Source organism: Rhizobium sp. AN68 (assembly GCF_030758035.1).
Classification (GTDB): Bacteria; Pseudomonadota; Alphaproteobacteria; order Rhizobiales; family Rhizobiaceae; genus Agrobacterium; species Agrobacterium tumefaciens.
This window is the reverse complement of the sequence record NZ_JARWMI010000001.1, coordinates 173015-288357: the sequence shown is the minus strand read 5'-3', so window position 1 is coordinate 288357 and position 115343 is coordinate 173015. Positions and strand designations below refer to the sequence as shown.

At 58.3% G+C, this 115343-nt stretch carries 97 protein-coding genes, 7 pseudogenes and 1 riboswitch (2 of these 105 running past the window's edge); of the genes and pseudogenes, 43 read left to right on the top strand and 61 right to left on the bottom strand.

Annotated features, from left to right (window positions below):
• Positions 1-655: the 5' portion of an SDR family oxidoreductase gene (locus RBH71_RS01315; RefSeq protein ID WP_111803268.1), read on the bottom strand. 215 nt of this gene lie to the left of the window's left edge; the window shows 655 of its 870 coding nt (coding positions 1-655); the start codon lies at positions 653-655; the stop codon falls past the left edge of the window.
• 106 nt (positions 656-761) lie between these two features.
• Here RBH71_RS01315 and RBH71_RS01310 point away from each other — a divergent pair, with 106 nt between their 5' ends.
• Positions 762-1652, top strand: a complete 891-nt coding sequence (locus RBH71_RS01310) for a LysR family transcriptional regulator (RefSeq protein ID WP_111803269.1) — start codon at positions 762-764, stop codon at positions 1650-1652.
• A 36-nt stretch (positions 1653-1688) separates the two neighbouring features.
• Here the strand turns inward: RBH71_RS01310 and RBH71_RS01305 are convergent, their stop codons facing one another.
• Positions 1689-2588 (bottom strand): AraC family transcriptional regulator, encoded by a 900-nt coding sequence (locus RBH71_RS01305; RefSeq protein ID WP_111801388.1) that lies wholly within the window; start codon positions 2586-2588, stop codon positions 1689-1691.
• A gap of 98 nt (positions 2589-2686) precedes the next feature.
• On the opposite strand from RBH71_RS01305, the gene RBH71_RS01300 reads away from it, so the two are divergent.
• From RBH71_RS01300 to RBH71_RS01260, 9 genes are all read left to right on the top strand, one after another.
• The gene (locus tag RBH71_RS01300) at positions 2687-3445 is read left to right on the top strand and encodes an SDR family oxidoreductase (protein ID WP_111803270.1); all 759 of its coding nucleotides are present in this window, start codon (positions 2687-2689) and stop codon (positions 3443-3445) included.
• Between the two features lie 148 nt (positions 3446-3593).
• A complete protein-coding gene (locus tag RBH71_RS01295; RefSeq protein ID WP_111801386.1) occupies positions 3594-4103 on the top strand; it encodes an RNA polymerase sigma factor in 510 nt (169 codons plus the stop codon).
• Positions 4104-4189: 86 nt separating this feature from the next.
• Positions 4190-5125: a FecR family protein gene (locus RBH71_RS01290; RefSeq protein ID WP_038497313.1), complete on the top strand. Its 936-nt coding sequence runs from the start codon at positions 4190-4192 to the stop codon at positions 5123-5125.
• 119 nt (positions 5126-5244) lie between these two features.
• Entirely contained in the window at positions 5245-7704 is a 2460-nt protein-coding gene (locus RBH71_RS01285) for a TonB-dependent siderophore receptor (RefSeq protein ID WP_323686999.1), read from the top strand.
• Positions 7705-7860: 156 nt separating this feature from the next.
• A complete protein-coding gene (locus RBH71_RS01280; RefSeq protein ID WP_323686998.1) occupies positions 7861-8685 on the top strand; it encodes an iron-siderophore ABC transporter substrate-binding protein in 825 nt (274 codons plus the stop codon).
• 2 nt (positions 8686-8687) lie between these two features.
• Entirely contained in the window at positions 8688-9491 is an 804-nt protein-coding gene (locus RBH71_RS01275) for a siderophore-interacting protein (RefSeq protein WP_323686997.1), read from the top strand.
• The gene (locus tag RBH71_RS01270; protein ID WP_111803274.1) at positions 9488-10573 is read left to right on the top strand and encodes a FecCD family ABC transporter permease; all 1086 of its coding nucleotides are present in this window, start codon (positions 9488-9490) and stop codon (positions 10571-10573) included. The genes RBH71_RS01275 and RBH71_RS01270 overlap by 4 nt, the downstream gene beginning before the upstream one ends.
• Positions 10570-11676, top strand: coding sequence for a FecCD family ABC transporter permease (locus RBH71_RS01265; RefSeq protein WP_323686996.1), 1107 nt, complete (start codon positions 10570-10572; stop codon positions 11674-11676). The genes RBH71_RS01270 and RBH71_RS01265 overlap by 4 nt, the downstream gene beginning before the upstream one ends.
• On the top strand, positions 11673-12476 hold the full coding sequence (locus tag RBH71_RS01260; RefSeq protein ID WP_111803275.1) for an ABC transporter ATP-binding protein: 804 nt from the start codon (positions 11673-11675) through the stop codon (positions 12474-12476). The genes RBH71_RS01265 and RBH71_RS01260 overlap by 4 nt, the downstream gene beginning before the upstream one ends.
• Before the next feature lie 313 nt (positions 12477-12789).
• Here RBH71_RS01260 and RBH71_RS01255 read toward each other — a convergent pair whose 3' ends face one another.
• Both RBH71_RS01255 and RBH71_RS01250 read right to left on the bottom strand, forming a co-directional pair.
• Positions 12790-13413, bottom strand: a complete 624-nt coding sequence (locus tag RBH71_RS01255; protein WP_111801381.1) for a hypothetical protein — start codon at positions 13411-13413, stop codon at positions 12790-12792.
• 293 nt (positions 13414-13706) lie between these two features.
• The gene (locus tag RBH71_RS01250) at positions 13707-14435 is read right to left on the bottom strand and encodes a DeoR/GlpR family DNA-binding transcription regulator (protein ID WP_323687081.1); all 729 of its coding nucleotides are present in this window, start codon (positions 14433-14435) and stop codon (positions 13707-13709) included.
• A gap of 337 nt (positions 14436-14772) precedes the next feature.
• On the opposite strand from RBH71_RS01250, the gene RBH71_RS01245 reads away from it, so the two are divergent.
• From RBH71_RS01245 to RBH71_RS01210, 8 genes are all read left to right on the top strand, one after another.
• Entirely contained in the window at positions 14773-15819 is a 1047-nt protein-coding gene (locus tag RBH71_RS01245; RefSeq protein ID WP_003517012.1) for an autoinducer 2 ABC transporter substrate-binding protein, read from the top strand.
• A gap of 72 nt (positions 15820-15891) precedes the next feature.
• On the top strand, positions 15892-17391 hold the full coding sequence (locus RBH71_RS01240; RefSeq protein WP_111803276.1) for a sugar ABC transporter ATP-binding protein: 1500 nt from the start codon (positions 15892-15894) through the stop codon (positions 17389-17391).
• Positions 17392-17404: 13 nt separating this feature from the next.
• Positions 17405-18382 (top strand): ABC transporter permease, encoded by a 978-nt coding sequence (locus RBH71_RS01235; protein ID WP_003517007.1) that lies wholly within the window; start codon positions 17405-17407, stop codon positions 18380-18382.
• Positions 18383-18396: 14 nt separating this feature from the next.
• Entirely contained in the window at positions 18397-19395 is a 999-nt protein-coding gene (locus RBH71_RS01230) for an ABC transporter permease (RefSeq protein WP_003517006.1), read from the top strand.
• Between the two features lie 4 nt (positions 19396-19399).
• Positions 19400-20482, top strand: a complete 1083-nt coding sequence (locus RBH71_RS01225; RefSeq protein WP_038497577.1) for an aldose 1-epimerase family protein — start codon at positions 19400-19402, stop codon at positions 20480-20482.
• A gap of 25 nt (positions 20483-20507) precedes the next feature.
• Positions 20508-21446, top strand: coding sequence for a ribokinase (rbsK, locus tag RBH71_RS01220; RefSeq protein ID WP_003517003.1), 939 nt, complete (start codon positions 20508-20510; stop codon positions 21444-21446).
• 19 nt (positions 21447-21465) lie between these two features.
• A complete protein-coding gene (gene deoC, locus RBH71_RS01215) occupies positions 21466-22425 on the top strand; it encodes a deoxyribose-phosphate aldolase (protein WP_035252508.1) in 960 nt (319 codons plus the stop codon).
• A gap of 11 nt (positions 22426-22436) precedes the next feature.
• Entirely contained in the window at positions 22437-24833 is a 2397-nt protein-coding gene (locus RBH71_RS01210) for an aldehyde dehydrogenase family protein (protein WP_323686995.1), read from the top strand.
• Between the two features lie 361 nt (positions 24834-25194).
• Here RBH71_RS01210 and RBH71_RS01205 read toward each other — a convergent pair whose 3' ends face one another.
• The 25 genes and pseudogenes from RBH71_RS01205 to RBH71_RS01085 all read right to left on the bottom strand — a co-directional run bounded on the left by RBH71_RS01205 (position 25195) and on the right by RBH71_RS01085 (position 53508).
• The gene (locus RBH71_RS01205; RefSeq protein WP_111783818.1) at positions 25195-25845 is read right to left on the bottom strand and encodes a LysE family translocator; all 651 of its coding nucleotides are present in this window, start codon (positions 25843-25845) and stop codon (positions 25195-25197) included.
• A 169-nt stretch (positions 25846-26014) separates the two neighbouring features.
• Positions 26015-27766, bottom strand: a complete 1752-nt coding sequence (locus RBH71_RS01200) for a nitrilase-related carbon-nitrogen hydrolase (RefSeq protein WP_323686994.1) — start codon at positions 27764-27766, stop codon at positions 26015-26017.
• A gap of 24 nt (positions 27767-27790) precedes the next feature.
• The gene (urtE, locus tag RBH71_RS01195; RefSeq protein ID WP_111783819.1) at positions 27791-28486 is read right to left on the bottom strand and encodes an urea ABC transporter ATP-binding subunit UrtE; all 696 of its coding nucleotides are present in this window, start codon (positions 28484-28486) and stop codon (positions 27791-27793) included.
• On the bottom strand, positions 28486-29235 hold the full coding sequence (urtD, locus tag RBH71_RS01190; protein ID WP_013637550.1) for an urea ABC transporter ATP-binding protein UrtD: 750 nt from the start codon (positions 29233-29235) through the stop codon (positions 28486-28488). The genes urtE and urtD overlap by 1 nt, the downstream gene beginning before the upstream one ends.
• Before the next feature lies 1 nt (position 29236).
• Entirely contained in the window at positions 29237-30376 is a 1140-nt protein-coding gene (gene urtC / locus RBH71_RS01185; RefSeq protein ID WP_112175639.1) for an urea ABC transporter permease subunit UrtC, read from the bottom strand.
• Between the two features lies 1 nt (position 30377).
• On the bottom strand, positions 30378-31271 hold the full coding sequence (gene urtB / locus RBH71_RS01180) for an urea ABC transporter permease subunit UrtB (RefSeq protein ID WP_019565873.1): 894 nt from the start codon (positions 31269-31271) through the stop codon (positions 30378-30380).
• Positions 31272-31427: 156 nt separating this feature from the next.
• Positions 31428-32678, bottom strand: coding sequence for a transporter substrate-binding domain-containing protein (locus RBH71_RS01175; protein ID WP_112175637.1), 1251 nt, complete (start codon positions 32676-32678; stop codon positions 31428-31430).
• A gap of 249 nt (positions 32679-32927) precedes the next feature.
• On the bottom strand, positions 32928-33536 hold the full coding sequence (locus RBH71_RS01170; protein ID WP_003516987.1) for an ANTAR domain-containing response regulator: 609 nt from the start codon (positions 33534-33536) through the stop codon (positions 32928-32930).
• 12 nt (positions 33537-33548) lie between these two features.
• Entirely contained in the window at positions 33549-34700 is a 1152-nt protein-coding gene (locus RBH71_RS01165; protein WP_112361212.1) for a transporter substrate-binding domain-containing protein, read from the bottom strand.
• 361 nt (positions 34701-35061) lie between these two features.
• Positions 35062-35868, bottom strand: coding sequence for an ethanolamine ammonia-lyase subunit EutC (eutC, locus tag RBH71_RS01160; RefSeq protein WP_112361211.1), 807 nt, complete (start codon positions 35866-35868; stop codon positions 35062-35064).
• Position 35869: 1 nt separating this feature from the next.
• On the bottom strand, positions 35870-37261 hold the full coding sequence (locus RBH71_RS01155; protein WP_112361210.1) for an ethanolamine ammonia-lyase subunit EutB: 1392 nt from the start codon (positions 37259-37261) through the stop codon (positions 35870-35872).
• Between the two features lie 9 nt (positions 37262-37270).
• Positions 37271-38059, bottom strand: coding sequence for a histidinol-phosphatase (hisN, locus tag RBH71_RS01150; protein ID WP_112361209.1), 789 nt, complete (start codon positions 38057-38059; stop codon positions 37271-37273).
• Positions 38059-38994 (bottom strand): choline/ethanolamine kinase family protein, encoded by a 936-nt coding sequence (locus RBH71_RS01145; RefSeq protein ID WP_035200787.1) that lies wholly within the window; start codon positions 38992-38994, stop codon positions 38059-38061. The genes hisN and RBH71_RS01145 overlap by 1 nt, the downstream gene beginning before the upstream one ends.
• A gap of 47 nt (positions 38995-39041) precedes the next feature.
• Positions 39042-40007, bottom strand: coding sequence for a phosphotransferase (locus RBH71_RS01140; RefSeq protein ID WP_323686993.1), 966 nt, complete (start codon positions 40005-40007; stop codon positions 39042-39044).
• Positions 40004-41293: a Zn-dependent hydrolase gene (locus tag RBH71_RS01135; RefSeq protein ID WP_112361207.1), complete on the bottom strand. Its 1290-nt coding sequence runs from the start codon at positions 41291-41293 to the stop codon at positions 40004-40006. Before RBH71_RS01135 ends, RBH71_RS01140 begins: the two co-directional genes overlap by 4 nt.
• Positions 41286-42047 (bottom strand): DeoR/GlpR family DNA-binding transcription regulator, encoded by a 762-nt coding sequence (locus RBH71_RS01130; RefSeq protein WP_013637571.1) that lies wholly within the window; start codon positions 42045-42047, stop codon positions 41286-41288. The genes RBH71_RS01135 and RBH71_RS01130 overlap by 8 nt, the downstream gene beginning before the upstream one ends.
• A gap of 58 nt (positions 42048-42105) precedes the next feature.
• The gene (locus tag RBH71_RS01125; protein WP_111801706.1) at positions 42106-43941 is read right to left on the bottom strand and encodes a dipeptide ABC transporter ATP-binding protein; all 1836 of its coding nucleotides are present in this window, start codon (positions 43939-43941) and stop codon (positions 42106-42108) included.
• Positions 43941-44858 carry an ABC transporter permease gene (locus tag RBH71_RS01120; RefSeq protein ID WP_003516951.1) on the bottom strand — a complete coding sequence of 306 codons (918 nt, stop codon included), beginning with the start codon at positions 44856-44858 and terminating at the stop codon, positions 43941-43943. The genes RBH71_RS01125 and RBH71_RS01120 overlap by 1 nt, the downstream gene beginning before the upstream one ends.
• Positions 44858-45838, bottom strand: a complete 981-nt coding sequence (locus RBH71_RS01115) for an ABC transporter permease (RefSeq protein ID WP_013637573.1) — start codon at positions 45836-45838, stop codon at positions 44858-44860. The genes RBH71_RS01120 and RBH71_RS01115 overlap by 1 nt, the downstream gene beginning before the upstream one ends.
• Positions 45839-45909: 71 nt before the next feature.
• Positions 45910-47493: an ABC transporter substrate-binding protein gene (locus tag RBH71_RS01110; RefSeq protein ID WP_323686992.1), complete on the bottom strand. Its 1584-nt coding sequence runs from the start codon at positions 47491-47493 to the stop codon at positions 45910-45912.
• Positions 47494-48407: 914 nt separating this feature from the next.
• On the bottom strand, positions 48408-49457 hold the full coding sequence (locus RBH71_RS01105; protein ID WP_112361206.1) for an ABC transporter ATP-binding protein: 1050 nt from the start codon (positions 49455-49457) through the stop codon (positions 48408-48410).
• Positions 49457-50503 (bottom strand): NAD(P)-dependent alcohol dehydrogenase, encoded by a 1047-nt coding sequence (locus RBH71_RS01100; RefSeq protein ID WP_323686991.1) that lies wholly within the window; start codon positions 50501-50503, stop codon positions 49457-49459. Before RBH71_RS01100 ends, RBH71_RS01105 begins: the two co-directional genes overlap by 1 nt.
• Positions 50504-50510: 7 nt before the next feature.
• Positions 50511-51329, bottom strand: a complete 819-nt coding sequence (locus RBH71_RS01095; protein ID WP_065660531.1) for a carbohydrate ABC transporter permease — start codon at positions 51327-51329, stop codon at positions 50511-50513.
• Positions 51326-52189 carry a carbohydrate ABC transporter permease gene (locus tag RBH71_RS01090; protein WP_112361204.1) on the bottom strand — a complete coding sequence of 288 codons (864 nt, stop codon included), beginning with the start codon at positions 52187-52189 and terminating at the stop codon, positions 51326-51328. Before RBH71_RS01090 ends, RBH71_RS01095 begins: the two co-directional genes overlap by 4 nt.
• Before the next feature lie 67 nt (positions 52190-52256).
• Positions 52257-53508, bottom strand: a pseudogene (locus RBH71_RS01085) (ABC transporter substrate-binding protein).
• Between the two features lie 135 nt (positions 53509-53643).
• Here RBH71_RS01085 and RBH71_RS01080 point away from each other — a divergent pair.
• Positions 53644-54582: an AraC family transcriptional regulator gene (locus tag RBH71_RS01080; protein ID WP_323686990.1), complete on the top strand. Its 939-nt coding sequence runs from the start codon at positions 53644-53646 to the stop codon at positions 54580-54582.
• Positions 54583-54926: 344 nt separating this feature from the next.
• Complete coding sequence (locus RBH71_RS01075) at positions 54927-56210, top strand: RhtX/FptX family siderophore transporter (RefSeq protein WP_323686989.1); 1284 nt, start codon at positions 54927-54929, stop codon at positions 56208-56210.
• A 46-nt stretch (positions 56211-56256) separates the two neighbouring features.
• Here the strand turns inward: RBH71_RS01075 and RBH71_RS01070 are convergent, their stop codons facing one another.
• Complete coding sequence (locus RBH71_RS01070) at positions 56257-57225, bottom strand: helix-turn-helix transcriptional regulator (RefSeq protein ID WP_416349294.1); 969 nt, start codon at positions 57223-57225, stop codon at positions 56257-56259.
• Positions 57226-57385: 160 nt separating this feature from the next.
• On the opposite strand from RBH71_RS01070, the gene RBH71_RS01065 reads away from it, so the two are divergent.
• The 3 genes and pseudogenes from RBH71_RS01065 (at position 57386) to htpG (ending at position 62343) form a co-directional block, all read left to right on the top strand.
• Positions 57386-59638, top strand: a complete 2253-nt coding sequence (locus RBH71_RS01065; RefSeq protein WP_112361202.1) for a TonB-dependent receptor — start codon at positions 57386-57388, stop codon at positions 59636-59638.
• A gap of 418 nt (positions 59639-60056) precedes the next feature.
• A pseudogene (locus RBH71_RS01060) lies at positions 60057-60213 on the top strand (DUF4172 domain-containing protein); the annotation flags it as partial.
• 237 nt (positions 60214-60450) lie between these two features.
• Positions 60451-62343, top strand: coding sequence for a molecular chaperone HtpG (gene htpG / locus RBH71_RS01055; protein WP_323686988.1), 1893 nt, complete (start codon positions 60451-60453; stop codon positions 62341-62343).
• Positions 62344-62640: 297 nt separating this feature from the next.
• Here the strand turns inward: htpG and RBH71_RS01050 are convergent, their stop codons facing one another.
• The 13 genes and pseudogenes from RBH71_RS01050 to RBH71_RS00990 all read right to left on the bottom strand — a co-directional run bounded on the left by RBH71_RS01050 (position 62641) and on the right by RBH71_RS00990 (position 76115).
• A complete protein-coding gene (locus RBH71_RS01050) occupies positions 62641-63360 on the bottom strand; it encodes a class I SAM-dependent methyltransferase (protein WP_112361201.1) in 720 nt (239 codons plus the stop codon).
• A 29-nt stretch (positions 63361-63389) separates the two neighbouring features.
• Positions 63390-64034, bottom strand: a complete 645-nt coding sequence (locus RBH71_RS01045; RefSeq protein WP_413373704.1) for a YbhB/YbcL family Raf kinase inhibitor-like protein — start codon at positions 64032-64034, stop codon at positions 63390-63392.
• Between the two features lie 154 nt (positions 64035-64188).
• Positions 64189-65082 (bottom strand): AraC family transcriptional regulator, encoded by an 894-nt coding sequence (locus RBH71_RS01040; RefSeq protein ID WP_323686987.1) that lies wholly within the window; start codon positions 65080-65082, stop codon positions 64189-64191.
• A 438-nt stretch (positions 65083-65520) separates the two neighbouring features.
• A complete protein-coding gene (locus RBH71_RS01035; protein ID WP_075807477.1) occupies positions 65521-65808 on the bottom strand; it encodes a hypothetical protein in 288 nt (95 codons plus the stop codon).
• Between the two features lie 63 nt (positions 65809-65871).
• Positions 65872-67298, bottom strand: a pseudogene (locus RBH71_RS01030) (ISNCY family transposase).
• A 361-nt stretch (positions 67299-67659) separates the two neighbouring features.
• Positions 67660-68052, bottom strand: coding sequence for a hypothetical protein (locus RBH71_RS01025; RefSeq protein ID WP_323686986.1), 393 nt, complete (start codon positions 68050-68052; stop codon positions 67660-67662).
• A gap of 109 nt (positions 68053-68161) precedes the next feature.
• A complete protein-coding gene (locus RBH71_RS01020) occupies positions 68162-69535 on the bottom strand; it encodes an ISNCY family transposase (RefSeq protein WP_323686985.1) in 1374 nt (457 codons plus the stop codon).
• Between the two features lie 289 nt (positions 69536-69824).
• A complete protein-coding gene (locus RBH71_RS01015) occupies positions 69825-70124 on the bottom strand; it encodes a hypothetical protein (protein ID WP_097170211.1) in 300 nt (99 codons plus the stop codon).
• 225 nt (positions 70125-70349) lie between these two features.
• Positions 70350-71393, bottom strand: a complete 1044-nt coding sequence (locus RBH71_RS01010) for a sensor histidine kinase (protein WP_111801272.1) — start codon at positions 71391-71393, stop codon at positions 70350-70352.
• Positions 71390-72832 (bottom strand): ATPase domain-containing protein, encoded by a 1443-nt coding sequence (locus RBH71_RS01005; RefSeq protein WP_111801273.1) that lies wholly within the window; start codon positions 72830-72832, stop codon positions 71390-71392. The genes RBH71_RS01010 and RBH71_RS01005 overlap by 4 nt, the downstream gene beginning before the upstream one ends.
• A 240-nt stretch (positions 72833-73072) precedes the next feature.
• Positions 73073-73437 (bottom strand): annotated as a pseudogene (locus tag RBH71_RS01000) (VOC family protein).
• A 182-nt stretch (positions 73438-73619) separates the two neighbouring features.
• On the bottom strand, positions 73620-74999 hold the full coding sequence (locus RBH71_RS00995) for an enoyl ACP reductase FabMG family protein (RefSeq protein WP_111802801.1): 1380 nt from the start codon (positions 74997-74999) through the stop codon (positions 73620-73622).
• A gap of 216 nt (positions 75000-75215) precedes the next feature.
• Positions 75216-76115 (bottom strand): LysR family transcriptional regulator, encoded by a 900-nt coding sequence (locus RBH71_RS00990; protein WP_111802800.1) that lies wholly within the window; start codon positions 76113-76115, stop codon positions 75216-75218.
• A gap of 98 nt (positions 76116-76213) precedes the next feature.
• On the opposite strand from RBH71_RS00990, the gene RBH71_RS00985 reads away from it, so the two are divergent.
• From RBH71_RS00985 to RBH71_RS00955, 7 genes and pseudogenes are all read left to right on the top strand, one after another.
• A complete protein-coding gene (locus RBH71_RS00985; RefSeq protein WP_323686984.1) occupies positions 76214-77629 on the top strand; it encodes an aldehyde dehydrogenase family protein in 1416 nt (471 codons plus the stop codon).
• 196 nt (positions 77630-77825) lie between these two features.
• On the top strand, positions 77826-78437 hold the full coding sequence (locus RBH71_RS00980; RefSeq protein ID WP_080802999.1) for a glutathione S-transferase family protein: 612 nt from the start codon (positions 77826-77828) through the stop codon (positions 78435-78437).
• Between the two features lie 54 nt (positions 78438-78491).
• Positions 78492-80551: pseudogene (locus tag RBH71_RS00975) on the top strand (pyridoxamine 5'-phosphate oxidase family protein).
• 123 nt (positions 80552-80674) lie between these two features.
• Entirely contained in the window at positions 80675-81223 is a 549-nt protein-coding gene (locus tag RBH71_RS00970) for a carboxymuconolactone decarboxylase family protein (RefSeq protein WP_025591651.1), read from the top strand.
• 54 nt (positions 81224-81277) lie between these two features.
• Positions 81278-81757, top strand: a complete 480-nt coding sequence (locus RBH71_RS00965) for a nuclear transport factor 2 family protein (protein WP_323687080.1) — start codon at positions 81278-81280, stop codon at positions 81755-81757.
• A 61-nt stretch (positions 81758-81818) separates the two neighbouring features.
• Entirely contained in the window at positions 81819-82094 is a 276-nt protein-coding gene (locus RBH71_RS00960) for a hypothetical protein (protein ID WP_080803176.1), read from the top strand.
• Between the two features lie 77 nt (positions 82095-82171).
• Positions 82172-83062 (top strand): LysR family transcriptional regulator, encoded by an 891-nt coding sequence (locus tag RBH71_RS00955; RefSeq protein WP_112236458.1) that lies wholly within the window; start codon positions 82172-82174, stop codon positions 83060-83062.
• A gap of 19 nt (positions 83063-83081) precedes the next feature.
• On the opposite strand, the gene RBH71_RS00950 is transcribed toward RBH71_RS00955, so the two are convergent.
• Positions 83082-84068 carry an NADPH:quinone reductase gene (locus RBH71_RS00950; RefSeq protein WP_112236457.1) on the bottom strand — a complete coding sequence of 329 codons (987 nt, stop codon included), beginning with the start codon at positions 84066-84068 and terminating at the stop codon, positions 83082-83084.
• A gap of 108 nt (positions 84069-84176) precedes the next feature.
• Between RBH71_RS00950 and RBH71_RS00945 the strand changes: the two genes are divergently transcribed.
• Complete coding sequence (locus tag RBH71_RS00945; protein ID WP_003517048.1) at positions 84177-84506, top strand: winged helix-turn-helix transcriptional regulator; 330 nt, start codon at positions 84177-84179, stop codon at positions 84504-84506.
• A 13-nt stretch (positions 84507-84519) separates the two neighbouring features.
• Here the strand turns inward: RBH71_RS00945 and RBH71_RS00940 are convergent.
• Positions 84520-85400, bottom strand: a pseudogene (locus RBH71_RS00940) (LysR family transcriptional regulator).
• Between the two features lie 138 nt (positions 85401-85538).
• Between RBH71_RS00940 and RBH71_RS00935 the strand changes: the two are divergent.
• Both RBH71_RS00935 and RBH71_RS00930 read left to right on the top strand, forming a co-directional pair.
• Entirely contained in the window at positions 85539-86114 is a 576-nt protein-coding gene (locus tag RBH71_RS00935; protein ID WP_003526149.1) for an isochorismatase family protein, read from the top strand.
• A 67-nt stretch (positions 86115-86181) separates the two neighbouring features.
• Positions 86182-86931, top strand: coding sequence for a pirin family protein (locus tag RBH71_RS00930; protein ID WP_323686983.1), 750 nt, complete (start codon positions 86182-86184; stop codon positions 86929-86931).
• 317 nt (positions 86932-87248) lie between these two features.
• Here RBH71_RS00930 and RBH71_RS00925 read toward each other — a convergent pair whose 3' ends face one another.
• The 9 genes from RBH71_RS00925 to RBH71_RS00885 all read right to left on the bottom strand — a co-directional run bounded on the left by RBH71_RS00925 (position 87249) and on the right by RBH71_RS00885 (position 95283).
• Positions 87249-87917 carry an amino acid ABC transporter permease gene (locus RBH71_RS00925; protein WP_323686982.1) on the bottom strand — a complete coding sequence of 223 codons (669 nt, stop codon included), beginning with the start codon at positions 87915-87917 and terminating at the stop codon, positions 87249-87251.
• A complete protein-coding gene (locus tag RBH71_RS00920) occupies positions 87914-88597 on the bottom strand; it encodes an amino acid ABC transporter permease (RefSeq protein WP_111802793.1) in 684 nt (227 codons plus the stop codon). The genes RBH71_RS00925 and RBH71_RS00920 overlap by 4 nt, the downstream gene beginning before the upstream one ends.
• Before the next feature lie 3 nt (positions 88598-88600).
• Positions 88601-89323, bottom strand: coding sequence for an amino acid ABC transporter ATP-binding protein (locus tag RBH71_RS00915; protein WP_080815146.1), 723 nt, complete (start codon positions 89321-89323; stop codon positions 88601-88603).
• Positions 89324-89376: 53 nt separating this feature from the next.
• The gene (locus tag RBH71_RS00910) at positions 89377-90210 is read right to left on the bottom strand and encodes a transporter substrate-binding domain-containing protein (RefSeq protein ID WP_323686981.1); all 834 of its coding nucleotides are present in this window, start codon (positions 90208-90210) and stop codon (positions 89377-89379) included.
• A gap of 81 nt (positions 90211-90291) precedes the next feature.
• Positions 90292-90492 carry a hypothetical protein gene (locus RBH71_RS00905; RefSeq protein WP_111802792.1) on the bottom strand — a complete coding sequence of 67 codons (201 nt, stop codon included), beginning with the start codon at positions 90490-90492 and terminating at the stop codon, positions 90292-90294.
• A 5-nt stretch (positions 90493-90497) separates the two neighbouring features.
• Positions 90498-91973, bottom strand: coding sequence for an amidase (locus RBH71_RS00900; protein ID WP_111801286.1), 1476 nt, complete (start codon positions 91971-91973; stop codon positions 90498-90500).
• Between the two features lie 5 nt (positions 91974-91978).
• Positions 91979-93400 (bottom strand): MFS transporter, encoded by a 1422-nt coding sequence (locus tag RBH71_RS00895; protein ID WP_323686980.1) that lies wholly within the window; start codon positions 93398-93400, stop codon positions 91979-91981.
• 36 nt (positions 93401-93436) lie between these two features.
• Positions 93437-94366, bottom strand: coding sequence for a polysaccharide deacetylase (locus tag RBH71_RS00890; protein WP_111842519.1), 930 nt, complete (start codon positions 94364-94366; stop codon positions 93437-93439).
• On the bottom strand, positions 94366-95283 hold the full coding sequence (locus RBH71_RS00885) for a hypothetical protein (RefSeq protein ID WP_210247568.1): 918 nt from the start codon (positions 95281-95283) through the stop codon (positions 94366-94368). The genes RBH71_RS00890 and RBH71_RS00885 overlap by 1 nt, the downstream gene beginning before the upstream one ends.
• Before the next feature lie 167 nt (positions 95284-95450).
• Between RBH71_RS00885 and RBH71_RS00880 the strand changes: the two genes are divergently transcribed.
• The 4 genes from RBH71_RS00880 to ribB all read left to right on the top strand — a co-directional run bounded on the left by RBH71_RS00880 (position 95451) and on the right by ribB (position 101220).
• Complete coding sequence (locus RBH71_RS00880) at positions 95451-96128, top strand: TetR/AcrR family transcriptional regulator (protein WP_158008479.1); 678 nt, start codon at positions 95451-95453, stop codon at positions 96126-96128.
• A 477-nt stretch (positions 96129-96605) separates the two neighbouring features.
• Positions 96606-98114: an ATPase domain-containing protein gene (locus tag RBH71_RS00875; protein WP_323686979.1), complete on the top strand. Its 1509-nt coding sequence runs from the start codon at positions 96606-96608 to the stop codon at positions 98112-98114.
• The gene (locus RBH71_RS00870; RefSeq protein WP_323686978.1) at positions 98056-100161 is read left to right on the top strand and encodes an ATP-binding protein; all 2106 of its coding nucleotides are present in this window, start codon (positions 98056-98058) and stop codon (positions 100159-100161) included. The genes RBH71_RS00875 and RBH71_RS00870 overlap by 59 nt, the downstream gene beginning before the upstream one ends.
• Positions 100162-100309: 148 nt before the next feature.
• Positions 100310-100459: riboswitch (FMN riboswitch) on the top strand.
• 119 nt (positions 100460-100578) lie between these two features.
• Positions 100579-101220, top strand: coding sequence for a 3,4-dihydroxy-2-butanone-4-phosphate synthase (ribB, locus tag RBH71_RS00865; protein ID WP_035200834.1), 642 nt, complete (start codon positions 100579-100581; stop codon positions 101218-101220).
• 122 nt (positions 101221-101342) lie between these two features.
• Here ribB and RBH71_RS00860 read toward each other — a convergent pair whose 3' ends face one another.
• The 4 genes from RBH71_RS00860 to RBH71_RS00845 form a co-directional block, all read right to left on the bottom strand.
• Positions 101343-102131 carry an SDR family oxidoreductase gene (locus tag RBH71_RS00860; RefSeq protein WP_060725041.1) on the bottom strand — a complete coding sequence of 263 codons (789 nt, stop codon included), beginning with the start codon at positions 102129-102131 and terminating at the stop codon, positions 101343-101345.
• A gap of 14 nt (positions 102132-102145) precedes the next feature.
• Positions 102146-103624, bottom strand: a complete 1479-nt coding sequence (locus RBH71_RS00855; RefSeq protein ID WP_112162120.1) for a sugar ABC transporter ATP-binding protein — start codon at positions 103622-103624, stop codon at positions 102146-102148.
• 120 nt (positions 103625-103744) lie between these two features.
• The gene (locus RBH71_RS00850) at positions 103745-104674 is read right to left on the bottom strand and encodes a sugar ABC transporter substrate-binding protein (RefSeq protein WP_003517083.1); all 930 of its coding nucleotides are present in this window, start codon (positions 104672-104674) and stop codon (positions 103745-103747) included.
• 132 nt (positions 104675-104806) lie between these two features.
• On the bottom strand, positions 104807-105787 hold the full coding sequence (locus tag RBH71_RS00845) for an ABC transporter permease (protein WP_003517084.1): 981 nt from the start codon (positions 105785-105787) through the stop codon (positions 104807-104809).
• Positions 105788-106224: 437 nt separating this feature from the next.
• Between RBH71_RS00845 and RBH71_RS00840 the strand changes: the two genes are divergently transcribed.
• The 5 genes from RBH71_RS00840 (at position 106225) to RBH71_RS00820 (ending at position 111364) form a co-directional block, all read left to right on the top strand.
• On the top strand, positions 106225-107034 hold the full coding sequence (locus tag RBH71_RS00840) for a transketolase (RefSeq protein ID WP_076844245.1): 810 nt from the start codon (positions 106225-106227) through the stop codon (positions 107032-107034).
• Complete coding sequence (locus tag RBH71_RS00835) at positions 107034-107990, top strand: transketolase family protein (protein ID WP_323686977.1); 957 nt, start codon at positions 107034-107036, stop codon at positions 107988-107990. The genes RBH71_RS00840 and RBH71_RS00835 overlap by 1 nt, the downstream gene beginning before the upstream one ends.
• Before the next feature lie 115 nt (positions 107991-108105).
• Positions 108106-109575: an FGGY-family carbohydrate kinase gene (locus RBH71_RS00830; RefSeq protein ID WP_323686976.1), complete on the top strand. Its 1470-nt coding sequence runs from the start codon at positions 108106-108108 to the stop codon at positions 109573-109575.
• A gap of 20 nt (positions 109576-109595) precedes the next feature.
• On the top strand, positions 109596-110555 hold the full coding sequence (locus tag RBH71_RS00825; protein WP_013637520.1) for a sugar-binding transcriptional regulator: 960 nt from the start codon (positions 109596-109598) through the stop codon (positions 110553-110555).
• A gap of 23 nt (positions 110556-110578) precedes the next feature.
• Positions 110579-111364 (top strand): SDR family oxidoreductase, encoded by a 786-nt coding sequence (locus RBH71_RS00820; protein ID WP_003517095.1) that lies wholly within the window; start codon positions 110579-110581, stop codon positions 111362-111364.
• Here the strand turns inward: RBH71_RS00820 and RBH71_RS00815 are convergent.
• From RBH71_RS00815 to RBH71_RS00805, 3 genes and pseudogenes are all read right to left on the bottom strand, one after another.
• Positions 111354-111907: pseudogene (locus RBH71_RS00815) on the bottom strand (peroxiredoxin). The gene RBH71_RS00820 and the pseudogene RBH71_RS00815 sit on opposite strands and share 11 nt — an antisense overlap.
• 552 nt (positions 111908-112459) lie before the next feature.
• Positions 112460-112966, bottom strand: coding sequence for a flavin reductase family protein (locus RBH71_RS00810; RefSeq protein ID WP_323686975.1), 507 nt, complete (start codon positions 112964-112966; stop codon positions 112460-112462).
• Between the two features lie 59 nt (positions 112967-113025).
• Positions 113026-114411 carry an LLM class flavin-dependent oxidoreductase gene (locus RBH71_RS00805; RefSeq protein ID WP_111801297.1) on the bottom strand — a complete coding sequence of 462 codons (1386 nt, stop codon included), beginning with the start codon at positions 114409-114411 and terminating at the stop codon, positions 113026-113028.
• An 86-nt stretch (positions 114412-114497) separates the two neighbouring features.
• Between RBH71_RS00805 and RBH71_RS00800 the strand changes: the two genes are divergently transcribed.
• Positions 114498-115343 carry the 5' portion of a helix-turn-helix domain-containing protein gene (locus RBH71_RS00800; RefSeq protein WP_323686974.1) on the top strand. Its footprint extends 252 nt past the window's final position, so only the first 846 of its 1098 coding nucleotides appear in the window; its start codon is at positions 114498-114500; its stop codon lies beyond the right edge, outside the window.

Below are 115343 nucleotides of genomic sequence, written 5' to 3'. Positions count from 1 at the left end.
TCTGGCGAGCGAGCACGGCCGACCAGATGGCGGCGATATCCGTTCCTGTCAGTGTGTCGGGGCCAACCAGGTTGATGCGGGTGAGCGGCAAAGGCTGCGCGGCCTGTTCACGACGCAGCAGTTCAAGGGCTGCGATTTCGGCGATATCACGCACGTCGATCATGGCAAGGCCCTTCGTCCCGACGGGCATCGGGTAGATACCGTACCCGGTGATGACCTCCTTGATCGTCAAGTCATTCTGGATGAAATAGGCCGGACGCAGGATAGTGGCGTGAAAGCCCATCTGATTGATCATTCGCTCGACGCCGAATTTACCGGCAAAGTGCGGCACGTTCACATAGACATCAGGGTGAATGACCGACAGGTAGACGATCCGCTCAACGCCAGCGGAGCGGGCGACGTTGAGGGCGATCAAGGCTTGGGTGAACTCGTCTGGTGCGACAGCGTTTAACAGGAACAGCGTCGACACTCCTTCGAACGCGGTACGCAGGGAGTCGACGTCGAGGAAGTCACCTTTCATGACGGCAACGCCTGCCGGGAAATTGGCCTTGGAAGGGTCGCGAACGAGAGCGCGGACATCGGCACCGCGGTCGACGAGATGCTGGATGACTTGGCCGCCGATATTGCCGGTGGCGCCGGTAACGAGAATGGTCATGGGATTTTCTCCGGGTTGGTATTGCTTGACATCCGGAATATGGCTGGCTCACTATTAAACCAATAGACCGTTAAATTAGACAGCTCGTCTCGTAATTGGAACGATTATGGATCTCCTTGCCCTTGCCGATTTCAACCTGGTCGCGCGTCACGGTGGCGTCGGCAAAGCGGCGCGGGCGTCCGGCCGTCCCAAAGCGACATTGTCGCGACGGGTTGCAGAACTTGAGGCTGCCCTCCAGCTTCGGCTGTTTGAACGCGGCGCGCGCAACCTGAAACTTACTGAGGAAGGACGCGCCCTTCATGAACGGACAGCCGCCCTGCTGACCGAGCTCGACGAAACGGCAGCCACTATCGCGGCGGGCGGGGACAAGCCTCGCGGCAGGTTGCGGATCAGCGCGCCGCTGCTGTTTTCGCAGACAGCCATGGGTCGGATCGCGGCGGGCTTTTCACTGAAATATCCAGACGTGCGGTTGGAAGTCACAACAGAGGACCGAGCCGTGGATATGATCGAGGAAGGCTATGATCTGGTCATCCGGGTCAATCCGGACCCAGATGAAAGTCTCGTTGGTCGAGTCTTTCTGCATGATCGTCTGGTCGTCGTGGCAAACCCCAACCTTCCCCGGCCGGTGGCAGACATGACATCGCCGGGCGTCGTGCGCGGGCCCGGCGATCTCCAGACCTGGAGCGTCATGACCGCGAAAGGCTCTTCGAAGATCAAGGTAGAGCCCGTCCTCGCCTTGTCGTCACTCATTATGGTTCGCGACGCGGTGCGAACTGGCGTAGGTGCTGCTTGTATGCCGATTTCGCTGGTGAGTAACGATCTAGCCGATGGCACTTTGCTGAACTGGGGCGATATTGAGGGCTCCGAGATCGCGCTGTGGGCGCTTTACCCGTCCCGGCGTCTGTTGAGTGCGCGCGTATCTGCCTTCCTGGATTTTTTAAGGCAGGCTTTCCCGAACGGAACGCCGGATGAACTGGCGGCCTACATCGGCAGGTGAGGGCACGCCTGTCCCATATGTCCAAACGCATTAGCGTTACCCAGCAGTGTTTTCCCGGGAATAGGCCCCAGGTGGCATTCCCACATGCCGACTGAACGCGACGCTGAAGGCGCTTGCTGAACCATAGCCGACGCGTTGCGCAATTTCGGCCGTGGCAACATCCTGGCGAAGGAATTCCTTCGCCAGCGCCATACGCCAGCAGGTCGCGTACTCCATCGGGGCTACGCCAACTTCTTTTCGGAAACGATCAAAGAATGCAGAACGGGACATGGCAGCATCCCGCGCGAGTGTTTCTACGGTCATGCTCCGACCCGGATCCGCGTGAATCCGGCGCAAGGACGGTGCCAGTAGCGGATCGGCCATGCCGCGCAGGAGACCGGGCGGGGCCGCCGCATTTGCCGTTGATCGCAAAGCTTCGATTAACAACACCTCCAACAACCTTTGAAGCACCATCTCACGCGCGGCACGGTCGGCTCTGGTTTCGTCGTTGATCATCGCGACCAGCATCATCAGCCGTTCTTCGCCCTGCACATGGATGACCTCCGGTAGTAGCGAGACGAGAAGAGCCTTGTCATCAGAACCAAAGGCACAATGGCCAACCATCGCCTTGATTTCGGCGGACGCTTCTGGGTCTCCGAGGCGGAAGACACCCGGGCCGGTCTCCAGACGCCGGGCAAGCGCTCCACGGGGCGGCGGCTCCAGGCTGCTCATCGTGAACGAGAAGATATCCGGAACCAGAACGAAGTCACCGGCCGACAGCAACATCGGCTCACGACCTTTGATAGTCATCCGGCAACGGCCTTCGACCACGGCGCAATAAAAGGGGCTTCCAAGTTCCGTGCGCTCGACGATCCACTGTCCACCGCCGGTTACCAGCTTTGAGATCGATGGGCTTGGCTTGAGCAGGGAAACGACTTCGGCAACAGGATCGGTCATGGTTTCGGACTAATGCTAAAAAATATTGGACGATCAAATATAGCAAGTCCGAGGCGACGGGTCCATCTTCCGGAAAGTTAATCATGAGGAGACAGACCATGCCAAAGATACTCATCACCGGGTGCTCATCCGGTTTCGGTCTCGCTATCGCACAAAAATTTGTAACAGCAGGATGGGAGGTGGTCGCGACCATGCGCACGCCGGGGACCGACCTGCTACCTCATAACGAAAGGCTCAAAATCATGGCGCTGGATGTCACCAGTGCTGGGAGCATCACGAAGGCGGTCGAAGCTGCGGGACCGATTGATGCGCTGGTCAACAATGCCGGCGTCGGCATGCTGAATGTGCTTGAAGGCGTGGAAATGTCGAAGGTCCGTGAATTGTTCGAGACGAACGTGTTCGGCGCGATGGCAATGACAAAAGCCGTTCTTCCACACATGCGTAGCCGCCGGTCAGGAGTCATCGTCAACGTCAGCTCCAGCGTAACCGTCAAGCCGCTGCCAGCACTCTCCGTCTACAGTGCCAGCAAGGCAGCGCTGAACGCTTTCACCGAAAGTCTCGCTCTTGAAGCCGCCCTCTTTGGTGTCCGAGCCAAACTTGTTCTGCCAGGTTCGGCGCCGACGACCGGGTTCGGCAAAAATGCAGTCGCCCGAATGGGAATGGATATCCCCGAACCGTACAGCGCATTCATACACGACTACCTCACAACGCTTCGCTCCGGCACAGAGTTCACGACGGCGGATGACGTTGCAGAGGCCGTCTGGCGCGTGGTGACGGAGCTTGAATCGCCGATGAAAACACCCGCTGGCGCGGATGCGAAAATCTGGTTCCGCGAGGCGGGCCGGACGCTGGCCTGAAGACTCCCGTCCGGAATCAGCGGTTAGAATCCCGACAAGGTGGAGACTGCGTCGGGATTAACATGAGTTTTCTTCTCTACTATTGCCAGCAGTCCGGCGAACCGGTATTGCGTCGAAAACAGATTTTGGGCGGGCAAGGAGCGAAGGGATGGCAAGTTACGACGACGAGCTTATGGCCGCATTTTCGCGCAATGAACGCCGGATCAAACGTTACCTCATCAGCAGAACCCTTTCGCAAGCAGACAGCGACGATCTCGCTCAGGAAGCTTGGATCAAGCTTGCCCGTAATGGCGCGGCTGCGTTAGCCGCGCCCGTTCCCTATCTGATGCGGATCGCACGTACCCTTGCGGTCGATCACGACCGCGGGCAAAAACGCAAACTCACCTCCAACGATATTGACGTTCTCATGTCTGTCGCCGACGAACAGCCGGGACCGGAGAAACAGTTCGAAGACCGGGATCAGGTGCGCTGCCTGATGCAGATCATCGGTGAACTCCCAGAGCGCCAGCGCAAAATGCTGGTTGCTTGCCGCCTCGAGCAGCACCGTCATGCCGATATTGCTGCGGAATTTGGGGTGTCGATCCGCACGGTCGAGCTGGAAGTCCGCAAGGCAGTCGACTATTGCAGGGAGCGGCTCGAGACAATAAATCGGGCCTGAGGCTTCGGCTTTTCATTTTTCAATCGTTGATAGTTTTAGAAACAGGTATACGCAACATCCTGTCACGAACGCGTAGAAGGGAGCGGATGTTGGACGAGAATTTCGAAGCTCTCAGGCGCGAAGCGACAGCCTGGATCGTCCGCATCACATCCGGTACGGCAACCACCGAAGATGCCGAAGCGCTGCTACGCTGGCGCTCGCGCAGCGCCGCTCACGAGCAAGCCTTCCAGCAGTCGGCACGGCTGTGGAAAAATCTCGGATCAGCGCTTGGTGAGACCAAGAATACATCTGCCCCGGCTGTCACGCGGCGATCCTTCCTCGCGGCTGGAAGTCTTGCAGCCGGTGCGGCGGGCGTGGGGATCGTCTTGTCAGAGCTCGGATTTCTGCCGTCCGTTGATGCCGTACTTGCTGATTACGCCACCGGGGTCGGCGAACAGCGAACGGTTGAACTCCTCGATGGATCGACGGCCACGCTCGATGGTGGCACGACCCTTTCCCTCGACTACACCCCATCAACCCGGCACCTGGTGCTAACATCAGGAGCGGCGGTCTTCGATGTGGTCCACGACGCCACGCGGCCCTTTGTGGTGACCGCCGCCAACGGTGACACAACGGCAATTGGGACGTCGTTTTCGGTCAAGCATGGCGAGGAGGATGTCTCTGTGGAGTGTCTTCAGGGACATATCACCGTACAATGTCTGGTCGATAGTCAGCTCACCGGCGGCGAAGGCATCAGCTATTCTCGGGTTGGGCTCGGTGAGAGAGTGGCAACCGATCTTGAGACGGCCGCGGCGTGGCGGCGGGGCCTGCTGATTTTCAAGGACCGGCCGCTCGCAGACGTTGTGTCGGACCTCAATCGCCATCGTCGCGGAAAGGTGCTGATTGCAAGCAGCAATCTCCGCTCACGCCGGATGTCCGGGGTGTTTCATCTCAATCGTCCGGACGAAATCCTCGCGCATCTGGAAGAGACGTTGCGGGTTCGCCCCGTCAGTCTTGTCGGTGGAATTGTGCTGCTGCGGTAGCCGGAAATTTTCTTTAAAAAATCGACGGAAAAATTTCGTGTTTTCAAATTCGGATCGTTCTTCCTGCTAGAGGCCGCGCCAATGGATGGCACGGCGACGACTTGCATGGGGACATCGGGATGGGGCAGTTCAACGTCGGCAAGCACGGCCGTGAGGGCATGGCAATATACAAATGGCGGATTTCCCACATGTCTGCGTCCATTGCATTTGCGGCGCTCGCCATGACCTCGTCCGCGGTCTTCGCACAGCAAAGTGTGACCTATTCTATTCCTGCCGGCTCTCTTGAGCGCGGCCTGACACGGTTCGGTGCCGCGAGCGGCATCCAGATTCTCTACAACACTGCTGTCGCCAACGGACTGAACACCGCGGGCATTAGCGGTCCGCTTTCCCCAGAGGCAGCATTGCAGGGGCTTCTCGCCAATACGGGTCTGACATACCATTTTACCGGTCCAAAGAGTGTAACCGTCGCCAACGCGGCACAGGTTCCGGACGCGGTCACGGATGGAAGCGCGACAATACTACAGACGATTACGGTACAGGGCGCAGAGAGCGCCTACGGGCAGGTCGATGGGATTGTTGCCAGTCGGTCGGCAACAGGTACCAAAACCGACACGCCGTTGATTGAAGTTCCGCAATCGATTTCTGTCATCACCGCCGATGAAGTAAAGGCCCGGGGTGCTGAAACGATCAAGGAAGCGGTGAATTACACTGCAGGCGTCCATGTCGGCGGCAGCAGTGCCTCGACCCGTGCGTTTGACAACATCGAAATACGCGGCTTCGCGCCAACGCCTCTCTATCTCGACGGCACTTATCTGCCCTATATCGGCGATCTCGGCGGCTCACCACAGATTGACCCGTATCTTCTCGAGCGGATTGAAGTCCTGAAGGGACCATCCTCCGTCCTCTACGGTCAGAACTACCCCGGTGGCATGATTAACATGGTCAGCAAACGGCCGACGGACAAGCCATTCAATGAGGTTGTTGCCGGAACCGGTACGGACGGTCGGGCCTATGGTGCATTCGATTTTTCCGGCCCCGTACCTGATAACGATGCGTTCCTCTACCGGCTGACAGGCGTTGCGACCCGCACCGGGACGAACATAGACTACACCGAGGACGAGCGGTTCATGGTCGCGCCCTCATTCACGCTGAAACCGGACGAGGACACGACATTCACGTTCTTGTCGCACTATCAAAAGGACAACGGTGTCCCGGACTACCAGCCCTTGCCTTACATCGGAACGGTGAAGGCCGGGCCTTATGGAAGAATCGACCGTGATCTCTTCACCGGCGAGCCGGCCTACAACGGGTATGACAGGGAGCAGGCCGTACTTGGCTACGAATTCAAGCATCAGTTCAACGATGTATGGTCGATCCGCCACAACGCGAAATATATTTCGGTCGATGATTCCTACCGTACATTCTTCAGTGGTGGCTATGTAGAGACGGGCGGCGTGACGGACTATACGAAGATGAGACGCAACGCGATCGACTATTCTTCGAACAACCAGGTTTTCGCCACCGATACCAATCTCCAGGCCGAGCTCTCGACCGGCGAGGTTGAGCACACAGTCATCGTCGGCACCGACTACAAATGGTTCCGCAATGACTATACCGGCCGTTATGGCTTTGGCAACACGCCGCTGGATGTGTTCAATCCTGACTACGGATCTTACAAGGAGCCAACGGTCGGCGCCCGTTGGGACAACAAGATCAGCCAGCTGGGTCTTTATGCCCAGGATCAGATCAAATGGGACAATTGGATTTTAACGCTTGGCGGACGTTATGATTGGGCCTGGCAGACCGACAACGACATCCTCTCATCGACGGTAGGGAAAAAGACGGACACCGCCTTTACTGGCCGTGCGGGGCTCGTTTACCTCTTCGACAATGGCCTTGCGCCTTATGTCAGCTATGCCACTTCCTTCATGCCCTATTCTGGGTTCGACGGGCAGAACAACCCGTTCAAGCCCACGACCGGCGAACAGTGGGAAGTCGGAATGAAGTATGAGCCGGTCGGTTACGATGCTCTCATTACGCTCTCCGCGTTCGATTTGAAGCAACAGAATGTGCCTACCTATGATGAATTTACCTATCTTCCGGCGCAGACGGGCGAAATTCACGTCCAGGGTATCGAGATCGAAGGCAAGGCAACGGTGTTTGATAGCCTTGATCTGATTGCAGCCGCCTCCTACACGGATTCGGTCTATTCCAAGGCGGATGACGGAACACAGGGGAACAAGGTTCGTTTCATGCCTCCGGTCAACGTATCCCTTTGGGCCAAATACCGGATCGAAGATGGTCCGCTCGAAGGGCTCGGGTTTGGCGCCGGGGTGCGTCACTCAAGCAGCGGATATGGCGATGCAGCCAACAGCTTCAAGTATCCCGCCTACACGGTCGTGGATGCAGCATTGTCCTATGACTTTGGCAAACGGAATCCCAAGCTGGAAGGCCTGGAACTGAACGTAACCGCCCAAAACCTCTTCGACAAAACCTACGTGAGCGGGTGCAGCAATATCAACTCCTGTTTCTATGGAAAATCGCGGGCGGTCTATGCCAACCTGAGCTTCAAATGGTAAGTGAGAACGCTATTGTCCTCACCTCGTAAAATGGCAATCTTGCTGTTGTCAGTGCTGTTGTTCGTCGTCGGGCCTGTCCGGTCCGAGGACGGGTTTCCGCGAACAGTTCAGCATGCCCTTGGGACAACGGCGATACCGAGCGATCCGGAGCGGATCGTGACGTTGGGCTGGAGCGGCGAAGATGCGGTTCTTGCGCTTGGCAAGACGCCGGTGGGCATGCCGCGTTATCGCTTTTTCGAGAGCGGCATCTTTCCCTGGAACGAACAACGGCTGGACGGTATCCGGCCATATCTCTTCGAAGGCGACATCGATTATGAGGCGATCGCAGCGCTACGGCCGGACCTCATCCTCGGCATCTATTCGGGCGTGGATGATCTCGCCTACAAGCGGCTTTCCTCCATCGCGCCGACTGTTGTCTATCGCTCTGCGCCGTGGTCGGCCGACTGGAAGGAACAGACTGAAATGGTCGGGCAGGCACTCGGCAGAAGCGATCAGGCCAAAGCACTCATCGAAAAGACAGCATCCTCTCTCAACGCGATGGGCGACAGCTGGCCTGTCCTGCGTGGCAAGACATTTACCTTCGGGACCTATTTTCCCGGCGGGTCCGGCGTCGTCGTCTATCTGCCGGAGGATCCACGCGTTGCCGCCCTACTGGAACTGGGGCTTAAACCATCTGCGGGTATACTGGCGCTCTCCGCTGCCAATCCCGGCCAGGGCTCTGTCACTGTTGGCATGGAACAGGTCGATAGCCTGGACGCCGACATCCTGATCATGTGGTACGGCGAAGGTGCACGCATTGCGGCCGAGGCGCAGCCGCTGTTTATGCGGCTTCCGGCGGTCATGAGCAGTCGTTATGTGGCCTTGGAAGATCCTGTTTCCGTCTGGTCGACATCAGCCTTGAGCGTGTTGTCAATTCCCTATGGTTTTCCGAGGTTTTTGCCCCGTCTTGCCGAAGCGGCAGAGCGGGCGGGCAAGGAGTAATGATGTCCCACGATAATGATCACGAACCCTACGTGGAAGATTATTTCTTCTGCGAGGTGACTGCTGTTACACAACTGACGCCATCGATGATCCGGGTCGCCCTGCAGGTCGAGGGCGGTGAGCGGTTGATATCGACCGGTCACCCCGACGAATGGGTGCGGCTTGCTTTGCGGCCTGATCCCCACACACCGGTGACGCTGCCGGTCTTGATGAGCAATGGGGAATGGGGCCGGCCGGATGGTTCGCAGCATTGCCCGAACCGACCCTATACAGTCCGCCGCTGGGATGCGGAGCGCAGGGAGATGCTGATCGATCTTGTCGCCCACGCAGGTGGCGTTGCCGCCAGCTGGGCGATGGGCGCCAAGGTGGGCGACGTCGTCGGCATCTGCAATCCGGAAGGCCGTTTCGAGCCGCCGGAAGATACGGACTGGATGCTGCTTGTCACCGACATCACGGGGCTTCCGGCAGTCGGTCGGATTTTGGAGGAACTGGACACGGATGAGCGCGCCATCGTGCATGTCGAGATTCCATCGGCTGCCGACCGCCAGGTGATCAAAAGTGACGGCGACGTTTCGATCAACTGGTACGAGACCCATGGTCCGAGAGCCGACCGTGGCGGCTATACGCAGCTGCCGCAGATCGCCTCGGCGATCGACACCTTGCCGGAGGGACCGGGCTATATCTACATCGCCGGCGAAGCACGGGCAGCCTCCGAATGCCGCAAACATTTTCGCGACCGGCTCGGCTTCGACAAGACGCGGATCGACGCGATCGGCTACTGGATTGAGGGGCAGGCGCGCGTATGACCACGCAAGCTGTGGATCAGACAGGTACCGGTCCAATCGGCAGACCGCCTGCAGTAAACCCGTCAGGCGGGCATGCCTGGCGATTACGGTCGCGGCTGCCCTTACTGTTTGCTCTGTCCACAACCATCCTGATCCTGCTGTGTATCGCGAGCCTCCTGACGGGTCCACGCGCCGTTGCGCCCTCGACCGGCTTCGATGCGCTGTTCGCCTATGACCCGGCATCTGCGGAACACATCATTATCCGCGATTACCGTCTGCCGCGAACGTTGCTTGGCCTCTTGTGTGGTGCGGCGTTCGGCGTCTCCGGGGCGTTGATCCAAGCTGTTACTCGCAATCCGCTCGCCGATCCCGGTATCCTCGGTGTAAATGCGGGCGCTGCCTTCTTCGTGACACTGGCAGTTGGCCTGTTAGGCTTCCACGCGATCTCCAGCTATCTCTGGTTTGCGTTTCTCGGCGCAATTGCCGTGGCGCTAGTGGTCTACGCGGTCGGATCGTGCGGGCGCGATGGGGCGAGCCCGGCGCGGCTCGTTCTGTCCGGTGTTGCGCTCTCCGCCGTGCTCGGTGGCATCGGTTCTGCGATCACGCTGCTTGATCCTCGCGCCTTCGACGGTCTGCGGGTCTGGTCAATCGGCTCGCTTTCCGGACGCAATATGGACGTCGTGCTGACGGTGGCGCCGTTCATCATCTGCGGGCTCGTCCTCTCGCTCTGCGTGGCACCATCCCTCAATGCCGTCGCCTTGGGTGATGATCCCTCCCGCGCTCTTGGGGTCAATCTGGTGCGCACCCGCATCCTCGTGGTAATCGCCGTGACTCTTCTGGCGGGCGCTGCGACGGCAGCCGCAGGGCCGATCGGATTTGTCGGGCTGATGGTTCCGCATGTGGTACGATGGCTCAGCGGACCCGATCAGCGATGGATCATCGCCTTCACCGTCCTTTGTTCGCCTATTCTTCTTTTGACCGCCGATATTGCCGGGCGGCTGGTGCTGTTTCCCGGCGAACTGGAAGCCGGGATCGTCACAGCTTTCGTCGGGGCGCCGGTGCTGATCGCTTTGGCCCGGCGCCAGCGGGCGAGTGGCCTATGAGCGGACATCGCCATAATCCTTCCAAGACCGGTGCTCATCGCATTCCTGTCTCAAGCTCCAGCCAAATCGACTTCGGCCATAGGATCGCCGTGCTCCGGCTGTTTGGGGGGCGGCTTTCGATGCGGCTCGATCCACGCAGCCTTGTTGCTGGTGTGATCCTTCTGTCGATAACAGTGATGATCGGGGCCGCATCGCTAGCAAGCGGAAAATTTCCGGTCCCGCTTGCCGATGTTTTCAGGGCGCTCCTCGGTACCGCTGACGATACGATGAAGATGATCGTGATGGAATGGCGACTACCGCGCCTGCTCCTTGCCTTTCTACTTGGCGCCGCTCTTGGTTTAAGCGGGGCGATCTTCCAGTCGCTGACGCGCAACCCGCTGGGATCGCCGGATATTATCGGGTTCTCCGCCGGCTCCTATACCGGCGCGCTGATTGTCATTTTCGTTGGTTCCGGCGGTTATTACGAGACTGCGGCGGGTGCCCTTGCCGGAGGCATCTTCACGGCAGCCGCTATCTATCTCCTGGCCTATCGGGGCGGTGCCCAGAGTTTCCGGCTGATCGTCATCGGCATCGGGATATCGGCTATGCTCAGTGCGCTGAATGCATGGATGATCCGCCAGGCCGATCTTAAGGTCGCCATGTCGGCGGCGATCTGGGCAGCGGGTTCGCTGAATGGTCTCGGTTTCGAACAGGTCCGGCCGGTCTTGCTGATGCTGGCGGCGATCATACCGCTTGTTCTGGTGATCACGCGGCCGATGCTGCAGCTGGAACTGGGCGACGAGACGGCAACGGCGTCCGGCATTCATGTAAACCGTCTCCGCCTGTTTCTGATAATCTGCGGTGTTGCGCTGACGGCAATCGTCACGGCAGCGGCTGGGCCGATCGCCTTCGTTTCTCTGGCCGCACCCCAGATTGCCCGGCGCCTATCCCGCTCGGCTGGCACCACGCTGATCCCGTCGGCGCTCACAGGTGGATTGCTGCTCATCGCCGCTGACTGGGTTGCCCAACATGCATTCGGTGTGCAGTTGCCGGTCGGCGTCATAACCGTCAGCCTCGGCGGGCTCTATTTTCTCTGGCTGCTGATCCGTGAGGCAAGACAATGACAGATCAGCTGGATACTCGAAGTGGAAGGCTTGAGGTTCACAATGCCACGCTGCGTTATAACCAACGGATCATCGCTGAGGATTTGTCTGTCGTGATTCCGGACGGTTCCTTCACCGTTATCGTTGGACCCAATGGCTGCGGCAAGTCCACGTTACTGCGTGCCCTGTCGCGGCTGCTAACACCTTCAGCTGGCGAGGTTATTCTCGACGGAAAGGCGCTCGCCAGCTACCCCGCCAAACAGCTTGCCCGCGCAGTTGGCCTCCTGCCACAGACCTCGATCGCCCCCGACGGCATCACCGTCGCTGAGCTTGTCGCTCGCGGTCGCTATCCGCATCAATCCCTCTTCCGGCAATGGTCGAGCGAGGATGAAGCGGCGGTCGCGTCGGCAATGGCCGCGACGCAGACGACGCAGCTTTCCAGCCGTCTTGTCGAGGAGCTTTCCGGCGGCCAGCGCCAGAGAGTGTGGATCGCCATGGTGCTGGCACAGGAAACACCGATCTTGCTCCTCGACGAGCCAACCACTTTCTTGGATATCGCCCATCAGGTTGACCTGCTTGATCTTTGTCAGGAGCTTAACGCGGCCGGTCGCACGATCATCGCCGTGCTGCACGATCTCAACCCTGCTTGCCGCTATGCCACCAATATCATCGCCATGAGGGATGGCGCCATCATCGCACATGGCCCTCCGCCCGCCATCATCACCGAACGGTTGGTTGAGGACGTCTTCGGCCTGCCCTGCATGATCATTCCCGATCCGGTTTCAGGCACACCGTTGATCGTCCCGAAAGCCAGGCGGTGACGGTTCGATTCTCTCCAGGCGAAGAAGCTACACCAGCTTCGGGTGTTCAATCGCTTGATAGCCGCCGGAACAAGCAGACGGCCTTGAAGTCGATGCGAAAGCTCCTGAAGGAGCAAATGCGTCACACCGCGTGTCATGATCACCGATAAGCTTAGATCCTACGACGCAGCACTGCTGATCATCGCAAACTGCCAAACCTCGCGATGAACACATGGCGCGAAATCGCCCTGTCAACCGCGGTATAAACCAGCCCCCACCGTGACCATCCCGTGCCCGAACTAAGTTAAGGCGATGCTATCCTGGCATGAAGCGCTCAACGAAGCAGTCCGTCCACGTCGAACTCCTCCCAGCCGCCGAGCTTCGAGGCCGGATCATCGGAAGACGTCGTTGGTCGCTTCGCAACCTTCTTCTTGAGCGACCGCGTCAGCTTCGCCTGATATGCCGCGCGCCGCCTCTTTTCGGCTTTCGCCTCTGCATCCTCCACCCGCCATTCGTCGACAACGCCACGGTCGAGAAGGTCTTCGACCACCTTGGGGTCAAAGACATGGAACGTGATCTGACGGGCGCGGCCATTCAGTCTAACGGTTCGCGTCCCCCCGCTCGGCAAGCGACCGTCGGCAAGCCAACGATGCCGCTCGCTCGTCTTGATAGTCAGGATGTCCTCGATTTCGCGCGGGATTACCGGCAGTGTATCGGCCTCCGTCACCACTTTTGTGACGATGGTCGCCGCTGCATTGAAGGCGGACTTTTCACTGGCCGCCATCGACAGTGTGAGATCTACTCCTTCGAGTGAGATCAACTTCTTTACACTAGCGGGCAGCCTTGCCTGTATTTCTTGAAGCACGCCTTTGGCGCGAACGGCCGACCCCATTGTCACGGTAGCCGGCAGAGTCCATGTCCTGATTAGTTCGATGTGATGTTTTTCATGCTTCGGCATTTGGCACAGATGGTATTTCAACGCGTTCAAGTCAAACAGCTAATTGATAGCACTCGTTCACTCGGCCAACTTGCTACGAGGCATGAAGGATAAGTCTGATGAACATCAGCCGATCTTTCCTCTCCCTTCGTATTGCTGAAATCTTTCATCAAGCTGCGCAGGAATGGTGTAGCAGCAGGGGCGTTCTGCCGGCTTTCTGGCCAGACTGCAGTGAAGTTCGCCCTCTTGGGGCGAAAGATATCGCTGAGCTCTCTCTCCCGTGGCTTATTGGGAGCCCTCGTTGTCGGTTTGTCTCAAGCCCAGGGTGAAGGCTGATCTGCAATAACTGAGTTGAAGTCGCCTATGGCAGCGTAACGCGCGGCTCGCACCTTTCTGAATTTGCTGCTGTCCACCACCAGATGCTTTTGAACCGAGCGTTGCATAACCATCTGCTTGATCGGCACTTCATGAAAATGGGAGCAGGTGACGCCATGCTGTTCGTCCACGCCACCGGCAGACAAAAATGCCTTGTTGATATTGATGCGCTTCAGCACCTCGATACCCTCATCACCCGAAAACGAAGCCGCTTCCGGATGATAGACCCCCCCGAGCATGATCAGGCGGACATCGGTTCTGCTCGCCAGCTCCTCTGCAACATTGAGGGAATAGCAGATGACCGTGACATGGGCGTTTGCCGGAATTTGCCGCGCCAGGTGCGGCATCGTCGTTCCGCAATCGATGAATACAGTGTCATATGGTTCGATTAGAGCTGCCGCCTGCGTGCAGGCGCGCGCCTTGGCAGTTGCATGGCTGTCCTTCTCCTGCTCGAGCACATAGTCGCTGCTGATGGCGCCATCCTGAACCGGAATAATGTAGCCGCCAAGACAGCTAAGCCGCTGACCGTCGGCGGCAATGTCGCGGCGAATGGTAATTTCGGATACGCCAAGCCGGGACGCTGCGTCCCGCAGCCTCAGGACACCCGTTTCCTGAACCAGTCCGGCCAGTGCGTCCAACCTGGCATTGTGTGCACTTATTCTGGTCACCTTATCTCCGCTTTCGGTTTGTCCCAGCGCTTCATATTTCGGTGTTAGTTTCCTTGCAATCGCCCTCTCTACGCTTGACAGAAGAACAACAAACATGAAACGATCGAAACATAATGATCGGATTGTATCATAATAGTTCGCATTATCGGGAGAGGAAGACAACAGGTTTCTGGATCACATCGTGGTCCATCTACCGGGGCGTGGGAAGCCTTTTCCGGGAGATTGAGGAGGCGTCGGACGCGTGAGGAGCGGATACCGGCGTTAGGGATCTACCATTGTCGGGTGCTGCGACTGGAATAGGTCCGGCACAGTGCAGTTTCAAAGGGAGGAGTTATCCGTGAACAAGATTTTCGCAACCATCGCGCTTGCTGCCACGCTTTCGGCGTCGGCTGTCTTTGCGCAGAGCGCCGTCGATACATCGAAGGTCAACAAGGAATTGATCACCGCGGCGAGTGGCAAGAAATACACCATTGCGACCGTCGTGAAGGTGGATGGCATCGCGTGGTTTGACCGCATGCGCGATGGCGTCGAGCAGTTCAAGGGCGATACCGGAAACGATGTCTGGATGGTTGGCCCAAGTCAGGCCGATGCCGCCGCGCAGGTACAGATTGTTGAAAATCTCATCGCGCAGGGCGTTGACGCCATCGCCATCGTGCCGTTCTCGGTGGAAGCGGTGGAACCGGTGCTCAAGAAAGCCCGCGATCGCGGCATTGTCGTCATCAGCCATGAGGCTTCCAATATCCAGAACGTCGATTTCGACATCGAAGCCTTCGACAACAAGGCCTATGGCGCGAACCTGATGAAGGAGCTCGGCAAATCCATGGGCGGCAAGGGCAAATATGTCGCCACCGTTGGCAGTCTGACGTCCAAGTCGCAGATGGAATGGATCGATGGCGCCGTCGAGTACCAGAAGGCCAACTTCCCGGAAATGTCGCAGGCGACCGAGCGGCTGGAAACCTATGACGACGCCAATACCGACTATACCAAACTCAAGGAAGCGATGACCGCCTATCCTGATATCACCGGGATTCTCGGCGCGCCGATGCCGACATCGGCAGGCGCGGGTCGCCTGATCGCCGAAGGCGGTCTGTCGGGCAAGGTCTTCTTCTCGGGCACGGGCCTGGTTTCCGTTGCCGGCGAATACATCAAGAACGATAACATCCAGTACATTCAGTTCTGGGATCCGGCCGTTGCCGGTTATGCCATGAACATGTTGGCTGTCGCGGTTCTCGAGAAGAAGAACGAGCAGATCAAGGCCGGCCTGAATATGGGCCTGCCCGGTTACGAAAGCCTGCTGGTTCCTGACGCCTCCAAGCCACATCTGCTCTATGGCGCAGGTTGGGTCGGCGTGACCAAAGAAAACATGGACAAGTACGACTTCTGATCCGCACCACGGGGGGAGGGGGCAACCCTCTCTCCTTACACCCCGTGTTTTCCAGCCTTGCACGAGGCCATTATGACTGAAAATCTGATCGAGCTGCGCCATATCGGCAAGCGGTTTGGCGGCGTGAAGGCGCTCGACGACGTGTCGCTGAGCATTCGCCCGGGAGAAATCCATTGCCTTGCCGGTGAAAACGGTTCCGGTAAATCCACCGTCATCAAAATCATGTCTGGGGTCTACACGCCCGAGGACGGCGAGATTCTGATCGACGGGAACCCTGTTGGCAAACTCGATCCGGTAAAATCCGTTCACCACGGTATTCAGGTGATCTATCAGGATTTTTCGCTGTTCGGTAACCTGACGGTCGCCGAAAACCTGGCGATCAATACCTTCCTGATGGAAGGCCGCAAAACGGTCGACTGGCGACAGGTTCGTCAGCTGGCTCGAAAGGCGTTGGACCGCCTCGGCGTGAGCATCGATCTTGATGCGGATGTCGAAAGCCTGCCCACGTCGGGCAAGCAGATCGTGGCGATCGCCCGCGCTCTCATGGCCGATGCGCGCCTGATCATCATGGATGAGCCGACGACCGCGCTAACGCGCCACGAGGTCGATGCCCTGTTCAAGATCGTGCGCGATATTCAGGCGCAGGGCATTGCCGTTCTCTTTGTCAGCCACAAGATGCGCGAGATGCTCGAAATCAGCGAGCGCCTGACCGTTTTCCGCAACGGCAAGAAGGTTGCCGAAGGACCGATTGCCGAATTCGACGAGCCGGCAATCACACGCGCGATGACGGGGCAGGAACTGACCGCCCACAGCTACCAGTGGGCTCCTCGGGAGGGCGCCGACATGCCGGTGCTGGAAGTGCGCAATCTCTCGGTTCCGGGTTCGGTGGAAAATGCCGACCTGACGCTTAGGCCTGGCGAAATCGTCGGTATTTCGGGCTTGATCGGTTCGGGTCGTACCGAACTTGCACTGGCGCTGTTTGGCATGCGCCCTGACTTTACAGGTTCAGTGCGCCTTGCAGGCCGCGAGGTTCACCCGAGGACCGTTCAGGAAGGTATTGCCTGCGGTGTCGCCTATGTGCCGGAGGACCGCCTGACCGAGGGCCTGTTCCTGACACAATCGATCGAGCGCAATATCATTGTCACGTCGATTGAGAAATTTGTCCGTGGTCTCTTCATCAATCGTAAAAAGGCCGACGAAACGACCCGCGATATGTTCTCGGCCATGCAGATCGTGGCGCCGGGACCGCACACGCCGGTCAACCATCTGTCCGGCGGCAACGCACAGCGCGTGGTTCTGGCCCGCTGGCTGCTGACGGGCGCCAAAGTGCTGATCCTGAACGGCCCGACCGTCGGTGTCGATGTTGGTTCCAAAGCACAGATTCATAACATCATCCGCAAACTGGCCGAAAAGGAAGGCCTGTCCGTGCTGATGATTTCCGACGATGTCCCGGAACTGGTGCAGAACTGCAATCGCGTGGTGGTTATGCACCGCGGCCGTTTCGTTGACGAATTGTCCGGAGAAGGCATGACCGAAGACGCCGTTAATGACCGGCTCAAGACGCTGAATTGAGGGGCCGCAAAACATGAAATTCTTCAGAAGCACAGAGTTTATTATAGCCGGCGTCTTGCTGGCGGCCATGGTCATTATTGGTACTATCAACCCGGCATTCTGGTCGCTGGACAACATTTTCGGGCTGCTGCGTTCCAATGTCGTGATCGGCATTATGGCGCTCGGCGTCCTGCTGGTAATGATTTCCGGCGGTATCGATGTTTCGTTCACGGCCTTTGCCATTGCAGCGATGTATCTGACTGTGCGCGCCATGGTCTATCTCGGTTATGACGGCGTGCTCGTTCCCTTCGTTGCGGCAACGCTGATTGGCCTGGCTCTTGGTGCGTTCAACGGTTTCATTATCCACCGTTTTAGGATGATCCCGCTGATCGTGACGCTTGGAACCGGATCGATCGTGCGCGGTCTGGTTCTCGGCCTCGTCGGCACCAGCATCGTCAACATCAACAAGATGCCAAAGGAACTGATCGGGTTCGGCAAAACCGACGTCATCTCGCTGACGTCGGCAACGGGATCGACTTTCGGCCTGACCGCGATGTTTGTGGTCTATATGGGTCTGGCATTGGTTATCCATCTCGTCCTCACCTACACCATGATCGGGCGCAGTGTTTATGCCTATGGCGGCTCGCCCGAAGCGGCCAAGCGCGTTGGCTTCAATACGGGCGCGACGATCTTCTTTGTCTATTGCGTTGCCGGTGCGCTGGCAGGTTTCTCAGGGCTGCTGCACTCATCGATGATCTGGCTTGCCAACCCGCGTGACTTTGTCGGTCTCGAACTCGACGTGATAGCGGCCGTGGTTCTGGGCGGGGCATCGATCTTTGGAGGACGCGGCACGGTTCTCGGCACCTTGATGGGCGTGTTCATGCTGGTGATGGTCAAAAACTCACTGATCATCATGAAGGTGGACACCACTTGGCAGCGCGTCGTTGTCGGCCTGATCATCATCGTCGCCACCGCCATCACCGCATGGCGCGATCGCAAAAGCATAGCGTAACGGGAGAGCGCATCATGAAAAATTCGTTCGATATGCGCCGGCTTCTCGGCAACGACAACAACATCCTTCAGCTCCTTGTGATCACCGTCATCGTCTTCGCGCTGATGACCTGGATGAACCCCGGCAAGTTCCTGAATTATTACAACTTCGAGTCCATCAGCTATATCATGCCCGAACTGGGGATCCTCTCCATCGCCATGATGATCGCCATGCTGACCGGCGGCATCGATCTTTCCGTGGTGGGGATTGCCAATCTGGCGGGTATCATCGCCGGCGTCTATTTCCATTCCACCATGGTTCAGGCAGGGCAATCCTCTACGTCGGGCATGGTGTTCTACACCGGTCTTGGCATCCTGCTCGCCATGGCAGTCGGCTTGCTGGCCGGTTTGGTCAACGGCCTGCTGGTCGCTAAACTGCGCATTACGCCAATCCTTGCGACGCTTGGCACAGGCCAGGTCTTGATGGGACTGGCACTGGTGATGACCGGCGGGCCGGCAATCGTCGGTTTTCCCGATGCATGGAACTGGATCGGTAACGGTAAAATCTTCGGCATCGCGACTCCGTTCCTGCTGTTCGTCGCCGTGTGCATAATCGTGGCTATCCTGCTGACGCGCTCGACGCTTGGCATCAACCTGATGCTGATCGGGACCAATCCGCGGGCAGCGGTGTTTGCCGGTATCCGCAAAGATCGCATGATGCTGTATTCCTACATGCTGACCGGCGTTCTGGCGTCACTGGCGGGGATCATTCTGTCCGGCCGAACCAACGCAGCGAAATCCGACTACGGTGCGTCCTATCTGTTGCAGGCGGTGCTGATCGCGGTACTTGGCGGCACCAATCCCGCAGGCGGAAAGGGGCGGGTTCTTGGCATCGCCATCGCGCTGATCGCCCTCATGCTGCTTTCCTCCGGCTTCCAGATGATGCGGTTCTCCAACCACCTTATCGACTTCATCTGGGGGGCATTCCTCATTCTCGTCATCGCCATCAATGCGTGGCGCAACCCCGGCAGGTGATCTCATGCAGGCGACGGAATTTCATCTCCGCAGGCAGGACTTTACAGACGTCCCGCATCTTCTGGCGGCAACGGGCGGGTTGCAGATTACAGCCTTCCGGTATCCTACCGGCATCGAGGCGCTGCAGTTAGACAATCGCCACGGCCGGATCGTTATCTTGCCCTTCATGGGTCAGATGATCTGGAGCGTGGCGTTCAACGGCGTCGACCTGACCATGGGAAGCCGCTTTGCCATGCCACGACCGGCAGGTTCAATCGTCGAGACCTATGGGTGTTTTGCATTCCACAGTGGCATGCTGCGCAATGGTTGCCCGTCGCCGCAGGACAATCACCCCCTGCATGGTGAAATGCCCTGTGCCGCCATGGACAAGGCCGGTTTTGTCGTCGGCCACGACGCGCGCGGCGCCTATGTTCGGGTAACAGGCGAAGTTGAATATGTCATGGGCTTCGGCGCCAATTATCTCGCCCGCCCCAGCGTGACTTTGCACGCTGAAGACACGCTTTTTGACATGGTCATGGATATCCAGAACCTGTCATCAGCGCCCATGGACCTCATGTATATGTGCCATGTGAACTTTGCTTATGCCGAGGGTGCACGCATCGTTCAGCCCGTGCCGTATACGCCGGAGCAGGTGAAGGTGCGCACGGCCGTGCCCGGCCATGTGACGCCAAACCCCGATTATCTTTCCCTGCTGGAGACGCTGGCAAAGCAGCCTTCAGCCATGGAAGTGCTTAACGAGCCGCAACGTTACGACCCCGAACAGGTGTTTTACATTAACGGCCTGCCGACGGACGGCGAGGGGCTTACGCATCTGATGATGCAGCGGCGTGAGGGCGATGGCTTCGCCATCTCCTATCCGCTTGCCGCCTTCCCGAAGACGGTGCGCTGGATCCTGGTCAATGGGGATTCGCAAGTTGCCGCATTTGCCCTGCCGTCGACCTGCGAGCCGGAGGGCTATCTGGCGGAGAAGGCCAAGAACAACGTGCAGAGCCTGGCACCGGGCGAACGCAGGGCGTTTCCGGTACGGCTCGGCTATCTCGATTGCGCTGCCGCCGATCAGTTCGGCGCCAGGATCAGCGCCCTTTGAAACAGGATATCCAGGGAATTTCGGCATGAGCAAGAAAATCGGGGTCGTAGGCTCCAACATGGTCGACCTTATCACCTATGTGAACCGTATGCCCGGACCGGGCGAGACGCTCGAAGCTCCCGCCTTCGAAATGGGTTGCGGCGGCAAGGGCGCCAATCAGGCGGTGGCTGCGGCGCGTCTTGGCGCTGATGTCATGATGGTCACCCGGGTCGGTGACGATGTCTTCGGCGACAATACCATTCGCAATCTCGAGAGCTTCGGCGTGGATACGCGTCACGTGGTGAAGGTTGCCGGCAAGTCCAGTGGCGTCGCGCCGATTTTCGTCGAGCAGTCGGGCGAGAATTCGATCCTCATCGTCAAGGGCGCCAATGCCGATCTTCTGCCGGCAGAGGTCGACAAGGCGGCCGCCGATCTGAAACAGTGCGGTCTGATCCTCATGCAGATGGAAGTGCCGGTTGAGACAGTCTATCACACCATCGAACTTGCGGCCCAAAACGGTATCGAGACGATCCTCAATCCTGCGCCCGCCGCTGCCAATCTCGATCCGGAGCGTATTCGCCAGGTAACGTTCCTCGTTCCGAACGAGAGCGAGCTGGCATTACTGTCCGGCTTGCCGACCGAGACCGACGAAGCAATCATCACTGCCGCCCGTTCCCTGATCGCACGCGGTATCCGTACCGTCATCGTGACGCTGGGCGGACGTGGCGCGCGCGTAATTACGTCAGATGAGATCGTCAATATCGAGCCCGTCAAGGTAACGCCGAAAGACACCACCGGCGCTGGCGACGCCTTTATTGGCTCCTTTGCTCGCTTTTATGCCGAAACGGGAGAGGTCGTGTCCTCACTGAAGAAGGCATCTCTCTATGCGGCGCATTCCATCACCCGTCCCGGAACACAGAAGGCCTACGCCAGCATCGAAGAGTTCGAGGCATTCTGCCGCGAACATGACCATGCCGCAGCCTGACCAGAAGAATGGACAGAAAATGAGCGAAGCATTCCCCAGAAACAACGGCACGGCTCTCAAACCGGAATGGTTTGAAGATGTATCGGTCAATCGCAGTGCCTCTGAACGGCGGGCAGCAACAATCACCACCCGGCGCTCGGTCAAGAAGGAATATCAGGTTGCCTGGCAGATCAAGGCGATTACCTGCATCGATCTGACAACGCTGTCCGGCGACGACACGCCCGGTCGTGTGCGCCGCCTGTGTGCGAAAGCGCGACGCCCGGTTCGGGACGACATTCTCGAGGCACTCGGTCTTGCGGACGCCGGTATCACAACCGGTGCCGTCTGCGTCTATCCGACCATGGTGCCCCATGCCGTCAAGGCACTGGAAGGCACGACTATTCCGGTCGCATCGGTGGCGACGGGCTTTCCCTCCGGCCTAACTCCGCTACCGCAGCGGCTGGCAGAAATCCGCTATGCCGTCGAGCAGGGCGCTAAGGAGATCGATATCGTTATTACTCGCGAGTTCGTTCTGACGCAGAACTGGCCAGCACTTTATGATGAGATCGCCGCGATGCGTGAAGCCTGTGGCGACGCCCATATGAAGGCTATCCTGGCGACGGGTGATCTCAATACGCTGACCAATGTCTATCGCGCCTCGATGGTGGCGATGCAGGCGGGGTCGGACTTCATCAAGACCTCGACCGGCAAAGAGGAGGTCAACGCCACTCTGCCGGTCAGTCTCACCATGGTGCGCGCGCTGCGCGACTACGGCGAACTGACTGGCCAGATGGTCGGCTTCAAGCCTGCAGGCGGGTTGAAGACAGCGAAGGACGCGTTGTCATGGCTGACGCTGATGAAGGAGGAGCTGGGCAATCGCTGGTTGGAACCGGACCTGTTCCGCATCGGCGCCAGCTCGATGCTTGGCGATATCGAGCGCCAGCTCGAACATTTCGTAACCGGTCGCTATTCCAGCGCTCACCATCACGCTGCCGCATAAGGACTGAAAAAATGCGACCCATCAAGGACATTTTGGAAACCATGGAATATGGACCTTCTCCCGAGGCCAATGGTGATGTGAAACAGTGGCTCGACGCGCATGGACGCTCGTTTGGACATTATATCAACGGCCGGTTCGTTTCTCCGGAGGGCCGCGAGACCATTTCCGTGTCAAACCCCGCAAACGGGGATAAGCTGGCGGAAATCATTCGCGGCAATGAGGAAGACGTCGATCAGGCGGTCAAGGCCGCCCGCACGGCCTTCGCAAAATGGTCGAAGCTGTCGGGTCACGAGCGCGCTCGTTACCTCTATGCCATTGCCCGACATGTACAGAAGCGCGAGCGCTTCCTGTCCGTTCTGGAAACGATGGATAACGGCAAGCCGGTTCGCGAAACACGCGATATCGACATCCCACTCGTCGCCCGCCATTTTTACCATCACGCCGGATGGGCCGAAATGGTGGAAGACGAGTTCCGTGGTTTCTCGCCGGTCGGTGTTTGCGGTCAGGTGATCCCGTGGAATTTCCCTCTGCTGATGTTGGCCTGGAAGATTGCGCCGGCGCTTGCTGCCGGCAATACCGTGGTACTTAAGCCTGCAGACCTGACACCGCTGACCGCTGTCGCCTTTGCGGAAATCTGCCACGAGGTCGGCCTTCCCGCCGGTGTCGTCAACATCGTGCAGGGCGATGGCTCGACAGGCGCTGCAATCTGCGGCCATGACGGCGTCGACAAGGTTGCCTTCACCGGCTCCACCAAGGTCGGTCGCGTTATTCGCGAGCAGATTGCCGGTTCGGGCAAAAAGCTGTCGCTGGAACTGGGCGGCAAGTCACCATTCATCGTTTTCGAGGATGCAGATCTCGATGCGGCGGTTGAAGGTGTTGTTGACGCGATCTGGTTCAATCAGGGCGAAGTCTGCTGCGCCGGTTCCCGCCTGCTGGTGCAGGAAGGTATTGCCGATAAATTTTATGCACGGCTGAAAAAGCGGTTGGAAACCCTGCGGGTCGGCGATCCGCTCGACAAGTCGACCGATGTCGGCGCGATTGTTTCGGCCACGCAGGTGAAACGCATTACGGATCTGGTACGCAAGGGCGTGGAAGAGGGCGGTGAACTCTGGCAGAGTTCCAACCCGTTGCCGGCCATCGGCAATTTCGTCGCTCCCGGCTTCTTCACCGAAGTCGATCAGGCATCGACGGTTTGCCAGGTGGAAATCTTTGGCCCGATCGCTGCGGCGACCACTTTCCGCACGCCGGATGAAGCCGTTTCGCTGGCCAACAATACCCGTTACGGCCTCGCCGCCTCCATCTGGTCGGAAAACATCAATGTCGCGCTTGATCTGGCCGCCCGCGTCAAGGCAGGCGTGGTCTGGATCAACTGCACCAACATGCTCGATGCCGGCGCAGGTTTTGGCGGCTACCGCGAAAGTGGCTTCGGTCGCGAAGGTGCGCGCGAGGGGCTTTACGAATATCTGGCGGCAGACTGGGAAAAGAGCCTGCCGGTCACAAAGCCCGCTGAAGCCTTCACGCCATCTGCATTGCCGAACGCTGACAGCAAGATGGCGATCGATGGCCTTGATCGAACCATGAAGAACTATATCGGCGGCAAGCAAGCCCGCCCCGACGGTGGCTACAGTTATTCGGTGACCGGCAAGGGCAACACCGTGATTGGCATGGCCGGAATAGGCAGCCGCAAGGACATCCGCAATGCTGTGGAAGCAGCGTCCAAGGCAGGCAGCTGGAGTTCCGCAACCGCCCATAACCGTGCTCAAGTGCTCTATTATCTTGCAGAGAACCTCGATGCACGGCGTGACGAATTTGTCGCCCGCATCATCGATAGCACCGGTGTCAGCGAAAAGAAGGCGAAGGACGAAGTCGACGCATCTCTGCGCCGCATTTCCTATTATGCCGCCCAGGCAGACAAGTTCGATGGCGCCGTGCACTCCACCAAGTCACGTCACGTCACGCTTGCCATGAACGAGCCCTGGGGCATCGTCGGGATCGTTTGCCCCGATGAGGCACCCCTCCTGTCGTTGGTGTCGCTGGTGCTGCCTGCAATCGCCATGGGCAATCGCGTTGTGGTGGTCCCGTCGTCTCGCCATCCATTGATTGCCGGTGATTTCTACCAGGTGCTGGACACGTCGGATATGCCCGACGGGGTCATCAACATTGTGACCGGCGAAAGCGATCTGCTTGCAAAGACACTGGCCGAGCATGATGACGTTGCGGCTGTCTGGTATTTCGGCTCGACCGAGGGAAGCGCGATGGTCGAGCGGGCTTCTGCGGGCAACCTGAAGGCCACCTGGGTCAATAATGGCCGTCAGCCCGATTGGCTAAATCGCACCGAAGCGCAGGGTCGTGATTATCTGCGCAGAGCGATCCAGGTGAAGAACATTTGGGTGCCATACGGAGCCTGACCGGCATCGTGCACGGGCGACAACTGACAAGATGGCTTACGGAGGCCAACGGTCTCCGTAGGTTTTTTTGAATTATATTAATTGCTGCAACCGCATCTTTGCCCTGTTGGTCAACCTGGAAACGTCATTGACGCAACTTCTTGGTTTCGAGCGAAACGAGCAAGCTAATGACCGGTTGAAAACCGCCGATTAAGTAAGGATAGCTCAGGGCCTTGGCGCCGCTCTGGCGCCACAGCCAATCGCGGCTTGCTACGAAATCTCATTTGAAAGCGTCGCCGACAAAAAATCGAACACAAGGGACGCCTCGTTGTCTCCAATAGGTTAGCCGTTCAGGGCGACTCCCAAGGTGCAACAGGATGGTCTATTTCTTTTGATTGCCAGCGAATGCGGCCGTCAAGCCAAGGCCGATATAGACGAAACCACTCACCCAGCGTTCAGCCTTCAGGTACGCGGGACTGCGCTTCAGCCACTTGCCGGCCGTGCCGGCGGCAAGTGCGTAAGAGCTGTCCGTGAGAACGCCAATCGCTGTGTAAACAAGCCCGAGAAAAGCGATCTGCATAGCCACATGGCCACGGTTGACCTCTACGAACTGCGGCAAGAAAGCCAGAAAGAATAGTGCGGTCTTCGGATTGAGGAGATTAACGATAAAGCCCTCACGAAAGAGGCGCATGCGGCTCCGTGCGGGTAAATCGCCCTCGACGCCGGGAATATCCGAGGGGCCAAAAAGTTTTTTGAGGCCAAGCCAGATCAGATAGGCCGCGCCGGCATACTTTACGACGCTGAAGGCGAGCGCGGATGATGCCAGGAGCGCCGACAACCCTACAGCCGCGGCGGCGACATGCACAAGCGTGGCCGTATGGATGCCAAGGATTGAAACGAGCCCCGCAGAGCGACCCTGCTCGACCGAGCGCGCGAAGATGTAGAGAACTGCCGGTCCCGGCACGAGAAGCAGCACCAGTGTGGCGCTGACGAACAGGCTGAGATTTGTTGCGCTGGGAATTACCAAATCCATGATTGTCTTGCCCCGTTTTATATTGCACGAACGATAGCATTGGGCTTGCTCCAATGCCATATCGTCGTCTGCGGCTTGACACTTTTATAGTTTCACATCGCGCCGGTTCCTGGTTCGGGGCTCACATGAGCCGATATGACCTGAAACACGTCGACGTTGTGCCGCCTTTTTACTGATGCCATTTGACGAGAGGCTGATAGTGATGCGGCTGACGCATGACGACAAGGTCTTTTCGCCGGACGATGTTCGTCGGATATGGCGTGTCGAGATTGGTGGTATCGACAGCCGCAGCGGCAATCCCCTCCTCATCCAGGATCGCCGATTCCTGACGTGGAAAAGCAAAGGAATCCGGCCCGAATACCGCACTCTTGCCCAGATAACCCTTTTCCTGGTCCAGCACATTGGCGAAGGCGAAATAGACGTTGTTTTCGCCGCCGCGAACGCGAAGCGCATGCCAGTGGTAGGGATCGGCGCCCTTTGGGATCGGATAGTTGTGCGGGATTTTCGTACCGCCATGGCTGCCGGTGAAGGTGCCGGCGATCGCCGAAGGGCAGGCAACAAGATCGCATCCCATGAGTGAAAGCGAACGGATGGCTTCCGGATAAAGCGCGTCGTGGCCAATCGCCAGGCCCACCCGGCCAATGGCAAGGTCGTAGATTTTCCATTCGTCGCCGGCCGTTGCCCAACTGTCGGCGACGCCTAGATGCGTCTTGCGATAGCTGCCCACCAGCCCCTCCGGCCCTGCAAGGACCACGCTGTTATAGATCCTGTCTTCGTCCGCTTCGGCAAATCCGGCGACGATATAAAAGCCGAGCTTCATGGCCAGACGAACGAAGGCGGATACGGTTGGACCAGACAGCGGCTCCGCCCGCGTTTGCGGGGCCTCAAGTCCGGTCAGCGACAGTTCCGGGAACACCAGAATGTCCGGCGCCGTTGTTGCCTTAGCCTCGTTTGCGAGCCTTGTTATGTGGGCAATATTGTCTGCAATGACCGGGGTTGGCGCGAACTGGGCAACGGCTGCACGCGATCTGCGTCCGCGCGGGATTGGCTGATAGCCATAGAGGCGGAAATAATCGCCAGGGTTCCAGGTGAAACTGTTGGTCATCATGTTCATGTAGAGCTCGGGGCGGCGCGTCTTGAAGACCGGTTCGCTTAAGACCTCGCGGCGACGGGCACGGGCAAGATCGACCTTGCCATAGGCAATTCCGTCGCCTGTGTCGATGGATGCGGCAACTGTTCCGTCGGGCTCGATCAGGCAACTTCCCCCGGAAAACTGCACGGTTCTTTCCAGACCCCAACGATTACTTTCGATGACATAGCATGCATTTTCGAAGGCGCGGTTGATCCAGTAGGGAGCGGGCGCGCGCTCCTGCAGCCAGTTGGAGATGTGGCATATGATGTCGGCACCGGCCAGAGCCTCCAGCCGCGCCGTCTCGAAGAAGTGCAGATCCATGCACACCAGCATTGAAATACGTCCGATCTCCGTTTCGAAGACCTCGTGCACGATGTCGCCATTTGCGGCCCATTTTGGCTCGGCGATATAGGGATGCGACTTGCGGTGCCGACCAACGATGCCATCCGGACCGATCAGAACTGCCGTATTGTAATAGAGATCGCTCGCCGGATCGACTTCCGGCATGCCCACGACGATATAGCAGCGGTGTTTGCGGGCAATCGCCTGGAAAACATCGGTGGTCGGTCCGGGGATCGCCTCGACGAAGGGCTTCACCTCGGCCCTGTCGAACCAGCAATAGCCTGTCGTCCCCATTTCGGGGGTGACGATCAGGCGGGCGCCGGCCTGCGCCGCTTCCTCGCAAAGGGCGCTCAGCCGGCTGATATTGCGCGCCTTTTCGAACATGGTCGGTTCGAACTGGATAGCGGCGGCGGTGTAGCTTTGTGTCGGTGTCATGATTGTTCCCATTGTCTTATGAAAGGATGCGTTTTTTCAAACAGCCATATGCCTATGAACCAGCGCGTCGGAGAGCGCGTCGATGGCGCCGGCCGCGACCACACCTCCCTTCTCCAGCATGGCGAAGTGGTGAGAGGCATGCCGCGCAAATGCGACGTTCTGCTCGACGAGGATGATCGTCATGCCGATCTCGCGATTGAGCCGGATGATGATCTTTTCAATCTCCTCGACGATCGAGGGCTGGATACCTTCATTGGGTTCATCGAGAAGCAGTACCTTCGGATCCGCGGCCAGTGCGCGGGCGATGGCGAGCTGCTGTTGCTGGCCGCCCGAAAGCACACCGCCGGGCCGATCGAGGTTGGCCATCAGGTATGGAAAAAGCTCCGGCACCAGTGCCGGAATTTCGCGTTTGCGATCGGTGCGCGCAAAGGCGCCCATCAGGATGTTCTCGCGGATGGTGAAATCGGGAATGATCTCCCGGCCCTGGGGGACATAGGCGATCCCGGCCCGTGCCCTCATATGCGTCGAAGATGAGCCTATGTCTTTCCCCTGCAGATGCATCTCGCCCGTCATACGGTCGGTCAGCGCCATCAGGGTTTTCAACAGGGTCGTCTTGCCGGTACCGTTGCGGCCAAGAATGCTGGTTACCTTTCCCGCCGGGATATCAAGCGTGACGCCGTGCAGGATATGGCTGCGGCCGTAGTAGCTGTGTACGTTTTTCAATGCCAGCATCAGGATATTCCTTTCGAACCGAGATAGGCCTCGCGGACCTTCGGATTGCTCTCGATATCCCCGACGCTTCCTTCGGCGAGAACTTCTCCCAGATGCAGAACAGTGATGCGTTCGGCGATTTCACGGACGAACCCCATGTCGTGCTCGACGACGAGGATGGTGTGGCGGCCTTTGAGATTTTTGATGATCTGGGCCGTCTTGCGCGTTTCGGCCTGGGTCATGCCCGCCGTCGGCTCATCCAGCAGAACAACCTTGGGATCCTGGACGATGAGCATGCCCAGTTCCAGCCATTGCGTCTGGCCATGACTGAGATAAGCCGCAGTCACATTCTCCTCCGCTTCGAGGCCGGTGAGGGCGAGTACCTCATCGACGCGTTTGGCTTCGGCGCGCGAAAATCCAAACCGGAGATTGGCAAACACCGATGGATTGCGGCAATTGGCGACCTCCAGATTCTGCCGCACGGTGAGATCGCGAAAAATGCTGGGGATCTGGAATTTTCGACCGATCCCGGCGCGGGCGATCTTGTGTTCCGGCCAGTTGGTGATGTCTGTGTCGTAGACGAAGACCCTGCCTTTTGTGCTGCGGGTCTTGCCGCTGACCAGGTCCATCAAAGTTGTCTTTCCGGCGCCATTTGCGCCGAGCAAAACACGCAACTCGCCATCGCGAACGGTAATGCTGACATTGTTGACGGCTCTGAATCCGCCAAAATCGACGCTGAGACCGTCGATGGTCAATGCGATTGCACTCATATTACAATGCCTCGCTTTGTTGCTGTAACGATGAGGATGCCGGGCCTGGTTTGACACGGCGGATAAACTGCCGCAGCACATCGTGCGCGACGCCGCCAAGGCCCCGCGGCATGAACAGGACGACAAGGACGAAGATGAGGCCGATGATCGCTTTCCAGGCCTCGACCAGCGCTTCGGTCTCGCTGACCTCGGCCTCGATCATGTTGATCAGGATCGCGCCGATGCAGGCGCCGAGCAGGGAGGAACGGCCGCCGACGGCAGCCCAGACGACCATCGTCACCGAGAAAGACAGGTCCATGAAGGTCGGCGAGGCGAACTCCGCGACGACCACATAGAGCATGCCGGCAACGCCGGCGATGCCGGCAGAAATGACAAAGAAGAATACTTGGTAAAGCGAGACGTCGAAGCCAAGATAGCGGGCGCGAAGCTGATCGTCGCGGATCGCCTGTAGGATCATACCCGCACGGGTCTCCACGATGAGACGCGCGCCGATGAGCGTCAGGGACAGGCATGCGGCGCACAGATAATAGGTCGCCCGGCTGTAGGGGTCGAATTCGATGCCGCCGATCGTCAGCCAGCCAAGATCGGTCAGGCCGTTGAAGCCGTTCGTCACCGGTTGCGCATCGACCATGACGAGACGCACAAGCAGAACAAGCGCCAGGGTGATGATCGAGACAAAGACACCGGAAACACGCTTGCGGAAAACCAGCATGCCGAGTGCCCCGGCAATCACGACGGGAAGCACGATGCCAAGCACGAGACCTACGGACTGGCTCTGAAACGGAAGCCAGAGGAAGGAGCCCTTGTTGATACAGCAAAGTTCCGTCGGCGCGCCGGGCTCGGCATTCCACAGCATGAAATCCGGAACCGGCCTGTCGGAGCCCTGTTGCAGACTGGTCAGGCTCGACAGTTTCAGCGACATGGCGAGCATGTAGGCGCCCAGGCCAAAAAACAGCCCCTGGCCGAGATTGAGAATGCCGGCATATCCCCATGTGAGCGCAATGGCGACGCCGAGCATGCCATAGACCAGATATTTCGAAATGCGGTTCAGCCAGAATTCGTCACCGAAAACCGGCGCTGCAAAAATCACCGCGATGAAAAGCACATAGGCGGCGATCTGGAATTTTCGTTCGATGCTCATGTTAGCGCCCCTTGAACGAGAATAGCCCGCTGGGCTTGACGAGAATGACGAGGATGACGACCCCGAAGACGACGGCGCGCGCCAGAATGTCGTTCGTTCCAATCGCCACCAACGCATTGATTTCGCCCAGAAGCCCTGACGACAGGGCCGTACCGAAAAGGCTGCCGACCCCGCCGGTCACCACGACCATGAAACCATCAACGACCATCGTCGTGCCCATGTCGGGGAAAACGGTCTTGAAGCCGGACATCATTACGCCGGCGACGCCCGCAAGGCCGGAACCGAAGGCAAAAGTCAGGGCATTGATGCGTTTCACATCGATGCCGCAAGCGGCAGCCATTTTTGGATTACGGATGATGGCGCGCACCTGCATGCCCGCTGTTGTCCGGTAGAGAATGAACCATGTCGCCAGCGTCAACGCGGCCGTCACGGCGATGATGAAGGTGCGATACGCGTTGATGTCGGCGCCGGCGAACCTGAAGGTGCCCTGGAGATACGAAGGCACGGCGACGTTTTGCAGTCCGGCTCCCAGGCCCTCGATATGAATGCCGAAAAAGCTGAGGCCGAATTCGAGCCTTACGGCCTGCTGCAAAAGGATGGCAATGCCCCAGGTGGCAAGAAGCGTGTCGAGCAGGCGGCCGTAGAGCCTGCGCACCACCACCCGCTCGATCACCAGGCCGAGCAGGGCGGTCACGACAAAAGCCAAGGGAATTGCGAACAGAAGGCCTGTTTTCAGCCAGATGCCCGAGAGGACGGCGACGTAGGCACCGATCATGACCATTTCGCCATGGGCCATGTTGATGACGCCCATGGCGCCGTAGGTGATGGCAAGACCGAGTGCCACCAGAAGAAGGATTGAGCCGAGACTGAGGCCGATAAAGAGAATGTCGAGCATAACGCCACCGTTCGTGAGAAGGGCGGACCAGACTTTGTCCTGCTCCTTGCCTGCCCCAAAATCGGGTTAGCACCGAGCAGAGGAAAAAACGCAGATCCGCCTTGCCGAGACATGGTCCCGCCAGGCATGGCTGGCGGGAGGACGCGGAAAGAGGGGTCAGCCCTTGAGCTTTGCTGCGTCGAGACCGTTGCTGGTGCAGAAAAGATTGCTTTCCGTCTCGCCATAGGCCGAATAGGGCAGCGGCTTGATCGGTGCCGGGTAGGCGTTGACGACCTTGCTTTGTCCATCCGGCTGCCATTGGCCGATACGCGGCGTCAGCCAGCAATGCAGGTTGTCGGGGTCGGTGGTCACCTTGCCGCCGGGCGCGTCATAGGTCTGGCCACGAATGCCGGCCCGGATCGCATCGGCGGACAGATCGCCGGATTTCTCCACTGCCTGCTTCCACAGGAATACCTGGAAATAGGCGGCCTCAAGCGAATGGTATGTCACTGCCTTCGGATCGTTGACGAAGGTCCTGAAGCGTTCGATGAAGCTCTTGTTTTCAGGCGTTTCGATCGACATAAAATATGGAAATGATGTGTAGCTGCCCGCCGCATATTCGGCGCCCATGGCGGCGATCTCGATTTCGGAGGTCACCGTCGCGCAGATCGGGATAACCTCCTGCGAGAGGCCCTGGTTCTTGAACTCGCGGTAGAAGGCGATGATCGAGTCGCCAACCACGTTGGAAAGAACCACGTCGGCGCCCGATTCCTTGATCTTGCTGACCATGACAGCCCATTCGGAGTGTCCAAGTTCCAGATATTCGTCCGCCACCCATTCTGCGCCCGCCGCCTCGATCAGTTTCTTGGAAACCTTGGCCATCTCGCGCGGATAGACATAGTTGGAGCCAACGATGAAGAACTTCTTCTTGCCCAGTTTCTCGACAATCCAGGGAATGTAGTTGGAGAGCTGCTGGTTTGGAACGGCGCCGGAATAGACGACGTTGCGCGAGCACTCAAAGCCCTCATAGTGCGTCTGGTAGAACAGCATCGCGCCGCGCCGTTCGAAGATCGGCAGCACGGCCTTGCGGCTGGCAGAGGTGTGGCAGCCGAAGATGGTGGAAATCTTGTCCTTGAGGATCAGTTTCGATGCTTTTTCGCTGAAGGTCTTCGGATCGGAAGCGCCGTCTTCGACGACGACTTCCACCTGGCGGCCAAGAACGCCGCCGGCTGCGTTGATTTCGGCCACGGCCATCATGACACCGTTGGCGAGAAGCTTCTCGGCAACAGAAAGCCCGCCCGTCTGCGAGTAGAGTGCACCGACCTTGATAGCATCGGCTGCAAAGGCCCGGCCACCCAGCGCCGGCAAGGCGAGTGCGGCTGAAGCGGTGGCTGCGGTTTTCAGAAAGTCACGTCTGTTGAACACCATCTTGGTTCCCCTTTTTTTGATTGGCGCACGCGACGGCACTGCCCGGCTCTACGGCGAGGCTTTCATGCCGAAAAAATACTGGAAGGCCGACGTCACTGTCAGCAGATAACAAAAAACCCGCGAGGCTTTTCACAGCCTGCGGGCACCCTTGCCATCATCGCATCACGGCTGCGCCGCGTGCAACAGCGGCACATGGCTTCGCGAAACGAAGGGATGTGCCGGAGGTGTTCATCTGGAACACATCAAAAACTAATCATGTTTTTGGGAAGGGCGCAAGAGCTGTTCGGCGTTGATAATCGAATTGGCGATTTCATCGATTGGGACGCGCCTGGCCATCGCCTGCTCGCGCATTTCACGATACGCCTCATTCTCGCTCGTGCCGCGATTGGCCATGAGAATGGCCTTAGCCCGGGCGAGCTTCTGGTCTCCCAAGACCTTGCGCTTATATTTACGGGCTTCCTTGACGAGCCTTTGGCGCTCAAGCCACAGACTGCGCGCTATGGCGAGATTTGTCAGCAGGCCGAACGGTTTGATCGGTCTCTCGACAATGGCAAGCGCGCCGCTTTCCAGAACGATCTGCAATGTGGAGGGATTTTCGTAACCGACGATGGCAAGCATGGTCGGAGCGGGATTGGGGAGGCACTTCAGCAGGCGTTCGATTTCCGGTCGCGCCTCGTCTTCCATGGCAAGAAAGACGACATCCGTACCGTGTGGCAACTCGGCAGGGACCGGCCAGAGGCAACTGACCGTACAACCGATACGGCGCAGGTGATCGACGAGAAACTCTCCTTCGGATGTCCGGGGATGAATCACCAGAACCTTGAGATCCCGCAAATCTCTGAGAAGGGCGAAAGACATCGTCGCTCCTTCTCAGACCTGAACACGATGTGGGAACGGCTGCGTCAGGTCCGGGCGATATTCTCGCATGAACGGATCTGGCGCCACGCGCAGTGACGGGTCATGGACGATGTCGTAGCTGCCTTGCGCATTTACTTTTGCAACCCTTGGCCACAGATGGGTGTGGTTCGTCAGCCGGTCTATCTTCACAGCGCCCTGCGGAGCGTCGTACTCGACCTCGTAAAGGGCTGGAAGAAGCTGCTCCAGCCCGTCGCCACCGGCCCGCTGCAAAGCTCCCGCATAGAGATAGACTTGGAAATAGGCCGCTTCGGCCGGCGCGGTCGGCAGCATCTGCTGGCCGTATCGCTGTTGGTAAGCCAAGACGAAGGCACGCGCGCGAGGCGTATCCAGGGAGGCGAAAAACGGGGCCGCGGTGATATGCCCCTCAGCCACTTCCGGTCGCATCCGGATCACGTCGGCCTCGCTTGTCGATTGACTGGCGATTGGCATCGTCGCTGCATCAAAACCCGCCTCCTTGAACGCCGTGTAGAAGGGAATGATACCGTCGCCGACGATTGTCGAATAGATGACATCCGGCCGTGCCGCGCGAATATGCCGGATGATTTTGGCGACATCTTCAGGCTTTAGGTTGAGAGGAACATATATTTCGTCCAGCACTTGACCGCCCAGCTGAAGAAAGAGATCGCTGATCGTCCGGTTGGATTCGTAAGGGTAGACGTAGTTCGAACCCACAAGGAAAACCCGCTTTCCATAATGCTTGGTGAGGAAGTCGACCAGCTGCACGGAGTTTTGGTTGGGTGCGGCCCCGGTGTAGATACAGTGCCGAGAGTATTCAAACCCCTCATACAGTGTCGGATAGAATAGCAGGGCCTCTCGAGCTTCGATGACGGGCAGCACGGCTTTGCGGGTGCTAGACATATGGCAACCGAAAACGACCCGGACCCGATCCTCGTCGCAAAGCTTGACCGCAAGTTCCTTATAGAGATTGGGTGTCGATTTAGGGTCATAGGCGACAGGCTCGATCATCCGGCCGAGGACGCCGCCAGCCGCATTGATTTCGTCAATCGCCAGCAAGGTCGCGAACCTCTGGGTTTTTTCGACGGCTCCGGTCACACCCGTCTCGGAGAACAACACACCGACCCGCCAGCTTTCTGAATGCATCATCGCCCACCAAAAAATAAAAAAAAGCTCCCGCCCGTTTCCGGTCGAGAGCTACCCTGCTCATGGAATATCAGCGGCCCGTTGTAGCCTGCAAAATGATGATGTCAGTTTCCTTGTCCGGTGGCAACATGGAGGAGAGCCGAAAACACTCGCAAATGTAAAATCATGGGATCAAAATTCCTCCACGTTTTCGCCTGAGCATCGAGAATACGCACACACCTTTTTGCTCCAGCGAGCGATGTCTACTTCCCTTCATCCGCCTCTCCGCACCCAACACGAGGCAGTCGACTGGACTTTCGACGACAGGCCGCAATCCTTCCAAAGCAGATGGGCCGCGTTCCGAGGGTTTCGCACCGCAAAGACTTCAAATTGTCAGTAGGTCTTTAGCTTGAAGCGAATTGTCATGTCTTTCGAGAAACTCCACCATGGCAGCCTTGAGCGCCACGCCACTGACGCGGGTCCTCATCATATCCCTGGTCAGCGTCGCAATGATCTCGGCAGCTTCGCAGACCGGCAGACCACCATCCCTGATATTGGAGACACAATTTCGGCTGGAATCCAGGTTTCCCGACTTGGGACCGTAAGTGATATAAGCACCGAGGCTGTCGGCAGCTGAGAGTCCCGGACGTTCGCCGACAAGCACGATCGTCAGTTTTGCACCTAATGCCTCACCGGCAGGATCGCCGAGCGCGACGCGCGCCTGGCTCGCCAGCACAATTGGTGCAGCCGTCAGGTTCAGGATAGCGAGCTTCGGAACAAGCGCCTCGATCAACGGCACGGCATTGAGATCGATTGCGTGGGACGACAGGCCGTCCGCGACGATAATTGCGACATCATAGCCATTGATCGTTCTCTCATGTTTCAGCCGTTTTTCAGATTCCGCCGCAAGCCGCCGGCCAAGATCCGGCCGCCGCACATAGGTGCTGCGGTCACTTGCCAGGCTATCGACATTGACAGCCGGAAGGCCGAGACGATCGAGCCTGTCTGCCAGCGAGGGCCGGTCGACGCTCGTCCAGACCGCTTCGCGTGCCCGCGCGTGGTCGAGAAGGAAGGCAAGTTGAGCGCGTGTCGGAAGACCCGCGCCATGACGGCCGAGCGAAACACGCGCATCGGTCATATCCTTGATAGTGAGGTTTTTTCCGGCAGCAGTGGGTTCTCTCACCTCGTCCATGTCAGGCTCCGATCAATGCGCTGTTGCGGACATAATTGGAAAGCGCGACAGGCTCGCCGACCAGCGCGCCATCTGGATCGGTCAGGCCGATTTCGAAAAGCCATTTCTCGAACTCTGGTGCGGGTGGCCGTTTCAGCGTCTCGCGGCAATAGACGGCATCGTGATGCGATAGCGACTGGTAGTTCAGCATGATATCGTCGGCGCCGGGAACGGTGATGACGAAATTGACATTGGCTGCGCAGAGGAGCGTCAACAGCGTATCCATATCTTCCTGATCAGCATCGGCATGGTTGGTGTAGCAGACGTCGACGCCCATCGGCAGGCCAAGGAGCTTGCCGCAGAAATGATCCTCGATGCCGGCACGGATGATCTGCTTGCCGTTGAACAAGTATTCGGGCCCGATGAAACCGACGACCGTATTGACGAGCAGTGGATCGAACTCGCGCGCCACGGCATAGGCACGTGCCTCCATCGTCTGCTGGTCGACGCCGAAATGCGCATCGGCCGAAAGCGCCGCGCCCTGCCCAGTCTCGAAATACATGACGTTTGCGCCCGGCCCGCCACGACCCAGCGACCGCCCCGCCTCGTGCGCCTCCTTCAGAAGCGCCAGATCGACGCCGAAGCCGCGATTGGCTTTTTCCGATCCCGCCACCGACTGGAAGACGAGATCGACCGGCGCACCCCGTTCGATTGCCTGGATCGCCGTCGTTACATGGCCAAGGCAACATGTCTGCGTCGGGATCGCAAGCTTTTCCCGCAATTCGTCGAGCAAGGAAACAATGCGGATATAGTCATCCGTCGCATCGGTCGCGGGATTGACGCCAATCACGGCATCTCCCGACCCCATCAGCAGCCCGTCGATGGCAGACGCTATGATGCCGCGGCTGTCATCCGTCGGGTGGTTGGGCTGGTTGCGGGTGGAAAGCCGCCCGGCGAGTCCGATCGTGTTGCGGAATCGCGTCACGACACGTCGCTTGGCAGAAACAGCTATCATGTCCTGCAGGCGCATGATCTTCGACACGGCCGCGACCATTTCCGGTGTCAGTCCGAAGGTCACCGCCTCCAGCCGCTCGTGCGTCGTCTCGGGCCTGAGCAGCCATTCGCGCAATTCACCGACAGTAAGCGAGGAAACTGCGGAAAAGGCTGCCGGATCGTGCCGTTGCGCGATCAGTCGGGAAACCTCGTCATCCTCCGACGAAATGAGCTCCTCGCCGAGAAATGCTTTCAAGGGGAGATCGGCCAGCGCCATCTGGGCTGCCAAGCGCTCGACCGGGCCTTGCGCCGCAATACCGGCCAGCTGGTCGCCGGAGCGCTCCGGGGTTGCTTTCGCCAGCAGCATTTTCAGGTCATCAAAGCGGAAGACAGTCTGCTCGATTGTCGTCGTATAGGGCATTTGTTCACGTCACCGGTTGAGGAGGGCCAGGGCTTGGTCATGAAGTCTCGGGGTGGCCGACGCCAGAACCCGTCCGTCGGAATGGATCGAAAGCGCATTTCCCCGCCAGTCCGTAATGCATCCGCCGGCACCCGTCACAACGGGCACGAGAGCCATGTAGTCGTAAGGTTGAAGTCCCGTCTCGAGAGCGATGTCGCAATGGCCGGAAGCGATCAGACCATAGATGTAGCAGTCTCCACCGAAACGCCGCAGCCTGGCTTTGCGGGAGAGACGCTCGAAGCTCTCGGCTTCGCTGTCCACGAACATATCCGGCGAAGTCGTATAAAAACGGGCGCTGGAGAGGTTTTCGCAGCCGCTGGCGTGGGCCGGCTTGCCAGCAAAGAGTGTCTCTCCCGGCCGGCCCTGCCAGCGTTCGCCCGTGGCCGGAATATCGATCAGACCACAGAATGGCTTTTCCTGAAATGTCAGTGAGACAAGCGTACCAAACAGCGGGAAACCGGTGATGAAGCTCTTGGTGCCGTCGATCGGGTCCAGCACCCATGTAAAGGCGTTACCTTCCTTTACGCCGAACTCCTCACCATGGATGCCATGATCGGGAAAACGCGCCGCGATCATCTCGCGGAGATGTTTTTCGATCGCCCGGTCGGCGATTGTCACCGGGCTATCGTCGAGTTTTGAGATCACGTCGAGCGGGGTCCGGAAATAGGAGAGCGCCAGCGGACGCGCGGCGTCGGCAAGTTGCGCGGCGAAGGTGATATAGGTCGCAGCTTCTTGCGGGCTGATATCGGTAGCGGACATCAAAGGGCTTTCAGGAACAGGGGCCAACGGGGATCGTGGATGATCGAGCGGGCGCGCATATGCTTCCAGATTCCGTACTTGTAAAAGTCGAAATCGAGGGTCGATATCCGGTTTTGTACCATCGCCCAGGTGCTCCACTTGATGTCGGCGAGTGCCTTGTGGACAATGAAGCGAGCGTGATGCGCCTTGTCGTAACGACCGAAATACTCCTCGATTATCTCGCAGTCGGTCGCCTCGGAATAAAACATCTCGCCACTCCAGATCGCGAGATCGTAGAGCCTCTCATTGTTCGACGCATATTCGAAATCGATCAGCTTGATCGACTTGTCGTCACCGATCAGGAAATTGCCCGGCATCGGGTCGTTGAAACAGGGCACCAAATCGAGCCCCGATGCCTCAAGCGCGGCGCGCGCCTGTCTGTAGTTGCGCAAGAGCCAGTCGTGGTCGAGCGGCCAGTGGCCGTCAAGCTGGCGCACTTGGTCGAAATGTTCCTCGATCATGTCGAAGACGGTTTTTGTCAGCGGCAGGGCAGGGGCGTCGTGAAACTGCCGGTAGACGCGCACCGCTTCGTTGCGGATCGCCGGGTCTGCAAAATCCCTATGTGTCGAGGCGCGGCGACCATCGATGAACTCGGCGATTTCGATGTCGAGGTGATCGAGATAGTCGAATGTCTTCGGGCCGATTCCGATCACTTCTGCCTGCTTGCTGGCAGCAGCGGCGGCCTTGCGATCGATGAACATCTCGGTGCCGCGGCCGGGAATCTTTAGAAAATACCCACGCTCTTCGCCTTCGACCTCGATGCGGAAATTTGTGTTGCTGATTCCGCCGGAAACCGGACTGTAGCGCAGCCGCCGTCCTTCCCAAGGTGGCACCTGGATGATTGCAGCCTCAACTGCCCGTTCGGCATCGGATCGTGCCATTCCCAGTTCATTCATAGGCTTGTTCCCGTTATTGTTTCTAGCCCGTTGTCGTTATCGTGTGCCTAGAGCGCTCTCAGCCTTGCCTCGAAATCCGGCTGGCCGAGCAGCATTCGGCAACGCAGGAACCGCCAGCCGGCATATTTCAGGAATTCGACACCCCGCGGCGGCGCACGAAGCTCCAGTACGAGGCTGCGCAACGCCCAGTAGAGGTCGTCTGCCGCCGCATAGACACGGCAGCGGTTGAAGGTTCTTTCGCTGAAACCTCCATCGTGCATTTCCAGCAAGGGCCTCATCTGGCTTTCGAACTGGTAGAGTTCGTTCATCTGGACGCCGAGCTGATAGTAGGGGTCGATGTCGGCAGCCATGTCGAAGTCCACGAGCTGCATTTTCCCGTCTGGGCCTAGCATGACATTAGAAGCCTGCGGATCACCATGGGCCGGCTTCAGGTCCACGCCGGCCGCTGAAACTGCCTCGCGGATCGGCGTCATCCAGGAGAGCATCCATTCGACATCGCCGGGCAGGCTGGTGTCACCGGCACTCACGATCGCCCAGAGCTGATTGATGCCGTCGAAGACTGACCATGTTCGGCCGGTGGAAACACCCCCTGCGATCGTCGTCTGCATCTCGATCAGGCGGGCAACAGTTTTCGGCTGCATGAGATCGTCGATCCTTGCTGCTCGCCAGCCGTCGCCAAGTCGGGCAAACAGCATGCTGGCCGTTCCGGCATCGTAACCAATCGGCTCTGGCGAAAGACCAAGGCTGTGAAAACGGTGTGCCGCAGCATTTGCGGTCTCGGCATCCACGAGATCGGTTACCTCATCGGCACCGAGACGCAGGAAATAACGTGCCTCCCCATCTGTCGACGCGACCACGAAACCGCGGGATTCGACGGCATGATAGGATGGCGATGCGACAGCTGCCGTCCCCGGCGCATAGGAAGGAGTGTCGCCAATCACTGCGGAAAAGAATGAAAGCGCCTTCTCCGCGCGCGCTTCCATCGGTGATTGAGGAGAGCCCGATCTCTTCATTCGGCAGCCTCGCTGAGTTCGACAACTTTCAAACCTTCGCAGGCGATCTTGTAAAGCATGTCCGCCACTATCTGCGTGCCAAGGGCCTGGTCTTCAGGCGAGGTATACTCGGTGGGGTGGTGGATAACGCCGTCACGGCTCTGAACCGCCAGTACCACCGCCGGGCAGACATCGGAGACGGCAACGGCATCATGGCCGCCGATCGTATCGAGGTGACGGGCGCTCTGGCCGAGATGCGCCGCCGCACTTTGCGCAAGCGTCACCAGGCCCGGCGCAAACCTTCCCGCCTTGCGGCGGTCGATGGAGCGGACTTCCGAGGTGACGCCGGCTCTCATCGCCGCTTCCTCGATCCTGATCTTCATCTTGCGTTCCGCCTCCGTCAGGACGTCTGGCGATCCCGAGCGCAGCTCGATGAACAGCACGGCTTCGGCCGGCACGACATTGGGTGAATTGGGGAAGACTTCCAGGCGGCCAACCGACGTATGCAGGTCCAGCCCGTGTTCGGTCGATATCTGCTTGAGATCGGCGATCAGATAGGCAGCAGCAAGCAGCGCATCCTTGCGATCTGCCATCGGGGTTGCGCCGGTATGTGCCTGGCGTCCATGGAAGGCGAGGCGATATTTTGTCGCGCCCCAGAACCGCGTGAAGATACCGAACCGCTCCCCGGCGCGGCTGAGCGTCGTGTCACCTTCTATATGCAGCTCGATCAATGCGTCGGGAATTTCCACCTTTTCCTTGCCAGCATAACCGATCTCGTCCAGCGACTGGCGCACCGTAATGCCATCGCCGTCGGCCCGTTCCAGCGCCCATTCCAGGTCAATGGCGCCTGTAAACACGCTGCTGCCGAGCAGGCTCGGCTGGAAACGGGCGCCTTCCTCATTGGTCCAGTTGACGATCTGGAAGTTGCAGGCGGACAACCTGCCTTCCGCCTTGAGACGTTCGCTGACGGACAAAACCGCCTCGCAGGCGGCGATGACGCCAAGCGCTCCGTCGAACCGGCCGCCGTTCGGCTGGCTGTCGATATGGGAACCGACCATGATGACGGGCGCATTTGCGCCCGCCAAGGTCATCTTGCCGAACTGGTTGCCGATCGAGTCCACGGCCTGCTCGAAGCCGTTTTCGGCAAACCAGTGCCCCAGCCAGTCGCGCGCCATTCCGTCTTCCCTGGAAAGCGTCAGGCGGGTCATCGAGCCATCGGGGCCGCCGCCAAAAGTGGAGAGGGTCTCCATCAGCATCTGGAGCCGCTCGGCATTGATCGGGACAGGGGAGGAGGAGACGTCAGGCATGTATGATTTCCACTTTGGATTGATTGAATTGATCTGAAAATTCCCGCGCGATGACGCCGCTGGTCACCACCGCGTCGATTTCGCTGAGGCCGAATGTGTGGATGGAGCCGAGGCGACCAAACTTGGAACTGTCGGCAACAATGATCGAACGTTTTGCCTGGGCCTTGGCGACGCGGCGCAGGATCGCCTCGTCCTCGCCGAAATCCATGAACCCGCGTTCGGCGTGAATGGCGCTGATGGCGATGATGGCGAGATCGAAGAAATGCTCCTTCAGCGCGGCCACGGTCTCATGGCCGTATGTCGCCTGATAATCTGGGCGCATGCGACCGCCAAGAACGCGCACACTTGCCTGCGGCAGATTGAAGAAGTGGGCTGCGACCGCCAGCGAATTGCTGACAACGGTCAAGTCCTTGCGCGTCTCGATATGTTTCAGGCAGGCAATCGTTGTGGTGCCGGTATCGATGAACACCTTCATGCCGTCCTCGACCAGCGACGCTGCGGCCTCGCCGATCTTGGCTTTCTCGCGTGAGCTGACACGCAGTCGGTCGGTAAACGGCTGATCGCTTTCCTGCTGGTCAAGGACCGCGCCGCCATAGACGCGGCGGGCATAACCGCGCATCTCAAGTTCCTTGAGGTCGCGCCGGATCGACTCCTGGCTGACCTGCAGATAATCGGCAAGCTCCCTCACATTGACGCGCTGGGTTTGCTTCAGCATGTCGAGGATAAGCTTGAGGCGATGTTCGGTGAAACTCATGAATGCACCCTGGATTCTAGTGATCGTTGCGGCCCCGTCTGTGGCGCCGCAACCATGGTCAGGCTAAAGCCATTTGACGGGTTGCGTCATCGAGAGCCAATGGCTGGATGAGATGACAGGCGGCGAAATCCTGGCTGCCACGCGCGGTAAGCGCGGGCTGCAGGCTGCCGCATCTCTCCATCGCACGCGGACAGCGCGACTTGAAGCTGCAACCTGGAGGAATATCGATCGGGCTTGGTGGTTCACCTTCCAGAAGGCAGTCTTCCGCTTTGTAGCGGCGTTCTTCAAGTGTCGGCATCGCGCTGAGCAACGCCATTGTGTACGGATGTCCAGGATCGAAGAACAACCGCTCGTTATCAGCCAGTTCGAAGACCTCGCCGAGATACATTACCGCCACCCGGTTGCAGACCTTGCGGACCATCGCAAGGTCGTGCGAGATGAAGATGTAAGTGAGGTCGTATTCCTTCTGCAGCTTCTGGAAAAGATCGAGAAGCTTGAACTGTTCTGTCTGGTCCAGGGCAGAAAGCGTTTCGTCCATGATCAGTATTTCAGGCTCCAGAACCAGCGCACGGGCAACATTGATGCGCTGGCGCTGGCCGGCACTCAGGCCGATCGGCAATTCCTCGTAGAGATCGGCGGAGAGGCCGACTTCGCCCATGACCTTGAGCACCCGCTCACGAATTTGGGCACTGTCCTTCCATCCGTGCGTGCGAAGCGGGCCCTCCAGCATCTTCCCGACCGATGTGCGTGGCGGCAGGGAACCGAACGGATCCTGCAGTACCATTTGCAGCTTCTTGCGGAAGGTCAGAAGGTCTTTGCCACCGAGCATGGCGATATCGTCGGCACCGCACAGAACCTGGCCGGAGCTCGGCAGTTCCAGCCTGCTCAGAAGCCGCATCAGCGTCGACTTGCCACAACCGGATTCACCGACGATCGCGAAACTGTCGCCGCGCCGGACATCGAAGGTGACGTTGCGAACCGCACGCACATGGTTGAAGCCACCGAAGCCGGTCTTCTTCTTTACCCTGTAGACCTGTGAGGCATCGCGCAGGCTCAAGACAACGTCGCGTTTGTCGTTGAGACGCGGCATCTCGGTCTTTTCGATCCAGATCTTCGGCGTCTGTTCTACAAGCTCTTTCGTATAGGCATATGCAGGGGCGGCGATCAGCCTTTCGGTTTCCTGTTCCTCGACGATGCGACCTTTCTCCATCACCAAAATCCGGTTGCAGGCTTCGCGGGCAACGGGAAGCGAGGAGGAGACGAACAGCACAGCGGTATTGAAACCGTCGGTCAGTTCCTTCATCAGACGGATGACCTGGGCTGCGACGGTAACGTCGAGCGGCTGGGTGACATTATCTGCAATCAGCAGCGCCGGGTTCGTCACCAACGCATCAACGATCAGTGCGCGCTGCATCATGCCGCCGGAAAACTGCGAAGGGTAGTCGCTGAAACGGCTGCGGGCCGAGGGAATGCGGACGGCCTCCAGAAGCTCGATCGTGCGCTTTTCCGCCTCTTTCCGCGAGGTTCCTGGAACGACCGCACGCAGCTTCTCGACGATCTGGACGCCGACCGGCAGCGTCGGATCGAGTGCGCCCATCGGGTTGGCGCCGACATAGGCGACCCGGCGGCGCAGGGTACGCATCTCGTTCTCGGAGATGCCGTAAATATCCTTGCCTTCGAAGAGGACGCTGCCGGAACGCACGGAAAGCGGCGGTTCCAGCCAGTTGACGACTGCCTTGGACAGCACTGTCTTGCCGGCTCCGCTGGCCCCGACCACACCGACGATCTCTCGCGGCGCGAGGCTGAAGGAGATATTGTCCAGAATAATCTTCGCCTTGTCCGAGCGACCGGCATTAACGGTGAGGTTTTGCAGCTCAAGAAGCGGCTTGATCATCACTCGGACCCTCCGTGAATGGTGTTGCGGGCCCGTTCCAGCGAAGCGCCTATGAGATTGATGCTGGTTAAAGTGAGGCCTAGGAAAATGCCGGGCATGGTTGCGATCCACCAGGCGTTCAGAAGATACTTTCGGCCATCGGCAATGATATTGCCGAAGGTCGGGGTCGGCGGCTGGACACCCAGGCCGAGGAAGCCGAGTGTCGATTCAAAGATCATCATGCGCGCCACATCAAGCACGGAGGTGAAGATCACCGGCGGCAGGAGCAGCGGTAGAAGCAGGCTGACGATAATGCGGAAATCGGTCGAGCCCCCAAGTTTGGCAGCGCGCACATATTCCCGTTGCCTTTCCGTCATCACAATGCTGCGCATGATGCGCGCATAGACCGGCCAGCTTGAGAGACCAAGCACCAGGACGATGGCCGGAATTGTCGGGCGCGACACCCCAAGAACGGCGATCGCCAGAATGATCATCGGGATAGACAGCTGCGCATCGGTCAGACGCATGATCAGCATGTCGATACGACCGCCGAAGTAACCGGCGATCGTGCCGAGGGCACAGCCGATGATGAGTGTCACTGCAACCGATGCAATCCCGATCAGGAAAGAATAACGCAGGCCGACAAGCGACCTCACCAGCATGTCGCGGCCAATCTGATCGGTGCCAAGCGGGTGGCCCCAGCTCCAGTTGTCGCCGAAGAAAAGTGGCGGCAGAAGGCGGGCCTTCACATCCATCTTGGTCGGGTCGACGCCACTGATTTCCGGATAAAGTGCGGCGGCAATCGCAAGCAGCAGGAAGATCGCAAGGCCAATACGAAAACCTGGCGTCGATGCGGCGCGATCGAATATGCGGCGCGCAATCGAGCGGCTTGCCATTTTAGAAATGATCGGGGTGTCGAGTGCGGATGTGATGGACATCAGTATTCAAGCCTCGGATCGATGGTTGTTGCGACGAGATCGACGACAATGTTGATCAGTACAAAGATGGCGCTCGTGACGATCGCGATACCCTGGATCAACGGAAAGTCGCGCTGCAGCACGGCATTGATGGTCAGAAGGCCGAGCCCGGGATAATCGAAGATATATTCGACGATGATGACCCCGCCGAGTAGGCTGGAGAATTGCACACCGAGCAGGTTGAGAAGCGGCACCGAGGCGTTGCGCAGGGCATGGTTGGAGATGATCCGCGAACGGCTCAGGCCACGTACGCGTCCGACTGCCACATAGGGCTCCATCATCTGGCTGGATACGGAACTGACCAGCGTGCGGATCAGCACCGGAGACAATTCGACCGCCAGCACGATTGCCGGCAGGATTGTGTAGGCAAAACCCTGATAGCCAATGGCAGGAAGCCATCCGAGCTTCACCGAGAAAAGCAATGCCAGAACGATGCCAAGCCAGAAATTTGGCAGCGAGATGAATATCGATGAGATGTAGAAGGCAAGCTTGTCTGGCCATCTGCCGATCGCAAGCCCGCCGGCAATGCCGATGATTGCCGAGAAGATCAGTGCAATCACCAGCGTCACGGCCGCCAGTTGAAGCGTCATTGGAAGTGCATCGAAAATCAGGTCGAAGACCTTTGCTCGTTCGCCTCGAGTTGAGTCGTTGAATGTCGCGCCACCGGTCGAGGCGCCGTTTGCCGGGCGCACGAAGGACTGGCCAAGATCGCCACGAACCACACCGCCCATGTAGCGACCGAATTGCACCAGTATGGGATCGCGAAGGCCCATGTCGGTTGCGATCTTTTCGATCAGTGCTTCGGGCGCCATGCCGCCCGCCATAAGGCGTACCGGGTCACCCGGCACCACCCGCAAGAGGGTAAAGATCAGCAAGGACACAAGGAATATGATGATGGCGCCCTGCATGAGGCGTCGCATCAGGAAGTTCACGGCAAACATTCAGTCACTCCGCTCGAGAAGTCACGGGCAAGTCCACACGCCGCCTGATCGCGGCGTGTGGCTGATCACGGTCAGGCAGCAGGTTTGGCGGCATCGATCGACCCGTCGGGATAGATGTACATGCCCTCAAAGTCCTTCTGCATTGCGTGGATCATCACGGATGTGAACAGCGAGAGTGCCGGCATCTTGGCGGTGATGAGAGGCATGGTCTCTTCCTGAAGGATCTTCTTGCGCTCTTCCAGCGTTGGTGCCCAACGTTCCTTGTCGAGGCTGGCATCGATCTCCTTGTCCTCGATGCCGCAGATGCGGTGCGAAGTGGAATGGAAATGGGTGCGCAGGACCAGATCCGGTTCCGGAGACGCTGTCGACCAGCCGCAATCGACCATATGGCCCGGGCCGCCACCGGGGCGATGATACAGTTGCTCGTTCCAGGCCGCAGGTTCAAGCACGGTCAGGCTGACGTTAAATCCCTGCTCCTGCAGCATGGCGGTCAGCATCTCGCCATATTCCTTGGTCTTCGGATAGAAGCCGACGGACGTGATGTATTCAAGTGGCGGCAGGCCCTTGCCGTTTGGGAAACCGGCTTCGGCGAGCAGAGCCTGGGCCTTCTCGGGGTCGAATTTCGGGTAGTTCGCCAGATCGACATAGCCGAATTTGACCGGCGAGACGAAGTTCGACGAGGCATGGCCGGCCGAGCCCATCAGTTCCATGATCATGTCGCGATCGATCGAATGGCAGGCGGCAAGACGGATACGCGGATCGTCGAAAGGCGGTTTCGAGCAGCGGAACCAAAGATACTTGTTCTCGACGGAAACGACCTTGTTGATGAAAATCGCCGGATTGTCCTTGATCGTGTCAACCTGTTCAGGCTCCAGACGTTCAACGATCGAAGCCTGGCCGTTCATCAGCGACAACATACGGGTGGTGGAATCGCCGGTGAAGGTGAAGTTGATGCCAGGGATGGCCGGCTTGCCCTTGAAGTAGCCGTCATAGGCCTGCATCACGGTGTCGTTGCCGCGCTGTTCGACGAATTTAAAAGGACCGGTGCCGTTGAGCCGCTGGGAGAGCGGGCCGCCGGGGCCGCCGGCGACATCCTTGGCCGACATGATCGGCAGGAACGACGCAAGAAAGATGAAGAGATGGGCCGGATAGCCGCCCTTGGATGTGTCGACGATGACGGTGTAATCGTCCGGTGTTTCGATCGTCAGTGTCTCGGTCGGGCCGGGATACCACTGGGCCGGACGATCTGCCCTGGAGCCGTATTCGAAGGTTGCTTTGACGTCTTCTGCCTTGAACGGCTTGCCGTCATGGAAGACGATACCTTCGCGCAGCTTGATCTGTAGCCGGTGCGGGTCAAGCAGCTTGATGTCGGTGGCCAGTTCGTAGACGACCGCGCCGGGATCATCGAGTTTCATCGGCGTGCGGGTAAGAAAGCCCATGACGAAACCTTCGATATTCTTCTGAGAAAGTGTCGTATGAGCGGTCGGGTCCCAGTTGCCGGTGATGTTTTCGGCCGACAGGAACGTCATGGTCTTGCCGGCCTGTGCGAAGGCCGGCGAGATGAAGAAGTCAGGATTGATCTGCATGTAGCCAGCGACGGCGGCTGCGCCCGCGGATCCTTGCAGGAAGCGACGACGACTGAATTCTGAACCCATCGAGTTCCCCTTTTCTATTTTGAATAAACCGTCAAATCAGTCAAAACGGTCAAATCAGTCACAAGCAAACAGCGTGCCAATCTCGATTTCCTGCAAGAATCGCGCTTTTTGTCCGATGCAATTTGTGGGATTTGACCATTTATTGGTCGAATGAGAAAGATTTAAGCGACCAGCCGGATCGCTAAAATTACGGGGTCATTTCTGCCGTTGAATCGTGGGATGCTGATCCGTTGTCAGGATGTGTCCGAAACGGACAGCGACGATGATTGCAAGCGCCGCCGGATTGAAACTCTCACGAGAGTTCAAATGAATATTTCGTTTGCTCTTTTGATGGCGTGAATCAACAGCGGGCAGTACATCCGCCGATCCATTTCGTGCATGCCCCCCGCATTATCGCTGCGGTCTCATCTCTCTGCCGCCTCAGTTGATCACTTGATCCTTCATAGTGATTAATGCTGTACGATGGGTGATCGCGGTTATAGTGACGTCGCCGGCACGGGCTGTCGGTTCCGTCGTTTCACGCTGGGGCTGGCCTCAGTAAGGAAAATAAGAGCAGGACCAGAAGAAGGTTCTTGCCATGGCAATTTGCCGTCTTTCACCGCCCGAGAGTTTTAGGCCACGCTTGCCGACTTCACTCGTAAGGCCGCTCGGTATGGCAACCGTTCGGTCATAAATCGCAGCCTGCATATTGCGTGTTTACGGCTGATATCAGCCGCTATCCTGCTCTTTCAATATCCCAATGAACTGCTCGTCCTTGAATGCCTGGCGCTTCCCGTCTCTTCAGGGTAACCGACCCTACCAGGATTCAAAGGACGTTTTGCGGCTCCGGTCACAGGCCATCTGCCAAAGGCCAGGCGGATTGCAGCCGTCCAGTTGCCCTGCGCGACGTGATTGAAGGTCCCACCTGAGTGGGTCTAAATCAACCTCAGTCCGGTGCCGGGATCAAACACGTGTAGGTCGGACGATGCCACTTCAACACCAAGCACCTCGCCGATGGCGGGTCTTATGTCTGCAGGAACAGAAATATTGATCTCGTGGCGGTCGTTTTTCAGGCAGATCAGACGTGTCTCACCGTGGAACTCGTTCCGCTCGACGGTGCCGCGAAAGGCTTGAGCATCCTGGTTTATACGAAATGATCCCGGCCGAATTCCAACGGTGACCTCACCCGAGCGTAGGCCTGCCGGAGCTGCAAACCTGACAAGATTGTCGCCGACCCACTCCTGTGTCATCTGCAACTGAAGGAAGTTCATGTTCGGTGTGCCGATGAAGCCGGCAGCAAACACTGTCCGAGGTGCCTGATAAATTTCTTCGGGCGTGCCCATCTGCTCAATACGGCCGTCCTTCATTAGGACAATACGGTCGGCGAGGGTCATGGCTTCGAGTTGGTCGTGAGTGACATATATGCTTGTCGTTTTCAGGTCGCGGTGGAGGCGCGCGATCTCGACCCGTAGGCTGCCGCGCAACTTGGCATCAAGGTTGGAAAGCGGTTCGTCAAACAGGAAGACCTCCGGGGTCTTGATCATGGCTCGGGCGATGGCCACACGCTGCTGCTGTCCGCCCGACAGTTCCGTCGGCTTGCGCGCAAGATAGACGCCAAGACCGAGCGCGTCGACCACAGGCGCCAGGCGCTGATCGATCGCGGCTTTGCCTATTCCCGCCCTCTCGAGACCGAAAGTGATATTGTCCCGCACACTCATATGGGGATAAAGCGCGTAGTTCTGGAACACCATGGCGATGCCCCGGTCACCCGGATCGCGATCGTTCATCCGCTCGCCACCGATGAGCAGATCCCCGCCTGAAATCTCTTCAAGCCCGGCAATCATCCGCAGCATAGTGGATTTTCCGCAGCCTGACGGGCCAAGAAAGACGACGAATTCGTGGTTGTCGATCTTCAGGTCAAAATCCCGCATGACCTCAAGCGAACCATAGACTTTCCTGATCCCCCGGCACTCAACAGTGGCCATCACTTCGTCTCCCCGTCCACGACGATCTGCAGCTTTACGTCCTCTGGCCGGCCTTCGGCCGCCCTTTCGAAGGCCTTGATCGATTGATCAAAGGCATAGGTGCCGGAAACCAATGGCTTCAGATCGACCTTGCCTGCGGCGATCAGCGCCAAGGCACGGTCAAACACATTGGCGTAGCGGAAAACCGTTTCAATACGGCATTCGCGGAAGCAGGCCGCCGCAAGGTCTACCGCGACGGGTTCCGGCGGCAGACCGACGATAACGACTGTCCCGCCCGGGCGCACGACCTTGAAGAGATCACGGACCGCGGCCGGTGCGCCGGAGCATTCAAAGACGATATCGGCTCCCCAGCCTTCTGTCGCCTCGTTGACGGTCTCAATGAGATCGACCTCCTTGAGGTTGATACCAGTGATGCCGCCATAACCTTCGGCCAGTTTAAGTTTTGTTGCGGAAATGTCCGAGATCAGCACTCGCGAGCAGCCGCCGGCAAGGGCAGCCAGTGCCACCATGATGCCGATGGTTCCGCAGCCTGTAACAACCGCCGTATCGCCGGGCGTGATCTTCGCCCGGGCGGCCGCCTGCATGCCCACGGCAAATGGTTCAACCATCGCGCCTTCCGCGAAGGAGACATTGTCAGGCAGCTTGTAGGTGAAACTTGCCGGATGGACTGTCTCCGGGCACAAGACGCCGTGCACCGGCGGCGTTGCCCAGAATGTCACGGCAGGATCAACATTGTAGAGGCCTAGCCGCGACGCACGCGATTTCGGATCGGGGATGCCCGGTTCCATGCAGACGCGGTCACCGGGCTTCAGATGGGTGACGTTAGCGCCGGTCTCGGTGATGGTTCCTGCTGCCTCGTGGCCTAGAACCATGGGCGCGTTAACGACGAAGTCACCGATGCGACCATGGATGTAATAGTGCACGTCGCTGCCGCAGACGCCAACAGTGTGGATACGAATGCGAACGTCATCCGGCCCCAACTCTTGGGGAATTTCGATATCGCGCAGGGAAAGTTCGCCGACATGTTCGAGGACAAGTGCTTTCATGGGTCAGTCAACCTTGGTCAGTTTTCTTGGAAAATGCGGCGTTGAGGCCACCGGCAAGCACTCCGAGCAGGATCAGCGGTGGCAGCGACAACAGGACGACGGCGGCGTTCAGAATTCCCCAGGGCACATTCATGCCGAGCTGTGACATCTCGGACGCGATGATCGGCAGGGTCTTTGCCTTCGAGGTCGTGAGCATCATGGCAAGCAGGAACTCGTTCCAGACAAGGACGAAGGAGAAGGCGATGGCGCCGAAGACCTGGAAACGGGCAATCGGCAGGGCGATGCGGAAGAAGGTCGCATATGGGCCAAGCCCATCCACCCGGGCAGCTTCTTCAACGTGAAGGCTGACACGCTCGAAAGCCGGCACGGAAAGCCAGATGGTGATCGAGGCTGTCACAATGAGATAGGTCACGATCAGCGACAGCCGGGTGTCATAGAGATCAAGACCGAGCCAGATGACCAGCATGGGAATAGCGATCGCGACGGGCGGCAGAAAGCGCAGCGACAGAACGAAGAACTGCGCCTCCGCCGTGATCCTGTTCTTGAACCGGGCAATCACATAGGCCGCCGGTACACCGAGCGCGGCGCCAAGCACGACCGCACTCGAGCAGATGATCAACGAATTGGTAAGTGCGCGCGCCACCGAGCGGCGATTGAGCACATAACTCATATTGTCGAAGACAGGCTGGAAGATAAGCTTTGGCGTTGACACCAGCAGATCGGCATTGGTCTTGAAGGCGTTTAGCAGGGTCCATAGGAGGGGCAGCACGACAAGTGCAGCGGCAAGAACCAACAAAAGCCTGAGCAGAAAGGTGGATATCTTCATCGGTTCAGCCTCTTCCAGGTAAAGGTAAAGGTGACGATGGTCAGGACCATCATGATGACGGCCATGGAGGACGCATAGGAGATTTTGCCGGCTTCTATGAAGCCTTGGGAATAGGCATACATGTCAAGCGTCTCGGTTGAGATGCCGGGACCGCCGCGCGTCATGACGTAAACGAGGTCGAAGGAGCGAAGACTCTCGATCGCCTTGACCAGCAGCAGACTGATCAAGGGTGCTTTCAGCATCGGTAGGGTCACGAAACGATGGATTTCGAAGCGGGTTGCCCGATCTATGCGTGCGGCTTCCAGCGGCTGAGGCGGCAAGGATTCAAGAAGCTTCAAGATGATCACTGAAAAGAACAAGCCCCATTGCCAGACATCGACGAAGGCAACAGCAAGGAGGGCGCCGATCGGCGTCGACAGAATGTCGGGCGTGATGCCGGTGAGCTCCCTGACCGGCCAGGTCAGCGCGCCGTAGAGCGGATGAAAGGCGAACTTCCACACAAAAGCGGCGCACACGCGTGGCAGGAGAACGGGAATGATGAAGAGCACGCAAAGGACGTTGCGCATACGGGGGCTCGCTGCCTCGAACATGGCAATCCCGAGCGCAACCCCCGTCACCATGGTCAACGAGACGCTGATAACCTCCCACTTGAAAGATACCCAGAGCGCGTTCAGGAAACGGGCATCCGAAAACAGCGCCAGATAATTGGCTAACCAGACATAGTCTGCATCGGGTGCCGAAAGGGTCCGGTTCTGCAGGGATATATTGATAGCGTAGATCGTCGGCACGAGCGCCAGAATGATCAGGATACCCAAACTGGGCCCAAGAAAGACGTAAGGCAGCGAGCGGCCTCGGCGCATGGCAGATCCTCGGATTGGGAAAAGGGGGCGCGTCATCAGACGCGCCCGTCAGACGGCTTGGGAGGCGTCAGAGTTTGGCTGCGAAGGCTTCTAGGTCGTTCAGCGTCGCCTTGATGTCAGTGCGGCTACCGGTGATCAGCTCTTCCAGCATGATGCCCCACTGGTTGCCCAATTCCTGCCAGCGCGGATCCTGCCAGAAGGTGACTGTGGTCTTTTGACCGGTCGCCGCCATGGCGTCGGCAAGGTTCTGGCCAAAGGTCTTGGCGTATTCCGGGCTCTGATAGGTGCTTGTGCGCGTCAACTCGCCCGGCTGGCCGGCGGCGAGGCGGCGGGCTTCCTGTTCCTTGGATGTTGCCCAGGCAACAAAGAGACCAGCGCAGGCCTTTTCCTCATCTGTCTTGTTGGCCTTGGACGCGATTGCAAAACCATGGGCGTAACCGGCCCCCGGCAGCGGCGACGGCGGAACGGAGAACGCAACCTTGTCTGCAACCTGGCTCTGTGCCTTGTCGACGGACATGCCGCCAAGGGGTGCGGATTCGATGATGATCGCCACCTTGCCGGAGCGGAAGGCGCCGGTGGATCTCGTCCCAAGAGCCGGTCTGCGTGCCCGGCGCCGAATATTTGAAGAGTTCGAGATAGGTTTCGGTCGCCTTTACCGCGGCATCCGAATTGAAGGCCGGCTTGCCGTCCTTGAACCACTCGCCGCCGTTTGCTTTGAAGAACGGCATCCAGCGCCAGACGTTGGCGCCTGAACCGCGCTGTCCGCGAAGCGCAGTGCCGTAGACGCCGTTGGCCGGATCATGCAGCTTCTGCACGGCTGCGAAATATTCGTCCCAGTTCTTCGGCGGCGCGATGCCTGCCTTTTCCAGGAGGTCGGTACGGTAGACCATCAGGTCGCCGCCACCCTGCACCGGTGCAAACCACTCTTTGCCGTCATAGGTCGCAGCTGCGCGCATACCGGCGTCAAAGTCTTTGTAGTCGTATTCGGATGGATAAAAGCCATCAAGCGGGACGATCCAGCCAGAGGAGGCAAAAAGCGCCAGATTGGCTTCATCAACATAATACACGTTGAAGCTTCCGACCGTCGAGGCGTCGGCCTGCGACTTCGCGCGGCGATCGTTCTCGTTGAGATAACTGATCTCGAAGCCTGCGCCGGAGAGCTCTTCGAACTCATCGACATATTTTTCGAGAAGGGTCAGTCCGTCGCGCGGCTGCGCCAGGACACGCACGTCGCTGGTGCATTGTGCGGCGGCAAAAGCGCTGGATGCGGCAAATATGGCGATAACCGCGCAACCGGCGCGGAGAGCGTTGAGTGTCATGATGTCCTCCCTGAATGGCAACTCCCTTGCCATCGACCAGCCCACATTTACGCAAGCAACGGACGCGTACTAGTTTGCCTCCGTCACAGAACTGGTATTATATTGACATTTGTGCGCTGTAACATGAGCAATTGAATGCCTATTGCATCAGACTTTCCTCAAACAGTCTCTGAGACTTTCACCGCCACGCGCGAGCAGATCGTCTTACCCGGAGGCGCTTCCTATCTGATCCGGAGGGACGACTATCCCAATCCGATCTGCATCTGGAACTATCATCCCGAATGGGAGATTCACTTCATTCCTGACGCTTCAGGATTTGCTTATGTGGGAGACTATATCGGCCCGTTTCGGCCTGGGCATCTGGTGCTCACCGGGACAAATCTGCCGCACAACTGGATCACACCCGGTGCACCGGCTTTGCCAGGCCGAGACATGGTCCTGCAATTCGACGCGGATGCCCTGATCGGTATTCGCGCAGTATGCCCTGAGTTTGAAGTGCTCCACCGGCTGAAGCCTCTGGCCCAACGGGGGATCGAGGTTCTGGGCGCCGACGCGCTCTTGATTGGAGCGAAGATTCTCGAGCTTCACGCGGTGGGACACCGTGGTGGGCGCGGGCTGTTTTTAGAGATACTGGAGGCAATCGAAGCGGCCACCGAAAAGAGGTTGCTCGCCAGCGAACACTTCATAGCGGTCTATAACCAGGTGTCGGACCGCAGGCACCGCCGGATCGACCAGGCAATCCAGATCCTGCAATCGGATCCTGGTGCGCAGATGCATGAAGTGGCTGCGATGGTTGGTTTCGAGCCGTCCGCCTTCTCGCGTGCCTTTCGGCGTCTAACCGGCATGAACTTTTCTGACTACAGCCGATCCGTCCGCGTCTGGCGAGCAAGAACCCTTCTCGCGGAGACCGAAATATCGATCACCGATATCTGTTTCGAGGCGGGCTTCAACAACCTGTCGAACTTCAATCGTTATTTCCGGATGGAGATGGGACTCACGCCCCGGGCCTACCGAAAGGCCGCGCGCATAAGAGCCAAGTCCGTCATTGGAGGAGTGCCGGTTAAGTCCATTTAATGGGTGGTCGCGCCGAGATATTATCGATCCCTGGGGCTGCAATCCGGTTTTTATCGTATCACCGCCGCTTCGATATGTCGGCCTCTTCGCTCACAACAAGACTGGCATCTCCATTTCCCTGAACCAGTCTTGCGAGGGGGGTGGCAGCCGGCCGCTGCATTTGTTGCTTCAGCTCTGTCGCATCGAGCGGCTGTTCGCAATTGTCCTATTCGGGTTCGCCCATATCCAAGCATTTGCTTGCCGGTGAGATAAAGACGATTAAAAAATACTCCTGTTTACGCTCCGGGACAGACCGGCGTTTGAAGCGCTGAAAACCTTACCTGGGTCTGTGGTGTTCCGCGCTCATGAATTCGGTTCTTGCAATGGCCCAAATCGACGACGCGATTCCTGGCGACACCGTTTCGACTTCGACTTCGACGTTCGAGCGGCGGTTGATGTATGTGCTGGGCGGTCTTTACCTCGCTCAGGGGATACCGACGTATCTGCTTTTGGTGGCCCTGCCGCCGATCATGCGCGAGAGTGGGGCATCGCGCACGTCTATCGGGCTGTTTTCGTTGCTGATGCTGCCGCTCATCCTGAAATTTGCGGTCGCACCGTTGGTGGATCGATGGTCTCCGTTACCCAAGCTTGGCCATCGCCGCGGCTGGGTTGTGCCGACCCAGCTTCTCGTCAGCGCCGGTATCGCTTCCATGACGCTGGTGGATCCGAGCGATGCCACGGTCCTTTTTGCAATCTGCATATCGATCACGCTTGCCTCCTCAATCCAGGATATTGCAACCGACGGCTACGCCGTAAGATGCCTGACCGACAAGACGCGCTCGCTGGGGAATGCCGTGCAGGCGGGTGCCGTAGCGCTGGGCGTAATCGTTGGCGGGACGGCGGCACTGGTGGTGTTTCATGTCGCTGGATGGCGCACGATGATACTGCTGGTAGCCGCGCTGTCGTTGCTGCCCCTTCTTGCAGCCCTGGCGATGCAGCCGGAAACGCCCACGGTTGGCAAAGAAAAAAAGCGCGCAAGCCTTGCTGGTTTCTTCCGCCGTCCGAGTGCCTGGCTGATCCTCGGATTTGCGCTGACATACCGGGCGAGCGAAGGTCTCGTGCGCGGGATGGAAGGCACCTATCTGGTTGACAGCAAGGTCCCGGCTGACTGGATCGGTTACCTCTCTGGCGGAGCGGCGGCAACTGCGGGCCTGATCGGCGTGGGTATCGCTGCCTCCATTATCCGCAAGGTTGGCCTGACGACAACGCTCATCCTGCTGGGTGGCCTCAGAAGCTTGTGCTTCCTCGCCTTCACGCTGAATGCGTCCGGCGTCTGGCCCGGCATGTGGGTGGCGATGTCGGCCTCGGCATTCCAGACGCTGATCCGCTACATGGAGCTGGTAGCCATCTATTCATTCTTCATGAAGAACTCTTCGGACGATCAGCCAGGAACGGATTTTACCATTCTCACCTGTGCCGAACTGGTCGTCTACATGGTTGGTGCATCCGCAGCCGGCCTGGTTGCCGACCGGATGGGTTATTCCGCGCTGTTTTCGACGGCAACAGTTCTTTCGCTTGTCGGAATGGGACTTTCCGTCTGGTTCCTTGGAAGGATCGGACGCGGTTCAGGCGTGTCGCTACGGCGATGATGACAAGCGGCCGGAGTGACGCTTTCCGGCGGTGTCACGAGACGGCTTAATTCCTCGCAGGTTTTTTTGCCTCGTCAGGCGCCGTCATGCGGCGAAGGTCTGTAGGGCGTATTCCGTAGCGACTGCGGAAAGTGCGATTGAAATATGACAGGTCGTTGAAACCGACGCTGTAGACGATCTGGCTGATCGGAGTTGCGGTGTTCTCGGCAAGAATCAGGCTCTTGGCGCGCACCAGCCGCCGCTCCAGCACGTAGCGCGAAAAGGTCGTGCCTGTCCGACTGAAAAGTTTCTGGATCGCGCGCGGTGTGATGCCTTCGGTGCGTGCCACATCAGCTATCGAAAACGCACCGTCGGCAAGATTTTCCTCAACCATCGCCTTGATCGCTTCAATGCGGTTTTGCGGAACTGCCGAAGGCGCAACCTCATTCCCATATCGGGCGAGAACGGGAAGCAGGGAGTAGAAGTGCGCAACCATCATGGTGGCATGCTCTTTGTCCTGATGGTCCTGTTGAAGAAGATATCCTGCATAGTGGGTCAACAACTGCAATGGCAGGCATTCTGCTGAAAAGGGCCGCAACAAGATCCGGTCGATCGACTTTCGTGCAAGGGTGAGGGCGGCATGGGGAAGATGGGCGCAGTCGAGGCGCCCGCCTTGCGGCAAAATAATTTCCGATGCCATATCCGTGGGAAGGATGATGACATCACGGGGTTCCAGTTCGAAAGTGTGCTTGCGATGATGGACAATTAAGGTTCCGTCAGTTGCACGCAACATCGCGATATCAGGCCTGCCGATCCCATGAGCTGTCAGCCGCAAGGGTGTTTTGGGCAGGTAAACGGTTGCGAGAGAAAGGTTTTCGTGTTTCCAGACAAGGCCGGTGACACCCGCCAGATCACCGTCTTCAACGGTGATTGTTGCTTCTCCCAACATGTCCAGAAGGATTGTGCGGCAGACCAGTCTGCTTTCTGGATCAGGTAGCGAGAGGGTTCCAAGTTTCAGGGGGCGGACAACTTCCATGAAAAATCAAACCTGTCTTTGCTGTTGATGTTCGCATCTATCCAAATCGGGTTCGTTCCCATCCAAGCCCGGCGGTTTCATAGCGCATAAAACATGATCAAAACAGTCTTGTATTTTCCGGGGACGACTTGGAAGATATTTTTTGCGCATTGGGGGCGACATGATCGGAAAGTGGAATGTCGGCGTTAGTCTTGTGGCTATCGTCGTCGCAATCGGGGGCGGCAACGACGCCGTTCAGGCGCAGGATACGTCTCAGAACGCGCAATCAGACAATGGTTCTATGGTGCTGGAGCCGATCGTTGTAAGTGGCAACCGTATACCCCAGCAAATCTCGCGGACGGCGCGAACGATTTATGTCGTTGATGCACAGGCCATCGAGGCCGAAGCCCGTTCAGGCAAGTCGCTTCAGCAGATTCTTGCTGAGAGAGTTCCAAGTTTCGACCCCGCCAGCGAAGGTGCGCGCACAGCCTATGGCCAGAACCTGCGGGGACGCACGGCCCTCATTCTCATCGATGGTGTTTCGATGAACTCGGCGCGCTCCCTGAGCCGCCAATTCGATTCAATCGATCCTTTCAATGTCGAGCGTGTCGAGGTTCTGTCTGGCGCGACGGCAATCTACGGCGGCAATGCCACAGGTGGTGTCATCAACATCATCACGAAGAAGGGGAAAGATGCGCCGGACGGTTTGCGCGGTGAAGCGACGGCGGGCCTTGGCAGTGGCTTTGGCCGTACCCGTGACCTTGACCGCAACGGTGCAGGTGCCGTGAGCTATAACAGCGAAAACTGGGATGCGCGTTTCTCCATCGCCGGCAACCAGACGGGAGCCTTTTACGATGGCTCCGGCACGATGCTCACCCCCGATATTACCCAGACTTCCACAGCATTCAACAAGCGCATCGATTTCATGGGTACTGTCGGTTTGCAGATCGATGACGACAGGCGCCTTGAGGTGTCCGGCCAGTTTTATGACAGCGCCCAGGATTCGCCGTTCGGGCTTTATCTTGGAGCAGGCCTTGCCGGGATCCGCAATTCCAACCTGGTTGAAACGCGGGACGGATACCGATCGGATTTCGACCCCCGCACGCGCCGTACCATGGTAAACGCGACTTACACAGACAATGATTTCCTGGGGCAGGAACTGCTTCTGCAGGGCAGTTTCCGGCGGGAAGAAATCCGGTTCCACCCGTTTCCCGGTAGTGCGATTTTCTCGCCCTTCGTCTATTTCGGCGGCAGCTCGCAGGATACCGATTACTATAGCCTGAAGGCAGCGATGATCTCGGAGCCGCTGGACGGGCTTAAGGTGACATATGGCATCGACGCCGACCGGGATTCGCTGAGTTCCAAACAGAACGTCTTCGATTTCCTGACAGTCGCGACGACCGGTGCGATGGACTTCAGGACACGCGGCATTACCGGGCTTTATCCCGACATCGATGTCTCGACCCTGGCCGGTTTCATCCAGGGATCTTATGAGGCGACGGACCGGCTGACGGTCAATGGTGGTGTGCGTTATCAATATGTCACCACCGACGTATCGAGCTTCGCCGGCGCGGCACAGCAGGTCGCCGTTCTCAACCGGGCCGGCTCCTCTGTGGATCCCATTCCCGGCGGGGAAGTCAGCTACGATGCGGCTCTGTTTAACGCCGGCGCGACCTATGAGCTGACCGATACGCAGCAAATCTATGCCAATTTCGGCCAGGGTTTCGAGCTTCCTGACCCGGCAAAATATTACGGGATCGGGAGCTATAGGCTTGTCGGAGGCCGTTACGTCCTCCTGGACAGCGTCAATGTTGCCGACTCCGCACTCCAGGCGATCAAGACCAACTCTTTTGAAGTCGGTTATCGTTTCAATGACGATAGCTTCAGCTTCCAGACCGCGGCATATTACTCGCTCTCCAACCGATCCATCGAGTTGAACCGCACGACCCTGGCTGTTGATGTCGTTGATCGTGAGCGACGTGTCTATGGTCTGGAGGCCAGCGCCAGCACGACACTGGATTACGGGTTTGATGTTGGCGCATCCGGTCACTGGGTGAAGTCGGAAATCAAGTCTGACGGTAACTGGGAGAAGGAAAGCATCGGTACCGCCAGTGTTTCCAAGCTCGGCAGTTATGTTGGCTGGACGAAAGATAACTTCAACATCAAGCTGGCCGGTCAGCATGCCTTCAATCTCAGCGACGACGACAGCCGGAAGATTGATGGTTACACCCTGTTCGATCTAACCGGTGCCTATCGCTTCGAAGCGCAGGACACAACGCTTCGCTTCGGTGTGATGAACCTGTTCGACAAGGATTACACAACCATATGGGGCGCGCGCGCCAACGCGCTTTATGGGGCTTTGGCCAATGAAGCCGTGTTCGACTACAAGGGACGCGGACGCACATTCGCCGTTTCATTGACGAAAGTTTTCTGATGGATCATCAGGGCAGCATGTGGCGGGGATATTTACTCCCGCCACGTGCCGCCAGGTCAGCGCAATGACCGATCCGACCGGCTATGGTGCCTTCAATCTCCATGGCTGCGAAACAGTCGGGCTTATTGGGAGGGCGCGCGGATTCTGGGCGCGGGCGCTGAAGGATAAGCGGCAGTTTCGATATTTCTAAGGCTCACAGTGGTTGAAAGATCGAGGTTGGTGACATGTCGGCAATGCGTCAGGCATCGAGTGTCTGGAAGCCGCCTCCCGCGCTTCGATTTCTGAGGCTGTCAGACAATGGCCGGGCAGGGCTTAAAGACGAATTTGCGGCCCAACGGCTCTGCGCGCAGCGATATCTAGCTTTACCGCATCTGCAATGTGGACCGATAGGATGGGGCAGACACCCGTTCTCCGGGACGGCGAGGTTATTGGTGCTGTTCGCCATTTCAACGAGGACAACAGCAAACAACTTTGTATCGAGTTGCTGGGCGATGAAGCGGTCAAGACTTCAGAAGTTGAGGGGGGAATTTATGGACCGCGTGAGTGTCCAGTCATCATTGCGCCGGAGTTTCGGTAGGTAACGGTTATATCTCTGCTGACTTGCCGGTAAAAAGCTACCGAATGTCATCTTTTTCGCAGCACTATTTGCGCGGAGGTTGTTGGCGCAATCTCAAAGGCTCACGGAAACTGAAAATCGGAAACAATCTAGTCGAAAGACGATCCAGGAACGCTGGCGCAAGCGGTAGATAGCGCTTGAAATATGACTCTGGAAAAACCATTTGACCGGCGATTTATGTGCAATGGAGGTATCAATGACGACCGTACAAGAGCGCCAGCCCGAGCAACACGTATTCGAAGCCGATGTCAGCCGACTTCTGCACATGATGGTGCATTCGGTCTACTCGGACAAAGATGTATTCCTGCGCGAATTGATCTCGAACGCGGCGGATGCCTGCGAAAAGCTGCGGTATGAGTCGATTTCCAAGCCGCAACTCTCGGCCGATGGGATCCAGCCAGGAATTCTCGTGACGCTCAATGAAGAGGCGCAGACACTCGTTGTCGAAGACAGCGGCATTGGCATGGACCGCGACGAGATGATCGACGCGCTCGGTACGATCGCGCGCTCGGGGACAAAAGCATTCATGGATCGGCTTGAGGCGGCCAAAGCTGGAGAGAAAGCGCAACTGATCGGCCAGTTCGGCGTCGGCTTCTATTCATCGTTCATGGTCGCTCACCGGGTCGAAGTAATCTCGCGCCGCGCCGGCAAGGACGAGGCCTGGAAATGGTCATCCGACGGCAAAGGAAGCTATGACATTGTTGCGGTCGACCCGGGACAAGCACCGACACGCGGTACTCGCGTCGTGTTACATCTTTTGGAAGATGCAAAGAAATATACGAGCAAATGGACGGTGGAGGAGATCATTCGAAACCAGTCCGGCCACGTCCCCGTACCTATCCGTCTGGTCGAGAAGGAGGGTGCCGAGCCCTCACAGGTATCCGATGGTGCAGCGCTCTGGATCAAGCAGAAGAACGAAATATCCAAGCAGGATTATGTCGATTTCTATCGGAGCGTTTCAGGCCAGTACGACGAGCCGCTGAGTAACGTCCATTTCCGCGCTGAGGGCCGACACGAATATACGACTCTTGCCTTTATACCCGGTTCTGAGCCATTCGATGTGTTTGATCCGGACCGACATGGTCGGATGAAGCTCTATGTAAAGCGCGTCTTCATAACCGATGATGCAGAACTGCTACCGCGCTATCTGCGCTTCGTCCGTGGCATCGTTGATACTTCGGATCTGCCGCTCAACATCTCCCGCGAGATGATCCAGGAAAGTCCGGTCCTCGCGGCCATCAAAAAGGGCGTGACGAGCCGGATCCTATCCGCGCTGGAGAAGATGGCCGAGCACGACGGCGAGACCTTTGCCAAGTTCTGGGATATGTTCGGGGCTATTCTCAAGGAAGGCATCTACGAGGACTTCGAACGGCGCACACAGTTGCTGAAGCTGGCACGCTTCCGCAGCACCGCATCGGGCGAGGCGACACGCAGCCTGGCTGACTACCTGGCCACGATGAGGGAAGGACAATCGGCGATCTATTATATTAGCGGCTCCACTTTGGATCAGCTGAAATCGTCGCCGCACCTTGAGGGTTTCCGGGCCAAAGGGATCGAAGTCCTCCTGCTTACAGATGGTGTCGATAACTTTTGGCCGACCAATGTGCCTGATTTTGAAGGCAAGCCATTTAAATCTGTCACCCAAGGTCTTGCCGATCTGAACACTGTTGCCGCGGAGGGGGGCGCTGATGAGGCTGGTCGGCAAGCTTCTCCCGAGGTTGGAGCCTTCATCGATTTCGCGCGAAGCGCCCTTGGTGAAGAGGTCGCTGACGTGCGTATTTCTGATCGGTTGACCGAAAGTGCGGTCTGCCTTGTGGCGTCGGATTATGGCCCCGACCGCCAACTCGAAAAACTCCTGAAAGGCGCCGGGCGGTTGCAAACAACGTCGAAGCCGATCCTGGAGATCAATGGGCAGAGCGAACTTGTGAAAAACATTGCTTCAATGGACGATCAGGCGTTTCGCGAGGATGCTGCGTGGCTTTTGCTTGACGAAGCCCGCATCCTTGACGGGGACAAACCAGCCAACCCGCGCGCGTTCGCCGATCGGCAGGCTAGGTTATTTGCCCTTGCGATGAGATCCGGTAAGTGACAAGCCTTGGCAAGGCGGCCTTTGGCTGCCTTGCCAACACTCGGCCGAAGAGGACGATCGGTGGTTGCCGATGGTGCGCAGGTTATCAATGAGTGTGGCTGCGTTTTCTCAGATGATGCATCATGACAGCGCCAATTGCGCCCGGCACAGCCCCTTCAGTGCCGCTTTACCCTCTGGAAGATGCAACTGCACTGCAGAGCCCACCATAAGTCATCATTGGAACTGTAAACTGCCAGGGGCCCGTTATAGAACCCCTGCAGATTTCATAAACCGCTGATGCCAGGTCTTGCTGCTATCTCAAAGGTTCGTAGTGGCTGGCGGCTCGCCCTGACGTCGGCCACTGAGCACCGCGAAACGCCATGCTTTGAAGCTGCAGTCCACCTCGGAAAATCCCGTATCGTGCATCCATTGCAAATGGTTCTCGATAGGGGAGCAACGATCGTGGGACATCCGCTCGAGCGCTTTGGTGATTTCCTCTTCGGGTACGCCCAGCCTCCTGACCTGTTGCAGCCAGATACGGGCGTAACGGGCCTCTACCTCGCAATCATGGCCGAGGACCTGCTCGGCGTTGACGAACAGGCCACCCTCCGACAAGGCGCTCCGAATTTCACCGAAGAGATGCTTTTTCGCGGCGTCTTCCAGATGATGGATCGCCAGCGCTGAGATGATGAGATCCCACGGACCGCCGAGTTCGGTATCTGACATGTCGGCCACGGCATAGGTAATGGCCGGATTGCCATCGAAACGTTGCCGGGCCTGCTCGAGCATCTTTTCGGAGGCATCGACGAGGTGGATCTGGGCATCGGGGTGGCGGGCCAGCAGCATTGCCGTGAAAAGGCCAGTGCCAGCGCCAAGATCGAGTACACGCAGTTTCTCGGCGTCCCGCCAGTCGTCGATCAAGTCGAGCGCTGTCCCGTAAAACGTATCGAAACAGGGAATAAGGCCGCGCCGAAGGGCGTCGTAGCCGGATGCATCCCGATTGAAGACGGGTAAGGACGAAACATTCATCGGTGCCATGGTGTGTCTGAACCTTTCGGGATTGTAATCTACTTCGCCGTGGCGGCGGGGATCAGGCTCGGGTTCAATGAATATGTCGCTGTCGCCTTGCCGCTTGCAAGGATGTGGCCAGCCATGGCTTTTTCCACGTCTTCGCCAGTGAACGGCCCGGCAAGGCCCAGTGTCGCAACGTCGAGCGCGACCACTTCAAGGATGTAGTGATGAACGCGCTGATCGTTTATGGGCGGGCAGGGGCCGTCGTAACCACCATAGGTGCCTGCCATGCCATCAGTTTTGGCCAGAAAACTCGTATAGACATTGGCGCCGCGCAGTCCGTGTGGTGTCAATCCGACCGGCTTGCCGCCCAGCACGAGACCATCGCTTTCCGTACCTTCGCCGATGGATATGATGCCGGCGGGAATATCGGCCAAAACCCAGTGGAAAACGTTGATCCGCGGCGCGTCGTCTGGAATCGTGGTGCCAGGTTTATTGATGAGGCTAAAATCGAGTGGTACGTCCGGATCGGTCATCAGTAACACATAAGATCTGGTGCCCTCTGGGCCTGCCGACCATGAGACCCCCGGGCTCACGTCCTTCGCCCCTTTTCCGGGCGGGCAGAAGGCGGTGGAATCTGAAAACCGGCCAGAACCGTCAAGCCCTTCGATCTTCACGGACAGCGTGGATTCCGCGGCCATGGGCGCTGTCGCCGAAAATGCGGCGGCCACAATGGCGGCGCATATGCTTCTTTTATTCCTGTTCATCTCGTCTCGCCTGTTTGATTTCAGTCGAGCATAGGGAACGATGCCAGTGCGGGTGGGCCCGATCTGATCAGCAATGAGCCTGAAGCGGTCAGGCTAATGGTTTTTTACGTGCCTTGCGAACGGTCGAAGGAGCCTGTCCGAAGGCATCCTGGAAGTGCCGCGAGAAGTGTGAACGCGATGCGTAGCCGGTAGCGGCTATTGCGTCGGCGACATCGGCATCCCGATCCGAGAGTATGAGGTAAGCGGCATGCATTCTTTCGGTGAGCAGCAGCGCGCGTAGTGAGTGGTTTTCGTCCCGTAGTCGCCGCCGCAGGGTGACCTCTGACATCGACAGGGACGCGGCGACCGCGGCGGTTGACCACGCGTGATCGAGCCGGTGGCGGATCAGGAGGCGCACTGCTTCTGTGACTGAGCGGTCGACATATTTGGGCATCAATGGCAGCGCACCCTGTTCGGCCAGGATAAGCAGAACCTCGAGAACACGGTGATCTACGACGCGCCGGGAAAGGTCGAGCGTACCCGCCAGCGCCTCGCCACTATGGATGATTGCCGAGCAGAGCGTCGGACTGATCGTGATGGGCGAGCCGAGGGGTATGTCGCGCTTGGTGAGTTGCGGCCAAAGGCGTGCCGCCTCAATGACCAGGGTGCGAGAGAAGCGGACGAAGAGGGCGCGATAGACGCCAGTGTCGGCATCTGGTTCATTCACAACATCAACCTCCGCACCGGCCGGCAGCACGAAGGCGTCGCCGGCGTGGTAGATATTGCGTTCCGCGCCCCACAGCACTTCTTTGCGGCCTTCGATGACAATGACGAGGCCGGCGGCGGGCATGCTGAGCTCGGAAATGGTTTCCCGGTGACGGGCGACGAAGGCCGAGATGAACGGTGGATCTTCGTTTTCGAGCATCAAGCGCGTGTCGCGCTCGGCCAGCGGGCGAAGGGCATCAACGAGACGCCGCCGTAGTGTTTTGTCGCTGTCACGCATTGAACAAGCTATCTCGAAATTGGATCAGGCGTCATTGCTATGTTGAAATCAAGTCGCTGTCGATACGCCGCCGAAGGGCGCTGAAAACGGAAAGGTACTGTCTGCCATTGGCGATCTTTTGGAGGGCTACAACGTCTGAGATGGTCGGATATTGCAAGCCGGCAAAGCGCCGTTATCTTGGTCTTAGAGGTTCTCATCACGCGCCTGAACGGTTGGAATGCACCCGGCTACACACAGTGTCAAAGCTGGTTAGAGGCGCGACTTCGCCAGCTGTTTAGAAACGCGACACAGGCACCGACGGTCAGCCCCCGATCCGACCGGCTGGGCCGGGTTGCAAGGGAGGAGCGGGGGCGGGTGAGGGAATGCCTATTCGGCTTTAGCTTCCTCAGCAGGGTGCATAATCTGCCTTGGCAATCAACAGGCATTCCGGGTATGAGATCAAACCCTAAGTGCAGGATAATCCCACGATGACTGCAAACGGCGACGGGCCTCTTTTACAAGGTCAAGGTAGTCTGCCCTGAAGGGTGCAACCAGCTGCTTTTCGAGACCGGCAAGCAGTCCGTGCAGCACAGCGCATTCGGCAGGGCTCTCGAAACAGGACGCGCTTGGCGTGGGAGCGCTGCTCTCTTTGCACCAACGAGAAAGAAGCTCAAAAAGAACCAGAGCTTCGTCTGGAGCAAGGTGGATTTGTGTATGATCGGAAGAAGTTTGTTGTTCGTCTTTCATAACGCGAAACTCGCATGCGCCGCTGACGTCTGCAATAGACCGCTGGCATTCAACGTCGCCAGTTCATTCCGCCGCTTCCATCCGCGCCAGCGCCTTCTGCCTTTTGGCAATCACCTCCTGGTCGTTCATGAAGTCCGTCCGCCGGCCGGGCTTGCGGCCGCGCTTCTTATAACCGTTGCTCTGGCTGCCATCGCGAATGCCGAACATATGATCCGTCTGGCCGGTGCGGCGAGGGCCGCTCTTGCTGCGCTGCTGTTCCCGCCCGGCCTGCATCTCGGCCACGATCAACAGCATGTCGTCCAGCCGCTTGTTCTCGACCACTGCGGATCGGTGCACTGATCGCAACTTATCAAAGGTTCTGTAGGGTAGGGTGAAGCTCTCGTGCATGATCTCGAGGCGACCGTCCGGATAGTCGCAGACGACGACCTTCATTCCCGCCAGCGCATTGGCCTGTCCTGTTGAATCGAGGATAAATAACACCTTGTCGTAGCGCAACGTCAGTGCCTGCGACAGCGTGCGCACTTCCTTGCGGCACATGGCGCCGTCAAGGTTCTCATGGGCGGCGAGGGGACGATGCATGTCTTTCTGATTTCGTGGTGGCTTGCCGAAACGAGTGTCGAAATCAGCAATGAATTCCGGAACGTAGTGGTTAGCAGCTTCTATCGTGTCGATACCGCGAAGCCTCAATTCTTTGACCAATCGATCCTGCAGGGTCTGGTTCGCACGTTCAACTCGACCCTTGGCCTGCGGGGTATCGGCGCAGATGATATCGATGTTCAGCTCATAAAGCGCGCGTCCGAACTGTGTCAGGCCACCGGTTCGATCTTTCTGCGAGGCGTGCGTAGAGCGAAACACGCCATGCTTGTCGCTGTAAAATGCCAGCGGCTTACCCCATTGCTGCAAATAGGCTTTTGTCGCATGCAGATAATCGAATGTGTTCTCAGATCCGGCAAAACGCAGATGCAGCAGCTTGCCGGTGGCGTCATCGATGTAGACGAGCAGGGCGCATTTGGGCCGCGGTTCTCGAACCACCAGTGATGCGAGCCATCGATCTGCACCAGTTCGCCAAAGCAATCGCGCCGGCCGCGTGGTTGGAAAACCCGCTTCTTGCGTTCGCGACGCGAGACCCAGATGCCAGCCTCGGTCATACATTGCCGCAGCGTCTCCTTGGCGACAGAGATCCGGTGCAACTCGATCAGCTTCTCCCGCGCCAGCGTCGGGCCGAAATCCAGATAGCGTTCGCGGATCAGATCCAGCGCCGCATTGCGAAACTCCTCGCTGTGGCGCCGATTGCTTGGCCGCGCTCGCTTCTTCGAAACCAGACCGGCCGCACCAGAGTGGTCATAGGCCTGCAGCAGCCTGTACACCTGACTTCGGCTGAGGCCAAGCAGTTCAACGGCCTGGACGACGCACAGGCGCTGATCACGGATCTTCTGAATAACTTCGAGGCGATGCAATTCTTTCTGCGACATGGTGATCAAACGGGACATGACGACTCCGACCGCACATAGTCTCGACCAGGTTGAAGGTCGTCATCCTTGCTCCCAACGTTGGCATTGACCAGAACATCGAGAGGCGAGATTGTCGCATCTCTAACTGGCCCAACTGTCGTATTACTAAATAGCCGCTACATACGATGTGGCAGCAAGGTTGGAATGTCGCGGATCGTGCAAAGTTAAAATGTCATCTGTCGCTCTGCCAGCCAGTTAGAAATGCGACACTGGCGCCGACGGCCAGCCGCCGACCGGACCGGCTGGGCCGGGTTGCAAGGGCAGGGAGGGGCGGGTGATGGAACCCCCCTCTTCGGCTTTAGCTTCCTCAGTTGTGGCGACTGCTTTGCGCCAATAGGGGTCATTTTGTAGGGGGTAGTTCAAGGCCCTTCGGCAGAGAAATCCAGAGAACGGTCTGCGCCTCTGGCGAGTGGCGCGAGAGGTGTCCCTTGCCATGCGTATCCGCGACAAGCACGAAGCTGCCCGTCGAAACGTAACGCACCTCACCATCGCTAGTCTCGTACTCCACAGAGCCATCAAGCCTTACCGTCAGCACAGGCTCAGGCACTCCATGCCACGATACTTCCCGCATTCCTGCGGGAATATGCGCAATGCGTACCCGAGAGGCTGGGTAGTTTGCTGTAACATCGAAGGGTACGGTGTTAGGGTGAACGGGCCGGGCGGTCGTTGGCAAATCAATCTCATCGAAATGAGACTCTCCATCCGCTGAGGCGTAGATGCGCAGGCACTTCATCGAAGGTTCCCCGGTGATAGAAGAATGGGCGTGGCAACGGATGCCGAATACGATGCAGACCATGAAGGTTCTATGACAGCGAATGACGGCTTAGGGCCAAAAGCTACCTTCATTCAGCCGCCTCCATTCGAGCAAGCGCTCGTTGCCTTTTTGCAATCACCTCCGGATCATTCACGAAATCCGTGCGCGGACCGGGTTTGCGGCCTCTCGGCTTGTAGCCGATCTTCTCACTGTTGGTCTTTGGCGCAAGTGCATGTTCTCGATCTTGCTGCTCTTTGATGTAGGCCAGCACTTCGCCGAGACGCTTGTTCTCGACCACAGCCGCATGGGTCACGCGCTGGTCCTTGTCGAAGATCTTGTAAGGCAACGAGTGACCTTTCCATCGAATATCCAGTCGACCATCAACGTAAGCGAATGTCTCGACATACTTTCCAACCAGGCCGCGCGTGACGTCGTTCTCCTCAAGCATGATGCGTTTGCGCTCATAGGAGAATGAAAGCTGTGCGCCGACGTGTCTTTGCTCGCGTTTGCAAAGCACGTCATTCAGCCTGCTTGGCGCCAGATTGACAGGCCGATGGAGGTTGTCGGGGCGGGTAGGGGTCACCGCAAAGCGGTCATTGTATCGCTCGATGAAGGCTGGCAGAAACGCATTGCCGGTCTCCATGTCACTGATATTGGCAAGCCTCAATTCCTTGACCAGCCGATCCTGCAATGTCCTGTTCATACGCTCGACGCGTCCCTTGGCCTGGCTGGAATTGGCGCAAAGAATCTCGATGTGCAGCTCCGATAGCGCGCGACCAAACTGCGTCATGCCTTGCCCGCCCTTGGCGTCTTTCCGGGCGACACGAAAAACGGAATGTTTGTCGGAGTAAAAGGCGATAGGTGCGCCATGCTCTTCAAGGTAAAGCGAAAGCGCCTCGAAATAGGTAAAAGCGCTCTCCGATCGAACAAACCGCAGCTGCATCAGCTTTCCGGTCGCATCGTCGACGAAGACCAGCAGAGAGCACGCAGGGCCACGGTCCTCAAACCAGCGGTGCTCGGAGCCGTCGATCTGCACCAGTTCACCATAAGCCTCGCGCCGCAACCGCGGCTGATGAAACGCCCGCCGCTGTTTTCTCGAAAGCCATATGCCAGCATCCTGCATCCACTTACGCAGCGTCTCACGCGAGACTGTGACGCCATGCTCTTCCTGAAGCTTCTCGGCCGCCAGCGTTGGCCCGAAATCAAGGTAGCGTTCGCGCACCAGAATCAAAACGTAATCGCGGACGCCGGTGGCGATTTTATTGTTCGACGGGCGACCAATTGCCTTGTGTCTGATCGAGGCAGCGCCGGTAGCCTCAATACGACCAATCAGTCTCTGAACATGCCGGTCGCTGATTGCCAGCACATGCGCCGCTGCGACGATAGTCATGCGGCCATCAACGACTTTCGACAAAACCTCGATCCGCTGCAAATCGCGCTCGCTCATCGTGATCAATCCCATCCGCAATCTCCCCGGTATCATTCAGATCCGGGGAGTGTGACATTCCAACTTTGCAGAAACAGGACACTTTAACTTTGCGGCTACATACGATAATCGCATAACATATATTATGGAACTGAATTTGTCGAAAAGGCGACACTCTCTCAATCCTGACTTGACCATAACGATACGCGCAGGTGCAAACGGAGACTGGTTCTATAGGTCGTCAACAAATATTGCTCGCCTTTACCTTAGGCATCCTTCCGATCCTGATCACAAGACCACTGAAGCGATTTTATAAGACGAGCAGCTAGGAAAGGTTCTCTCCGTAAAAAAGCAGGGTTGCAGTGAAGACGACAACACCAAAGCCTGCCAGGCCGAAAGCGCGAAAAGAGGAAGCTCGGCCTTTCTGAAGCAGCGCTGCCACAAAAGCGCAGACTGACCAGAGTGCTGTGAAAATTACCAACAACCAGGAATACACAAACGGACCAAGATCGTAGCCTCCCCCGCCAATTGATGGTGCAGAACCTGTATCGACTTGAGCTGCTATCAGAACCGACACAGGGACAGCTAGCATCAGCAGCCAAATATAGAGCGACTTGTTTTCCATAGGGTCTGAAATCGTCTTATTTTGGAGGTCGATCCGCCCGCTCTGGCGAATGTGTTGACCCGGTGTGGCTCGTCAATATCGTGATAGTTGCTCTACTAGACTGCGCGACAAACGCCAAGAGAGCTCTCGATCCCCGGCAGGCAACAACCGAATGTCGAATCGTAACAAGGGTCTCTACGTTGGATTACCCGGCCCATGATTCATTTGGACTGGGTTTTCCAATGACTAGATTTGAAGCCGTTGCAATGGACCAGCGGCATGGCATGAGAGGCCGGACGGAGCGAATGTGATGACTGGTGCTGCGCCAAATACGGAAGTCAGGGCAGAGCGAACATATTTCGTTCCGTATCCCTGCCGCTTCGGTTCAACGACCGCCGGTCCACCTGTTTCTATCCAATCCAGGGAAAAGACCGGCGATGCTTCCTCCGACATGGACCACATAACATCGACACTGCCATCCTTTTGAGACAGCGCACCATATTTGATGGCATTGGTCGTCAACTCGTGAAGGCAAAGTGCAATCGTCGTGGCGGAGGTGCGGTTGACGCAGACATCAGGACCGCTAGCCTTGATCCGGCTCAACCCGTCGCCGTTATACGGTGCGACGACCATGGCAATCACTGAGGACAGGGAAACCTCTTCTCCGCCCGCCTCAAACACTGCCGTATGGACGTTGGACAAAGCCTGAAGGCGTCCGGTGAAGTCGGCTGCAAGCTCTTCGACCGTTGACGCGCCACGCCGGGTCATCTTGAAAATCGAGGTGACGCTCGCAAGAATGTTTTTGATGCGATGGTTGAGTTCCAGCCGGAGCTCGACCTCTCGCTCAATGGCATCACGCACCTGTTTCTGGCGCAACCGCACGAGAAGATTTGTCTGGATGCTGTTGACCAGCTCCAATCGCGCGATCGGGCGCGTGTGGAGTATGAGGCGAGCGCTTGGCCAAGACCGTTCAAGCTGGCTGTAGATTCGCGCCAGAGGGGCAGCCTTCTCAAGCAGGACAAGGATCGGGACTTCTGACCAATCCGGCTGGGATGCAAGATAATCGCCGATCGTTGCGATAACGGGCGGGTTCAATGCTTCATGGGCGATGATGACGACGCCGGGGGAAAGCGATAAACTATCGGCCAGCTCATTGTCGGCCCTACTATGCCTGACAGCCACGTTCTGCTCCTGCAAAAACGCCGCGATATAGTCGGCGTCCTTGCGAAACGGGGCCAGGATGAGCACCCAGTCAAGCTCACTTTCGCTTTCGCTCGGTATTTCGTTCATTTCGGATCAGGAAGAGGGTTGTAGGAAACGACGCTGACGCTGCCACTTTCGATCAGCAATTCCTGGATATTGAGGTCATGCGGCCCGTGGCGCTTCTTAACAACGGTGATGTTGCGGCGCAGCCTGCCCTCGTGCTCCATAATACGCAGCAAAAGGACGGTGTCTCCGAGAAAGCTTACGTCGACGTCAATGCCGACATTTTGACCGATCAGGCCATGTTGGGCGACGATCAGCATCGTCAGTACACCGGAGCGGGCAAGAAATTTCAGCAGCGACTGAATATCACGAACCGCCTTTTCCCGATGCGGCAGCGAGTTCAGATATCCGGTGAGACTATCGATCACAACAACGCGGGCCTTGTTTTGCGTGACGGCACCCTGGACAATTTGGCCAAATTCGCCGGGCGAGATTTCGTTCGGATTGAAATCCCGCAGGATAAGCTTGCCATCCTTGTGGAACTGCCTGAGCTGCATGCCCAAGCCTTCGGAGCGGCGGAAGAATGTCTCAAGCCGCTCCTCGAAGAGGAATAGCGCAACTGTCTCCCCGCGTTCGAGTGCTGCGGTGGCATAAAGCGATGACATGGTTGATTTGCCGGTGCCCGATTGTCCGATGACCAGCGTCGTGGTTCCTGCCTCTTGCCCACCACCAAACATATCGTCAAGCGCTGCAACACCCGATTTGATCAATTCCGGTTTGGTCGCCTCAGATGCTGTACTGGGCATGATGCGGGGAAAGACAACGACGCCCTCGCCTTCCCGGATCGCCATATCATGGTAGCCATCTGCTACCGGAACACCACGCATCTTCGAGATTTCAACACGGCGGCGCACACCCCCGTATTCCTCCAGCGCCTTGTCGAGACGTATGACCCCGTGGGCCAATCCCTCCACTTCTTCTCCGCTTCGGTCGTAGCCGGGCGTCTGGGTATCGAGAAGAAGAGCGACCACATTTCGCTTGGCCAGGAAGGATTTAAAACCGATCAGCTCCCGACGAAACCTTGGGGAGTCGCCGGTAATCAGTCGAATTTCTAGGAGCGAATCGTAAACCAGTCGTCGTGGCCTATGCTCTTCGATGGCGGCCTCGATCGCCTTTCGCGTCTCGTCGAGCCGAAGGTCGGCGGTCAGGAATATGCTCTGGTCATCGGCTTCGCTGACCAAGCCGGAGGTGGAGAGCTCCTCAACACGGATGCCATCTAGTGTCCAACCGTGTGAAACAGCGATCGCTTCGAGTTCTGCCGCCGTCTGCGAAAGCGTGACGTAGATACAACTTTCTCCCGCCTCCACCCCGGCGCGAAGAAATTGCAGCGCTGCCGTCGTTTTGCCGGATCCGGGTGCGCCTTGCAGCATGTAAAGATTCGATGCTGGCAGGCCGCCACGCAGGATTTCGTTCAGTCCCGTAATGCCAGTGCTGACAACTGCTGGGGATTTTCGTTTCGGCATATCTCATCTTCCAAATTTGTTAGCGTGTTCCGCGGCGGAATGCGCGCATCATCATCGGCGAAAGATGCCTCCCTGTTATATTTGGGATTTTCGAAACATCAATAACGGGCTGTGGGTAGCGCCGCGTGAATTGCCACTGGAAACACCTTAACCCGGTGTCCATGAAACCGGCAGCAGATCATTCTACGCCTGCCGCTTTAATACTCGTACACGGCTTCCGCAGGCGTTGACTCTGCCACATCATTTCGTCGGTTGAGACCTTACCGTGAGTTTATTTCCATCCGGATCGCGAAGATATGCAACGAACGCCCCATTCTGACGTTCTGCAGGTGGGGTCTGGATGCTATGCAAGATACTGGCGGCATGCCACGCCAGAACATGTTCGGGACTCGCGGCGGCGATACCGATCGTCCCACCGTTGGCTGCTGTTGCCGGCTCGCCATCGATCGGCTTTGTGATCATCAGGCGGTTGCCCTCATCGGCGTAGATCAGCGACCTCTCGCATCCATTTCACCGGAATTGCCTCCCAATGCAGCAAGGTGGTGTCGTAGAAGTTTCTCGCCCGCCACAGGTCGGTTGCTTCCGATCATGACGTGCGTGAACAACCATCATCTCCTGCGGGGCGTTCTTTAAAGGTATTTCCTGAGGTTCAACGCTCGAAGCTCCTTAACATGACGCCAGTACCAAGACGATGTCTGCTTTGAGGCAGGCGCGATGGCGCCTCTCACATAACGGCGATTCCTGCAGCAAGATTCGCGGCCTCATCGCCAAAACACCCGGCCTCCACTCACGCCATCTCAGGTTGGGTGGGTTCCACTCCCGGTGCGATAAGCGGCGCAGACAACTCCGAATGCGGGTGGGAAGCGTTAAGTCGCCGAGCCACAATGTCATGGTTGAGCCACAGAACTGGACCGGAAGGTTCGGACGATTCACCAAAGATTAGCTGCCCTGTTGCCGTCACCACGAGACTGCTCAGCAGATCGCTGATCATCACCTTGCTATCCCGATGCATCTGGGTGATCTCGTTGGACGTGCCGATGGTCAGATCGGCCTGCGCCTGGCTGTTTGCCATGGGCCATGCCGAAAAGTCATAGAACGGACGCATGACCTCGCTGGCCTGCATGGCGGCGATCTTGCCGAAGACGTCTTCCATCGTTAAGCCATCTACCAGCAGCTGCTGGCAGGCCTGCCACTGTTCATCTGCCCATTGGCCGCCGTTTTCTTTCTTCAACGCAAGCAACAGCGGTATCAGGGGCAGCTCGATACCGGTGAACACGTCGGACGAATTGGTCCGGATTTCGGGGCAATTATAAACCGTTGCCCTGATCCCTTTAGCCCAGGCTTCCTCAGCAATGCCTTCGAGCCGCATCTTCGCGTAACCCTGCGTGTAGTTGGTGTAGGTCTGCCAACGATAGCTTCCGTCAATGAGGACCGCCGATCCGTGATAACCATAGGCCGTATATCGCACTTGACCGCCCGAAGCTTCAACGCGCTCGCGGATCGCCGCACTGAAATCAATGAGATGGCGAAAGGTGTTTGCGGAGACGTCGTCAAAATTCTGCAGGATGAGTTTTCCCATGTCACTGTCGAGCAGGGTTTGCGACGACATGTGGCGGGTTCCGGTTCCCTTGTAGATCCGATTGGCGACGACCAGGAACACCTTCGCCTTCGGAATGCCGCCTGCCATTGTGTGGGCAAAGAAAACATTGCGGCCATCGGCGATCATACCATCGAGAACGGTCATGACTTTCGAAAGCGATTCCGTAAAACGCGCATTGGCAATGTCGCGGCATTGCCTGACATAGTCCCAGTCGAGCTTGTCGTGCTCCCAGCTCTCAAGCGTCATTTTTGCCAGGAGATCGGTGGGAGTCGGCCCGTCTGCGGGCGCATCGCGATCGAAACCCGCCATAAGAGGTATGTTGATAATCCTGCCGCCCAGCTGGGCCTCCGCCGAAGACAGTTCATTGGCGTCGAGCGGCCGCAGCGTGTTGTTCTCGTCACGCCGCCCGACGGTGATCCCCACAATCTCCATTCCAGCCCGTCTCGCTTCGTCGAGCAAGCCGGTGGCGTATCCGCGGCCGAACAGTTCGCCGAAGAGTACGAAAACGTCGCCCTTACGGAAGACCGTGTTTTCGGAAAGACGATTCAATGCAACCGGATTTTCCATGCTGTCAGCTCTTTGATAAGTGTGTCGTCGAACAATGGCTCGTACGAGTTTTGCAAAGACATGACCGCATTGGCACCGAATGTGAACTCATTTTCGGTGACCGTTCATTTCAAAACGTGAAGTCGGGCCCTGTTCGTCGCAAGCTTGCGAGAACACCGGTATCGACAAAGTATGAACCAACGACCACATTCACGACAAAGACAGGCATCCTCATTATCAATTGTCGCTGGTCGAACGCTCTCGGATCAGATCGATGAAGGCACGCAGTTTGGCTGGCATGTGTCGCCGTTGCGAAAAATAAAGACTAAGTCCCGGGTACTCGGGAGACCAGTCTTCCAAAACAGGAATGAGATCGCCTGAGGCAATATGGGGCGCGAGTGCATGTTCACCTAGATAGGCGAGCCCGAATCCGGCAAGAGCGGCCTCCAGGATCAGGTCAGACCCATCAAATGTGAGATGACCGCTGACATCGATCAAGTCTGTTTCCCCGTGCTTCTCAAACTCCCAGCGATAAAGTCTCCCGCTCGTCATGCGCATCTGGATACAGACGTGCCGGGCGAGATCGGCTGGGACGACGGGCTTTGAACGGCCGTCGAAATAGCGCGGCGAGCCAACGACGAAAGACCGCATTTTCGGAATGATCGCTACGGCCACCATGTCGGGCGAGATAACCTCGGTGAGACGAATGCCCGCATCGAAACCTTTGCCGATCACATCCACGAGCGCATTTTCGGTCACGATCTCGATGTCGACATCCGGGTATCGGCGGCTGTACTCGAGGATGAGCGGCTGCAGCAGAATGCGCGCCGCGCCCGGCGCCATATTCAGCCGGAGTCTTCCGGAGGGTCGATCTGAATGTTCACCGACATTTTCGATCGCCTTCTCGAGCGTCTGCAGGGCAGGTGCGATTTCAGATAGGAATTGCTCACCGGCTGCAGACAAGGACACGCTACGCGTGGTGCGGTTGAAAAGCCTGACGGCAAGGCGCTCCTCAAGTGCGGCGATCGCATGGCTCAAAGCCGATGACGACATACCGAGTTCGCGCGCGGCAGCCCGGAATCCACCGTGACGCGCGACGCCCGCAACCGCTTCAAGCTCGATCAGGCTTGCCCTCATTGCGCAATCCAGTTCATCAGGCTGTCCGATTTTGTCCTACTACACGCAACACTTACCGCATGCCATTTTTGCTGTGAAGCCATCACAGGAGAAGAAACATGCACATCATCGATCGGATCTATATCAACGGGGCGTTTGTCACGCCGCAAGGCGATCAATGGGCGCCGCTTTTCAATCCGGCAACCGAGGACCAGATCGGCAGCGTGCGGCTCGCAGATGAGCGGGACGCCGACCGCGCAGTTGCTGCCGCCAAACGCGCTTTCCCAGCCTTTTCGAATACGACCAGAAAAGAGCGGATCGACATGCTGAACCGGCTGCATGCCGCGGTGTCCGCCCGAACCGACGATCTGGCGTCCGCCATGCGTGAAGAATACGGTGCGCCATCGGGCTTCATCGGCTTTTCAGCGTCACGCGCAGGTAGCGTCTTTCTCGACATGGCAAGAACGCTGAAGGACTACGAGTTCCAACGCCGCATGGGCAGCGCCGATGTCGAGATGCGACCGTCGGGTGTTGCCGTGGCGATCACGCCCTGGAACAGCAATTACAGTTTTATCTGCGGCAAGCTCTCCGCCGCCATTGCAGCTGGAGCAACGATGGTGATCAAACCTTCGGAGATGAGCGCCCTGCAGACGCAGGTGATCACTGAATGTCTGCACGCGGCCGGTCTTTCCGATGGCATTTTCAATATCGTCACCGGGTATGGAGGCGTCGTTGGTGCGGCACTGACGGCTCACCGCGACGTGTCCAAGATCACCTTCACCGGTTCCACTGCCACAGGTCGCGGCATTGTTCAGGCGGCCGCGGCCACTATGAAGCGCGTCACAATGGAACTTGGCGGCAAAAGCCCCAGCATCATTCTGGACGATGCCGATCTTGAGGTCGCCATCCCGCAGGTGCTGGTGGCAGGGTTCCGCAACAGCGGTCAGGCCTGCATTGCCGGAACCCGCATTCTTGCTCCAGAAAGCAGGTTCGGTGAAATCGAGGAACGGCTAAGCCACACCATCAAAGACTTCAGGTCGGGAGAACCGGCCGACGAACAGGTTCAGGTTGGTCCGATGGTCAGCCAGAAGCAGTGGGATCGCGTGCAAAGCTATATTCGCCTGGGACAGGAGGAAGGCGCCAGACTGCTGGCAGGCGGCGAAGGTCGTCCGGAAGGGCTGCAGCGCGGCTGGTTCGTCAAGCCCACCATCTTTACCGGCGTCCGCAACGACATGCGCATCGCGCGCGAGGAGATATTCGGCCCCGTGCTATCGCTGATCTCCTACCGCGACGAGGAAGACGCCATCACGATCGCGAACGACACCGATTACGGCCTGCAGGCGCACGTCTTTTCTTCCGACGTCGCGCGGGCAAAACGCGTCGCAAACCAGATCGAGGCAGGCCGCGTGTTCATCAACGATGCGCCGCATGACCCAATGGCACCATTCGGCGGATTCAAGCAATCCGGCTTCGGGCGGGAATTCGGCGTCTTTGGGCTCGAGGCCTTTCTCGAACCCCGTGCCGTACTGTCGTGACATTTAAAGGCCACGCAACTTCTTGGCTGTGTGGCCTGATGCCACGATACCGTCGAGCGAGCCCTGTTGGGTGGCCATTGTTGCACCTGGTGTAATGATGAAGTGTGAAGCACGATCGTTCTCATCACCACGTAATAATAGCAATCTGCAGGTGCGGATCGGGAATTGACCCGAACGATACTCGCAGGAGCGCACAATGAAACTCTATCATCATCCTTTGTCGGGCCACTCGCATCGGGCCCGTCTGTTCCTTTCACTGATCAACCTGCCGCATGAGCTGGTTGAGGTGGACCTCATGTCCGGCGCGCACAAGACGCCCGATTTCCTCAAGATGAACCCGTTTGGCCAGGTTCCGGTTCTCGACGACGACGGCGAATACGTATCGGATTCCAACGCGATCCTGGTCTACCTTGCCAAGAAAACCGGACGGACGGACTGGCTGCCCGATGACCTGAAGAGCGCCGCAGCGGTCCAACGCTGGCTGTCGGTAGCTGCCGGAGAGATCGCTTATGGTCCGGCGGCGGCCCGCCTGGTCACCGTCTTTGGTGCCAAGTTCAATCCGGAAGAAGTCATTGGTCGCGCCCATGCGGTCCTTGGAAAACTCGAAACTCAGCTTTCCGACCGAGAATGGCTGGTAGGCGAACGCCCGACGATCGCCGACGTCGCAATCTACAGCTACGTGGCCCGCGCCCCTGAAGGCAACGTGGATCTCTCCACTTATCCTGCGGTCAACAGGCTGCTTCGTCGTATCGAAGCGCTTCCGGGCTTCGTGGACTTTATCGGGACTCCGGTTGGCCTTGCCGCCTGATCCGCATTCGGGTGCGCGCCGAAGCGTGCCCGATCCCTTCTTAGGAGAGCTGACATGACCGACACTTTGACAAAACTGCCGACATGGCACGAAGGCGAGAAGTTCATCCAGGAAAAAGTCGGTGTCGCCGAGCGTATGGAGGTCGTCGGCCAGCGGGTCGTTCGCGATTTCATGCCGGATCAGCATCGGGACTTCTATGCCCAGCTCCCGTTCATCGTCCTTGGCAGTGTGGATGGCCACGATGACGCCTGGGCCACCTTTGTCGAGGGCCGACCCGGCTTCATGTCCTCTCCTACGCCGACCACGCTCGATATCCGCTCTACCTTGGAGCCAAGCGACCCCGCCAGCGAAGGAATGGCAGACGGTAAACCGATCGGCCTGCTCGGCATCGAGATGCACACGCGTCGCCGCAATCGCATGAACGGCTTTGTCTCCACCGCAGCGAACGGTTATCGGATCGATGTGGATCAGAGCTTCGGCAACTGCCCGCGCTACATACAATTGCGGGATTTCCAATTCGAGAGGGCACCCGGCCAACCAAGCCAGAACCAGCGTGAAGACCTGTCCGAGCTTGACGACCTTGCTCGCTCCACGATCAAGACTGCGGACGCGTTCTTCGTTGCCTCCTATGTCGACCGCGAAGACAGGCGCCAGGTTGACGTTTCGCATCGCGGCGGGAATGCCGGCTTCGTCCGCGTTGGCGATGATGACGTTCTCACAATTCCCGATTTCGACGGAAACCTTTTCTTCTCGACACTGGGGAATATTCTGCTGAACAAGAAAGCAGGTCTGCTCTTCGTAGACTTCGCGACGGGCGATGTGCTGCAGATGACAGGCGAAGCCGACGTCATACTGGAATCACCCGAGATTGCGGCCTTCCAGGGCGCGGAACGGCTCTGGACGTTCAGGCCAACCCGGATCGTCCGGAGACCGAATGCACTCGCACTCCGCTGGGCATTCCAGAAGGATGGATGGTCGCCGAATTCTCTGATGACCGGGAACTGGGCGCAGGCAGCAGACCGGATGCGTGCCACCGGACTTTCAGACACATGGCGGTCGATGACGGTCACCAGGATCGTCGAGGAAAGCACGACGATCCGCTCGATCCATCTCCAGCCAAGCGACGGCGCGGGGTTGCTGCCGCATGCTGCCGGGCAGCACCTCCCGATCCGGCTGGTGCTGCCGGGAAGCGAGCGGCCTGTTATCAGGACCTACACCCTGTCTGTCGCACCGTCCGATGGCATCTACCGCATCAGTGTCAAACGCGATGGGCTCGTGTCGCAGTTTCTGCACGACAGCATCTCCGTTGGCGACGTGATTGAGGCGCGGCCCCCCGCAGGGGGTTCGGCGTTGACGCCCGTGCCACACGCCCTGCAGTGCTCCTTGCCGGTGGTGTCGGCATCACGCCGCTGCTCGCCATGCTCCGTCATGTCGTCTACGAGGGAATTCGCAAACAGCGCATCCGGCCGATCACGTTGTTCCACGCTGCCCGCACGAAGGCCGAGCGACCTTTCGACAAGGAGATCGCCGAACTCGTGGCTGCGGCCAAGGGCGTGGTCCGGTTAGTGCGAGTTCTCAGCGACATCGGCGATGCTACAGAGGGCTCCGACTACGATACTGCAGGCCGTATCGACATGGCTATGCTCACCAAGCATCTGCCGTTCAACGACTACGACTTCTATCTGTGTGGTCCGCCGCAGTTTACGCAGGCGCTCTATGACGGTTTACGCGGCTACAACATCGCAGACGATCGTATCCACGCGGAAGCGTTCGGACCCTCGTCGCTGGTTCGGTCTGTAGAGGCCAAAGATGCCAGGGCCGCCCCTTTGCGTGCGCTGCCATCCGACAAGCCGGTGCCTGTCATATTCACGAACTCGCTGAAGGAGGCCCGCTGGGCACCCGGCTCCGGAACGCTGCTGGAACTTGCAGAAGCACGCGGTCTTCAGCCCGAGTTCAGTTGCCGCGAAGGCAATTGCGGTACGTGCAAAACAAAACTCGTCAAAGGCGCTGTGACGTACCTGAAGGAGCCGACAGCGAAGGTTGACGATGACGAGATCCTCCTTTGCTGTGCCATTCCAGCGAGCCAGGAAGGCGGCATCCAGATCGCCGTCTAAACCAACATTACTACGCCTGACGCAACAGTCCCTTCCTGCTTTTCGACGTTCAACAACAACCGGTTACCAATCATCTTGAGGATCAGAGAGCGACGTCTCTCAAAACCATTAAAGGAGAATACCATGTCACGCATTCCTACCCCCGCCACGATTGAGGAGGCGCCCGAAGCCTCACGGCCGATCCTGGAGACCATCCAGAAGCAGATCGGCTCCGTGCCGAATATCTTCCGCCTCGTCTCCAACAGCCCAGCCGCCCTCAACGGCCTCGCCTCGTTGCAGGGTGCGCTCGGCAAGGGCAAGCTTGCACCCGCCACTCGGGAAAGGATCGCCCTGGCTATGGCCGAAGCCAACGGTTGTGACTACTGCCTTTCGGCGCACACCTTCACCGGAGCGAAGTTCGCCAAGCTCGATGAAGCGGAGATCGCTTCGAACCGCCGCGGAACATCGAACGACGCCAAGGCTGCGGCAGCCGTCGAATTCGCCCGCGCCCTGACGACCGCGCGTGGCTCGGTGGCACCTGGGGAAATCGTAAAAGTTCGGGACGCCGGCTACAGCGACGCGGAAATCGTCGAGATCATTGCACATGTCGCGCTCAATACCTTTACAAACTACGTCAACGAAGCCCTCGATACCGAGATCGATTTCCCGCGTATCGATCGTCTTGCGGCATGACATTCAGGACGGGGTGACGCGAGAGCCGTCATCCTTCCCTCCCCCTTACGAAACCTGGAGCCATCACAATGTCCCGTCCCCCCGCTTCCCCCTTTCACTGAAGAGAGCGCCATCGAAAAGGTCCGCCTTGCGGAAGATGGCTGGAACAGCCGCGATCCTGCCAGGGTAGCGCTCGCCTACACGGTGGATACTCGCTGGCGCAACCGTGCCGAATTCGTAACGAGCCGCGCTGAAGCCGAGGCCTTTCTGGGCCGCAAGTGGAACAGGGAACTCGACTACCGCCTGATCAAGGAACTCTGGGCATTCACGGGCAACAGGATCGCGGTGCGCTACGCCTACGAATATCATGATGACAGCGGCCAGTGGTTCCGGGCCTACGGGAACGAGAATTGGGAGTTTGCCGAAGACGGCCTGATGCGGGCGCGTCACGCCAGCATCAACGAACACCCGATCGCTGAGGCCGACCGCAGGTTTCACTGGCCGCTCGGCCGAAGGCCTGACGACCATCCCGGTCTCAGCGACTTCGGCTTTTGAGCCGGGCGTCGGTCCGTTGGCCTCGTCAATGCCGCCGTTCAAACTCAACGAGCGAGTTCGAGTGTCCGTTGAACTCGCTCTTACCGCATCGAGCGGCGACCTGTCGTGGAAGCGCAAGCAGGAAGACGATAGCCGTGCGCTTGGGCTGACGGGTGCGGAAATCGATCTGGCACGCCGTGGCCTGAGCTTCGATCTGAAAATAGCGAGGGCCATAGCGTTTGCACTCGCGGTCAATGAGCACACGCGTGCACGTGCAAGCGCCGCTGGCCTTTGTGAGCGAAGCTGCGTCGAAATCGAGCACCTTGCTGCTGCCAACCGACAGGTCACTGGCAGCTAATCCATGCCGCGGACGGCTTGCGGTCTTGTCGTCCAGGATTCTACTATGGTCACCGTATCGAGGGCATGGGGGACCGGATGGATCGTTGGCAGGCAATGCGGATTTTCGTGAAAGTAGCGGAAACCGAAAGTTTCGCAGATACCGCCCGCCAGATGCACATGAGTGCTCCTGCCGTCACACGGTCTGTTGCAGCCCTGGAAGATATCATCGGAGCACGCCTGTTCGTGCGAACGACCCGTTCGGTAAAAATGACTGAGGCGGGTGCCCAGTATTTCGAGGACTGCCGCAAGATTTTGTCAGACATTGCTGAAGCAGAGGCGGCAGCGGGAGGCTCCTACGCTACACCGACAGGCACGCTGTCCGTAACTGCTTCGGTCATGTTCGGGCAGATGTATGTGCTGCCCGTCGTGACGGGCTTTCTGGACGCATTTCCGACCATGAAGGCGCGAACCCTGTTTATCGACCGGCCTGTCAATATTGTCGATGAAGGCATCGATGTCGCTGTCCGCATAGGTCACCTCCCCGACTCCGGCCTCTCCGCCATAAAGGTCGGGAGCGTCAGGCGTGTCGTGTGTGGTTCACCGGCATACTTTGACCGACATGGCATTCCGACAACGCCATCCGACCTCAGGGATCATCGCATCGCGGCGTCCACCAGCGCCTGGGCCTCCCCTGAATGGCGCTTTTCCGACGATTTCCGCGTGACGATAGACGCTGCTCTTCAGTGCAACACCAACGAAGCGGCCATAACCTCCGCACGCGAGGGCTGGGGACTGACGCGCGTGCTGAACTACCAGATAGGCCCTGACCTTATGGCCGGCGACCTTCAGATCGTGCTCAGCGAGTTTGAAGAGCCGCCCCTGCCTATCCACATCATGCATCCCGAGGGTCGGAATGCACCCGCAAAAGTGCGGGCTTTCGTTGACATGGCAGTTGCCCGCCTGCGTGAGAACCGTCTCCTGAACTGATCCGGGCGCAGCGGGCAGATCAAAAACCAATCAGAATCTTGCCAATGGCCTTGCCGCTTTCCTGCAGTTCATGGGCCTCGGCAATCTGATCAAGCCCGAGCGTTACGGCGATCTTGGGAACGTAGGCTCCCGAAGCCGCGCAGGCCGAGACTTCCTCGGCAGCATCGCGCATCGCTGTTTCCGGCATCGTATAGACGTAGACGAAACGGAAAGAAAAGCCACCAACGAGCGCCGGAAAGAACGGGATCGAGAGCCTGGCTTGCGGCGATCCCGTGGAGTAAGCCGACACGCCCCCGTCACGCGCAAGGCAGGCGATTGCCGTGTCGATGTTGTCGGAGATGTCCACGTCGACAATACGGTCGACGCCGTGACCATCGGTCGCCGACCTTATTTTCACAGCAACATCACCGGCATGCCTGTTGACGACGAGATCGGCTCCGGCTGCGCGGGCAACGTCTGCCTGTTCGTCGCGGCTCACCGTTGCCGCCACCCACGCCCCTGCCCACTTTGCAAGAAGAATGGCGGCGTTGCCGACCGCACCGGCGCCACCCTGCACGAGAACCCGCTTACCTCGCAGGTCTGTATCGGCAAACAGGCATCGATGCGCCGTCATCGCGGGGACGCCGAACGACGCACCGACCCCGAAGGGCACGTTGTCGGCCAGCCTGACTGCCTGCCTCGACGGCACCACGACGAATTCCGCAGCCGTCCCGAACGCCCTCCCCGTCTGGGCCATGTAAACCCACACCCGCTCGCCTATACGTTCCTGCGACACGCCGGGGCCGACACTGTCGATGACGCCCGACCCGTCCTGATGCGGAACGATTCTGGGAAATGGCATGGCCTTACCGCCGAAGCCGACACGCGTCTTGATGTCCGAAGGATTGATGCCCGAGACCACGATCCTGACCCGGACTTCCCCCGCCCCGGGCTGGGGATCGGGAAGCTCGCCAACGGTCAATACTTCTCTCGCAGTTCCTTGCCGTTCGTAGAACGCAGCTCGCATAACACACCTCTCCTAAATGTGGCTTCCATCTGGGCGTGACACAGGCAAACTTGCAAGTAGGCAACAGTTTTGCCTATAGGAATAAAAAGTACACTAATGGAGAACTGAATGGCTGTTGGCCCAAAATGCCCGGTAGAAGTTACCGTCGATGTCACGGGCGGCAAGTGGAAGCCGATGATCATCTATCGTCTACTCGACGGTCCGTACCGGTTTGGAGAGCTGCGCCGCCTGGTCGGCGATCCAAGCCAGCGCTCGCTCACGATGCAGCTCCGCGAACTCGAGGCCGACGGGATCGTGAGCCGCGAGGTCTTTGCCGAGGTCCCTCCGCGCGTCGAATATTCCCTCACCGAATTCGGAAAAACGCTGGCCCCCGTGCTGATGGCGATGCGCGACTGGGGAGTTTCCTTCCAGGGTCGCTGTCAATCCACGAAGGCATGACCGGTCGTCCTCGTCAGGGACCGGGCTTCGCCGCGAAGCGCTGCACGAAGAAGTCGATTAGCACTCTGACCTTCCGGGACACGTGCGATCCTGGCGGACGCACGATGTAAACGCCGATCTCCGGCAGGCCGTAGTCCGACATAATCGGCACAAGCGTCCCTGCGGCAACATAGCTTTCCGCGATCACAACCGGCAGTGCAGCGATGCCCAGTCCGGCTGCCGTCCCTTCGGCAATGCCAAGGGCACTATCCGCCTTGAACCTTCCCTGCGCATTGATGACGATGGTTCGGCTGCCATCGGACACCTTCCAGCTCTCGGTGCCCTGCAGGATCGCCTGATGTTCAAGCAGATCGGAAGGCTTTCGCGGGACGCCATGGTTCCGGAGGTATTCGGGGTTGGCAAACAATCCAGCCGCGAATGCACCGATCTTCCTCGCCGTCAGGTTCGAGTCCTGCAGATAACCGACACGTATCCCGCAATCAAAGCCTTCCGCCACCAGATCGACGTAACGGTCGCTGTAGTGCGCATGGAGCTGCAAGAGCGGATGCTGGCGGGCCAGTTCGGCGAGCGCTGGCGCAAAATGCCGCGGACCAAGGATGACGGAACGGCGACGCGCAGCCGTCCCCGAAGCTCCCCGGTTGGCGCCATCTCCTCGCGCGCAACCTCCATTTCCAGGCACATGCGCGCGGCATGCTCGCGAAACGACGCTCCAGCCTCCGTCAGCGACGCACCTCGTGTGGTCCGGGCGAGGAGCTGGACGCCCAGCTCGCTCTCGAGACGAACGAGGCGACGGCTGACGATGGATTTCGGCAATCCGAGACGTCGCGCCGCAACCGTGATCCCGCCGCCATCGGCAACCTCAACGAAAGTCTGCATATCTTCGAAGCTGACCATTATTGCGTTCCATTTTCCGTTCCACAGAGTGGCTCATCCTAGAGCTACCGTGCCGTCTATCGCAACGCTAAATTCCACTCATCGAGCGGACCTAAATCCAACCCGACAGCCGCCGACAACGCAAAAAGGAATACGACAATGCATAAGGACGTCTTTACTCCCGAGAATTCCGCCATGCTGCTGATCGACCATCAGATCGGCACGATGGCCTGGACCCACTCACACGACATCAACCTGGTCAAGCAGAACGCACTCAAGCTTGCCCGGATCGCCAAAGCCGCCAACATCCCGACCATCCTGACGTCCAGCATGGAAGAACAAATCCAGGGGCCGCTGATTCCGGAACTCAAGGAAATCCTGCCCGAGGCGTTCGAAGCCCGCATCAAGCGCCCGGGTATCGTCAACGCCATGCACCACGACGGCTTCAACCAGGCCGTCAAGGCGATCGGCCGCAAGAAGCTGTTCGTCGCAGGCGTGACCACGGAAATCTGCGTCACCTTTCCGGTCCTCCAGATGCTTGACGAAGGTTACGAGGTGCAGGTCTCGGCGGACGCATCCGCTTCTTACACCAAATACGGCGACGATATCGCCCTGAGGCGCATGGAAAAGGCAGGCGCAATTATCACCACTGTCGACCAGATCATCTCGGAACTCGCCGTCGACTGGACGAGCCCGCTCGGCCAGAAGCTCGTCGGCATCCTGAACTACCACTGACAACGCAAGTCGCTGCGTTCGGCGCGGGCGATTGTCGCCCGCGCCCGAGATCGAAGGAAACAGTCCAATGACCATCACCAAAATCCCTGCAGGACTCATGCGCGGCAATATCGGCCAGGGCTTCGGCGTCGAGATCATGTATCCGGGGCTGTCACTGACAACCGACGACAGCGGGATCGGTCCCATCGGCAGGATTGACCGCGCCCAGGTTCAGCCGGGTCATCTCATAGGCATGCATCCGCACAAGGACGACGAAATACTGACCTACATGCGCGGCGGCGAGATGCTGCACCGAGACACCGTCGGAAACGAGGAAAAGCTCGACAAGACACGTTTCATGATGATGAACGCCGGCCATCACTTCCAGCATGAAGAGCTTATGCTTGGGGAAACACCCGTCCGGGCCCTACAGATTTTCCTGCGTCCTAACGCTCAAAATCTTGAGCCAATGGTGCAGTTTCATGATTTCGTCGATGAATTCAGTGACGATAGCTGGAGACTGATTGCAGGGCCACGAAAAGCGCCATTGACGGTAAGATCCGATGTCTGGGTCTTTGACGTGCGCCTCAGAGCAGGCACGACGCTGAGATTGCCAACCGCTGATAACTCCGGGTTGGCTTGCCTGCTCTTTGTCTTCAAGGGGAAAATTCGATTTGGAGACGAGACGGTCTGCGACGGAGAGAGCGTGTTCGTGACCTCGTTCGAACAACATCCAACGGCATTGACCGAGACCGATATCGTCTTGTTCTCGTTCGATACCGACGTCCAGGTATTTCGCGGCGGCATGTTCAGCGGCAACCAGAAACGGGGCCGCTGAAGTCGTTGCTCGAGCGGCGCAAACGTGAACCAGGGGCTTTCTCGCGCCAAGTCTCTTCCAACGTTTCGGTGTCTCCCACCGATGGTGTTTTTATGCATAGCAAAGGGCACCACTAGATCGGTATCATCGCCAGCGCCTTCGTGGCCATCCTCGATGAACGGAAGAGCAGTTCTGGCTAATCGTCGCTACCCTCCCAATCTTCATAGCGATCGCTGATGCGGATCACGAAGACCGTAGCGTCCTCGTCTGCTGCCCTATAGAAGCATGGCCCACTCCAGCGTACCGTCGTCGGATAGACCTGGCAGTGGGTTCGAGCTCTAAACCGTTTGCGGCTTCCGTTCCAGCTGGCCTGAAAGCCGAACCGCTGGTAAAAGGATTATGAGATAGTTCATCGCCGCCAGCGTCAGCGACGAGGTGTTGAACGTCACGGACCGTATGGTGCTGGCCGAATATAGAAGGTCGTGAACACCAACAATCGAGGCTAGCGAAGTCGCTTTCACAACCTCGATCGTATTGGATGCAAGATCCGGCAGCACGTTGCGCAATGCTTGCGGCAGCACGACATAACGAAGGGAATCTGTGTATCCAAGGCCGGTGGAGCGGGCAGCTTCCATTTGCCCCCGCGACACCGAACCGAGGCCCGCTCGAATGATCTCGCAATAATAAGCCGTGTTGTTGAGCAACAGCGCAATGATCGCGCACAAGATCGCAGGCAGCCTGACGCCTAGAAACGGCAGGGCGGAGAAGGTGACGATGATGAGCACCAGCGGCGGCATGGTGCGAAAGACGTTAACCCATGTCCTGACAACCCAGCGCAGCACCGGCGAGCGCGCTTCAGACATCAGCGCTAACCCAAGGCCGATACCGAAACCGACGGGTGCCAGCACGGCCGTGAGCACGAGGGTGATCATCAGGCCGGAGATGAGATAGGGTAGCGCCTGGCTCATGATGTCGAGATTGAAGAATTGTTCGATCAGATCGGTCATGTCCGCGTCCCCCAGGCCATACGTTTTTCAAGGCCGCCTGCCAAAGCCATCAGCGGCATGAAGATGATCAGGTAAAGGATCGCCGCCATGATCAGTGGCGTGGCATTTCCGGAGAAGGACAGCGCGGTCTGCGCTTCGTTCAAAAGCTCTGGCATGCCGATTGCTGTTCCAAGCGCCGTATTCTTGGAAATGGCCAGTGCACGGTTGGTCAGCGGCGGGATGCAAAGCCGCATGGCCTGCGGCAATACCACATAGCGCAGGGTCTGTGCATTGGTCATGCCGGTCGAGCGAGAGGCTTCCCATTGCCCCGGGCCGACGGCTGAGATCCCCGCCCAGAAAATCTCCTCGGCGAAGGACGCAAGTATGAGAGAAAGCGTCAGCCAGAGTACCCAAGATGCAGAAAGGCTGATACCGACACTTGGCAAGCCGAAATAAAGCAGCAGCACGATCGAGAGCGGCGGAACAGCTCTAAAACAGTCGACGAAAAGGCGCAGGACCCACACGACAGCCTTGTTCGACACAAGACGGATCAGCGCCAACGCAAGTCCGGACAGGAGCCCGGCGATTACGATCGCCAGCGACAGATAGATCGTAATCCAAGCGCCACGCAGCAGATCGGGCAGATATGTTTGCGCGACCGCCCCGTTGAAGAAGAGATCGACGAGACCGGTGATATCCATCGCTCAGTGTCCGTGCGAGAGAAATTGGAAAGCGCGGCTTTCCGCGCCACGCGCCAGAATTTCGGCGGGCGTTCCGATCTCGACGATCTGCCCCGCCTCCATGAAGGCGACCCGGTCCGCAGCCTCGCGGGCAAAGCGCATCTCGTGACTGACCACCAGCATGGTCATGCCTTCTTTTTTCATATCCATCATCGCCTGCAGAATTTCGGCGACGAGTTGCGGATCAAGCGCCGAGGTTGGCTCGTCGAGAAGCATGACCTTCGGCCCAAGCGCAAGCGCCCTCGCGATGGCGACGCGCTGCTGTTGGCCGCCGGAAAGCTGCGATGGGTAATGCGTCAGGCGGGCGCCGAGACCCACACGGGTCAATTCACGGTGCGCGATTTCCCGCGCCTCGTTCGTGGATTTCTTCTGCACCCTCTGCAATGCCAGCATCACATTCTGTTCGGCTGTCATGTGCGGGTAAAGATTGAACTGCTGGAACACCATGCCGATGCGCTGGCGCATGTTGTTGATGTCTGTCGCCACGGCGGTGATATTGATTCCGTCGACAATGATCGCGCCGTCCGTCGGCTCTTCCAGCCTGTTGCAGCACCGTAGAAGAGTGGATTTTCCAGACCCCGAGGGTCCGATCAAGAACACCAGCTCACCCGGCATGACGCGCAGGTTGATGTTGTTGAGAACATTCACGCCGTTGAAGGACTTATACAGAGCATGAATGTCGAGCATGGGCTGCGCGATCGATTGCGACATGGTTCTAGGCCTTAATCAGTCAGTCTGTTTCAGTTGCACGACAATTCGTGCGGCGTCGCATCGTAATTGCCGAGGCCGACCGGGCCGAAACCGGCTTGCGGGGTCACTTCGAGCGATCCGGCCTCAGGCTTCACGCCAAGCCATTTTTCATAAAGCGATGCCGCCGTGCCATCCGACTTGATGCACTCAATGACGGTTTCGATCTGCTTACGCAGTTCTGGCGAGGACTTGGGGATCGTGTAAGCGAAGTAGCGTCCGGTGGTTTCCTTCAGGTCGGCAGCCTTCAGTGCCGGATTGCGCTTGGCGAAGGTCAACGCAGTCGGCACGTTCATGATCGCCGCATCCGCGCGCCCTGCCTGAACGGCCTGCGCGGCATCGCTGAGCGATGCATAGGACTCGATCGTCCAGCCGATTTCGCCGGCCTTCTCGCGCGCCCACTTCTCGTCGGCGTTGCCCTTGTTGGCGGCAATGACCTTGCCCTTCAGCTGGTCATAGCTCTTCAGCGCCGGCGCATCCTTTTTGGTCACGAAGGCGAGATCGGCAGACCAGATACCTTCCGTCAGCAGAAAGATGTCGGAGCGTTCCTTCGTTACCGTCATCGGAACCGACAGCATGTCGTAGGTGCCCGCCTGCAGGGCCGGAATCAGCGCCGAAAATGCCATGGCGTCTATTGTAATCTTGCGGCCGAGGCGCTTGGAAATCTCGTTCGTCATGTCGACGGTCATACCTTCGATGGAACCGTCCATCTTCGGTTGGGCGAAGGGTGGTGCATTGCCGTCGAGTGCACTCTTCAACGGTTCCTGGGCACAGGCGGGCCCAGCCGCAACGGCGAGCAGGGCAATGATGGCGTAGATTTTTTTCATGGTCGTTCCCCTTTATATTTAGTCAGGCTACAGAATTCGAATGAACATTTCAAATGGATGTTTCATTCATTTTTATTATTTTTAGACTTCCAGATCGCGGCGAGGTCCAACCAGCGGCTCGAAGGTTTTATCCGTGACGCGCGGGATCATGCGTCCCACTTCAAGCGCCTTGCCGAACGTGATCGCGGCCGCGGCCAGTTCATCGCCGGTCGGGGCCGTCTCGCCGCAACCTCTCCACAGCACCTGAACGGCAAGGCCCAAATCCTTGGTATCCTGAGACATGCGACTTACCCTTCTGCCCTGGTGGCGATTGAAAGAACATGCTGTGGCTCTGCCCGCATCGGGTTGGGGGTCAGAACCTGTTCGAGCGCCCACGCCGCGCGCATCAGCAGCGCTTCGTTCCTGAACCCGGCCGCCAGCTGTACGGACAGCGGCAGGCCCTCCGGCGAAAACCCAGCAGGCAGCGCCAGCGCCGGATGGCCGGACAGCGAGAACGGACTACCGGCAGAACCTGCCGTATAGGAAATGACCGCCGGATTGTCGTGAATGGGCGGCGCCACCCGATAGGTCATCGGTAGCAAAAGCACATCGACCTTCGCGAAAATCTCATCAGTGCGGGCAACAAGCGCACGCCTCTGGCGCAGGGCGGCAAGGTAGTCGGCAGCCCTCAGATACATGCCCATTTCGAGCTTTTCGCGCAGCGAACGGCCCATAAGATGCCGATGCTCGAGATAGTCGCGCTCATGAATGGAAAAGCTCTCCGCCCGGTTGATCGGCATGGCGATCGAGCGATATTCGGATGGCGCAATCGGCAGGTCGATTTCGACCACCTCAGCGCCCAGTGCGGCAAACATCGCCGCGCTTTTGGCAAGAGCATCGAGAATAGCCGGCTCCGGCGCTACGCCACCCGGATCGAGATTGCGGACGAACCCGATCTTCAGATCTTTTACGCCGTCCTTCAGACCCGGCAGTGTCGGCTCAACCGGCACGGAAAGGCTGACGGGATCGGCTTCGTCAAAACCGGCAATCACATCATAGATGAGTGCCGTGTCCTCGGTGCTGAGCGCCAGTGGACCTGGCGTGTCGAAACTCCAGCAATTCGGCATGACGCCATGACGGCTGATGCGACCGAAGGTGGCCTTCAGCCCGACGAGACCGCAGGCTGCGGCTGGCAGGCGCACCGAACCGCCCGTATCGGTACCGATTGAAAACAGTGCGGTGCCCGCCGCGACAGCCGCAGCCGAGCCTGTCGAGGATCCACCGGTAAAATGCGCGGTATTCCAGGGGTTACGGCTTGGCGGCGCATCAAGATCGAAATGTACGGCACCGGTCCCTGTGCCGTATTCCCAGGTATTCAGCTTTCCCACGAGAATGGCGCCAGCCGCTTTCAGCCGCGTTACCAGCGTGGCTGTCATGTCGGGATCGTGGCTCTGCGGCACACGTGAGCCGCCGGTCGTTTCCATGCCCGCGGTGTAGATGTTATCCTTAACTGCGAAGGGAATGCCGTCAAGCGGGCCGAGCAGCGTCCCGCTTGCGGCCCGCTCGTCCGATGCGACGGCGTTCTCGCGCGCAGCGTCTCGATCCATGCGCAGATAGGAATAGATCACGCCGTCGACCGCATCGATGCGGGCAAATACGGCTTCCAACAAAGCCGATGGCGTGATCTCGCCGCTCCCGATTTGCCGCCCTGCCTCTGCCACCGACAGGCCGGCAAGTCCGATGCCTGCCTTTGCCGTTGCTTCTGTTTTTTCTGTAGCCTTCATGAGCGTCAGCTCCTTGCACTGTATGCTTTGTGGCGGCTTACGTCAGCGCCATCGGCATGTTGTAATCCGAGGAAAAAAATGCCGGACAAAGCGGTTAATCCGGCAACGACGAAAATGGAGGCCGAGATGGCATCCGCCGGTATTGTCACGCCCATTGCCTGGATCTGCGCCACCAGTACCGCCGCAACGGAGATGCCCAATCCCATCGACAATTGCTGGCCGACACCGCCAAGCGAGGTACTCGCACTTTGCCTCGTCCTGGGAATATCGGCGAAGAGAAGCGCGTTGGTCGTGTTGAACTGAAGAGAGCGCATGACGCCAAACAGGAAGACGACGCAGACCGTGATCGCGAGTGGTGTGTCCGGTCCGATCAAGCCGATCAGCGCAATGGTCACCGCACCCAGCATGGCGTTACCAAACAGCGTTACCTTGAAACCGAATTTCGCCAGCACGCGCCGCATCATGGGTTTGAGTGCAATCGCGCTTGCGGCAACGATGAAGACAACCCAGCCGGCATCCGCCGCGCTCCAGCCAAAACCGATCTGCAATTGCAGCTGGAAAAGGAAAGGTAAGGCATTGAAGCCAAGGCGCGAAAGTCCCCCGCCGAAGAAGCCCACCCGGAACAGACGCAGCTTCAATAACGTGAGGTCAAGCGCTGGCGCTTCACGCCTCGCCATATGGCGGGCGTAGAACAAAACGCAGACCGGCAGGATTGCAATCATGACAAGGATCGCGGAGATCGGCAGGAAGACATGAACCAGCTGGTCGAGCAACAGCTGTACCTCGCCGAGAAACACGGCACAGGCCACGAAACCCCAGAGGTCGAAATTATAGCGTTCCCCGGGCTCGTCGCGTGGCAGCAAACGCGCTGCGAAAATCATGCCGAGAATGCCGAAGGGCATCTTCACAAAAAAGATCCACTGCCAGGAGAGGTAGGTTACCACATAGCCACCGATCAGCGGCCCGAGCACCGGACCGACAAGTGCCGGCGTCGACATCCAGGCAATGGCCGAGGCCAGTTGATCCTTCGGTGCCGCTCGAATGAGAAGCAACCTGCCAATGGGCGTCATTAGCGCCCCGGCCACCGCCTGCAAGGCGCGCATCGCGACAAGCGTCGCAAGGTCCTGCGCCAGCGCCGCGCCCACCGACATCAGCATGAATCCGCCCATCGCCCACAGGAAGATACGTTTCGCACCAAAACGATCAGCCAGCCATGCGCTTGCCGGGATCACGGCCGCCAGCGTCACGAGATAGATCGAGAGCGCCAGATTGACGCGCAGAGGCTCAATGCCGAAGTCGGCCGCAATCGCCGGGATTGCCGATACCATGATCGTGCTGTCGAGCCCTTCGATCAGAAAGGCGGCCGAGATCGAAAGGGAAAGCAGCATGAGGCTGCGCTCCCCTGAAAGGCGAGGTGTTGAAACCATCTGGGTCTATCCGGTGCGTGAGGTAACGCTCAGGCGCTAAAGCCCAATGCTTGCCTCGATTATTTCGGGAACGGTGACGCTCTTGGCACCCTCGATCGCGAAAATCTGGTCGAGTATCCGCTCGAAAGCGGCAATCCTGTAGGGCTGCCCCATGATCCAGGGCGAAAGGTTGATCGTAAGCAGACGGCCGTGCCCGCTTTCCTTTGCTTCGTTAGTCAGACGCCTGGCGGCCGCTATGAAGCTGCGTTCCACATCCTGCAGAGGCTGCTTTCGAACAGCGAGCATTTCGCGGTCGGAAAGCTCCATCGTCGAGGGCAGCGCAATGATCTCGCCGGCACCGGTGTCGAAACGATAAGGCACCTCGTCATTGACCCAGTCTGCCATCGCCGTCACGCCGGCTTCGACCAAGAGGCGCGGCGTGCGCGTCGATTGCGACCAGGATGGTGAATGCCATGCAACAGGTGTTACGCCGAAACCATCGAAGATGGTGAGCGTTTCGGCAATCATCGCGGCTTCCGTCTTTTCATCCAGCCCTTCGTGGTGGATCGAACCGGCATCAAGGCTCGCCGCTACGATTTCCCACCCCTCACCGAGAATTTCCCGCATCAGGATCGGGTAACGCTGTGCGACACGGGCATTGAGGAAGGCGCTTGCTGTCAGTCCCCTTGCCTTCACTGCATCCATCATCCGGAAGATACCGACCCGGTGACCGTAATCGCGCTGGGTGTAGGTCTGCGTGTCCGGCCATGCCCGGTTCGGCGCACCGACCGGCAGAAAAGGCTTGCCGGAGATGTTGAGTGGAAACCACTCGACGGCAATCTGGATCCAGACGCCGAGCGTGGTGTCGCCAGACCATTGAAGCCTGCGCTCGCTCCAGGTGTCGCGCCAGGCGTAGAAGTCGTGATCCATCTGACGGTGGCGGCGCAGCGGCGTTTCGAGATAGGCGGGCCCGGTTGGTCGGATCATCATTGCTCTCCCTCAAGCCCGGACAGCCACGCGGACATCTGGTCGTAGTGGTGCTCGTAATACCAGTCGGCGATTTCGCGCGCCGTCGGATACCAGACCTGATCATGCGATTTGACGTAGTCGAGGAATTCGGCAAAGGCATCGATGCGATGCGGATGCCCGAGCACCAGTGGGTGGATCGCAAAGCACATTACGCGGGCGCTGTCGGCACCTTCGATATAAAGCCGGTCGAACTGCGCCTTCAGTGACGCGAACATTTCGTCCACCGAGTTATTGTTCCAGGCCGCCATCGGAATGTCGTTCATCTCGATGGAATAGGGCACCGAAATAAGCTTGCCGCTTTTCAAGTTGAGCGGCATCGGCTGGTCGTCATGGAAGTAGTCGAGGGTATAGCGAATACCTTCCTGCGCCAGAATTTCCTGGGTCTCGAGGCTTGGCGTAATGGCCGGCGTCAGCCAGCCGTCCAGCCGCTGACCGACCTTCGCCAGTGTCTCGCGTGAATCGATGACGACCTGGCGCTGCTCGTCAGGCGTCATGCCGTAGAAGTAGCGGCTGTTGTAGACCCCATGGCTGAAAAGTTCCCAGCCCAGATCGTTGCAGCGCTTGATGATATCAGGATAATGGTCGCATACGGCCACCGAAAGCGAAACCGATCCGCGAATGTCGCGCTTGGCCATCTCGTCCGCAATACGGCGGAAGCCGATGCGATTACCATAATCGCGCGATGAATAGTACAGGACGTCCGGCAGGGTACGGAACGGAAAGCGATTGGGATTGACCGGTGGCTGCCATTCGTAGTGCTCGATGTTCGGCGCCAGCCAGAAGGCGAGGCGCGCACCGTCCGGCAGGGCAATCTTGGGCCTGCCCCGCATCGGCGCATACCGATACTGTCCCGTATCGACGTTTGCTTGCATCATGTCGTTCCCGTCACGTTCCCAGCTTCATTCACGATATGTCTTTGTCAAACATATCATTGAAACATTTGTTTTGAACATTATATTCAAACATCTGCTGGTGCAAGTCTGTTTTTTTCGGTAGAGCATCGTAACTAAAGAAAACAGGCAAGACAGGGATGGAGACCTCCATGGAAGAGGAAGACGCAACAACGCGCCGGAGTGAAACACGCGATGCGATCCTGAGTGCTGCCAAGGAGCTCGTTGCGCGCAAAGGCCCCAAGGGCACGACCGTGCGCGATATTACCGAGGCGTCTGGTGCCAATACGGCAGCGGTCAATTATTACTTTCAGTCGAAGGATGCACTTGTCCGTCTCGCAACGCAGGAGATCACCGGCGACGTAAACCAGCAGCGCCTATCGCGCCTCACCGAAATGGAACAGGCGGCAGGCGAAGCGGCTCTTACGCCCCGCCAGATCCTCGAGGCTCTGATCGAGCCCATCCTGACCGCTTCCCGGTCCAGCGACGGCGGAAGCCTTTACGTCCGGAACGTTTTCCAGATGCGCGTCGATGCCCGCGCCGGATACAACAATTTCAACATCAACAGCCATGCGGCGCATCGCTTTATCAAAGCGATGCAGAAAACCTTTCCCGAGCTCGATCTGGAAGATGTCATCTGGAATTACGAGTTCGCACGCGGCACGTCGGTCCATCTTTTGGCAAACCTTGATCCTGTCTCGCGTCGGTTTGAGCAGCTGATGACACCCCCCGGTGAAACCCTGCCGCAAACGCCCAGATTTGAGCTTGGTAAAAGCGCAGTTGAGCGAGTGATTGCAGTTATTCTGCGTGGGTTCGGCAAGCCTCTCTGAGATTCCAAAATATAAGCGGGCAGTGTCGGCGACTACATTACAAACAAGCTTCGCGCCCACTCGCTTCCCAACGGCATGCTTATCGATCGGTCCAATCTTCGCACCACAACGGCGATGCCCGAACGTCTTGCGAGTGAACACAAAGCGCGTGCCATTGAAAACACGCAACTGAGGAGGGTTTGCTTCGGTGCTTAAGGTTGATCCAGTCTTCGGAAGAAGAGCCTTCTTCCCCGGGGACGCAATCGAGATCATGCTGTTTGTGACCTGACCTCGGCAAATTACTCCCGAAAGAGCCACGCGCACACGGCGAAGTCAGCTTCAGGCCTCTACAAATTACGGTGCCAACCGTCGCCAAACGCTGCGCGCTGCGGCGCTGCGGCGGGCGCCATTGGCAGTCCGGGCTCAGACACTCCCGCGCCTACGCGCTTGATTCTCCTGAGGTCGCGCCCTAGATGTTTTAGAAAGTCCGGAGGAAACATGCATCAGGTTTTAAGTCAAAAAGCAGAAACTGGCGTCAAGGGACTGGATGATGTTCTTTCCGGTGGCTTTACGCGCAGGCATGTCTTTTTACTTGAGGGCTCTCCAGGGACTGGCAAAACAACGATTGCTTTGCAGTTCCTTATTGAAGGAGAAATACGCGGCGAGCGATGCCTTTACATCAGCCTGTCGGAAACGGACGAAGAATTGCGCGATTGCGCCAGATCGCATGGCATGGAGATTGGTAGCGGGATCGAGATATTTGAACTCGTCCCCCCGGAAAGCCTTCTCGACGCCGAGCAACAGCAAAGCCTGCTCTACTCCTCAGATCTCGAGTTGGGTGAAACGACAAAACTGATTTTCCAAGCCTTTGAGCGGATCAAACCCCAGCGCGTCGTAATTGATAGCCTCTCTGAAATTCGCCTTCTAGCGCAGAGTTCGTTGCGATACCGCAGACAAATCCTCGCATTGAAACACTTCTTCGCTCGCTCCGATGCAACGGTGCTGCTGCTTGATGACATGACGTCGGAAAATTTTGACAAGACGGTCCATAGCGTAGTCCACGGTGTCATTCATCTCGAACAGCTTGCTCCCGATTACGGCTCCGAGCGGCGTCGCTTGAGAGTGATCAAGTATCGCGGTCAGGCGTTTCGCGGCGGCTATCATGATTTCACTATCAAGACTGGCGGCGTTGCGGTTTTTCCGCGCCTGCGCGCGATTGAGCACAGAACCGAATTCGAACGAACGACCCTCTCGAGCGGTCTTTCCGAATTCGACGGCCTTCTCGGTGGGGGCGTGGAGCGTGGATCAAGCACTCTCCTCATCGGCCCTGCTGGAACCGGAAAGAGCTTGTTTGCTCTGCAGTTCGTCAACGCCGCAGTCGAGCGTGGGGAAAAGGCTGCGGTCTTCATTTTCGATGAGGAACTTGGTCTCCTTTACGCACGCACCAGATCAATGGGTATCGACTTGGAGAAGCTGCAGGCGGATGGGCACGTCCACATCGAGCAACTCGATGCCGCCGAACTATCACCGGGGGAATTTGCACAGCGTGTGCGCGACCGGGTATCAACTTTCGATGCCAAGACAGTGGTGATCGACAGCATCAATGGCTACCAGGCTTCTATGCCGGAAGAGAATGCTCTCATCTTGCACATGCACGAACTGCTACAGTACCTCAACAGGCAGGGAGCCAATACATTCCTGACGGTCGCCCAGCATGGCCTCGTCGGGGACATGAAATCGCCCGTCGATGTCACTTATCTGGCAGATAGCGTCATCCTTCTGAGATATTTCGAGGCGCTCGGAAAAGTGCGTCGCGCCGTATCAGTGATCAAGAAGCGCACAGGCCCTCACGAAGACACGATCCGTGAGTTCAGAATATCCGGCAACGGACTGACCCTCGGAGAACCACTTTCCGACTTCCAGGGCATCCTTCGCGGCGTTCCAAACTTTGTCGGCGATCAACACCCGCTTCTTCCTCTCAACGGGGAGGGTAGCAAGAATTCCTAACGGCGACACACGCGCACTTGTCTATGCTCCGATCGGCCGCGATGCGCAAATTGCAGCGTCACTCCTGAAGGAAGCTGGTGTATCTTCCACCACCGTGGCTGATATTGCGTCGTTTGTCGCCGATCTGGGGGACAACATCGCCTTCGCTGTGGTGACCGAGGAGGCATTTCGTTCAGCGGACCTGAAAGGGATTTTTGCTTGGATCGCAGCGCAGCCCAGTTGGTCTGACCTGCCATTCATTATCCTAACAAACCGCGGCGGAGGACCTGAACGCAACCCGACTGCGGCGAGGCTCTCTGAGGTTCTGGGAAATGTGAGCTTTGTCGAGCGACCTTTTCATGCGACGACTTTCATAAGCGTTGCCCGGTCGGCCATGCGCGGTCGCCGGCGGCAGTTCGATGCCCGGGCCAGAATGGAAGCACTCGATGAAGGCGAGCGTCGCCTCCAGACGGCCCTTGCCGCCGGCCGACTTGGCGCGTGGGAGCTCGATCTTGCAACCAATGAACTGACCACTTCGGCAACATGTCGTTTAATTTTTGGCGGCGGTCCCGACGAAGAGTTTTCCTATGCGGACCTCTTAGCATCGGTCCATCCTGATGACTTCGAGCGCATGCAGTTGGCTGTTCGTGCAACGATCGAAACGGGCGCCGACTACGCGATAGAATACCGAACGGTCTGGAATGACGGGTCTACCCACTGGGTGGAGATCCGTGCCCAGCTCTACAGGGACCGCACTGGCAAGGCCATCAAGCTTGTTGGCGTATCGGCCGACATAACCTCACGTCTGAAAGCGGAAGAGCATCAACGGCAGTTGAATGAGGTTCTGGAAGAGCGCGTCGCGGAGCGAACGCGTGAACTGGAAGAAGCATATGCTACTGTCATGGAAGAGGTAAGCCAACGAGAACGAGCTGAGCAACAGTTGCGCCAGTCCCAGAAGATGGAAGCGATCGGCCAACTCACCGGCGGCGTGGCGCACGATTTCAACAACCTCCTGATGGCCGTCCTTGGCAATCTTGAGTTACTGCGAAAATACGTTGGCAATGACGCAAGGGCAGTCCGTCTCATCGAGGGTGCCCAACAGGGCGCAAAACGTGGCGCTTCCCTCACCCAGCGGCTTCTCGCTTTCTCGCGCCGGCAGGACCTACGCATTGACCCGGTCGATATGCGAGCGCTGGTCACCGGAATGGAAGACCTTCTGAAAAGATCCGTCGGCTCAACAGTGGTGATCAAAACTGACGTGCCAGATCACCTTCCTCTGGTCTCGGCCGACGCCAACCAGGTCGAGCTCGCGCTCCTCAATCTCGTTGTCAATGCCCGTGATGCCATGCCTGACGGAGGCGAGATCGTTATCGGGCTGCACGATGTCCATCAGAACGTCCAGGCCGGTGAGCTTGCGGCAGGCAATTACGTCGTCCTCTCGGTCGTCGACCAGGGCCACGGAATGGATCGTGACACGCTGCTAAAGGCTATCGAGCCGTTTTTTTCGACCAAGGAACTTGGGAAAGGCACCGGTCTTGGTCTTTCCATGATCCATGGCCTGGCGTCCCAGTTGAAAGGCGACCTCAAGCTGACAAGCGAACTGGGTAAGGGCACAAGGGCGGAACTGTGGATCCCAATCTCGACATCCGAAATCACAAATGACTCCGCAACGATTGAGGTCTCGGCTGGCCCGACCGCGAGCGCCTCAGGACCGAAACGAATACTGCTGGTGGATGACGACCCTCTCATAGCGATGAGCTCAGCCGATATGCTGATGGACCTCGGTCACCATGTCGTTGAAGCGCATTCGGGGAAAGAGGCACTGGAACATCTGGGAGACGGAACCGGCTTTGACATCCTGATCACCGACTATTCAATGCCCGGCATGACCGGCGGAGATCTGGCGATTGCAGTGCGCCATATTGTCCCAAAGCTTCCGATACTCATCGCCTCGGGCTATGCAGAACTGCCGCCTGGAGTTGATCTTGACGTTGCACGGCTTGGCAAGCCTTATACGCAGGATCAGCTGGAGCGGGAGCTTCATAAGCTGTTCAACGATCCGACGTAAACGCCGCCGTCTGGTCTCTTACCCCAGACAACTCTTATTCCGAAATGAAATACCCGGTCTCGGATATAATCGGGATATCCGTTTCACGCGCGCGGAGCCTGGCAAAATATTGCCGCTTGCGTCCTCCCCATTTGATAATTTATGTTGGCAATGTTCTCAGGGCGGGGTGCAATTCCCCACCGGCGGTATCGGGATTTCCCCGGAGCCCGCGAGCGCTTCCGGTCTCCAAAGCCGGAAGGTCAGCAGATCCGGTGAGAGGCCGGAGCCGACGGTATAGTCCGGATGGAAGAGGACAAGGCAAAAGACGCCCGCATGCAGCGGGCTTCGCATTGCATTGTTCGCCCAAGGGATATTTGGCGCTTCTTGAAGCGCGAAAATGCCGCAAAACGGCATAACCCTTGAAAGGCTTGAAAGAAAATGACCATTGCTAAAATTGAAGACGCAATCGAAGCCATATCCCGTGGCGAGATGGTAATTGTCGTTGACGACGAAGACCGCGAAAACGAAGGCGATATCATCGCCGCGTCCGACAGCATAACTCCGCAGCAGATCGCATTCATGATGAACCATGCGCGCGGGCTGATCTGCGTCGCCATGCCGGGAGAGCGCCTCGACGCGCTCGACATTCCGCTGATGGTGTCGCGCAATACCGAATCCCTCAAGACAGCCTTCACCGTCTCCGTGGACTATATTCCCGGCACCACGACAGGCATTTCCGCTGCCGACCGGGCAAAGACCGTGCGTGCGCTGGTGTCCGAAGGCTCGCGTCCCGAAGACTTCGCCCGCCCCGGCCATATCTTCCCGCTACGCGCCAACCCTGAAGGCGTGCTCGGCCGCACCGGCCACACGGAAGCCGCCGTCGATCTGTGCCGCCTGGCGGGCAAGTACCCCTGCGGCACCATCTGCGAAGTCGCCAATGACGACGGCACCATGGCCCGCCTGCCCCAGCTCGAAATCTTCGCCGAACGCCACGGTCTGCTCGTCGTGACGATCAAGGACCTCGTTGCCTATCTGAAGGGCGAGGTTGTCGAGGAAGTGGCGCAGAAGCAGGTTGCCTAGTCTTCACGCGCCTGTGCGGTGAATAAAAAAACGCCCGGCGAAAGCCGGGCGTGAAATCAAAAGGCAGACCACCTTGCCTCTTGCACGTGGTCATCAATTCGGGCAGCGCTGCCGCGCAAACCCTACCAGCAGCAGAACCCGCCATCTACCAAAAGGTCCACGCCCGTCACGAAGCTCGCCGCATCTGACAGCAGGAAGATCGCCGGGCCGACCATTTCATCGACGCCCGCCATGCGCTGCATCGGGGTCTGCTCTTCGAACAGTTTCGTCTGGTGCACCATTTCCGGCCGCGTGTTCATCGGCGTCGCGGTGTAACCCGGCGAGATGGTGTTGACGCGGATGCCGCGCCCCACCCATTCCATCGCCATGGATTTGGACATGTGGATGACGCCAGCCTTCGATGCGTTGTAGTGGCACTGCATAAGCCCGCGATTGACGATGACGCCGGACATGGAGGCGATGTTGACGATTGCGCCGCGACCGTTCTTCAGCATGGCATTGGCTTGCGCCTGGCAGGAAAGGAACACACCCTTCAGGTTGATGTCCATCATCGTCTGGAACTGGCTTTCCTCCATTTCCTCCGCCGGATTGGCGTTGGCGATGCCGGCGGCATTGACGGCAAGCGAAAGCGCGCCGAGTTCGGTCTGCGTGCGTGCTACCGCGTCGCTCAGTGCCTGCTTGCTGGTCACATCAGCGGCGATCTGGATCGACTTGCGGCCAGCTCTGGCAATGAAATCGGCCGTCTGCGCCAGCCCGTCATCGGTGCGGCGGTCGAGCAGCGCGACATCGGCCCCGGACTGGGCAAGCCCCATGGCGATCCGCTGGCCGATGCCGGAACCGGCACCGGTGACGAACGCCACCTGGCCGGAGAGATCGAAGAGTTTCGGCGCGTTGAGCGTGATGGTGGACATCTCTATTTCCTTCTTCAGATGGTTGCCAGTTCCATGACCGAGACGTCGTTGGCCTCGTCGCGATTGAGGATTCCGGCCTGTTTTCCCTGTGCAAGAACGAGGATACGGTTTGAAACGCCCAGCACCTCTTCGAGATCGGAACTGACGACGATGACGGCAACGCCGCTTTTGGCCAGACCGACGATAATATCGTAAATGCCAGCCCGCGCGCCGACATCGATGCCGCGCGTCGGCTCGTCCAGCACAACCACACGCGGGTTGCGGGCAAGCCATTTGGCGATGACGACCTTCTGCTGGTTGCCGCCGGAGAGATCCGAGGCAGGCTGTTCGCTGCGGCCCTTTACGCCGAATTTGGCAATTGCCTCCTTCGTAAAAGCACGCTTGATGCTAGGCGTTATCCAGCCGGTGCCGACACGGTCAAGATTAGCGTAGATCAGGTTTTCACCGATCTCATGCTCGACAACCAGCCCCTGAAGCTTGCGGTCTTCCGGCACCATGACGATGCCCTTCGCAATCGCATCCGCCGGGCTTTTCAGCGTCAGTACCTGTCCATCGAGCAAAACCTCGCCCGCACTGGTCGGATCAGCTCCGGAAATGGCACGCACCAGCTCGGTACGCCCCGCGCCGATCAAACCGGCAATTCCAAGAATTTCGCCGGCGCGGACGCCGAAGCTGATGTCGCGGAAAGAATTGTCCATGCCAGTCAGCCCCTTGACCTCCAGCACCATCTTGTCTTGCGGTTCGGGCAGCGCCGGGAACAGGCGTTCCAGCGACCGGCCGACCATGCTTTCGACGATGGTGCGCACCGGTGTCGCGCTGTCTTCAAATTCATGCACCCGCTCACCGTCGCGCAGCACGACGATGCGGTCGGTGATCTGCTTGATCTCTTCCATGCGGTGGGAAATATAGATGATGCCCACGCCCTCGGCGCGCAGCTTGCGAACCTGCTCGAACAGGGCCTGGGTTTCCGCACCGCCAAGGGCCGCCGTCGGCTCGTCTAGGATCAGGAGCTTCGCATCGAGCGCCAGTGCCTTGGCGATTTCGATCAGTTGCTGGTTCGCGGTCGAAAGGCCCGCCACCCTGCGGGTTGCGGGAATATGCAGATTGAGCCGCGCCAGCTGCTGCTGCGCCCTTCGCACCATTTCGGCGCGGTCAACAATGCCGTTTTTCATCGGCCAGCGGCCGATAAAGACGTTTTCGGCAATGGAAAGCTCCGGCAGAAGCTTCAGCTCCTGATGGATGAGTACAATACCCTTGTCGATCGCCTCACGCGGCGAAGCGGGCGTATAGGGCTGGCCAAGCCAGGTCATCTTTCCTTCCGACGGCTCGCGGGAACCGGCGATGATGCCTGAGAGGGTGGACTTGCCGGCGCCGTTTTCACCCAGCAACGCCACGACTTCACCCGGATAGACGTCGAGATCGACGTTTTTCAGAACCTCGAGCGGGCCGTAACGTTTGCTGATGCCACGGAGCGAAAGAACCGGCTCGCGCATGACGGGACCTCCTGGGAAACATGCGTGGCAGCGATGCGCCACAGCTTTGCGTCCGAATTGCCTGAAAACGAACAGATGACGCCCCCGCGCATCCGGCTGGAGTGCGCGGGGGCGGATGCATCAGGGATGGTTGGCAATGAAGCCGTCGACGTTTTCCTTCGTCGTCAGCGTCGCCTCGGAGAGCTGCACGGCCGGAACCTTCTCACCGCCGACGATCTTGACGGCCATCTCCACAGCCGTGCGGCCCATCTTCTGGGTCTGCTGCGTCGCTGTCACGTCAAAGACGCCGTTCTTCAGCGCCTCAAGCGCTGCCGTGTCGCCATCGAAGCCGCCAACGACGATCTTCTGCGAGGGGTTGGCGACCTTGATCGCCTGTGCCGCGCCGAGCGCCAGACCGTCTGCCTGGGCAAAGACGATGGAAACGTCCGGATTGGCCTGCAGCATGTTCTGCATGATCTGGAAGCCTTCATCCTGGCTCCACATGTTGGACCACTGTTCGGCAACGATCTTCACGCCGGAATTGGCCTTGACCGATTCCATGCAGCCCTTGGTGCGGTCGACTTCCGGTGTCGTGCCCTTCTGGCCATGAATGATGACCATCTTGCCCGAGCCGCCTGCCTGCTTGATGATGTAGTCGCAGACCGACTTGGCGGAAGCGACGGAATCGGTGGCGAGGAAGGTATCGCCCGGTGCGCCGTCGGCATTGCGGTCGATGTTGATGACGGGCACACCGGCCGCCTTGGCAAGCTTGACGGGAACGGTCGCCGCAGCGGCACCAGCCGGAATATAGATCAGCGCGTCGATGTTCTGCGTCAGGAGATCCTGGATCTGGTTGACCTGCGTCGGACCGTCGCCCTTGGCATCGACGGTGACAACGGTGATGCCGCGCGTCTTGGCTTCGGCTTCGACGGCCTGCTTGATCTGGTTGAAGAAGTTCGCCTGAAGATTGGCAACGGCAAGGCCGATCTTCTTGACTTCGGCGGCGTTGGCCGAACCGAGCGACAGGGCCAGAAGGGCGGCGGATGTCAGCAGAATGCGTGAAAATTTCATGATTATTCCTCCATTTGTTGATTTTTGACCTTCGGGCAGATCAAACCTCCTCCCCTTCGGCCGCTTTTCACGCCTCCCATACCGGGAGGGTCGTCTATTGCGCGGACGGCTCATCGCCCTCCGCAGGCAAATTCAGCTTCTGCGCCGGCGCAATGTTTCAGCGCCCACGGCCAGCACGATAACCACACCGATGATGACCTGTTGCAGAAAGGGAGAAACATTGAGCAGGTTGAGGCCGTTGCGCAGCACACCGATGATGAGCACGCCGATCAGCGTTCCGCCGATGCCGCCGGCACCGCCCGAAAGCGAGGTCCCGCCGATGACGACAGCCGCAATCGTATCCAGCTCGTAGCCAAAACCGCTGGAGGGCTGCACCGAGTCGAGACGGGCTGCAAGAACGATACCCGCCAGACCGGCAAGAACCGCACAGGCAACATAGACGCAGATCGTCACCAGGGCGACGTTGATGCCGGCAAGTCGCGCCACTTCCGGGTTGCCGCCAACCGCATAGACGGTGCGGCCTTCGGAGCGGAAGCGCAGGAAAAGAAACGACACCAGAACAACGACCAGCATCAGCAGCACGGTCGCCGTCAGTACGCCGAAATGGCGGTCGATGGCCAGCATCATGAACCAGTCAGGGAAACCGACGATCTGCTGACCGTCCGTGATCATATTGGCAAGGCCGCGCGCCACCGACATCATGGCAAGCGTCGCGATGAAGGCCGGAACCCGGAAGGCGGTTACGAGAACGCCGACGACAAGGCCGCAGGCTGCGGATGCGATGAGCGCCAGCATGATGGCCATGCCCATGGGCATGCCCGCGACATTGGCTGTCCAGCCCATGATCATCATCGAAAGCGCCAGCACCGAACCGACGGACAGATCGATGCCGCCGAGCAGAATGACGAAGGTCATGCCAACGGCCATGATGCCGAGCACGGTGATCTGGTCGAGGATGTTGAGACCGTTTCGAAGCGACAGAAAATTTTCGCTGGTGAAGGTCAGGAAGACACACAGCAGCAGCAGGCCCAAAAGAGGTCCGGTCGCACCGCTTAGCCAGGCAAGCGGGCTTCTGGTGTGCGTAACCCCCTCATTGCGTTCAAGCACGGACATGGCTCCTCCAAGTGGCTATCTTGCATTTTTTAAACCGATTAGAATAATTATTCATGCTCGGTGAAACATGCATAAGCCAGTTGAGAGAAACTTGTCAATAGGCTTGGAGGGCGGGACGGGCCTTGCGGGTGATGGGATGGCTTCACACCTGCGCCTCTCATCCCGTTCCGGTGCGCATCTCGGGAATCCAGCGCAAGCGCGCCTGCGTGGCAAGGAGAGCCCTTTCAGCCAAAGGACTTAGGCTGAGCAGGTTCCTTTTACGGACCGAGGAATGAGGCGGGGAGGTGCGCTTCATCATTGGTGAAAATGAAGTGGCAGAAATAATCGGCACGGATTGAAACAGGACAATTCACAATTCCGGCTTGACAGAAACGCCACGTCTGCAATTATATAAACAGCTGTATAAATATTCACACGCATGTTTTGAAGAGGATCCCATGCAGCCCACAGAGCTAGAGCGCATTGCGCGCCAGATTCGCCTTCGCGACGTCCAGGCTGTTTTCGAAGCGGGTGCCGGCCATATCGGCGGAGAAATGTCGGCGATCGACATCATGACCGCCCTTTATTTCCGCGTATTACGCATCTGGCCGGAAGAACCGAAGAACCCTGCCCGCGACCGTTTCGTGCTGTCGAAAGGCCACACCGCCTGCGCGCTTTATGTGACGCTCGCCAAACGTGGCTTTATCCCGGAAGAGGAAATCTCGACCTTCCTGCAACCCAATTCCCGCCTCAATGGCCACCCCAACTGCAACAAGGTGCCGGGGGTCGAGACCAATACCGGCCCGCTTGGCCACGGGCTTCCAGTTGCCGTCGGAATGGCCAAGGCGGCCAAGCTTTCGGGAGCGGATTACCATACCTATGTCATGACCGGTGATGGCGAGATGCAGGAGGGCTCCAACTGGGAAGCCATCATGTCCGCCGCGCAGTTCGAGCTTAACAATCTGACGCTTATCATCGACCATAACCGTTTCCAGCAGGGTGCTGCGATCTCGGAAACCAACGACGTCGCGCCGCTTCGCCCGAAGCTTGAAGCATTCGGCTGGGAGGTGAGCGAAATCAACGGCAACGCGATGGAAGAGATCGTCCCGGCGCTCGAACATCGAGGCAAGCGCCCGCATTGCATCGTTGCGCACACCAATAAGGGTCACGGCATTTCGTTCATGCAGGACCGCGTCGACTGGCACCACAAGGTTCCAAGCAAGGAACAATACGAAATTGCCGTCAAAGAACTTTCGGAGGCATTGTAATGAACGCGCCCGTAACCGCCGCCAAACTCTATGATTGCCGCGACGCCTTCGCCGAAACGCTGGAAGCGCTGGCCGCTGCAAACGACAGAGTCGTGGCCGTCTGCAACGATTCGGTCGGCTCCTCGAAGCTCGGCGGCTTCAAGTCGAAATTCCCCGAGCGCCTCGTCAATGTCGGCATTGCCGAACAGAACATGGTGGGCGTCGGCGCCGGCCTTGCCAATGGCGGCCAGCTTCCCTTCGTCTGCGGCGCATCCTGTTTTCTGACCGGTCGCGCGCTGGAACAGATCAAGGCAGACCTCGCCTATTCCAACGCCAATGTGAAGCTCATCGGCATCTCCTCGGGCATGGCCTATGGCGAACTGGGTCCGACGCATCACTCGATCGAAGATTTCGCTTGGACCCGCGTTCTGCCGAACCTGCCGGTGATTGCCCCCTGCGACCGCATCGAAACGGCCGCCGCCGTCAAATGGGCTGCGGACTATGCCGGCCCCTGCTTCCTTCGTCTGTCGCGCGTCGGCGTGCCCGACCTTCTGCCTGATGGCCACGTCTTCGAACTCGGCCGCGCCAACCTGCTGAGCGAAGGTTCCGACATAACGTTGATCGCCAATGGCACGCTGACACACCGCATCGTCAAGGCCGCCGATATTCTGGCCGGTCGTGGCATCAAGGCGCGTGTGCTTAACATGGCAACCGTGCGCCCGATCGACGAGGCGGCCATCATTGCCGCAGCGAAGGAAACCGGCGCAATCCTGACGGCTGAAGAACATTCGATCTTCGGCGGTCTCGGCTCTGCCATCGCCGAAGTTGTCGTCGATCATGCCCCCGTGCCGATGAAGCGCCTCGGCGTTCCGGGCGTCTTTGCCCATACCGGCTCGGCAGAATGGCTGCTCGATGAGTTTGGCATGGCACCCGCGGCCATCGCGGAGGCTGCAGCAGCGCTGCTCAAGAGAAAGTAAGTCTCCTCCCAGGGTCGTCGCGTGTCTTCGGATGCGCGGCGACACCCTTTGCAATATCGTCGTTTAATCACCGCAAGGCTGAAACGAAAAAACTGCCGACGAAAGAACTCAAGTGATGCGCGCCATTCTGTCCATCGATCAGGGCACCACCAATTCCAAGGCCATTCTCGTTTCTGAAACAGGAGAATTGCTGGCGCGCGGTTCATCGCCGGTCGGCATCACCTATCCGCAGCCCGGCTGGGTGGAGCAGGATCCGAACCGTATCTGGGCCTCGGTGCGCGAAGCGATTTCCGCCTGCCTGACTTCGGCACCCTCTGCCGTCAACATTGAAGCCATCGCCATTTCCAACCAGCGCGAATCGGTGACGATCTGGGACGGCGAAACAGGCGAGCCGCTTGGCCCGGTCTTGAGCTGGCAATGCCGTCGCACCGCGCAGGAATGCACCGATCTCATCAGCAAGGGCCATTCCGAACGTGTCATGGCGCTGACCGGCCTGCCTATTGACCCGATGTTTCCCGGCGCCAAGATGCGCTGGCTGTTGGAGCGTGCGCCGAAGGGCCGCAGCCTTCGCCTCGGCACCATCGATAGTTGGCTGATCCACTGCCTGACCGGCGGCAGGGTGCATGCCTGCGACGCCTCCAACGCGGCCCGAAGCCAGGTGCTCGATCTCAACCGGCAGGTGTGGAGCGAAGAGCTTTGTGACCTTTTTGGCATCGACATCAACGCCCTGCCCGACCCGCGCGACAGCAGCGGCGACTTCGGCGTGACATCAGGTGTTCCCGGCATCAAGGACGGCACGCCTATTCTGGCTGCCGTCGGCGACAGCCACGCCGCCCTCTTCGGCCACGGCGCCTTCAACCCCGGTGACGGCAAGGTGACGTTCGGCACCGGCTCATCGGTGATGACGACGCTGCCGCATTTCATCGCGCCAGAGCGCGGCATCACCACGACTGTTGCCTGGAGGCTTCACGGCAAGCCGACTTTCGCCTTCGAGGGCAATATTCTTGTGTCTGCCGCCTCCCTGCCGTGGATGACGGACATTCTCGGCCTGCCAGATGTCGCATCTCTTGTGGAGCTTGCCGCGACCGCTGAACCAGATGGCCCCGGTTTCGTCCCGGCCTTTGTCGGCCTCGGCGCGCCCTATTGGGATTCCAATTGCCGCGCGCTATTTTCGCAGATCAATTTCAGCACAAGTCGCGCGCAGATGGCCCGCGCCGTTACCGATTCCATCGCCTTTCAGGTTTATGACGTCTTCTCGACCATGCGCGCGCAGTCGCCCTCCGGCTTCGGACAGCTGTTCGTGGATGGCGGGCCGAGCCAGAACCGTTTCCTCATGCAATGCGTCGCCGACATGCTGGAGCATCCCGTCATCCAGCGTGACGCGCCGGAAGCCTCCGCGCTTGGCGCGGCCTATCTTGCCGGCCTCGCACTCGGTCTATGGAGCGATCTCGACGCCATCGCCGCGCTCAACAGTCACGGCAACGCCATCGCGCCTTCGTCGGGTGACGGCAGGCAACGGCTTGCCGTCTGGCGCGACGCGATTGCGCGCTCGACGTTACCTGTGACGTCGGGTAAGGGTGAATAAAAATTCACCCTGGAGGGCTTATGGGCAGGATCAACGAACTTCGGATGATATCCCGCGTGGCGCAGATGTATTTCAGCGAGCACAGGCGGCAGGCGGAGATTGCCGAACATCTCAATCTTTCGCAGGCCACCGTCTCGCGCATGCTGAAGCGTGCCGAAACGGAAGGTATCGTGCGCACCAGCATCATTCCGCCGCCCGGTACCTATAGCGATCTTGAAGCACAGCTTCGCGAACGCTTCGATCTGCCGGAAGCCATTGTCGTCGATTGCAGCGAGGATCGCGACGGCGCGATCATGGCCCGCATCGGCGAGGCTGCCGCGCATTTTCTCGAGGTGACGCTGTCGCAAAACGAGATCATCGGCGTTTCCAGCTGGAGCCAGACGATCTTCAAGATGGTGGAAAACATCCATCCGCTGAAGGGCGCCAAAGCGCGTTACATCGTCCAGACGCTGGGCGGCATGGGCGATCCTTCCGTGCAAACGCACGCGACCCAGATCACCACCCGGCTAGCGCGGCTGACGGAGGCCGAACCGAAATTGCTGCCGGTCCCAGGCGTCGCCACCTCTCGCGAGGCCAAGCTTTTGATGCTGGCCGATCCCTTCGTGCGCGAAACCATCGATCTTTTCGGTTCGATCACGCTCGCAATCGTCGGTGTCGGCGCCGTCGAGCCATCGGAGCTTCTTGCACGTTCCGGCAATATTTTTTCCGCCAAGGAGCTTGCCGATCTCGCACAGGCGGGCGCCGTGGGCGATATTTCGCTCAGGTTTTTCGACAAGGACGGTAAGCCCGTCAAGACACCGCTCGATGACCGGGTCATAGGCCTTCCGCTGGAGAACCTCTCCAATGTCGACCGCGTTATTGCACTCGCCGGCGGCTCGAAAAAAACCGAGGCGATCGCCGGTGCGCTCAGAACCGGCGTGATCGATGTCCTTGTCACCGACAAATTCACCGCCGAACGACTGGTCGGCACAGAAACATAGCCGTTATCCCATAAGGAGGAGACATGAGGCGCTTTGAAGGTCAATCCGTATTCGTGACTGGAGGCAACAAGGGCATCGGTTACGGCATCGCCCGCCGTTTTGCCGAGGAAGGCGCGAAAGTCGCCATCGCCTCTGTCGACAAGGACACCAATGACGCCGCCAAAAAGCTGGCGGACGAAACCGGCTCAGTCACCCATGGCGTGATCCTCGATGTGCGGGATGCGGCGGCGGTGCGCGAGGCCTATGGCGCAGCCGAAGAGGCAATCGGTCCGCTTTCCATCTCGGTCCAGAACGCCGGCGTCATCACCATCTCCAAGATCGAGGAGCTGACGCAGGAACAGTGGGATTTCAACCTCGATGTCAACACCAAGGGCGCGTTCCTGTGCTGCCAGGAAGCGATCCGCCGCTTCCGCGCAAGTGGCACCAAGGGCCGCCTGGTTAACACCGCCTCCGGCCAGGCCCGCCAGGGTTTTATCTATACCCCCCACTACGCCGCTTCAAAATTCGGCGTCGTCGGCCTCACGCAAAGTCTGGCCAAGGAACTGGCGCCCGAAGGCATCACCGTCAACGCCATTTGCCCCGGCATCATCCACACCGAAATGTGGGATTATAACGACCGAGTCTGGGGCCAGATGCTCGGTGACTACAAGCCCGGCGAACTCATGGCCGAATGGGTGCGCAACATTCCAATGCGCCGCGCAGGAACACCAGCCGAAGTGGCAGCCTTGGTGGCGTTTCTCGCCTCCGAGGATGCGGCCTACATCACCGGCCAGACAATTAATGTCGATGGCGGGCTGATCATGTCGTAGCACTCAACCAATCGATGACGGCATCTGCGTTCTTCTCTGGCGGATGGACCGGGTAAAAGACATGCTTGATAACGCCCGTTTCGATAATCATCGTGAGCCTCTTGAGCAGTGTCAGGCCTCCAGCCTGGAAAGTTGGAAGGCGGAGGGCTGACACCAGAAGGAGTGAATGATCGGAAAGCAGAGGAAACGGCAGGTGAAGCCGCTCTGCTGCCTCTCGCTGATACTCCGTGGTCTGCGTAGAAAGGCCAAACAGACGCGTTGCTCCCAATGCCTTCAGTTCAGCGAAATGATCACGAAAGGCACAGGACTGTGGTGTACATCCCCTCGCGCCGGGTATTGCGTCCCATCCGTCAATCGCCTTTCCTCCGGGCGGGCTTGTCCGGGGGAAGCATAGACCACGGTTAACCCCGGCTCACGCAGATCGACGGTCGTGCCATCCGTCGCAGCCAAACCAATGCCAGGCAACTCCATCCCGGGTAAATGCCTGGCTGCTCCGTCGTCACGTAGGGTAACTAATTGCTCATCCCCGCCGGGTTCAATCATTGCCACCTCGTTGCTCTTCCTGTCTGTCGACGTTGCGAAGTTAGCCGATTTTCATACTACCGCAATGTCTAGTGCGCAGGTGCAAAGATGCCGTAGCGATTCGCGCCTTCAGCCTTGATGGAATACGAACGCCACGCCTTCATTCAATTTGACAAAGTCACCGATTGCCAAATCTCTGGCCAATAGAGATGGCGGCAGCCGATAAAACGGAAACTAATTTTCCCGCTGAACCTTGCCTGCGTCGATACCGAATCCGCACTCTCGCAATGCCTGAACGCCTTGAACAGAAAATCGAACCGCTGATCGTACTACTGTAGAGCTATCGCCCTCAAAGCTATCATTTACGCCAGCAGGGTGCCTGCCAGTCGAACGACGAATATAATCGCCCACCGGAGGTTCAGATCGACCACGCTGACATGGCCGAAAGGGCAATGTGTGGCAAAGCACATGCTGAGCTTGCAATCGCACGGATGATGCCGGTCAGGATGAGAGATCTCCGTGCGACTGGGAGGACACAGGCCAACTGCCAATCAATAAATGCTTTGGGCGGTGCTATGCAAATTGCAGCAGCGTGGTCATGTTGCGATCGAAATACAGGAGAGGAGAGCGACCCTTGTTGCTCTTCGCGAAATGAACGTTACACACAAAAATCGTGTGCGTTCCCGATTCAAGCACCTCGTGAACTGAACAGCTGAAATGCGCGCATGCGCCTTCGAGCATGGGCTGCCCCAGTTCGTCCAATGTCCATTCTCCCAGTTCGAAGCGCTTCTCTGGCGGCACTCTTCCACCAAACGCCGCAGCGATTTCACTATGCTCGTTCGAGAGGAGGTTCAGGCTTAGCCGCCCGTTATCTAGAATGGCCGCGTGCGCCGATGCCTTTGTATTCACGCAGACCAGCAGCCTTGGCGGCTCCTGGCAGACTGAGCAAGCTGCGGTGACGGTCAGTCCCGCACGTCCTGCTCTGCCGTCTGTTGCCACAAGCTGCACCGAAGCTGCCATCATCGCCATGGCATCTTTGAAACTCAGTGCATCCGCCCGCGCTAGAGTATTTACCAGCATTATTTCCATCCATCGATTAGGGACAAACGAGAACCCGGACAAAGCGGGTCAGTGATGCCTTACTCGGCAGCGTCGAGGGACTGCCCGTTAAATGCGCTCCGATAGGAAGCGCCAGGATGATTCTCAGGGAGAAGCGATCCCCGCCCGAAAAGCTTGTCGCGGAGCGTTCCTTCCGCATATTCGCTTTGTGCAAGCCCGCGTTGTTGAAGAACCGGCGTGACGTGATCGATAAAATCAACAAACGTATCAGGGTGAAGTTGGCATATCATGTTAATGCCATCGACACCTGCATCCTGCCACTGCTCCAGTTCATCCGCGATGGATTCGGGAGTTCCCACGATACGGCAATTGTATGAGAGTGCATTTGCCAGATCCTTGACAGTTGCCTTCTCGCCCTTGAGCTTGCCCATCTCGATCATACGGGCATAACCCTGCAATCCATCCAGGCCCGACTCGTCGATCGGCTTGTCAGGATCCATATTTGAAAGATCGACTCCCATGTCGCGGCTGACATGCGCGGCCAGACCCTCATAGCTGACCCACTCGTCGATTTCCTTCGCCTTGCGTTCTGCTTCCTCCATCGTGCTGCCGACGACGAAGGACAGTCCCTGGATGAACTTTAGATCGTCAGGGCCCCGCCCTGCCTGGCTGGCCACTTGCTTGGTGCCCGCGATGCCGATACGGGCTCCGTTCACATTTGGATAGAGCACGAATGTTCCTTCGGCATGCTGCGCCGCAAACTGGCTTCCGCGCTTCGACGCGCCGGCCTGATATAACATCGGCGTGCGCTGTGGCGAGGGGCTGACGAGATGCGGCCCCTGAACCCTGTAGCGCTCGCCCTGATGGTTGATGCGGTGCACCTTGGTATGGTCGCTGAAGACGCCGCTTTCCCGGTCCGCAATCATTGCACCTGCATCCCAGGACCCCTCCCAGAGCTTATAAAGCACATCCATGTATTCATCCGCCCAGTCATAGCGCTGATCGTGGGGGACGATCTTGTCGAAGCCGAAATTCCGTGCAGCGTTGTCGGTCACGCTCGTGACGATGTTCCAGCCGATGCGGCCGCCGCTGATGTGATCGAGGGTCGATGCCTTCTTGGCAAACGCGAATGGGTGTTCGGAAAGAAGCGAACTCGTAAAGACAAGCCCCAGATCCTTCGTCACGCCTGCCAGAGCAGCGCAGAGCGTGAAGGTGTCGTTGCAAGGCATGTGAAGGCCTTGCTGGAAGTATGTATCCCACTTCCCGTCATAGGCGGGATCGATACCCAGGATATCGGCAAAGAAGATCGCGTCGAATTTGCCCTGCTCCAGCTTCTTGACGAGGTTGGCCCATGTTGCGAAATCGTTGAAGTTGGCCAGTTCATTTTTCGGATGCCGCCACGTCCCGTGGTAGATGTGCGAAGGGACGTTCATGGTAAAGCAATTGAATATCAGACGCTTGCGCATAGCTTCTCCTGTTTGTTGTCTTTGTTCCCGGAAACAAGCCTATGCCGCAACGCAACATGCGTCTTGGCTCACAGTGAACAGTTTCTGTGCGCAAAGTGACACTGGCCATAAAGGCATTCATTATCTTCATGCCCGAAGACTGCGGAATGACCCCGGTTCGGGTCGATCGTGCCAGCAGACGAAGATTGCTTGGCATGTTTTTTGCGTCATCATTGCGACAATGGTCGCTGACGGAGGCGCTGGAAATGACTGTCTGGAACGCAACCGAATTGCCGCAGAAGGACCGTTTCCCTTTCTGGAAAGAGGTGCTCTGCCAGGAATACGTCGCTTTGAACTCGACAACAGAAGGCCATGCCCCGTTTTTCGGCCACGTTCGTGCCAAGCTGCTAAACTCGATCAACGTCACGACAATTTCGTCGAGCAGGCAAAAAATTCATCGCCGCAGGCAGGAAATCAGCCGAATGCCCGAACAGGTGTACTTCCTCAATCTACAAGTGGAAGGTCACTGCCGGATGATGCAGAACGGCAGGGAAGCGCTCTTGCAGCACGGTGATTTCTCGATCGTCGATCCGACCGAGCCATATATCAACGATTACTGCAGCGACAGTTGGACCCAGCATTCGTTCCGCATTCCCAAGGCAATTCTGCAGCCTCTTCTGAAGCAACCCGACAGACTGATGGCCACTAAAATAAGCAGCAGTGATCCACTCGCGGGTCTTGCGACCGACTATCTGTCATCGATTGCGATGAATGCCGAGCATCTCGACGCCGCCGCGTCCTTATCCATCACCAACCATCTGGTGGAACTGGTTGCGCTGGTTCTCGGCGTATCCGATCGCGAGGGAGACCGAGCGAGGGGGACATTGCGCAATCAGCTCGCTTTTTCCCTGATCAACTACATCACTTCGCATGCGGCAGATCCGGCGTTGACA

Bases quoted from the DNA above. Each gene is read 5' to 3' on its own strand.
- RBH71_RS01310 (WP_111803269.1), top strand. From the start codon at position 762: ATGGATCTCCTTGCCCTTGCCGATTTCAACCTGGTCGCGCGTCACGGT.
- RBH71_RS01305 (WP_111801388.1), bottom strand. From the start codon at position 2,588: ATGACCGATCCTGTTGCCGAAGTCGTTTCCCTGCTCAAGCCAAGCCCA.
- RBH71_RS01300 (WP_111803270.1), top strand. From the start codon at position 2,687: ATGCCAAAGATACTCATCACCGGGTGCTCATCCGGTTTCGGTCTCGCT.
- RBH71_RS01295 (WP_111801386.1), top strand. From the start codon at position 3,594: ATGGCAAGTTACGACGACGAGCTTATGGCCGCATTTTCGCGCAATGAA.
- RBH71_RS01290 (WP_038497313.1), top strand. From the start codon at position 4,190: ATGTTGGACGAGAATTTCGAAGCTCTCAGGCGCGAAGCGACAGCCTGG.
- RBH71_RS01285 (WP_323686999.1), top strand. From the start codon at position 5,245: ATGGGGCAGTTCAACGTCGGCAAGCACGGCCGTGAGGGCATGGCAATA.
- RBH71_RS01275 (WP_323686997.1), top strand. From the start codon at position 8,688: ATGTCCCACGATAATGATCACGAACCCTACGTGGAAGATTATTTCTTC.
- RBH71_RS01270 (WP_111803274.1), top strand. From the start codon at position 9,488: ATGACCACGCAAGCTGTGGATCAGACAGGTACCGGTCCAATCGGCAGA.
- RBH71_RS01265 (WP_323686996.1), top strand. From the start codon at position 10,570: ATGAGCGGACATCGCCATAATCCTTCCAAGACCGGTGCTCATCGCATT.
- RBH71_RS01260 (WP_111803275.1), top strand. From the start codon at position 11,673: ATGACAGATCAGCTGGATACTCGAAGTGGAAGGCTTGAGGTTCACAAT.
- RBH71_RS01255 (WP_111801381.1), bottom strand. From the start codon at position 13,413: ATGCCGAAGCATGAAAAACATCACATCGAACTAATCAGGACATGGACT.
- RBH71_RS01240 (WP_111803276.1), top strand. From the start codon at position 15,892: ATGACTGAAAATCTGATCGAGCTGCGCCATATCGGCAAGCGGTTTGGC.
- RBH71_RS01235 (WP_003517007.1), top strand. From the start codon at position 17,405: ATGAAATTCTTCAGAAGCACAGAGTTTATTATAGCCGGCGTCTTGCTG.
- RBH71_RS01230 (WP_003517006.1), top strand. From the start codon at position 18,397: ATGAAAAATTCGTTCGATATGCGCCGGCTTCTCGGCAACGACAACAAC.
- RBH71_RS01225 (WP_038497577.1), top strand. From the start codon at position 19,400: ATGCAGGCGACGGAATTTCATCTCCGCAGGCAGGACTTTACAGACGTC.
- rbsK (WP_003517003.1), top strand. From the start codon at position 20,508: ATGAGCAAGAAAATCGGGGTCGTAGGCTCCAACATGGTCGACCTTATC.
- deoC (WP_035252508.1), top strand. From the start codon at position 21,466: ATGAGCGAAGCATTCCCCAGAAACAACGGCACGGCTCTCAAACCGGAA.
- RBH71_RS01210 (WP_323686995.1), top strand. From the start codon at position 22,437: ATGCGACCCATCAAGGACATTTTGGAAACCATGGAATATGGACCTTCT.
- RBH71_RS01205 (WP_111783818.1), bottom strand. From the start codon at position 25,845: ATGGATTTGGTAATTCCCAGCGCAACAAATCTCAGCCTGTTCGTCAGC.
- RBH71_RS01200 (WP_323686994.1), bottom strand. From the start codon at position 27,766: ATGGGAACAATCATGACACCGACACAAAGCTACACCGCCGCCGCTATC.
- urtE (WP_111783819.1), bottom strand. From the start codon at position 28,486: ATGCTGGCATTGAAAAACGTACACAGCTACTACGGCCGCAGCCATATC.
- urtD (WP_013637550.1), bottom strand. From the start codon at position 29,235: ATGAGTGCAATCGCATTGACCATCGACGGTCTCAGCGTCGATTTTGGC.
- urtC (WP_112175639.1), bottom strand. From the start codon at position 30,376: ATGAGCATCGAACGAAAATTCCAGATCGCCGCCTATGTGCTTTTCATC.
- urtB (WP_019565873.1), bottom strand. From the start codon at position 31,271: ATGCTCGACATTCTCTTTATCGGCCTCAGTCTCGGCTCAATCCTTCTT.
- RBH71_RS01175 (WP_112175637.1), bottom strand. From the start codon at position 32,678: ATGGTGTTCAACAGACGTGACTTTCTGAAAACCGCAGCCACCGCTTCA.
- RBH71_RS01170 (WP_003516987.1), bottom strand. From the start codon at position 33,536: ATGTCTTTCGCCCTTCTCAGAGATTTGCGGGATCTCAAGGTTCTGGTG.
- RBH71_RS01165 (WP_112361212.1), bottom strand. From the start codon at position 34,700: ATGATGCATTCAGAAAGCTGGCGGGTCGGTGTGTTGTTCTCCGAGACG.
- eutC (WP_112361211.1), bottom strand. From the start codon at position 35,868: ATGGACGAGGTGAGAGAACCCACTGCTGCCGGAAAAAACCTCACTATC.
- RBH71_RS01155 (WP_112361210.1), bottom strand. From the start codon at position 37,261: ATGCCCTATACGACGACAATCGAGCAGACTGTCTTCCGCTTTGATGAC.
- hisN (WP_112361209.1), bottom strand. From the start codon at position 38,059: ATGTCCGCTACCGATATCAGCCCGCAAGAAGCTGCGACCTATATCACC.
- RBH71_RS01145 (WP_035200787.1), bottom strand. From the start codon at position 38,994: ATGAATGAACTGGGAATGGCACGATCCGATGCCGAACGGGCAGTTGAG.
- RBH71_RS01140 (WP_323686993.1), bottom strand. From the start codon at position 40,007: ATGAAGAGATCGGGCTCTCCTCAATCACCGATGGAAGCGCGCGCGGAG.
- RBH71_RS01135 (WP_112361207.1), bottom strand. From the start codon at position 41,293: ATGCCTGACGTCTCCTCCTCCCCTGTCCCGATCAATGCCGAGCGGCTC.
- RBH71_RS01130 (WP_013637571.1), bottom strand. From the start codon at position 42,047: ATGAGTTTCACCGAACATCGCCTCAAGCTTATCCTCGACATGCTGAAG.
- RBH71_RS01125 (WP_111801706.1), bottom strand. From the start codon at position 43,941: ATGATCAAGCCGCTTCTTGAGCTGCAAAACCTCACCGTTAATGCCGGT.
- RBH71_RS01120 (WP_003516951.1), bottom strand. From the start codon at position 44,858: ATGTCCATCACATCCGCACTCGACACCCCGATCATTTCTAAAATGGCA.
- RBH71_RS01115 (WP_013637573.1), bottom strand. From the start codon at position 45,838: ATGTTTGCCGTGAACTTCCTGATGCGACGCCTCATGCAGGGCGCCATC.
- RBH71_RS01110 (WP_323686992.1), bottom strand. From the start codon at position 47,493: ATGGGTTCAGAATTCAGTCGTCGTCGCTTCCTGCAAGGATCCGCGGGC.
- RBH71_RS01105 (WP_112361206.1), bottom strand. From the start codon at position 49,457: ATGGCCACTGTTGAGTGCCGGGGGATCAGGAAAGTCTATGGTTCGCTT.
- RBH71_RS01100 (WP_323686991.1), bottom strand. From the start codon at position 50,503: ATGAAAGCACTTGTCCTCGAACATGTCGGCGAACTTTCCCTGCGCGAT.
- RBH71_RS01095 (WP_065660531.1), bottom strand. From the start codon at position 51,329: ATGAAGATATCCACCTTTCTGCTCAGGCTTTTGTTGGTTCTTGCCGCT.
- RBH71_RS01090 (WP_112361204.1), bottom strand. From the start codon at position 52,189: ATGCGCCGAGGCCGCTCGCTGCCTTACGTCTTTCTTGGGCCCAGTTTG.
- RBH71_RS01080 (WP_323686990.1), top strand. From the start codon at position 53,644: ATGCCTATTGCATCAGACTTTCCTCAAACAGTCTCTGAGACTTTCACC.
- RBH71_RS01075 (WP_323686989.1), top strand. From the start codon at position 54,927: ATGAATTCGGTTCTTGCAATGGCCCAAATCGACGACGCGATTCCTGGC.
- RBH71_RS01070 (WP_416349294.1), bottom strand. From the start codon at position 57,225: ATGGAAGTTGTCCGCCCCCTGAAACTTGGAACCCTCTCGCTACCTGAT.
- RBH71_RS01065 (WP_112361202.1), top strand. From the start codon at position 57,386: ATGATCGGAAAGTGGAATGTCGGCGTTAGTCTTGTGGCTATCGTCGTC.
- htpG (WP_323686988.1), top strand. From the start codon at position 60,451: ATGACGACCGTACAAGAGCGCCAGCCCGAGCAACACGTATTCGAAGCC.
- RBH71_RS01050 (WP_112361201.1), bottom strand. From the start codon at position 63,360: ATGGCACCGATGAATGTTTCGTCCTTACCCGTCTTCAATCGGGATGCA.
- RBH71_RS01045 (WP_413373704.1), bottom strand. From the start codon at position 64,034: ATGGCCGCGGAATCCACGCTGTCCGTGAAGATCGAAGGGCTTGACGGT.
- RBH71_RS01040 (WP_323686987.1), bottom strand. From the start codon at position 65,082: ATGCGTGACAGCGACAAAACACTACGGCGGCGTCTCGTTGATGCCCTT.
- RBH71_RS01035 (WP_075807477.1), bottom strand. From the start codon at position 65,808: ATGAAAGACGAACAACAAACTTCTTCCGATCATACACAAATCCACCTT.
- RBH71_RS01025 (WP_323686986.1), bottom strand. From the start codon at position 68,052: ATGAAGTGCCTGCGCATCTACGCCTCAGCGGATGGAGAGTCTCATTTC.
- RBH71_RS01020 (WP_323686985.1), bottom strand. From the start codon at position 69,535: ATGGGATTGATCACGATGAGCGAGCGCGATTTGCAGCGGATCGAGGTT.
- RBH71_RS01015 (WP_097170211.1), bottom strand. From the start codon at position 70,124: ATGGAAAACAAGTCGCTCTATATTTGGCTGCTGATGCTAGCTGTCCCT.
- RBH71_RS01010 (WP_111801272.1), bottom strand. From the start codon at position 71,393: ATGAACGAAATACCGAGCGAAAGCGAAAGTGAGCTTGACTGGGTGCTC.
- RBH71_RS01005 (WP_111801273.1), bottom strand. From the start codon at position 72,832: ATGCCGAAACGAAAATCCCCAGCAGTTGTCAGCACTGGCATTACGGGA.
- RBH71_RS00995 (WP_111802801.1), bottom strand. From the start codon at position 74,999: ATGGAAAATCCGGTTGCATTGAATCGTCTTTCCGAAAACACGGTCTTC.
- RBH71_RS00990 (WP_111802800.1), bottom strand. From the start codon at position 76,115: ATGAGGGCAAGCCTGATCGAGCTTGAAGCGGTTGCGGGCGTCGCGCGT.
- RBH71_RS00985 (WP_323686984.1), top strand. From the start codon at position 76,214: ATGCACATCATCGATCGGATCTATATCAACGGGGCGTTTGTCACGCCG.
- RBH71_RS00980 (WP_080802999.1), top strand. From the start codon at position 77,826: ATGAAACTCTATCATCATCCTTTGTCGGGCCACTCGCATCGGGCCCGT.
- RBH71_RS00970 (WP_025591651.1), top strand. From the start codon at position 80,675: ATGTCACGCATTCCTACCCCCGCCACGATTGAGGAGGCGCCCGAAGCC.
- RBH71_RS00955 (WP_112236458.1), top strand. From the start codon at position 82,172: ATGGATCGTTGGCAGGCAATGCGGATTTTCGTGAAAGTAGCGGAAACC.
- RBH71_RS00950 (WP_112236457.1), bottom strand. From the start codon at position 84,068: ATGCGAGCTGCGTTCTACGAACGGCAAGGAACTGCGAGAGAAGTATTG.
- RBH71_RS00945 (WP_003517048.1), top strand. From the start codon at position 84,177: ATGGCTGTTGGCCCAAAATGCCCGGTAGAAGTTACCGTCGATGTCACG.
- RBH71_RS00935 (WP_003526149.1), top strand. From the start codon at position 85,539: ATGCATAAGGACGTCTTTACTCCCGAGAATTCCGCCATGCTGCTGATC.
- RBH71_RS00930 (WP_323686983.1), top strand. From the start codon at position 86,182: ATGACCATCACCAAAATCCCTGCAGGACTCATGCGCGGCAATATCGGC.
- RBH71_RS00925 (WP_323686982.1), bottom strand. From the start codon at position 87,917: ATGACCGATCTGATCGAACAATTCTTCAATCTCGACATCATGAGCCAG.
- RBH71_RS00920 (WP_111802793.1), bottom strand. From the start codon at position 88,597: ATGGATATCACCGGTCTCGTCGATCTCTTCTTCAACGGGGCGGTCGCG.
- RBH71_RS00915 (WP_080815146.1), bottom strand. From the start codon at position 89,323: ATGCTCGACATTCATGCTCTGTATAAGTCCTTCAACGGCGTGAATGTT.
- RBH71_RS00910 (WP_323686981.1), bottom strand. From the start codon at position 90,210: ATGAAAAAAATCTACGCCATCATTGCCCTGCTCGCCGTTGCGGCTGGG.
- RBH71_RS00905 (WP_111802792.1), bottom strand. From the start codon at position 90,492: ATGTCTCAGGATACCAAGGATTTGGGCCTTGCCGTTCAGGTGCTGTGG.
- RBH71_RS00900 (WP_111801286.1), bottom strand. From the start codon at position 91,973: ATGAAGGCTACAGAAAAAACAGAAGCAACGGCAAAGGCAGGCATCGGA.
- RBH71_RS00895 (WP_323686980.1), bottom strand. From the start codon at position 93,400: ATGGTTTCAACACCTCGCCTTTCAGGGGAGCGCAGCCTCATGCTGCTT.
- RBH71_RS00890 (WP_111842519.1), bottom strand. From the start codon at position 94,366: ATGATCCGACCAACCGGGCCCGCCTATCTCGAAACGCCGCTGCGCCGC.
- RBH71_RS00885 (WP_210247568.1), bottom strand. From the start codon at position 95,283: ATGATGCAAGCAAACGTCGATACGGGACAGTATCGGTATGCGCCGATG.
- RBH71_RS00880 (WP_158008479.1), top strand. From the start codon at position 95,451: ATGGAAGAGGAAGACGCAACAACGCGCCGGAGTGAAACACGCGATGCG.
- RBH71_RS00875 (WP_323686979.1), top strand. From the start codon at position 96,606: ATGCATCAGGTTTTAAGTCAAAAAGCAGAAACTGGCGTCAAGGGACTG.
- ribB (WP_035200834.1), top strand. From the start codon at position 100,579: ATGACCATTGCTAAAATTGAAGACGCAATCGAAGCCATATCCCGTGGC.
- RBH71_RS00860 (WP_060725041.1), bottom strand. From the start codon at position 102,131: ATGTCCACCATCACGCTCAACGCGCCGAAACTCTTCGATCTCTCCGGC.
- RBH71_RS00855 (WP_112162120.1), bottom strand. From the start codon at position 103,624: ATGCGCGAGCCGGTTCTTTCGCTCCGTGGCATCAGCAAACGTTACGGC.
- RBH71_RS00850 (WP_003517083.1), bottom strand. From the start codon at position 104,674: ATGAAATTTTCACGCATTCTGCTGACATCCGCCGCCCTTCTGGCCCTG.
- RBH71_RS00845 (WP_003517084.1), bottom strand. From the start codon at position 105,787: ATGTCCGTGCTTGAACGCAATGAGGGGGTTACGCACACCAGAAGCCCG.
- RBH71_RS00840 (WP_076844245.1), top strand. From the start codon at position 106,225: ATGCAGCCCACAGAGCTAGAGCGCATTGCGCGCCAGATTCGCCTTCGC.
- RBH71_RS00835 (WP_323686977.1), top strand. From the start codon at position 107,034: ATGAACGCGCCCGTAACCGCCGCCAAACTCTATGATTGCCGCGACGCC.
- RBH71_RS00830 (WP_323686976.1), top strand. From the start codon at position 108,106: ATGCGCGCCATTCTGTCCATCGATCAGGGCACCACCAATTCCAAGGCC.
- RBH71_RS00825 (WP_013637520.1), top strand. From the start codon at position 109,596: ATGGGCAGGATCAACGAACTTCGGATGATATCCCGCGTGGCGCAGATG.
- RBH71_RS00820 (WP_003517095.1), top strand. From the start codon at position 110,579: ATGAGGCGCTTTGAAGGTCAATCCGTATTCGTGACTGGAGGCAACAAG.
- RBH71_RS00810 (WP_323686975.1), bottom strand. From the start codon at position 112,966: ATGCTGGTAAATACTCTAGCGCGGGCGGATGCACTGAGTTTCAAAGAT.
- RBH71_RS00805 (WP_111801297.1), bottom strand. From the start codon at position 114,411: ATGCGCAAGCGTCTGATATTCAATTGCTTTACCATGAACGTCCCTTCG.